Origin of the sequence: Streptomyces sp. NPDC058671 (assembly GCF_042716475.1) — a bacterium.
Taxonomy (GTDB): Bacteria; Actinomycetota; Actinomycetes; order Streptomycetales; family Streptomycetaceae; genus Streptomyces.
On the sequence record NZ_JBHXSA010000008.1, the window covers coordinates 57,672 to 169,758 of the forward strand.

Annotated in this window: 103 protein-coding genes, 5 tRNA genes, 2 pseudogenes and 1 riboswitch (2 of these 111 only partly in view); of the genes and pseudogenes, 58 read left to right on the forward strand and 52 right to left on the reverse strand. The window is 72.1% G+C overall.

The features are described from left to right. The 4 genes from ACFWV2_RS12290 to ACFWV2_RS12305 all read left to right on the forward strand — a co-directional run. Nucleotides 1–726, forward strand: the 3' portion of a protein-coding gene (locus tag ACFWV2_RS12290; RefSeq protein ID WP_384404937.1) for a helix-turn-helix domain-containing protein. The gene continues 453 nt to the left of window position 1, outside the view; only the last 726 of its 1,179 coding nucleotides appear in the window; the start codon falls outside the window, past its left edge; it ends in the stop codon at nt 724–726. 90 nt (nt 727–816) lie between these two features. Further along, nucleotides 817–1,974, forward strand: a complete 1,158-nt coding sequence (locus tag ACFWV2_RS12295) for an acyl-CoA dehydrogenase family protein (RefSeq protein ID WP_384404938.1) — start codon at nt 817–819, stop codon at nt 1,972–1,974. Between the two features lie 5 nt (nt 1,975–1,979). Then, nucleotides 1,980–2,852 carry an acyl-CoA thioesterase II gene (gene tesB / locus ACFWV2_RS12300; RefSeq protein ID WP_384404939.1) on the forward strand — a complete coding sequence of 291 codons (873 nt, stop codon included), beginning with the start codon at nt 1,980–1,982 and terminating at the stop codon, nt 2,850–2,852. A 21-nt stretch (nt 2,853–2,873) separates the two neighbouring features. Further along, nucleotides 2,874–3,800, forward strand: coding sequence for a cation diffusion facilitator family transporter (locus tag ACFWV2_RS12305; protein ID WP_384404940.1), 927 nt, complete (start codon nt 2,874–2,876; stop codon nt 3,798–3,800). Nucleotides 3,801–3,837: 37 nt separating this feature from the next. Here ACFWV2_RS12305 and ACFWV2_RS12310 read toward each other — a convergent pair whose 3' ends face one another. From ACFWV2_RS12310 to ACFWV2_RS12320, 3 genes are all read right to left on the reverse strand, one after another. Then, entirely contained in the window at nt 3,838–4,614 is a 777-nt protein-coding gene (locus ACFWV2_RS12310) for a phosphatase (RefSeq protein ID WP_384404941.1), read from the reverse strand. Nucleotides 4,615–4,712: 98 nt separating this feature from the next. Continuing rightward, nucleotides 4,713–6,107, reverse strand: coding sequence for a BTAD domain-containing putative transcriptional regulator (locus ACFWV2_RS12315; protein WP_384404942.1), 1,395 nt, complete (start codon nt 6,105–6,107; stop codon nt 4,713–4,715). Between the two features lie 245 nt (nt 6,108–6,352). Continuing rightward, nucleotides 6,353–6,772, reverse strand: a complete 420-nt coding sequence (locus ACFWV2_RS12320) for a MarR family winged helix-turn-helix transcriptional regulator (protein WP_384404943.1) — start codon at nt 6,770–6,772, stop codon at nt 6,353–6,355. A 114-nt stretch (nt 6,773–6,886) separates the two neighbouring features. On the opposite strand from ACFWV2_RS12320, the gene ACFWV2_RS12325 reads away from it, so the two are divergent. The 6 genes from ACFWV2_RS12325 to ACFWV2_RS12350 all read left to right on the forward strand — a co-directional run bounded on the left by ACFWV2_RS12325 (nt 6,887) and on the right by ACFWV2_RS12350 (nt 13,283). After that, nucleotides 6,887–8,329: an MFS transporter gene (locus ACFWV2_RS12325; RefSeq protein WP_384404944.1), complete on the forward strand. Its 1,443-nt coding sequence runs from the start codon at nt 6,887–6,889 to the stop codon at nt 8,327–8,329. A 419-nt stretch (nt 8,330–8,748) separates the two neighbouring features. Then, nucleotides 8,749–9,069 carry a hypothetical protein gene (locus ACFWV2_RS12330; protein WP_360784626.1) on the forward strand — a complete coding sequence of 107 codons (321 nt, stop codon included), beginning with the start codon at nt 8,749–8,751 and terminating at the stop codon, nt 9,067–9,069. Nucleotides 9,070–9,112: 43 nt separating this feature from the next. Continuing rightward, nucleotides 9,113–10,324: an acyl-CoA dehydrogenase family protein gene (locus ACFWV2_RS12335; RefSeq protein ID WP_384404945.1), complete on the forward strand. Its 1,212-nt coding sequence runs from the start codon at nt 9,113–9,115 to the stop codon at nt 10,322–10,324. Then, nucleotides 10,321–11,208 (forward strand): hypothetical protein, encoded by an 888-nt coding sequence (locus ACFWV2_RS12340; protein ID WP_384404946.1) that lies wholly within the window; start codon nt 10,321–10,323, stop codon nt 11,206–11,208. Before ACFWV2_RS12335 ends, ACFWV2_RS12340 begins: the two co-directional genes overlap by 4 nt. Continuing rightward, nucleotides 11,205–12,179, forward strand: coding sequence for a HesA/MoeB/ThiF family protein (locus ACFWV2_RS12345; protein WP_384404947.1), 975 nt, complete (start codon nt 11,205–11,207; stop codon nt 12,177–12,179). Before ACFWV2_RS12340 ends, ACFWV2_RS12345 begins: the two co-directional genes overlap by 4 nt. A gap of 66 nt (nt 12,180–12,245) precedes the next feature. After that, a complete protein-coding gene (locus ACFWV2_RS12350; protein WP_384404948.1) occupies nt 12,246–13,283 on the forward strand; it encodes a TauD/TfdA family dioxygenase in 1,038 nt (345 codons plus the stop codon). A gap of 51 nt (nt 13,284–13,334) precedes the next feature. Here ACFWV2_RS12350 and ACFWV2_RS12355 read toward each other — a convergent pair whose 3' ends face one another. After that, nucleotides 13,335–13,922, reverse strand: a complete 588-nt coding sequence (locus tag ACFWV2_RS12355) for a TetR/AcrR family transcriptional regulator (RefSeq protein ID WP_384404949.1) — start codon at nt 13,920–13,922, stop codon at nt 13,335–13,337. Between the two features lie 86 nt (nt 13,923–14,008). On the opposite strand from ACFWV2_RS12355, the gene ACFWV2_RS12360 reads away from it, so the two are divergent. The 9 genes from ACFWV2_RS12360 to ACFWV2_RS12400 all read left to right on the forward strand — a co-directional run bounded on the left by ACFWV2_RS12360 (nt 14,009) and on the right by ACFWV2_RS12400 (nt 25,906). Beyond that, entirely contained in the window at nt 14,009–15,616 is a 1,608-nt protein-coding gene (locus ACFWV2_RS12360) for a carboxyl transferase domain-containing protein (protein WP_360784644.1), read from the forward strand. A gap of 14 nt (nt 15,617–15,630) precedes the next feature. Then, entirely contained in the window at nt 15,631–17,559 is a 1,929-nt protein-coding gene (locus tag ACFWV2_RS12365) for a biotin carboxylase N-terminal domain-containing protein (protein ID WP_384404950.1), read from the forward strand. Beyond that, nucleotides 17,556–18,491: a hydroxymethylglutaryl-CoA lyase gene (locus ACFWV2_RS12370; RefSeq protein ID WP_384404951.1), complete on the forward strand. Its 936-nt coding sequence runs from the start codon at nt 17,556–17,558 to the stop codon at nt 18,489–18,491. Before ACFWV2_RS12365 ends, ACFWV2_RS12370 begins: the two co-directional genes overlap by 4 nt. Nucleotides 18,492–18,499: 8 nt before the next feature. Continuing rightward, the gene (locus ACFWV2_RS12375) at nt 18,500–19,660 is read left to right on the forward strand and encodes an acyl-CoA dehydrogenase family protein (RefSeq protein ID WP_384404952.1); all 1,161 of its coding nucleotides are present in this window, start codon (nt 18,500–18,502) and stop codon (nt 19,658–19,660) included. Nucleotides 19,661–19,880: 220 nt separating this feature from the next. Continuing rightward, nucleotides 19,881–20,729: a siderophore-interacting protein gene (locus ACFWV2_RS12380; protein ID WP_384404953.1), complete on the forward strand. Its 849-nt coding sequence runs from the start codon at nt 19,881–19,883 to the stop codon at nt 20,727–20,729. A gap of 144 nt (nt 20,730–20,873) precedes the next feature. Next, nucleotides 20,874–22,313, forward strand: a complete 1,440-nt coding sequence (locus ACFWV2_RS12385; RefSeq protein WP_384404954.1) for a pyridoxal phosphate-dependent decarboxylase family protein — start codon at nt 20,874–20,876, stop codon at nt 22,311–22,313. Further along, nucleotides 22,300–23,583, forward strand: coding sequence for a lysine N(6)-hydroxylase/L-ornithine N(5)-oxygenase family protein (locus tag ACFWV2_RS12390; RefSeq protein ID WP_384404955.1), 1,284 nt, complete (start codon nt 22,300–22,302; stop codon nt 23,581–23,583). Before ACFWV2_RS12385 ends, ACFWV2_RS12390 begins: the two co-directional genes overlap by 14 nt. Next, complete coding sequence (locus ACFWV2_RS12395) at nt 23,580–24,110, forward strand: GNAT family N-acetyltransferase (RefSeq protein WP_360784665.1); 531 nt, start codon at nt 23,580–23,582, stop codon at nt 24,108–24,110. Before ACFWV2_RS12390 ends, ACFWV2_RS12395 begins: the two co-directional genes overlap by 4 nt. Then, nucleotides 24,107–25,906, forward strand: a complete 1,800-nt coding sequence (locus ACFWV2_RS12400) for an IucA/IucC family protein (RefSeq protein WP_384404956.1) — start codon at nt 24,107–24,109, stop codon at nt 25,904–25,906. The genes ACFWV2_RS12395 and ACFWV2_RS12400 overlap by 4 nt, the downstream gene beginning before the upstream one ends. Nucleotides 25,907–26,188: 282 nt before the next feature. Here ACFWV2_RS12400 and ACFWV2_RS12405 read toward each other — a convergent pair whose 3' ends face one another. Further along, nucleotides 26,189–27,820: a beta-N-acetylhexosaminidase gene (locus tag ACFWV2_RS12405; RefSeq protein ID WP_384404957.1), complete on the reverse strand. Its 1,632-nt coding sequence runs from the start codon at nt 27,818–27,820 to the stop codon at nt 26,189–26,191. Between the two features lie 202 nt (nt 27,821–28,022). On the opposite strand from ACFWV2_RS12405, the gene ACFWV2_RS12410 reads away from it, so the two are divergent. Both ACFWV2_RS12410 and glmS read left to right on the forward strand, forming a co-directional pair. Further along, nucleotides 28,023–28,298, forward strand: a complete 276-nt coding sequence (locus ACFWV2_RS12410) for a hypothetical protein (RefSeq protein ID WP_360784679.1) — start codon at nt 28,023–28,025, stop codon at nt 28,296–28,298. Between the two features lie 36 nt (nt 28,299–28,334). Then, nucleotides 28,335–30,152 carry a glutamine--fructose-6-phosphate transaminase (isomerizing) gene (gene glmS, locus ACFWV2_RS12415; RefSeq protein WP_384404958.1) on the forward strand — a complete coding sequence of 606 codons (1,818 nt, stop codon included), beginning with the start codon at nt 28,335–28,337 and terminating at the stop codon, nt 30,150–30,152. A 165-nt stretch (nt 30,153–30,317) separates the two neighbouring features. On the opposite strand, the gene ACFWV2_RS12420 is transcribed toward glmS, so the two are convergent. Further along, entirely contained in the window at nt 30,318–30,884 is a 567-nt protein-coding gene (locus tag ACFWV2_RS12420; RefSeq protein WP_384404959.1) for a GPR1/FUN34/YaaH family transporter, read from the reverse strand. 223 nt (nt 30,885–31,107) lie between these two features. Beyond that, the gene (locus tag ACFWV2_RS12425) at nt 31,108–31,629 is read right to left on the reverse strand and encodes a universal stress protein (protein ID WP_073807719.1); all 522 of its coding nucleotides are present in this window, start codon (nt 31,627–31,629) and stop codon (nt 31,108–31,110) included. A 346-nt stretch (nt 31,630–31,975) separates the two neighbouring features. On the opposite strand from ACFWV2_RS12425, the gene ACFWV2_RS12430 reads away from it, so the two are divergent. From ACFWV2_RS12430 to ACFWV2_RS12445, 4 genes are all read left to right on the forward strand, one after another. Continuing rightward, a complete protein-coding gene (locus tag ACFWV2_RS12430; protein ID WP_384404960.1) occupies nt 31,976–32,395 on the forward strand; it encodes a hypothetical protein in 420 nt (139 codons plus the stop codon). A gap of 515 nt (nt 32,396–32,910) precedes the next feature. After that, nucleotides 32,911–34,080, forward strand: coding sequence for a helix-turn-helix domain-containing protein (locus tag ACFWV2_RS12435; RefSeq protein WP_384404961.1), 1,170 nt, complete (start codon nt 32,911–32,913; stop codon nt 34,078–34,080). A 131-nt stretch (nt 34,081–34,211) separates the two neighbouring features. Beyond that, nucleotides 34,212–34,814 carry an oligoribonuclease gene (gene orn / locus ACFWV2_RS12440; protein ID WP_384404962.1) on the forward strand — a complete coding sequence of 201 codons (603 nt, stop codon included), beginning with the start codon at nt 34,212–34,214 and terminating at the stop codon, nt 34,812–34,814. Between the two features lie 130 nt (nt 34,815–34,944). Further along, nucleotides 34,945–35,017, forward strand: a tRNA-His gene (locus ACFWV2_RS12445). 47 nt (nt 35,018–35,064) lie between these two features. Here the strand turns inward: ACFWV2_RS12445 and ACFWV2_RS12450 are convergent. Next, complete coding sequence (locus ACFWV2_RS12450) at nt 35,065–37,704, reverse strand: cellulose binding domain-containing protein (protein ID WP_384404963.1); 2,640 nt, start codon at nt 37,702–37,704, stop codon at nt 35,065–35,067. A gap of 167 nt (nt 37,705–37,871) precedes the next feature. On the opposite strand from ACFWV2_RS12450, the gene ACFWV2_RS12455 reads away from it, so the two are divergent. The 5 genes from ACFWV2_RS12455 to ACFWV2_RS12475 all read left to right on the forward strand — a co-directional run bounded on the left by ACFWV2_RS12455 (nt 37,872) and on the right by ACFWV2_RS12475 (nt 44,595). Next, nucleotides 37,872–39,281, forward strand: a complete 1,410-nt coding sequence (locus tag ACFWV2_RS12455) for an ABC transporter substrate-binding protein (protein ID WP_384404964.1) — start codon at nt 37,872–37,874, stop codon at nt 39,279–39,281. Between the two features lie 123 nt (nt 39,282–39,404). Then, nucleotides 39,405–40,292, forward strand: coding sequence for a carbohydrate ABC transporter permease (locus ACFWV2_RS12460; RefSeq protein WP_384405101.1), 888 nt, complete (start codon nt 39,405–39,407; stop codon nt 40,290–40,292). Continuing rightward, nucleotides 40,292–41,116, forward strand: coding sequence for a carbohydrate ABC transporter permease (locus tag ACFWV2_RS12465; RefSeq protein ID WP_384404965.1), 825 nt, complete (start codon nt 40,292–40,294; stop codon nt 41,114–41,116). The genes ACFWV2_RS12460 and ACFWV2_RS12465 overlap by 1 nt, the downstream gene beginning before the upstream one ends. A gap of 76 nt (nt 41,117–41,192) precedes the next feature. Then, nucleotides 41,193–42,875, forward strand: coding sequence for an aspartate-alanine antiporter (gene aspT, locus ACFWV2_RS12470; RefSeq protein ID WP_384404966.1), 1,683 nt, complete (start codon nt 41,193–41,195; stop codon nt 42,873–42,875). Nucleotides 42,876–42,945: 70 nt separating this feature from the next. Further along, nucleotides 42,946–44,595 (forward strand): bifunctional aspartate transaminase/aspartate 4-decarboxylase, encoded by a 1,650-nt coding sequence (locus tag ACFWV2_RS12475; protein WP_384404967.1) that lies wholly within the window; start codon nt 42,946–42,948, stop codon nt 44,593–44,595. A gap of 84 nt (nt 44,596–44,679) precedes the next feature. Here ACFWV2_RS12475 and ACFWV2_RS12480 read toward each other — a convergent pair whose 3' ends face one another. The 3 genes from ACFWV2_RS12480 to ACFWV2_RS12490 form a co-directional block, all read right to left on the reverse strand. Beyond that, the gene (locus tag ACFWV2_RS12480; RefSeq protein WP_384404968.1) at nt 44,680–46,197 is read right to left on the reverse strand and encodes a cellulose binding domain-containing protein; all 1,518 of its coding nucleotides are present in this window, start codon (nt 46,195–46,197) and stop codon (nt 44,680–44,682) included. A gap of 230 nt (nt 46,198–46,427) precedes the next feature. Next, nucleotides 46,428–47,837: an ATP-binding protein gene (locus ACFWV2_RS12485; protein ID WP_384404969.1), complete on the reverse strand. Its 1,410-nt coding sequence runs from the start codon at nt 47,835–47,837 to the stop codon at nt 46,428–46,430. After that, the gene (locus tag ACFWV2_RS12490; RefSeq protein WP_384404970.1) at nt 47,834–48,565 is read right to left on the reverse strand and encodes a response regulator transcription factor; all 732 of its coding nucleotides are present in this window, start codon (nt 48,563–48,565) and stop codon (nt 47,834–47,836) included. The genes ACFWV2_RS12485 and ACFWV2_RS12490 overlap by 4 nt, the downstream gene beginning before the upstream one ends. Nucleotides 48,566–48,644: 79 nt before the next feature. Between ACFWV2_RS12490 and ACFWV2_RS12495 the strand changes: the two genes are divergently transcribed. Further along, nucleotides 48,645–49,223: a hypothetical protein gene (locus ACFWV2_RS12495; protein ID WP_384404971.1), complete on the forward strand. Its 579-nt coding sequence runs from the start codon at nt 48,645–48,647 to the stop codon at nt 49,221–49,223. Between the two features lie 24 nt (nt 49,224–49,247). Here ACFWV2_RS12495 and ACFWV2_RS12500 read toward each other — a convergent pair whose 3' ends face one another. Both ACFWV2_RS12500 and ACFWV2_RS12505 read right to left on the reverse strand, forming a co-directional pair. Continuing rightward, complete coding sequence (locus ACFWV2_RS12500; RefSeq protein WP_384405102.1) at nt 49,248–50,123, reverse strand: spermidine synthase; 876 nt, start codon at nt 50,121–50,123, stop codon at nt 49,248–49,250. Nucleotides 50,124–50,168: 45 nt separating this feature from the next. Further along, complete coding sequence (locus tag ACFWV2_RS12505; protein ID WP_384404972.1) at nt 50,169–50,612, reverse strand: hypothetical protein; 444 nt, start codon at nt 50,610–50,612, stop codon at nt 50,169–50,171. A 230-nt stretch (nt 50,613–50,842) separates the two neighbouring features. Here ACFWV2_RS12505 and ACFWV2_RS12510 point away from each other — a divergent pair, with 230 nt between their 5' ends. Continuing rightward, nucleotides 50,843–52,129 carry a tetratricopeptide repeat protein gene (locus ACFWV2_RS12510; protein WP_384404973.1) on the forward strand — a complete coding sequence of 429 codons (1,287 nt, stop codon included), beginning with the start codon at nt 50,843–50,845 and terminating at the stop codon, nt 52,127–52,129. A gap of 58 nt (nt 52,130–52,187) precedes the next feature. Here the strand turns inward: ACFWV2_RS12510 and ACFWV2_RS12515 are convergent, their stop codons facing one another. After that, the gene (locus tag ACFWV2_RS12515; RefSeq protein WP_384404974.1) at nt 52,188–52,784 is read right to left on the reverse strand and encodes a histidine phosphatase family protein; all 597 of its coding nucleotides are present in this window, start codon (nt 52,782–52,784) and stop codon (nt 52,188–52,190) included. A gap of 141 nt (nt 52,785–52,925) precedes the next feature. On the opposite strand from ACFWV2_RS12515, the pseudogene ACFWV2_RS12520 reads away from it, so the two are divergent. From ACFWV2_RS12520 to ACFWV2_RS12535, 4 genes and pseudogenes are all read left to right on the forward strand, one after another. After that, a pseudogene (locus ACFWV2_RS12520) lies at nt 52,926–53,730 on the forward strand (phosphatase PAP2 family protein). Further along, the gene (locus ACFWV2_RS12525) at nt 53,663–54,811 is read left to right on the forward strand and encodes a hypothetical protein (RefSeq protein WP_384404975.1); all 1,149 of its coding nucleotides are present in this window, start codon (nt 53,663–53,665) and stop codon (nt 54,809–54,811) included. Before ACFWV2_RS12520 ends, ACFWV2_RS12525 begins: the two are co-directional and overlap by 68 nt. Beyond that, nucleotides 54,802–56,391 carry a hypothetical protein gene (locus ACFWV2_RS12530; protein ID WP_384404976.1) on the forward strand — a complete coding sequence of 530 codons (1,590 nt, stop codon included), beginning with the start codon at nt 54,802–54,804 and terminating at the stop codon, nt 56,389–56,391. Before ACFWV2_RS12525 ends, ACFWV2_RS12530 begins: the two co-directional genes overlap by 10 nt. Then, nucleotides 56,388–57,719 (forward strand): AAA family ATPase, encoded by a 1,332-nt coding sequence (locus tag ACFWV2_RS12535; protein ID WP_384404977.1) that lies wholly within the window; start codon nt 56,388–56,390, stop codon nt 57,717–57,719. Before ACFWV2_RS12530 ends, ACFWV2_RS12535 begins: the two co-directional genes overlap by 4 nt. Nucleotides 57,720–57,749: 30 nt before the next feature. Here the strand turns inward: ACFWV2_RS12535 and ACFWV2_RS12540 are convergent, their stop codons facing one another. Further along, the gene (locus ACFWV2_RS12540) at nt 57,750–58,343 is read right to left on the reverse strand and encodes a peroxiredoxin-like family protein (protein WP_384404978.1); all 594 of its coding nucleotides are present in this window, start codon (nt 58,341–58,343) and stop codon (nt 57,750–57,752) included. Between the two features lie 82 nt (nt 58,344–58,425). Between ACFWV2_RS12540 and ACFWV2_RS12545 the strand changes: the two genes are divergently transcribed. From ACFWV2_RS12545 to ACFWV2_RS12560, 4 genes are all read left to right on the forward strand, one after another. Next, nucleotides 58,426–59,040 (forward strand): TetR/AcrR family transcriptional regulator, encoded by a 615-nt coding sequence (locus ACFWV2_RS12545; protein WP_384404979.1) that lies wholly within the window; start codon nt 58,426–58,428, stop codon nt 59,038–59,040. Between the two features lie 118 nt (nt 59,041–59,158). Further along, nucleotides 59,159–59,515, forward strand: a complete 357-nt coding sequence (locus tag ACFWV2_RS12550; RefSeq protein ID WP_384404980.1) for a hypothetical protein — start codon at nt 59,159–59,161, stop codon at nt 59,513–59,515. 137 nt (nt 59,516–59,652) lie between these two features. Beyond that, nucleotides 59,653–60,297 carry a hypothetical protein gene (locus tag ACFWV2_RS12555; protein WP_384404981.1) on the forward strand — a complete coding sequence of 215 codons (645 nt, stop codon included), beginning with the start codon at nt 59,653–59,655 and terminating at the stop codon, nt 60,295–60,297. Further along, nucleotides 60,288–60,361, forward strand: a tRNA-Lys gene (locus ACFWV2_RS12560). Before ACFWV2_RS12555 ends, ACFWV2_RS12560 begins: the two co-directional genes overlap by 10 nt. A gap of 62 nt (nt 60,362–60,423) precedes the next feature. On the opposite strand, the gene ACFWV2_RS12565 is transcribed toward ACFWV2_RS12560, so the two are convergent. Further along, nucleotides 60,424–61,671, reverse strand: coding sequence for a M6 family metalloprotease domain-containing protein (locus tag ACFWV2_RS12565; protein WP_384404982.1), 1,248 nt, complete (start codon nt 61,669–61,671; stop codon nt 60,424–60,426). 510 nt (nt 61,672–62,181) lie between these two features. On the opposite strand from ACFWV2_RS12565, the gene ACFWV2_RS12570 reads away from it, so the two are divergent. Continuing rightward, nucleotides 62,182–63,906, forward strand: a complete 1,725-nt coding sequence (locus tag ACFWV2_RS12570; RefSeq protein WP_384405103.1) for a putative bifunctional diguanylate cyclase/phosphodiesterase — start codon at nt 62,182–62,184, stop codon at nt 63,904–63,906. A 94-nt stretch (nt 63,907–64,000) separates the two neighbouring features. On the opposite strand, the gene ACFWV2_RS12575 is transcribed toward ACFWV2_RS12570, so the two are convergent. Further along, entirely contained in the window at nt 64,001–65,701 is a 1,701-nt protein-coding gene (locus ACFWV2_RS12575; protein WP_384404983.1) for a glycosyl hydrolase family 18 protein, read from the reverse strand. 341 nt (nt 65,702–66,042) lie between these two features. Beyond that, complete coding sequence (locus ACFWV2_RS12580) at nt 66,043–67,119, reverse strand: LLM class flavin-dependent oxidoreductase (RefSeq protein ID WP_384404984.1); 1,077 nt, start codon at nt 67,117–67,119, stop codon at nt 66,043–66,045. A gap of 410 nt (nt 67,120–67,529) precedes the next feature. Between ACFWV2_RS12580 and ACFWV2_RS12585 the strand changes: the two genes are divergently transcribed. Together ACFWV2_RS12585 and ACFWV2_RS12590 are read left to right on the forward strand one after the other, a co-directional pair. Beyond that, complete coding sequence (locus tag ACFWV2_RS12585) at nt 67,530–68,288, forward strand: IclR family transcriptional regulator (RefSeq protein WP_384404985.1); 759 nt, start codon at nt 67,530–67,532, stop codon at nt 68,286–68,288. Between the two features lie 85 nt (nt 68,289–68,373). Further along, nucleotides 68,374–68,447: transfer RNA gene (locus ACFWV2_RS12590), tRNA-Lys, on the forward strand. 53 nt (nt 68,448–68,500) lie between these two features. Here ACFWV2_RS12590 and ACFWV2_RS12595 read toward each other — a convergent pair. The 5 genes from ACFWV2_RS12595 to ACFWV2_RS12615 form a co-directional block, all read right to left on the reverse strand. Continuing rightward, entirely contained in the window at nt 68,501–69,163 is a 663-nt protein-coding gene (locus ACFWV2_RS12595; RefSeq protein ID WP_384404986.1) for a response regulator, read from the reverse strand. Then, complete coding sequence (locus tag ACFWV2_RS12600; RefSeq protein ID WP_384404987.1) at nt 69,094–70,395, reverse strand: sensor histidine kinase; 1,302 nt, start codon at nt 70,393–70,395, stop codon at nt 69,094–69,096. The genes ACFWV2_RS12595 and ACFWV2_RS12600 overlap by 70 nt, the downstream gene beginning before the upstream one ends. A 70-nt stretch (nt 70,396–70,465) precedes the next feature. Further along, nucleotides 70,466–71,059 (reverse strand): lytic polysaccharide monooxygenase, encoded by a 594-nt coding sequence (locus ACFWV2_RS12605; RefSeq protein ID WP_384404988.1) that lies wholly within the window; start codon nt 71,057–71,059, stop codon nt 70,466–70,468. Nucleotides 71,060–71,215: 156 nt separating this feature from the next. Further along, nucleotides 71,216–73,255 (reverse strand): SPFH domain-containing protein, encoded by a 2,040-nt coding sequence (locus tag ACFWV2_RS12610; RefSeq protein WP_384404989.1) that lies wholly within the window; start codon nt 73,253–73,255, stop codon nt 71,216–71,218. Between the two features lie 593 nt (nt 73,256–73,848). After that, a complete protein-coding gene (locus ACFWV2_RS12615; RefSeq protein ID WP_384404990.1) occupies nt 73,849–75,258 on the reverse strand; it encodes a peptidoglycan-binding protein in 1,410 nt (469 codons plus the stop codon). Between the two features lie 184 nt (nt 75,259–75,442). Between ACFWV2_RS12615 and ACFWV2_RS12620 the strand changes: the two genes are divergently transcribed. Continuing rightward, nucleotides 75,443–75,516 (forward strand) — tRNA-Lys (locus ACFWV2_RS12620). Between the two features lie 65 nt (nt 75,517–75,581). Here ACFWV2_RS12620 and ACFWV2_RS12625 read toward each other — a convergent pair. From ACFWV2_RS12625 to ACFWV2_RS12655, 7 genes and pseudogenes are all read right to left on the reverse strand, one after another. Further along, nucleotides 75,582–76,634: a glycoside hydrolase family 6 protein gene (locus ACFWV2_RS12625; RefSeq protein ID WP_384404991.1), complete on the reverse strand. Its 1,053-nt coding sequence runs from the start codon at nt 76,632–76,634 to the stop codon at nt 75,582–75,584. 254 nt (nt 76,635–76,888) lie between these two features. Continuing rightward, a complete protein-coding gene (locus tag ACFWV2_RS12630; protein ID WP_384404992.1) occupies nt 76,889–77,569 on the reverse strand; it encodes a class F sortase in 681 nt (226 codons plus the stop codon). A gap of 2 nt (nt 77,570–77,571) precedes the next feature. Further along, nucleotides 77,572–78,237, reverse strand: a complete 666-nt coding sequence (locus tag ACFWV2_RS12635) for a hypothetical protein (protein WP_384404993.1) — start codon at nt 78,235–78,237, stop codon at nt 77,572–77,574. 76 nt (nt 78,238–78,313) lie between these two features. Next, nucleotides 78,314–79,093 carry an HAD-IIA family hydrolase gene (locus ACFWV2_RS12640; protein ID WP_360784748.1) on the reverse strand — a complete coding sequence of 260 codons (780 nt, stop codon included), beginning with the start codon at nt 79,091–79,093 and terminating at the stop codon, nt 78,314–78,316. A gap of 109 nt (nt 79,094–79,202) precedes the next feature. After that, nucleotides 79,203–79,457: pseudogene (locus tag ACFWV2_RS12645) on the reverse strand (nucleotide pyrophosphatase); the annotation flags it as partial. Between the two features lie 227 nt (nt 79,458–79,684). Further along, complete coding sequence (locus ACFWV2_RS12650; RefSeq protein ID WP_384404994.1) at nt 79,685–80,845, reverse strand: hypothetical protein; 1,161 nt, start codon at nt 80,843–80,845, stop codon at nt 79,685–79,687. A gap of 125 nt (nt 80,846–80,970) precedes the next feature. After that, the gene (locus tag ACFWV2_RS12655) at nt 80,971–82,155 is read right to left on the reverse strand and encodes an ROK family protein (protein ID WP_384404995.1); all 1,185 of its coding nucleotides are present in this window, start codon (nt 82,153–82,155) and stop codon (nt 80,971–80,973) included. A gap of 56 nt (nt 82,156–82,211) precedes the next feature. Between ACFWV2_RS12655 and ACFWV2_RS12660 the strand changes: the two genes are divergently transcribed. Both ACFWV2_RS12660 and ACFWV2_RS12665 read left to right on the forward strand, forming a co-directional pair. After that, entirely contained in the window at nt 82,212–83,321 is a 1,110-nt protein-coding gene (locus ACFWV2_RS12660) for a Gfo/Idh/MocA family oxidoreductase (RefSeq protein WP_384404996.1), read from the forward strand. A gap of 80 nt (nt 83,322–83,401) precedes the next feature. Next, nucleotides 83,402–83,890, forward strand: a complete 489-nt coding sequence (locus ACFWV2_RS12665) for a heme-degrading domain-containing protein (protein ID WP_384405104.1) — start codon at nt 83,402–83,404, stop codon at nt 83,888–83,890. An 89-nt stretch (nt 83,891–83,979) separates the two neighbouring features. Here ACFWV2_RS12665 and ACFWV2_RS12670 read toward each other — a convergent pair whose 3' ends face one another. The 3 genes from ACFWV2_RS12670 to ACFWV2_RS12680 all read right to left on the reverse strand — a co-directional run bounded on the left by ACFWV2_RS12670 (nt 83,980) and on the right by ACFWV2_RS12680 (nt 86,089). Then, on the reverse strand, nt 83,980–84,837 hold the full coding sequence (locus ACFWV2_RS12670; protein WP_384404997.1) for a fumarylacetoacetate hydrolase family protein: 858 nt from the start codon (nt 84,835–84,837) through the stop codon (nt 83,980–83,982). Nucleotides 84,838–84,974: 137 nt separating this feature from the next. After that, a complete protein-coding gene (locus ACFWV2_RS12675) occupies nt 84,975–85,694 on the reverse strand; it encodes a YidC/Oxa1 family membrane protein insertase (protein ID WP_384404998.1) in 720 nt (239 codons plus the stop codon). Between the two features lie 98 nt (nt 85,695–85,792). After that, nucleotides 85,793–86,089 carry a DUF6412 domain-containing protein gene (locus ACFWV2_RS12680; protein WP_384404999.1) on the reverse strand — a complete coding sequence of 99 codons (297 nt, stop codon included), beginning with the start codon at nt 86,087–86,089 and terminating at the stop codon, nt 85,793–85,795. A gap of 496 nt (nt 86,090–86,585) precedes the next feature. Between ACFWV2_RS12680 and ACFWV2_RS12685 the strand changes: the two genes are divergently transcribed. Next, nucleotides 86,586–87,587 (forward strand): SEC-C metal-binding domain-containing protein, encoded by a 1,002-nt coding sequence (locus ACFWV2_RS12685; RefSeq protein WP_384405105.1) that lies wholly within the window; start codon nt 86,586–86,588, stop codon nt 87,585–87,587. Nucleotides 87,588–87,594: 7 nt separating this feature from the next. Here the strand turns inward: ACFWV2_RS12685 and ACFWV2_RS12690 are convergent, their stop codons facing one another. Beyond that, on the reverse strand, nt 87,595–88,725 hold the full coding sequence (locus ACFWV2_RS12690; protein ID WP_384405000.1) for an MrcB family domain-containing protein: 1,131 nt from the start codon (nt 88,723–88,725) through the stop codon (nt 87,595–87,597). A gap of 72 nt (nt 88,726–88,797) precedes the next feature. Continuing rightward, nucleotides 88,798–89,439 carry an ATP-binding protein gene (locus tag ACFWV2_RS12695; protein ID WP_384405001.1) on the reverse strand — a complete coding sequence of 214 codons (642 nt, stop codon included), beginning with the start codon at nt 89,437–89,439 and terminating at the stop codon, nt 88,798–88,800. A gap of 167 nt (nt 89,440–89,606) precedes the next feature. Between ACFWV2_RS12695 and ACFWV2_RS12700 the strand changes: the two genes are divergently transcribed. From ACFWV2_RS12700 to ACFWV2_RS12715, 4 genes are all read left to right on the forward strand, one after another. Beyond that, nucleotides 89,607–90,455, forward strand: a complete 849-nt coding sequence (locus ACFWV2_RS12700) for a helix-turn-helix domain-containing protein (protein WP_384405002.1) — start codon at nt 89,607–89,609, stop codon at nt 90,453–90,455. After that, nucleotides 90,452–90,658: a DUF397 domain-containing protein gene (locus ACFWV2_RS12705; RefSeq protein WP_384405003.1), complete on the forward strand. Its 207-nt coding sequence runs from the start codon at nt 90,452–90,454 to the stop codon at nt 90,656–90,658. Before ACFWV2_RS12700 ends, ACFWV2_RS12705 begins: the two co-directional genes overlap by 4 nt. 282 nt (nt 90,659–90,940) lie before the next feature. Continuing rightward, nucleotides 90,941–91,918, forward strand: a complete 978-nt coding sequence (locus ACFWV2_RS12710) for a hypothetical protein (protein WP_384405004.1) — start codon at nt 90,941–90,943, stop codon at nt 91,916–91,918. A gap of 36 nt (nt 91,919–91,954) precedes the next feature. Next, on the forward strand, nt 91,955–92,257 hold the full coding sequence (locus tag ACFWV2_RS12715; RefSeq protein ID WP_384405005.1) for a hypothetical protein: 303 nt from the start codon (nt 91,955–91,957) through the stop codon (nt 92,255–92,257). A gap of 3 nt (nt 92,258–92,260) precedes the next feature. Here ACFWV2_RS12715 and ACFWV2_RS12720 read toward each other — a convergent pair whose 3' ends face one another. The 4 genes from ACFWV2_RS12720 to ACFWV2_RS12735 form a co-directional block, all read right to left on the reverse strand. After that, a complete protein-coding gene (locus ACFWV2_RS12720) occupies nt 92,261–93,529 on the reverse strand; it encodes a DUF445 domain-containing protein (protein WP_384405006.1) in 1,269 nt (422 codons plus the stop codon). 11 nt (nt 93,530–93,540) lie between these two features. Further along, nucleotides 93,541–94,518: an ATP-binding cassette domain-containing protein gene (locus ACFWV2_RS12725; RefSeq protein ID WP_384405007.1), complete on the reverse strand. Its 978-nt coding sequence runs from the start codon at nt 94,516–94,518 to the stop codon at nt 93,541–93,543. Between the two features lie 43 nt (nt 94,519–94,561). Further along, the gene (locus tag ACFWV2_RS12730; RefSeq protein WP_384405106.1) at nt 94,562–95,338 is read right to left on the reverse strand and encodes an ABC transporter permease; all 777 of its coding nucleotides are present in this window, start codon (nt 95,336–95,338) and stop codon (nt 94,562–94,564) included. Between the two features lie 82 nt (nt 95,339–95,420). Further along, on the reverse strand, nt 95,421–96,224 hold the full coding sequence (locus tag ACFWV2_RS12735) for an ABC transporter permease (protein WP_384405107.1): 804 nt from the start codon (nt 96,222–96,224) through the stop codon (nt 95,421–95,423). Nucleotides 96,225–96,363: 139 nt separating this feature from the next. On the opposite strand from ACFWV2_RS12735, the gene ACFWV2_RS12740 reads away from it, so the two are divergent. Further along, nucleotides 96,364–98,646 (forward strand): transglycosylase domain-containing protein, encoded by a 2,283-nt coding sequence (locus ACFWV2_RS12740; protein WP_384405008.1) that lies wholly within the window; start codon nt 96,364–96,366, stop codon nt 98,644–98,646. Here the strand turns inward: ACFWV2_RS12740 and ACFWV2_RS12745 are convergent. From ACFWV2_RS12745 to ACFWV2_RS12755, 3 genes are all read right to left on the reverse strand, one after another. Beyond that, entirely contained in the window at nt 98,640–98,960 is a 321-nt protein-coding gene (locus ACFWV2_RS12745; protein ID WP_028811654.1) for a multidrug efflux SMR transporter, read from the reverse strand. The genes ACFWV2_RS12740 and ACFWV2_RS12745 overlap by 7 nt on opposite strands. A gap of 33 nt (nt 98,961–98,993) precedes the next feature. Further along, a riboswitch (guanidine-III (ykkC-III) riboswitch) is annotated at nt 98,994–99,065 on the reverse strand. A gap of 48 nt (nt 99,066–99,113) precedes the next feature. Beyond that, nucleotides 99,114–99,452: a co-chaperone GroES gene (locus ACFWV2_RS12750; RefSeq protein WP_073807849.1), complete on the reverse strand. Its 339-nt coding sequence runs from the start codon at nt 99,450–99,452 to the stop codon at nt 99,114–99,116. A 56-nt stretch (nt 99,453–99,508) separates the two neighbouring features. Further along, nucleotides 99,509–99,850 (reverse strand): DUF3618 domain-containing protein, encoded by a 342-nt coding sequence (locus ACFWV2_RS12755; RefSeq protein WP_360784787.1) that lies wholly within the window; start codon nt 99,848–99,850, stop codon nt 99,509–99,511. Nucleotides 99,851–99,986: 136 nt separating this feature from the next. Here ACFWV2_RS12755 and bcp point away from each other — a divergent pair, with 136 nt between their 5' ends. From bcp to ACFWV2_RS12770, 3 genes are all read left to right on the forward strand, one after another. Further along, a complete protein-coding gene (bcp, locus tag ACFWV2_RS12760; protein ID WP_384405009.1) occupies nt 99,987–100,469 on the forward strand; it encodes a thioredoxin-dependent thiol peroxidase in 483 nt (160 codons plus the stop codon). Between the two features lie 109 nt (nt 100,470–100,578). Further along, entirely contained in the window at nt 100,579–102,075 is a 1,497-nt protein-coding gene (proP, locus tag ACFWV2_RS12765) for a glycine betaine/L-proline transporter ProP (RefSeq protein ID WP_384405010.1), read from the forward strand. Nucleotides 102,076–102,640: 565 nt separating this feature from the next. Further along, a tRNA-Leu gene (locus tag ACFWV2_RS12770) sits at nt 102,641–102,727 on the forward strand. 58 nt (nt 102,728–102,785) lie between these two features. On the opposite strand, the gene rdgB is transcribed toward ACFWV2_RS12770, so the two are convergent. From rdgB to ACFWV2_RS12790, 4 genes are all read right to left on the reverse strand, one after another. Further along, nucleotides 102,786–103,388 (reverse strand): RdgB/HAM1 family non-canonical purine NTP pyrophosphatase, encoded by a 603-nt coding sequence (gene rdgB / locus ACFWV2_RS12775; RefSeq protein ID WP_384405011.1) that lies wholly within the window; start codon nt 103,386–103,388, stop codon nt 102,786–102,788. Between the two features lie 8 nt (nt 103,389–103,396). Beyond that, nucleotides 103,397–103,777, reverse strand: coding sequence for a hypothetical protein (locus ACFWV2_RS12780; protein WP_384405012.1), 381 nt, complete (start codon nt 103,775–103,777; stop codon nt 103,397–103,399). A 130-nt stretch (nt 103,778–103,907) separates the two neighbouring features. Next, nucleotides 103,908–104,639 (reverse strand): ribonuclease PH, encoded by a 732-nt coding sequence (gene rph, locus ACFWV2_RS12785; protein ID WP_384405013.1) that lies wholly within the window; start codon nt 104,637–104,639, stop codon nt 103,908–103,910. Nucleotides 104,640–104,731: 92 nt separating this feature from the next. Further along, complete coding sequence (locus ACFWV2_RS12790) at nt 104,732–104,965, reverse strand: PTS glucose/sucrose transporter subunit IIB (RefSeq protein ID WP_345487976.1); 234 nt, start codon at nt 104,963–104,965, stop codon at nt 104,732–104,734. 235 nt (nt 104,966–105,200) lie between these two features. Between ACFWV2_RS12790 and ACFWV2_RS12795 the strand changes: the two genes are divergently transcribed. Together ACFWV2_RS12795 and ACFWV2_RS12800 are read left to right on the forward strand one after the other, a co-directional pair. Next, nucleotides 105,201–106,502, forward strand: coding sequence for a PTS transporter subunit EIIC (locus ACFWV2_RS12795; protein ID WP_384405014.1), 1,302 nt, complete (start codon nt 105,201–105,203; stop codon nt 106,500–106,502). Between the two features lie 265 nt (nt 106,503–106,767). Next, nucleotides 106,768–108,033 carry a PTS transporter subunit EIIC gene (locus ACFWV2_RS12800; RefSeq protein ID WP_384405015.1) on the forward strand — a complete coding sequence of 422 codons (1,266 nt, stop codon included), beginning with the start codon at nt 106,768–106,770 and terminating at the stop codon, nt 108,031–108,033. Between the two features lie 68 nt (nt 108,034–108,101). Here the strand turns inward: ACFWV2_RS12800 and ACFWV2_RS12805 are convergent, their stop codons facing one another. Then, complete coding sequence (locus tag ACFWV2_RS12805) at nt 108,102–108,854, reverse strand: MBL fold metallo-hydrolase (protein ID WP_384405016.1); 753 nt, start codon at nt 108,852–108,854, stop codon at nt 108,102–108,104. Nucleotides 108,855–109,054: 200 nt separating this feature from the next. Between ACFWV2_RS12805 and ACFWV2_RS12810 the strand changes: the two genes are divergently transcribed. Continuing rightward, nucleotides 109,055–109,531, forward strand: coding sequence for a type II toxin-antitoxin system PemK/MazF family toxin (locus ACFWV2_RS12810; RefSeq protein WP_384405017.1), 477 nt, complete (start codon nt 109,055–109,057; stop codon nt 109,529–109,531). Between the two features lie 118 nt (nt 109,532–109,649). Here the strand turns inward: ACFWV2_RS12810 and ACFWV2_RS12815 are convergent, their stop codons facing one another. The 5 genes from ACFWV2_RS12815 to ACFWV2_RS12835 all read right to left on the reverse strand — a co-directional run. Next, nucleotides 109,650–110,600, reverse strand: coding sequence for a PLP-dependent cysteine synthase family protein (locus ACFWV2_RS12815; RefSeq protein WP_384405018.1), 951 nt, complete (start codon nt 110,598–110,600; stop codon nt 109,650–109,652). A 5-nt stretch (nt 110,601–110,605) separates the two neighbouring features. Next, entirely contained in the window at nt 110,606–110,884 is a 279-nt protein-coding gene (locus tag ACFWV2_RS12820; RefSeq protein WP_384405019.1) for a MoaD/ThiS family protein, read from the reverse strand. Between the two features lie 92 nt (nt 110,885–110,976). After that, nucleotides 110,977–111,093 (reverse strand): putative leader peptide, encoded by a 117-nt coding sequence (locus ACFWV2_RS12825; RefSeq protein WP_360784809.1) that lies wholly within the window; start codon nt 111,091–111,093, stop codon nt 110,977–110,979. A gap of 44 nt (nt 111,094–111,137) precedes the next feature. Continuing rightward, a complete protein-coding gene (locus tag ACFWV2_RS12830; protein ID WP_384405020.1) occupies nt 111,138–111,923 on the reverse strand; it encodes an ABC transporter ATP-binding protein in 786 nt (261 codons plus the stop codon). Continuing rightward, nucleotides 111,920–112,087 carry the final stretch of a FecCD family ABC transporter permease gene (locus tag ACFWV2_RS12835; RefSeq protein WP_384405021.1) on the reverse strand. 1,044 nt of this gene lie beyond the right edge of the window, so the window shows 168 of its 1,212 coding nt (coding positions 1,045–1,212); the start codon falls outside the window, past its right edge; its stop codon occupies nt 111,920–111,922. Before ACFWV2_RS12835 ends, ACFWV2_RS12830 begins: the two co-directional genes overlap by 4 nt.

Here is a 112,087-nt window from a genome sequence, read left to right on the forward strand (position 1 = left end):
TGCGGGACCCTGGCGGTCGTGGGGACGGTGACGCTCGGAGCCGTACTCCTGCCCGGGAAGACCGAAGAGCGGGCCGCCGAACCACCGGCGCCGCTGACGTGGACGGTCGCCTCGCACATCTGGAAGAACGGGTGCGGGCACACCTACCTCGTGGATCGGACGCCCCCTCCCCCGCCGGAGGCTGCCGACGCGCGGAGCTGGGCGGCGGCGCGGGGGGCCGTGGACGGCGGGGAGACGATGGTGCGGGTGTCGGTGCAGGGGAAGGGCGCGGCGGCGGTGGTGCTCCAGGCCCTGCACGTGCGGGTGGTGGAGCGGGGCGCGCCGCTGCCGTGGGCGGCGTACCGGATGGACGACGGGTGCGGCGGGGCGGTGACGCCGCGCCGTTTCGAGGTGGACCTGGACCGGCCGCGGCCGGTGGCGCGGGCGCTGGCCGGGTACGACGCCTCGGGGGAGGAGGGCCGGACACTCCCGGCGGTCTCCTTCCCGTACGTGGTCAGCGCCGCCGAGCCGGAGGAGCTGCTGGTCTCGGCGGGGACGGCGGGGTGCGACTGCCGCTGGTACCTGGAGCTGCAGTGGAGCTCGGAGGGGCGCCGGGGCACGGTCCGGATCGGGGACGAGGACGGCGCGCCCTTTCGGACGAGCGCGTCGAAGGGGCGGCCCGTGTACGGGTACGACTCCGTGGGGCGGGCCTGGATCACAGGCGAGAGCTCTGGACAGAGCGGGTGACCGATGGGTAACTTCGAGGAAGAACCCTGAGCAAGCGCTTAGACAAGCGTCAGGACGTCGGACCAGGACCGGAACCCAAGGAGGCGGCTCGTGCGCCGTACCGTATTCAACGAGGACCACGAGGCGTTCCGGGAGACCATCCGGGCCTTCATCGAGGCCGAGGTCGTCCCCGTCTACGACGACTGGTTCGCGGCCGGCCAGGCGCCGCGCGAGTTCTACGGCAAGCTCGGCGACCTGGGCGTCTTCGGCATCAACGTGCCCGAGGAGTTCGGCGGCGCGGGCCTGGACACCCACAAGTTCGAGGCCGTCCTCTACGAGGAGACCGCGCGCGCGGGCGTGACGTTCGGCGGCTCCGGCGTGCACGTGCTGCTCGCCCTGCCGTACATCAAGATGCTCGCCACCGGCGACCAGAAGAAGCGCTACCTGCCGAAGTTCGTCACCGGTGAGGAGATGTGGGCCCTCGCGATGACCGAGCCGGGCACCGGCTCCGACGTCGCGGGCATGAAGACCACCGCCAAGCTCTCCGAGGACGGCACCCACTACGTCCTCAACGGCTCCAAGACCTTCATCACCGGCGGCGTCCACGCCGACCGCGTGATCGTCTGCGCCCGCACCTCCGCCCCGTCGGCCGAGGACCGCCGCTTCGGCATCTCCCTCTTCGCCGTGGACACCAAGTCCGAGGGCTACTCCATCGGCCGCAAGCTGGACAAGCTGGGCCTGCGCACGTCCGACACGGCCGAGCTGGCCTTCGTCGACGTCAAGGTGCCCGTCGAGGACCTGCTCGGCGAGGAGGGCAAGGGCTTCTCGTACCTCGGCCACAACCTGGCCTCGGAGCGCTGGGGCATCGCCTTCGGCGCGTACGCGCAGGCCAAGGCCGCCGTCCGGTTCGCCCAGCAGTACGTGACGGACCGCACGGTCTTCGGCAAGCCGGTCGCGCACTTCCAGAACACCAAGTTCGAGCTGGCCGCCTGCCAGGCCGAGGTCGACGCCGCCGAGGCCGTCGCCGACCGCGCCCTGGAGGCCCTGGACGCGGGCGAGCTCAGCCCCGCCGAGGCCGCCAGCGCCAAGCTCTTCACCACCGAGGTCGCGCACCGCGTCATCGACCGCTGCCTCCAGCTGCACGGCGGCTACGGCTACATGAACGAGTACCCGATCGCCCGCCTGTACGCCGACAACCGCGTCAACCGCATCTACGGCGGCACCAGCGAGATCATGAAGTCGATCATCGCCAAGTCGATGGGCCTGTAGTCCAGGTGCCCGAAGCGCACAGCGCCCTGGACGCCCTGCTCGATCTGCTCGACCTGGAGCGGATCGAGCGGGACATCTTCCGGGGCGAGTCCCGCTCCGCGCTCGTCCCCCGCGTCTTCGGCGGCCAGGTGGCCGCCCAGGCGCTGGTGGCGGCGGGCAGGACCGTACCGGAGGACCGCCTGGCGCACTCGCTCCACGCGTACTTCCTGCGCCCCGGGGACCCGGGGGCGCCGATCGTCTACACGGTCGACCGGATCCGCGACGGACGCTCCTTCACCACCCGTCGGGTCGTCGCCGTCCAGCACGGGCAGCCGATCTTCCACCTCTCCGCCTCCTTCCAGGCGTACGAGGAGGGGCTCGACCACCAGGACGACATGCCGGCCGCGCCGGACCCGGAGTCGCTGCCGACGGCTGCCGAGATGCTTCCCCGGCACCTGCCGGAGGAGATCGCGACCCGGCTGGTCGAGGCGCGGGCGGCGGTGGACCTGCGGTACGCCGACACCCCGCCCTGGGGTTCCGTCGGGGAGCCGCGCGAGCCGCGTTCGCAGGTGTGGTTCCGTACGAACGGCAAGCTGGCCGACGACCACCTGCTGCACGTCTGCCTGGCGACGTACGTCTCCGACATGACGCTGCTGGACTCCGTGCTGCTCGCGCACGGGCGGGGCGGCTGGGCCCTCGGGGACGTGGTCGGGGCCTCCCTGGACCACGCGATGTGGTTCCACCGGCCGTTCCGGGCCGACGAATGGCTCCTGTACGACCAGGAGTCGCCCTCGGCCTCCGCCGGGCGCGGCCTCGGCCAGGCCAGGATCTGGACGCGGGACGGGAGACTCGCGATCTCCGTCATCCAGGAGGGTGTCGTTCGCGTCCCCCGTTCCTGACCGGACATACCGTCCGATGTCATGACCGAGGATGCGGGGAACGGGGAGAGCACCTTCACGGTGATCGTGGCGGCGGTGGCGAACCTGGGGATCGCCGCCGCCAAAGCCGTCGCGGGCCTCGTCAGCGGGTCCAGCGCGATGATGTCGGAGGCGGCCCACTCGCTCGCCGACACGGTCACCGAGGTCATGCTGCTCACCGCGCTCAAGCGGAGCGAGAAGCCGGCCGACGAGGACCACCCGGTCGGCCACGCGGGCGAACGGTACGTCTGGGCGATGCTCGCGGCCGTCGCCACCTTCGTCGGCGGCGCGGTCTTCTCCGTCTACGACGGCATCCACACCCTCACGCACGGCGAGGAACTCGGCGACCCGCTGCTCTCGTACGTGGTCCTCGGCGTCGCCTTCGTCCTGGAGAGCTTCTCCCTGCGGACCGGGATCCGGCAGGTCAAGGCCGAGGCGGAGCGGGCGCGGGCCCCCTTCGCCCGCTATCTGCGGCTCACTCCCGACACCACCGTCAAGGCGGTCGTCCTGGAGGACTCCGCCGCGCTCGCCGGCCTGATGCTGGCGGCGGGCGGTCTGCTCGGCGGCCAGATCACCGGTTCCGGCGTCTGGGACGGCGTCGCGTCCATCCTCATCGGCGTCCTGCTCGTGTACGTGGCCTGGGTCCTCGGCCGCTCCAACGCCGAACTGCTCATCGGCCGGCCGCTGCCGCGGGAGATGCGGGACGCGGTCCGCGAGGAGCTGCGATCCGTCCCCCACGTCGTCGACGTCCTCGACCTGACGACGCTCATCCAGGGGCCGGGCGAGGTGCTGGTGGCCGCGAAGGTGGACTTCCGGGACGTGGTGTCGGCGGCGCAGGTGGAACAGGCGTGCGAGCTGGCGGAGTCCCGCCTGCGCGAACGCTTCCCGTCGATCCGCCGCGTCTACCTGGACCCGACACCGGGTCCGTGAGCCCTCGCGGGCAGGCGCCCACGCGGGAGCACGGGGCTCAGACCGGCAGGCCCGCCGCGTTCAGCGTGTACGCCGTCAGCGGTTCGTAGAAGCGCGGGTCCAGGACGTGGTCGTCGAGCGGGATCGTCACCTGCATCGTGCCCTCCGCCTCTCCGATGAACAGCGCCGGGTCGTTGCAGTCCGCGTAACCGACGGAGTCGATCCCGCGCTGTCCCGCGCGCCCGGCCCAGCCGTGGTCCGCGATCACCAGGTCCGGCCGGCCGTCCTCCCCGAGCCCGTCGAGGATCGCGTTCATCGGCTCCGGCGAGTGGGTGTGCCAGAGGCTCGCCCCACGCTCGAAGACGGCGACGTCCGCGAACTGCACGACGTACCCCTCGTCTGCGACGAGCCCGCCGGGGATGCGGACGATGTCGCAGCCCTGGGCGCGCAGCGCGGCGGCGACCCGGCTGTGGACGTCGATCAGCGCGCCGGGGTGGCCGGTGGCGAAGAGGACGCGCTCCTTGCCGGCGGCGGCCTTGCGGAGCCGGGCTGCCATCCGGTCGAGACCGTCGACGGTGAGCTCGGGGTCGATGGTGTCCTGGCCGGCGCGGTGGGCCGGGTCGTCGATGACCCCGCAGCGCTCGGCCATCACGGCGAGCACGTCCTGTTCGTCGGTCCAGCGGTCGCCGAGTTCCAGTCCGAGCCAGTAGTGCCGGTCGCCGTTGGCGAGCTTGCGGTAGTGGGCGAGGTTGTTGTCGCGCGGGGTGGCGACGTCTCCCGCGATCCGGGTGCGGACGAGGTGCTCCACGAGGGCGGGGCGGCTGAGTATCGGCATGGGGCACATTCTGCCGGGCCGCGCCCCCCGGCGTCCCGGGTGACCGGACACCGGGACGCCTGGGGCCCGCGAGCCCGGCACGATCCGTACGAAGGACCCTAGACGGTGATCGTGGTGAACCGGGGGACGGCCTTGTCCCAACCGGGCCAGAGGCCGTGGGATCCGGTGCGGGCGGTGAGGACGATGAGCAGCGGGGTGCGGCCCGCCTCCGTCACGATGTCCCCGACGCACTCGGGCACGAGGTGTCCGGCCTGGTGGAGGTGTTCCGCGACGGCCACCATGGGCCGTTCGGGGGTGGCCCGGCGCAGCGCGGCCCGCAGGTCGTGGGCGAGGTCGGCGCCCTCGGGTCCTGGCTGCACGTGCCAGACGGCGGCCCGGTCGTCCTGTTCGAGCCCGCTCATCAGCCGGGCGACGAGGGCGGCCTGGCGCTCCTCGGCGTCGCCGGTGAGGGCGACGACGTGCGGGCGGTTCTGTCGGCGGACCAGGTCCAGGAGGGCGTGCAGGAGGTCGAGTTCGGGGTCGGCGGACGGGCGGGGCCCGCTGCCGCGCGGGGCGGGGGTCCCGCCCGGGGTGAGGAGGGGGTCCTGGCGGACGATGGCGCCGTGCAGGTCCTGGAGCTCCCGGCTGGGGGCGGCGCCGAGATCGTCCCGCAGCTGCCGGTGGAGCCGTTCGTAGGCGCGCAGGGCGTCGTCGCGGCGGCTGGAGCGGTAGAGGGCGGTCATCAGCAGCCGCTGGGTGCGCTCCCGGGAGGGGTCGGCGGCGGCCACGCCCTCCAGTCGCCGGATGACCTCGTGCGGTCGCCCGTTGGCGAGTTCGGCCTCGCAGTACTCCTCGAGGGCGTGCAGCCGGGCTCCGTCGGCTGCAGTCGTCTGGGGCCAGTCGAGGCCGGCTTCGGCGAGTTCCGCCAGGGCGCGGCCGCGCCACAGTCCGAGGGCGCCGCGCAGCAGCCGGGCGGCCTCCTCGGCGTCCCCGGCGGCGAGCGCGTCCCGTCCCTTGTCGGCGAGGAGACGGAAGCGCGTCAGGTCGAGGTTCTCGGGGGCCGTCTTGAGCATGTAGCCGGAGCCCTCGCTGGTCAGGGAGGCGATGTGCTCGGGGACGCCGCCGCGTGCCAGGACGCCGCGGAGGCCCGAGATGGTGTTCTGAAGGCTCTTGCGACCGGTGGCGGGCGGACGGCCGTCCGGCCAGAGCACGTCCATCAGGTCGGTGGTGGGCACGACGTGGTTGGCGTGGAGGAGCAGTAAGGCGAGGACGAGCCGCTGGTTCATGCCCTTGAGCGGCAGCCGGCCGTTCGCCGTCGCGATCTCCAGGGGTCCGAGGAGGCGGAAGGAGACACCGCGTTCGGTCATGACGGGCGGGCGTATGCGGGGCGGGCGCGCGGGGCCGCCGGGCGCGCGTCCCGGTGGGGCGGCGGCGTGCGCGAGGCCCCGGGCGGGCGGGGCGGCGACGGGTTTCGGTGGCAGGACGGGTTGGCTCAGCACGATGTTTTCCCCCATGTCGGTCGCTCCCTGGTAGGAGCGTGTGGCACCGGAGACGGTTCCGGTGCCGGTGGTTCCCCGGGGGTCGGCATGCCGAGGGCGCCGGTGCGCGGCGCCCTGTCGTGGCCCGTGCGCGCACGGGCCCTGATTCCCCCCGGAATGTCGCCTCCCGGGCCCTGCGATCACGGACGTGAAAGGCGGCCCCGGGGCGTCGACGCCCGGAGGCTACCAGTGAGTACGCGTTCGAAGGGTGCCCCTGGCAACTATGCGTCAGATCGGTCCCTCGGGGCGCCGAGCACCCCGCGCACCTCGGGACTCGCCTCGGAGAGCTCGCGCAGCAGCTCCTCCATGGTGACGGTGGACCGGCCGAAGAGCCGCCTGCCGGATGCGGTGAGGCGGACGTCGAAGCCGCGCCGGTCATTGGCGCAGGGCCGGCGCTCCACGTACCCCGCGGTCACCATCTGCGCCAGCAGGCGGGAGACCTGGGGCTGGCTCCGGGCGGCGCGGGCGCTCAGCTCCCCGGCCCGGATCCAGTCGTCCTCCCGTGCCATGACGTCCATGATCTCGAAGGCGCTGGTGCACAGGCCGTACTCGTCGGAGAGCCGGCGTTCCGCCGCCTGGACGATCTGCGCGCCGGCGCGGATCACGGCCATCCATCGGTCGGTCAGAGCTGTATCCGTCACCTCTCCGATACTAGGTTCCCTTCACTCCCTTGTCTATGCGTGCGCATGAATGTAGTGTGCCGAAGCGGTTCGATGCATTCGCATGGATCAGATTCTTTCGAGCGAGGAGACCCGGTGACCGAGCAGACGCTGGCACCCCCCACCGAGCAGGCGCAGGACGCGCCGGCCAAGGCGCCCTGGACCACCCTCGTCGTGGTCGGCGTCGCGCAGTTGATGGTGATGCTCGACTCGACGGTCGTGAACGTGGCCCTGCCCACCATCGGCGCGGACCTGCCCGCCGACCAGACGAGCCTGCAGTGGACGATCAGTGCCTACGTCCTGATGTTCGGCAGCCTGCTCCTCTTCGGTGGCCGCGTGTCGGACGTCTTCGGCAGGCGGCGCACCTTCCTCACCGGCCTCACCCTCTTCGCCGTGGCCTCCGCGCTCTGCGGCATCGCGGGCAACCAGGAACTGCTGGTCGCCGGACGCGCCGCGCAGGGCGTGGGCGCCGCACTGCTCTCCGCCGCCGCCCTCTCGATCATCCTGGAGGTCTACCAGGACGAGGAGCAGCGCAAGATCGCGCTGACCGCCTGGAGCGGCCTCGGCGTGATCGGGGCCACGATCGGCGTGGTGCTCGGCGGGTTGATCGTCACCGCGATCAACTGGCGCTGGGCCTTCCTGATCAACCTCCCCGTCAGCATCGCGGCCTTCGTCGGCGCGCTGCGCAGCATGCCGTCGCTCCGGACCGCCTCGGGCCGCAGGCTCCGCTTCCCCTCGGCCGTCGTGTCCACCGCCGGACTCGCCGCCCTCTCCTTCGGCCTGATCCGCCTCCACGAGGGCTTCGGTGACCCCACCGCCTGGATCAGCCTGGGCGCCGCCGTGGTCCTGCTGACCCTGGTGACCTTCATGGAGCTGGGCAAGGACGACCCGCTGCTCCCGCTGCACCTGCTGCGCAAGCCCACCTACTGGCTGTCCAGCATCGGCCTGCTCCTCGTCGCCAGCGTGATGATCAGCAGCTCCTTCCTCGCCAGCATGTACTTCCAGCAGGTCCATGGGATGAGCGCCTTCGTCACCGGCCTCTCGCTGCTGCCCATGGGTCTCGCCGCCCTCGTCGTCGCCCTGGTCGCCCCGGTGCTCGCCGGCGCGCTGGGTCTCGGCGGGATGTACGCGGCGGGCGCCGCGCTCCAGCTCGTCGGCACGGGGTTCCTCGCCACCGGCACCGACTCGGTCTGGCTGACCGTCGTGGCGCTCGCCGCCATCGGCGCGGGCCTGCCGGCCTGCTTCGTCCCGCTGTTCGGCATCGGTACCGCGCACGTCAAGGTGGAAGAGGCGGGCGTCGGTTCCGGCCTGCTGAACACCTTCAACGAGAGCGGCGCCGCCCTGGGCATCGCCGTGATCGGCACCGTCCTCGCGACCTCCGTCGACGGGCGCCTGAAGGAGGGTGCCTCCGCCTCGGCCGCGACCACCTCCGGCGTCGCCAACGGCTTCCTCGCCCTCGCGGTCTGCTCGGCGGTCGCCATCGTCATCGCCCTCGCACTGCGCCATCTGACCCGCGACGAGCAGCCGGCGGCCGCGTAGCCGAGGAGCGGTCCCGCAACTCCCTGGCGTCCTCCGGCGCCGCCCTGTCACACCGTCACATCTCCCCTCCCTCCCCCTCCCCTCCCCTCCCCGAACGTGGGCTTGCGGCTCCCCCGGCCGCAGGCCCACTCGGCGTTTCCGGGGGTTACCGCGGGTTGCGCAAACTGTCCAACTCCCCCCGATGGATGGCCGATTACCGGCGACTGGATGACCGATTCCCCCGCCATGGACCCTCGCTTTACATCGTGGACAGGCTTCGCTACCGATCGGTAACGTCGAACTCGTCCGAGGGGGCGGCGGCTGTGTCAGCCCCCCGGCGGGACTCCGTCACCGGCTCCGCCCACGGGTCCCGTGACCGCGGAGACCGCGACCGGATCCCGCCCCTCTCTCCCCGCCCTCCCAGAGCGAAGGAATTCCGCATGGCCATCTCGCCCGAAGAGATCTCCCGCACCCTGTCCGAGGCCGCCAGGTCCTCCGCGGCCTGGCAGGCCACCGGCGCCACCGTCCGCTTCGTGATCTCCGACCCGGACGCCGAGTTCACGCTCGACCCGCAGGGCGCCGTCACCGAGGACGAGCCCACCCACGTCCTCGGCATCACCCACGCCGACCTGCTGGACCTCACCGCCGGCCGCCGCACGTTCCTGCGGACCGTGACCTCCCGCCGCGTCACCGCCCGCGGCCCCGTCATGCAGACCTTCGCCGTCGGCCAGGCCCTGACGACCTTCTCCCTCGCGGGCTGACCCCAGCGCCCCGGGCCCCGCACCCCTCAGACAAGGAATCACCATGACGTACACGCACAACCCGGCCGACCACCCGCTGCTCGACGCCACCGATGCCGGCATCCTGCGCGAGGTCACCGCCTTCGCCCGGGACGAGGTCGCCCCCGGCGCCGCCGAACGCGACCGCATCGAGAAGGGCCAGGTCGACTGGGAGACCGTCCGCAAGGGCCACGCCCTCGGACTGCTCCGCATGGCCATCCCCCGCGAATTCGGCGGCCTGGGCCTCAGCCAGCTGGGCATCGCCCTCACCCTGGAGGAACTGGCCGCCGCCGACCCCGGCATGGCACTGGTCTTCGGGGCCACGGGACTCTTCCAGACCCCGCTGCTCATCTGCGAGAAGCCCGCGCTGCAGGAGAAGTACCTGCCGAAGTTCCTCGGCCCGGAGCCCGTCCTCGCCTGCAACGCCGTCGCCGAGGAGCGCAACGGCACCGACCTGGTCCTGCCTCAGCACGCGCCGTACGCCCAGGACATGACCGTCGCCCGCCGCTCCGGCAGCGAGTACCTCCTCACCGGCACCAAGCGGTACATCACCAACGCCCCGGTCGCCACCTACGCAACGATCATGGCGAACCTGGAGGACGCCCCGGGCTCCACAGGCCTCACCTGCTTCGTCACGGACCTGGAGCAGGACGGCGTCACCCGCGGCGAGATCCACGACAAGGTCGGCTACCGCACCGCACCGGCCGGCGAGCTGATCCTCGACGGCGCGCGCGTACCCGAGGAGAACGTGCTCGGCGACGAGCGCGGCGGCTGGGACCTCAACGTCGCCATCGGCAACCTCACCCGCGTCACCTGCGCCGCCGTCGCCACCGGCATCGCCCGCCACGCCCTGGACCGCGCCGTCGCCTGGGCCGGCACCCGCCGCCAGGGCGGCAAGCTCCTCTTCGAGCACCAGATGTCCGCCCGCAAGCTGGCCGACATGGCCGCGCGCGTCTCCGCCTCCCGCGCCCTCTACCTGGACGCGGTGCTCAAAGCCGACACCGTCATCCCCACCCCGGCCTACGAACCGGCCGTCGCCAAGATGGTCGCCGACCGCGCCGCCATCGACAACGCCGACGCCGCCATGTCCCTCATCGGCGCCGCCGCCTTCCAGCGTGAGGACGGCATGGACCGGGTCCTCCGCGACGCCTACGGCCCCCGCATCTACGAGGGCAGCCCCGAGGCTCTCGCCCTGGTCGTCACCGGCGAGCTCTTCGGCCTCCCGGAGGTCCGATGACCACCGCCCCGGCCTCCACCGCCGAGCTGACCGAGTACCGGGTCAGCCTCCTGCGCACCACCCGGGCGATCGTCCTGCCCGACCTGGATTCCGTCGTCGAGGGCGAGCCGCTCTTCCGGGCCGCGAGCCCGGAAGGCCTCCTCACCCTCACCGTCCGCGGCGCGCAGTTGCCCGCCCCGTACCTCGCGGACGTCTACCGCTTCCGCCTCGCCCAGTACCTCCAGCGGGGCTGGGTCAACGAGGAGGCCGCCGCCGCGCGTGGCCTCGACGCGGAGCCTTACGACGTGTCCGCGCTCACCGACCAGCACACCCTGGTCGTCGAGGCGGAGACCGGCCGGCTGCGCGGGTACGGCACCCTGGTCGCCGCCCGCGGCCCGGCCGGCACCCTCCTCGGCGACCCGGGCCACCACCCCTTCGCCGTCGAGCGCGACTACGAGCTCCGGCTCGCCGACCACCTCGGCACCGCCACCCCCGCCGCCCACGTCCGGGAGGGCAAGCGCCTGGTCCGCGACTACGCCATGGAACGCTCCCAGGCCGGCGCCTCCGTCCCCTGGTGGGTCTACCGGGGCTGGGCGGAGGGCTGCGTCCGGGCCCTCGCCGAGGAGGGCGCGGCCGTCGTCGGCGACGGCAAGCCCGGGGTCGCCATCCACCAACTGGGCCTGCTCGGCTTCGCGGCGCGCATGCTCGACGTGCCCGCGCGGCCCTCGGACCCCGAGGACCTGTTCGCGCCGATGTGGGGCCAGCAGCAGCGCTCGTACCCCTTCGTCCTCACCGACGAGGGCGCCCTGCGTCCCACCCTCGCGCACCTCGACGCGATCCTCGTGTCCGGGGAGCCCGGCTCGGTCGGCGCCCGGCTCACCGCCTTCCGGGAGGCCCGGTCATGAACGCCGCACCGCCCGACGTCGGCACGCCCACGGAGGCCCGCGAACTGGCCGAGGAGGACTTCTACGCCTCGCTGACCCAGCGCAACCGCGGCCTCGTCCCCGCCGACCTCCAGGACCGCATCCGGCACGCGCCGCTGCTCATCGCCGGCTGCGGCTCCATCGGCGGCGCCACCGTCCAGCCGCTCGGCCGCATGGGGTACCGCGACTTCGTCCTCGCGGACGTCGGCACCTACGAACTGAACAACCTCAACCGGCAGCACGCCACCGTCGACGACCTCGGCCGCAACAAGGCCGAGGTGGGCGCCGCCGCCCTGCGCGCCATCAACCCGCATGTCCGGGCCGAGGTCGTACCCGAGGGCATCACCCCGGAGAACGTCCGCGAGCTCGTCCGCCGCGCCGAGGTGATCGTCGACGGCGTCGACGTCACGACCCGGTCGGGACTGCTCGCCAAGGTCGCCCTCCACCAGGAGGCGTGCCGCCAGCGCAAGCCGCTGGTCACCGGCTGGGACATGGCCGGCATGCTCGCCGCCCAGTGCTTCGACTACCGGCTGGTCCGGCGGATCTTCGACGGCCAGCTGCTGGCGGAGGACGCGGAACGGCTCGGCACCTGGGAGGTGATCTTCCGGATCGCCCCGCGCGGCCACATCCCCGGCGAGATGTACCGGGAGCTGCGCCGCGGCCTCGGCAGGCCCGACTACAGCGTCCCGCAGCTGACCGAGGCGGCCACCCAGTTCGGGTCGCTCGCCGTGCACATGGTCAACCAGCTGGTGGCCGGCGAGAACGTGCCGCGCACGGTCGCCGTCGACGTCCACCACATCGCCCTGGCACCCGGTCGCCGGGCCGCCAACCGGGTGAGCCGTCACTGGGAGAAGGCCCGCTTCCTGCGGAAGCTGCCGCCCGAGCAGGCCTGGCGGGGCTTCGCCCCGGGGGCCGTCTACCGGGCGGCCCGGCGCACCGAACGGGCGGCCTGACCGGCGCCCGGGCGGAACGAAGGACAGAGAAGGACACGGAGCAGGACGCAGAGAAGGAAAGGACGCATGAGAAAAGAATTCGCGTACGCCGACGCGCGTGCGACCGGCATCGTGCTGAGCGGGACCGAGGCGGAGATCGTCGAGGCGTCCGCCCTCAGGATCGCCGACGAGTACGCCGGCCACTCCCTGCACGGCACCGACCTGCTGCACGCCGTGGAGCTCGCCGCCGCCGCCCTGCCCGCGCACGTCCGCCGCGCCCTCATCTCCTTCCGCGACCGGGGGAACGAGAGCGGCACCCTGCTGCTGCGCGGCCTGCCCGTCGGCGCGCTGCCCCCCACCCCGGACCGGGTGGAGGACGAACCCGCCTGGACCGAGGTCGCGGTGGCGACGGTCGCGCAGCTCATGGTGATGTCCGTGCTCGGCCGCTCGATCTCCTACAGCGACGAGAAGAACGGCGACCTCGTCCAGGACGTCAGCCCCAAGCGCGGGGCCGAGGCGCGCCAGGAGAACAGCGGCTCCATCCTGCTGGAGCTGCACACGGAGGACGGCTTCCACCCGGCCGCCCCGCACTTCCTGAGCCTGATCTGCCTGCGTGGCGACCGGGACGGGGTGGCCGCCACCGTCACCTCGGGGATCGGGGACGTGCTGCCGACCCTCGACGCGCGGACCATCGAGACGCTGCGCCGGCCCGAGTTCCGGACCCGGTTCTCCAGCTCCTTCGTGCACGACACCGACGAGGAGGTGCTGACCCCGCCGATGCCGGTCCTCTCCGGCCCCGCTCACGACCCGGACCTGCGGGTGGACTTCCACGGCACGGTCGGCGTGACCCCCGGGGCCCGCGACGCCCTGGCCACGCTTCAGGGGGCGATGCTCGACGCGCTGCGCGGGATCGTCCTCCGGCCGGGCGAGCTGATCATCCTCGACAACCGGCGGACGGTGCACGGCCGCACCGGTTTCACCCCGCGGTACGACGGCGAGGACCGCTGGCTGCGACGTTCCTTCGCCTTGGCCGACCTGCGGCCGGTCCTCGGCCACCTCGGTGAGGGCCGGAGCCACGAACCGGTCACCGCGCCCGCTCCGACGCCCGTCATGGCGGCCGTCTGACACTGCCGATGTCCGGGCCCGCACAGATGTGCGGGCCCGGACATCGGCATGTCAGGCCGCCAGTGCGCCGAGGGCGCCGTGGGCCAGGTTCCTGAGGAGGCGTTCCATCTCGGAGCGGCCCAGCGGGACACCCAGGTGGGGGGTCGAGTTGAGCAGGCCGAACACGGCGTGGACCGCCGTCCGCACCTCGCTCTCGGCCGCGTCGGGGTACAGCTCCCGCACCACCGTCACCCACAGTTCGACGTACTGCCGCTGGAGCTGCCGTACCCGCTTGCGGTCCTCGTCCTTGAGCCGGTCGAGCTCGCGGTCGTGCAGGGTGATGAGCGGCCGGTCGTCGAGGGCGAAGTCGATGTGCCCGTCGATGAGGGAGCCGAGCAGGGCCTCGGGGTCGCCGGTAACCGCGCCGGCCCGCATCCGCCCGCCGTCGAGGAGCCGCTCGCTGATGCCCACGAGGAGTTCGGCGAGCATCGCGTCCTTGCCGGGGAAGTGCCGGTAGAGGCCGGGGCCGCTGATGCCGACGGCGGCCCCTATCTCGTCGACGCCCACGCCGTGGAAGCCTCGTTCGGCGAAGAGGCGGGCGGCCTCCCTGAGGATCTGCTCGCGTCGCGTCGGGGCGTCGGTCCTGGCGGTCGTGGTCATGATGCGATTCTAGACAACCCGGTTAGCGGTCGTTAACCTGAGCGACATACGTTAACGCTCATTAACCGAGCAAGGGAGCTCGAGGGATGCAGCAGGCACCTGTGCTGACGAGTGCGGCGGATCCCGCATCGGCGGCCTGGCAGGCGAACGAGGCGGCGCACCACGAGCTGGCCGCGACCCTGCGCGCCAAACTCGCGGCGGCCGCGCTGGGCGGGGGTGAGAAGTCCCGGGCCCGGCACACCGCGCGCGGCAAGCTGCTGCCCCGGGACCGGGTGGACACCCTTCTCGACCCGGGGTCGCCCTTCCTGGAGCTGGCCCCGCTCGCGGCGCACGGGATGTACGGCGACCAGGCCCCGGCGGCCGGGGTCATCGCCGGCATCGGCCGGGTCGGCGGGCGCGAGTGCGTGATCGTCGCGAACGACGCGACCGTCAAGGGCGGCACGTACTACCCGATGACGGTGAAGAAGCACCTGCGGGCCCAGGAGGTGGCGCTGGAGAATCGTCTCCCCTGCCTCTATCTGGTCGACTCGGGCGGCGCCTTCCTGCCGATGCAGGACGAGGTCTTCCCGGACCGGGAGCACTTCGGCCGGATCTTCTACAACCAGGCCCGGATGTCGGGCGCGGGCATCCCGCAGATCGCGGCGGTCCTCGGTTCCTGCACGGCGGGCGGCGCGTACGTCCCGGCGATGAGCGACGAGGCCGTGATCGTACGGAACCAGGGGACGATCTTCCTGGGCGGTCCGCCGCTGGTGAAGGCGGCGACCGGTGAGGTCGTCACGGCGGAGGAGCTGGGCGGCGGCGAGGTCCACTCCCGGATCTCCGGTGTCACCGACCATCTGGCCGAGGACGACGCCCACGCCCTGCGGATCGTGCGGAACATCGTCGCCACGCTCCCGGAGCGCGGCCCGCTGCCGTGGTCGGTGGAGCCGGTCGAGGAGCCGAAGGTCGACCCGTACGGTCTCTACGGCGCGGTCCCGGTGGACTCCCGTACCCCGTACGACGTGCGCGAGGTGATCGCCCGGGTCGTGGACGGCTCCCGTTTCCAGGAGTTCAAGTCCGAGTACGGGCAGACGCTGGTCACCGGTTTCGCCCGGATTCACGGGCATCCGGTCGGGATCGTCGCCAACAACGGCATCCTGTTCGCGGAGTCCGCCCAGAAGGGCGCGCACTTCATCGAGCTGTGCGACCAGCGCGGGATCCCGCTGGTGTTCCTGCAGAACATCACCGGGTTCATGGTCGGCAAGGCGTACGAGCACGGCGGGATCGCGAAGCACGGCGCGAAGATGGTGACGGCCGTGGCCACGACCCGGGTGCCGAAGCTGACGGTGGTCGTCGGCGGCTCGTACGGCGCGGGCAACTACTCGATGTGCGGCCGGGCGTACTCCCCCCGCTTCCTGTGGATGTGGCCCAACGCCAAGATCTCGGTCATGGGCGGCGAGCAGGCCGCGTCGGTCCTCGCCACCGTCAAGCGCGACCAGCTCGGTGACGGGTGGAGCGCGGAGGAGGAAGAGGCCTTCAAGGCCCCGATCCGCGAGCAGTACGAGAGCCAGGGCAACGCCTACTACGCGACCGCCCGGCTCTGGGACGACGGGGTCATCGACCCGCTGGAGACCCGGCAGGTCCTCGGCCTCGCCCTGACCGCCTGTGCCAACGCGCCCCTGGGTGACCCCCAGTTCGGCGTCTTCCGGATGTGAGGGGCCCCCAGGAGATGCAGAGCATGTTCGACACCGTCCTCGTGGCCAACCGGGGTGAGATCGCCGTCCGTGTCATCCGCACCCTGCGGGCGATGGGCGTGCGCTCGGTGGCCGTGTACAGCGACGCGGACGCCGACGCCCGGCACGTACGGGAGGCGGACACGGCGGTACGGATCGGTCCTCCGCCGGCCGCCGAGTCGTATCTGTCCGTCCCCGCGCTGCTCGAAGCGGCACGGCGGACCGGCGCCCAGGCCGTCCACCCGGGTTACGGCTTCCTCGCGGAGAACGCGGGCTTCGCGCAGGCGTGCGCGGACGCGGGCCTGGTCTTCATCGGCCCTCCGGCCCCCGCGATCTCCCTGATGGGCGACAAGATCAGGGCGAAGGAGACCGTGAAGGCGGCGGGCGTGCCCGTCGTGCCCGGCGCGGCCGATCCCGAACTGGCCGAGGCCGCGCGCGAGCTGGGCGCGCCCGTGCTCCTGAAGCCGAGCGCGGGCGGCGGCGGAAAGGGCATGCGGCTCGTCCGGGACCTCGCGGTCCTGGAGGACGAGATCGCGGCGGCCCGACGTGAGGCCCGCTCCTCGTTCGGTGACGACACGCTGCTCGTGGAGCGGTGGATCGACCGGCCCCGGCACATCGAGATCCAGGTCCTGGCGGACGCCCACGGGAACGTGGTCCACCTGGGTGAGCGCGAGTGCTCGCTCCAGCGGCGCCACCAGAAGATCATCGAGGAGGCGCCGAGCGTCCTGCTCACCCCGGAGATCCGGGCGGCGATGGGTGCGGCGGCGGTGGAGGCGGCGCGGTCCTGCGGCTATGTGGGCGCGGGCACGGTCGAGTTCATCGTCCCGGGCGGCGACCCCGCCTCGTACTACTTCATGGAGATGAACACCCGCCTCCAGGTCGAGCACCCGGTGACCGAGCTGATCACCGGTGTCGATCTGGTCGAGTGGCAGCTGAGGGTGGCGGCGGGCGAGCCGCTGCCCTTCGCGCAGGACGACATCCGTCTGGACGGCTGGGCGATCGAGGCCCGGCTGTGCGCGGAGGACCCGTCGCGGGGCTTCCTGCCGTCGGGCGGCACGGTCCTGGCCCTGCGGGAGCCGCAGGGGGACGGGGTCCGCACGGACTCGGGTCTGAGCGAGGGCACGGAGGTCGGCAGCCTGTACGACCCCATGCTGTCGAAGGTCATCGTCCACGCCAAGGACCGCCCCACGGCGCTGCGCAAGCTGCGCGCGGCCCTGGCGGACACGGTCACCCTGGGCGTCCCGACGAACGCGGGCTTCCTGCGCAGGCTCCTGGCCCACCCCGACGTCGTCTCCGGGGCCCTGGACACGGGTCTGGTGGAGCGGGACGCGGAGAGCCTGGTCCCGCAGGGCGTGCCGGACGAGGTGTACGCCGCGGCGGCCGCCGTACGGCTCGCGAGGTTGGCCCCGGTCGCGCGGGACGGCTGGTCGGACCCGTTCTCGGCGCCGAGCGGCTGGCGTCTCGGCGGCCGTCCGGCTCCGCTGCCCTTCGGTCTGCGGGTACCGGGACACGAACCGGTCATGGTGGAGGCGCCGACCGGCGCCAGGGTCACGGAGTCCGCGGTGACGGTCACCGTGGAGGGGCTGACCCATCACTTCCACCGCGGCGGCGACTGGCTCGGCCGTGACGGCGACTCCTGGCACGTCCTGGACCACGACCCGGTGGAGGCCGCGCTGTCCGGCGCCCGGCACGGCGGGGCCGACACGCTCGCCGCGCCGATGCCGGGGACCGTGACCGTCGTCAAGGTGGCGGTCGGGGACGAGGTGGAGGCCGGGCAGAGTCTGCTCGTCGTCGAGGCGATGAAGATGGAACACGTCATCTCCGCCCCGCACGCCGGCACCGTCACGGAGCTGGACGTCACGCCCGGCAGCACCGTCGCCATGGACCAGATCCTGGCCGTCGTCGCCCCCCGGGAGGAGTCATGACCACGGGCCTGCCCATGACCGTGAGCGATCCCGCGCTGCCGGCGCGGGTCCGGATCCACGAGGTCGGCGCCCGGGACGGGCTGCAGAACGAGAAGACGGCCGTCCCGACCGCCGTGAAGGCGGAGTTCATCCGGCGGCTCGCCGCCGCCGGCCTCTCCACCGTCGAGGCGACCAGCTTCGTGCACCCGAAGTGGGTGCCCCAGCTGGCGGACGCGGAGGACCTGTTCCCGCTCGTCCGCGACCTGCCGGTGCGCCTCCCGGCGCTCGTGCCGAACGAGCGCGGTCTCGACCGGGCGCTCGCCCTCGGCGTCCGGGAGATCGCCGTGTTCGCCTCCGCCACCGAGTCCTTCGCGAAGGCCAACCTGAACCGGACCGTCGACGAATCCCTCGCGCTGTTCGCGCCGACCGTCACCCGCGCCATAGAGGCGGGCCTCCGCGTGCGCGGCTACCTCTCGATGTGCTTCGGCGACCCCTGGGAGGGCGCCGTCCCGATCGAGCAGGTCGTCCGGGTCACCAGGGCGCTGGCCGACATGGGCTGTGACGAGCTGAGCCTCGGGGACACCATCGGGGTCGCCACCCCGGGGCACGTCGCCCGGCTGCTCCGGGAGTTGGACGGGGCCGGGGTCCCCGCCTCCCGGGTCGCCGTGCACTTCCACGACACCTACGGCCAGGCCCTCTCCAACACCCTGACCGCCCTGCGCCACGGGGTGACCACCGTCGACGCCTCCGCCGGCGGTCTCGGCGGCTGCCCGTACGCGAAGAGCGCGACCGGCAATCTCGCCACCGAGGACCTCGTGTGGATGCTCGACGGTCTCGGCATCGAGACCGGAGTCGATCTGGCCGCCCTCACCGCCACAAGCGTGTGGATGGCCGAACAGCTGGGCCGGCCCAGCCCCTCCCGTACCGTCCGCGCCCTCTCCCACAAGGAGTGACGACACCCATGTCCCTGGACCACCGGCTCACCGCAGAGCACGAGGAACTCCGCCGTACCGTCGAGGCGTTCGCGCACGACGTCGTGGCGCCGAAGATCGGCGACTTCTACGAGCGGCACGAGTTCCCGTACGAGATCGTCCGCGAGATGGGCCGCATGGGCCTGTTCGGGCTGCCGTTCCCCGAGGAGTACGGCGGCATGGGCGGCGACTACCTGGCACTCGGCATCGCCCTGGAGGAGCTGGCCCGGGTCGACTCCTCCGTCGCGATCACCCTGGAGGCGGGCGTCTCCCTCGGTGCGATGCCGGTGTTCCTCTTCGGTACGGAGGAGCAGAAGCGGGAGTGGCTGCCCAAGCTGACCTCGGGCGAGATGCTCGGTGCGTTCGGCCTGACGGAGCCGGGCGCCGGTTCGGACGCGGGCGGGACCCGTACGACCGCCGTCCGCGACGGCGACCACTGGGTGATCAACGGTTCGAAGTGCTTCATCACCAACTCCGGCACGGACATCACGGGTCTGGTGACGGTCACGGCGGTCACCGGCCGCAAGCCTGACGGCCGTCCGCTGATCTCCTCGATCATCGTGCCGTCCGGCACCCCCGGCTTCACGGTCGCCGCCCCCTATTCCAAGGTCGGCTGGAACGCCTCGGACACCCGCGAGCTGTCCTTCGACGACGTCCGGGTGCCGGCGGGGAACCTGCTCGGCGAGGAGGGCCGTGGGTACGCGCAGTTCCTGCGGATCCTGGACGAGGGCCGGGTCGCCATCGCGGCGCTCGCGACGGGACTCGCGCAGGGCTGTGTCGACGAGTCGGTGAAGTACGCGAAGGAACGTCACGCCTTCGGCCGCCCGATCGGGGACAACCAGTCCATCCAGTTCAAGATCGCCGACATGGAGACACGGGCCCACATGGCGCGGATCGGCTGGCGGGACGCGGCCTCGCGGCTCGTCCTGGGCGAGCCGTTCAAGAAGGAGGCGGCGATCGCGAAGCTGTACTCCTCCACGGTGGCGGTGGACAACGCGCGTGAGGCGACCCAGATCCACGGCGGCTACGGCTTCATGAACGAGTACCCGGTGGCCCGGATGTGGCGCGACTCGAAGATCCTGGAGATCGGCGAGGGCACGAGCGAGGTCCAGCGGATGCTGATCGCACGGGAGTTGGGTCTCCAGGCCTGAGAGCTCCTCCGGTACGCGGAGCCCGTCGCCCCTTCCCGGGCGGCGGGCTCGGCCGTGTCGGCGCGTCCGGCGGGTCGGCCAGGAGCCCCCGCCCTCGCCGTCGGCTCGCTCTCACCTTCCGGCAAGGCCCCCGCCCTTACCCTCCGTCATGAGGTTAGGCTAACCTATCTTCGACTCCCCTCGGAGCGCCCTCGCCCGTACCGCAAAGGTGTCCTGCCCCATGACGCACGCCGAGACCGCCCCCTTCCAGTTCTTCCGCCTCCAGGTCGACCGGACCCGGCGGCTCGGCCCGTCCCTGGTCCGGGTCACCTTCACCGGGGACGACCTGAAGGGCTTCGCCGCCGGCGGCCGGGACCAGTCGCTCTCCCTCTTCCTGCCGCACCCCGGCCAGGGGGCGCCCGTCCTGCCCCCGCTGGACGACCCGGACATGTACGCGATCCTGGGCGCCTGGCGGGCGATGCCGGACGACGAGCGTGCCGTCATGCGCTCGTACACCGTCCGCGAGCAGCGCACCGAACCCGCCGAGGTCGACATCGACTTCGCCGTCCACGAGGACGGCGGCCCCGCCTGCCGCTGGGCCGGGCGCGCCAGGCCCGGTGACCAGGTGATCGTCCTCGGCCCCGCGATCGCCGAGAACACCGGCGTCCGCTTCCGGCTGCCCGAGGACGCCGACTCCGTCCTGATCTGGGCGGACGAGACGGCGCTCCCGGCCGCCTCCGCGATCCTGGAGTGGCTGCCCGCCGAGACCCGCGCCCGGGTGTTCCTCGAAGTGCCGTACGCGGGCGACCGCATGGAACTGGCGACGCGGGCCGACGCGACGGTCACCTGGCTCGTACGGGAGGAGGGGGCGCCGTCCGCCGTGGAGGCGGTGCGCGGTGTCGAGCTGCCGGGTGAGGCCCCGTACGTCTGGATCGCCGGCGAGTCCGGGGCGGTGAAGGCGCTGCGACGGTACTTCGTGCGGGATCTCGGACTCGACCGGCGCCGGGTGACGTTCGTCGGCTACTGGCGCAAGGGGCTTTCCGAGGACGCGTTGCGCGAGGTCCCGGACGAGACGCAGGAGGACGCGTAGGCGTCCCTCCATCCGGACGTTCAACTTCCGTTCACCGGGCGTGACCTGAGAGGGGCGAGGGGGCGTTGCGATGCGTTATTAGGTTAGGCTAACCTAATAACGCATCGCCCCCTCGTCCCTCTCTGCTGTCCGGAGGCCCCCCACATGCGCTCCCACCTGCTCAATGACGCCACGGCGGAGAGCTACCGCCGCTCCGTCACCGAAGGGGTCGAGCGCGTGGCGGCCAAACTCGCGTCCACGCGGGGCCCGTTCACCGGTGTGACGCCCGCCGAGCTCGCCCCCGTCATCGACGCCGTCGACCTCGACCGGCCGCTCGGCGACTCCTCCGCCGCCCTCGACGAGCTGGAGAGCGTCTACCTCCGCGACGCCGTCTACTTCCACCACCCCCGCTACCTGGGCCACCTCAACTGCCCGGTGGTCATCCCCGCCGTCCTGGGCGAGGCCGTCCTCTCGGCGGTCAACTCCTCTCTCGACACCTGGGACCAGAGCGCGGGCGGCACCCTGATCGAGCGCAAGCTCATCGACTGGACCACCGGCCGCATCGGCCTCGGCCCCGCCGCGGACGGCGTGTTCACCAGCGGCGGCACGCAGTCCAACCTGCAGGCCCTGCTCCTCGCCCGCGAGGAGGCCAAGACGGACGACCTGTCCAGGCTCCGGATCTTCTCCTCCGAGTGCAGCCACTTCAGCGTCCAGAAGTCGGCCACCCTCCTCGGGCTCGGGAACGACGCCGTCGTCTCCATCCCGGTCGACCGCGACAAGCGAATGCAGTCCGTCGTCCTCGCCGCCGAGCTGGCGGCCTGCCGCGCCGAGGGCCTCGTGCCGATGGCGATCGTCGCCACCGCCGGCACCACCGACTTCGGCTCCATCGACCCGCTGACCGAGATCGCCGCCCTGGCCGACGAGTACGGCGCCTGGATGCACGTCGACGCCGCCTACGGCTGCGGACTGCTCGCCTCCCCGACCCGCCGCCACCTCCTGGACGGCATCGAGCGGGCCGACTCGGTCACCGTCGACTTCCACAAGTCCTTCTTCCAGCCGGTGAGTTCCTCGGCCGTCCTGGTCCGCGACGGAGCCACCCTGCGCCACGCGACCTACCACGCGGACTACCTGAACCCGCTGCGCACGGTGGCCGAGCTCATACCCAACCAGGTCGACAAGTCGCTCCAGACCACCCGCCGCTTCGACGCCCTCAAGCTCTGGATGACCCTGCGCGTGATGGGCGCCGACGGAGTCGGGCAGCTCTTCGACGAGGTCTGCGACCTGGCCGCCGAGGGCTTCGCGCTGCTCGCCGCCGACCCGCGCTACGACGTCGTGGTCGAGCCGCAGCTCTCCACCCTCGTCTACCGCTACATCCCGGCGGCCGTCACCTCCCCCGAGGACATCGACCGGGCCAATCTGCACGCCCGCAAGGCCCTGTTCGCCTCGGGCGAGGCCGTCGTCGCCGGGACCAAGGTCGACGGCCGCCAGTACCTCAAGTTCACCTTGCTCAACCCCGAGACGACCACGGCCGACATCGCCGCCGTCCTCGATCTGATCGCCGGCCACGCCGAGCAGTACCTGGGAGAGAACCTTGTCCACGCCTGAGACGCCCGAGACGTACGACTTCATCGGCATCGGGCTCGGTCCGTTCAATCTCGGACTCGCCTGCCTGACCGAGCCGATCGACGAGCTGAACGGCCTCTTCCTGGAGTCGAAGCCGGACTTCGAGTGGCACTCGGGGATGTTCCTCGAAGGCGCCCATCTCCAGACCCCGTTCATGTCGGACCTGGTCACGATGGCCGACCCCACCTCGCCGTACTCCTTCCTCAACTACCTGAAGGAGAAGGGCCGGCTGTACTCGTTCTACATCCGGGAGAACTTCTACCCGCTGCGGACCGAGTACAACGACTACTGCCGCTGGGCCGCCGGGAAGCTCTCCTCGGTCCGCTTCTCGACCACCGTCGCCTCCGTGACCTTCGACGGGACCGCCGAGGTGTACGAGGTGTCCACCGAGTCCGGAGAAACGTTCCGCTCGCGTCGGCTCGTCCTCGGCACCGGCACCCCCGCGTACGTCCCCGAGACCTGCCGGGGCCTCGGCGGCGACCTCATCCACAACTCGCGCTACCTGCCGAACAAGGCGGAGCTCCAGAAGAAGAAGTCCATCACCCTGGTCGGCAGCGGCCAGAGCGCCGCCGAGATCTACTACGACCTCCTCAGCGAGATCGACGTCCACGGCTACCGGCTGAACTGGGTGACCCGCTCCCCGCGCTTCTTCCCGCTGGAGTACACCAAGCTCACCCTGGAGATGACCTCCCCGGAGTACGTGGACTACTTCCACGCGCTGCCCGAGCAGACCCGCTACCGCCTGGAGACCCAGCAGAAGGGTCTCTTCAAGGGCATCGACGGCGAGCTGATCGACGCCATCTTCGACCTGCTCTACCAGAAGAACCTGAACGGCCCCGTGCCCACCCGGCTCCTCACCAACTCCGCGCTGCACGCCGCCGCGTACGACGACACCAGCGGCACGTACACCCTCGGCTTCCGCCAGGAGGAGCAGGAGAAGGACTTCACCCTGGACACCGAGGGCCTGATCCTCGCCACCGGGTACAAGTACGCCGTCCCCGCCTTCCTCGAACCCGTCCGCGACCGCCTCAACTGGGACGGCCAGGGCCGCTTCGACGTGGCCCGCAACTACGCGATCGACACCACCGGCCGCGGGGTCTTCCTGCAGAACGCCGGCGTGCACACCCACTCGATCACCTCGCCCGACCTCGGCATGGGGGCGTACCGCAACGCGTACATCATCGGGGCGATGCTGGGATACGACTACTACCCCGTAGAGAAGACCATCGCTTTCCAGGAGTTCGCGGCATGACCGTATCGATACGTCCCTTCGACCCGTCGAAGGACGCCCGGCTGATCCACCCGTGGGTCACCCACCCCAAGGCCGCCTTCTGGATGATGCAGGGCGCGACGCTCCAGGACGTCGAGCGCGAGTACACGGCGATCACCGCCCACCCGCACCACGACGCCTTCATCGGCCTGGTCGACGGCGAGCCGTCCTTCCTGATGGAGCGGTACGACCCGGCGGAGCTGGAGCTGGTCGGGCTCTACGAGCCGCAGCCGGGTGACGTCGGCATGCACTTCCTCGTCGCGCCCACCGACACCCCCGTGCACGGCTTCACCCGGACCGTGATCACCGCCGTCATGGCGGAGCTGTTCGCGGACCCGGCGACCGTACGCGTGGTCGTCGAGCCCGACGTCGCCAACGAGGCCGTCCACGCGCTCAACGCCGCCGTCGGCTTCGTGCCCGAGCGGGAGATCCAGAAGCCGGAGAAGAAGGCCCTGCTGAGCTTCTGCACCCGCGCGCAGTTCGAGGCCGCCGTGGGAGCCGCCGTATGAGCACCGTCGACCGCCGCGACCCCGTCGCCCACCTCACCCCCGAGCGCTGGGCCGACGCCAACCGCGCCCTGATCCGCAAGGGCCTCGCCGAGTTCGCCCACGAGCGGCTGATCCACCCGCGCGAGCTGGGCGAGAGCCGCTACGCGGTCCTCGCCGACGACGGCACGACCGAGTACCGCTTCACCGCGGACCGGTTCGCCCTCGACCACTGGCAGGTCTACGCCGAGTCGATCAGCCGCCACCGGGGGGACGAGCAGCTCCCGCTCGACGCGCTCCAGTTCATCACCGAACTCCGCGGCGCCCTCGGCCTGAGCGACGAGGTCCTGCCGGTCTACCTGGAGGAGATCTCCTCCACCCTCGCCGGAACGGCCTACAAGTCGACCAAGCCGCGGGTGACCGCCGCCGAGCTGGCCCACGCCGGCTTCCAGGCGATCGAGACCGGGATGACCGAGGGCCACCCCTGCTTCGTCGCCAACAACGGGCGCCTCGGCTTCGGCGTCGACGAGTTCCGCGCGTACGCCCCCGAGGCCGCCGGCGACATCCACCTGATCTGGCTCGCGGCGCGCCGCGACCGCGCCGCGTTCACCGCGGGCGCGGACATCGAGTACGAGACGTTCGTCCGCGCCGAGCTCGGCGACGCGACGGTGGACGGCTTCGCCGCGACCCTGACCGCCCGCGGTCTGGACCCGGCCGACTACCTCCTCATGCCCTGCCACCCCTGGCAGTGGTGGAACAAGCTGTCGGTCACCTTCGCCGCCGAGGTGGCGCAGCAGCGCCTCGTCTACCTGGGCGAGGGCGACGACACGTATCTGGCGCAGCAGTCGATCCGTACGTTCTTCAACACCTCGGACCCGACGAAGCACTATGTGAAGACGGCCCTGTCGGTCCTGAACATGGGCTTCATGCGGGGTCTTTCGGCCGCGTACATGGAGGCCACCCCGGCCATCAACGACTGGCTGCACCAGCTCATCGAGTCGGACCCGACCTTCCGGTCGGCCCGGTTCTCGATCATCCGCGAGCGGGCGGCCGTCGGCTACCGGCACCTGGAGTACGAGGCCGCGACCGACCGGTACTCGCCCTACCGCAAGATGCTGGCCGCGCTCTGGCGCGAGTCCCCGGTGCCGTCCCTGGCCGAGGGCGAGCGGCTGGCGACGATGGCCTCGCTGCTCCACGTGGACCACGCGGGAGCGTCGTTCGCGGGCGCGCTGATCAAGGAGTCGGGCCTGGAGCCGACGGCATGGCTCCGCCGCTACCTGGACGCCTACCTCCTCCCGGTCCTGCACAGCTTCTACGCCTACGACCTGGCGTTCATGCCGCACGGCGAGAACGTGATCCTGGTCCTCGACGAGCGCGGCGCGGTGGCGCGGGCGATCTTCAAGGACATCGCCGAGGAGATCGTCGTCATGGACCCGACGGCGGTCCTGCCGCCGGCGGTGGAGCGGGTCCGCGCGGAGATCCCGGAGGACATGAAGCTCCTCTCGGTCTTCACGGACGTCTTCGACTGCTTCTTCCGCTTCCTGGGCGCGACCCTGGCGACGGAGGGCGTCCTCGCGGAGGACGACTTCTGGCGGACGGTGGCGGAGTGCGTGCGCGCCTACGAGGAGTCGAAGCCGGAGCTGGCGGACAGGTTCGCCCAGTACGACATGTTCGCGGAAACGTTCGCCCTGTCGGCCCTGAACCGCCTCCAGCTCCGCAACAACAAGCAGATGGTCGACCTCGCGGACCCGTCGGCGGCCCTCCAACTGATCGGCGACCTGGCCAACCCCCTGGCCCGCTTCGCCCGACCCACCTCCTGAACCGACGCGAGCCCCACCGGAGTACGGTCCTCCGGCGGGGCTCGCGTCCATGCCCCGTAGGGACAGGAGTCCCCTTCCTCACGCGGACACGCGATGAGCGCACGCGACACGTACTGCTGCGCTTTGGAGTAGTACCCCTGGACGACGCCACTTCCCACAGGCAGCCGCGGGAAAGCACTCGGCGTGTCAAGGACAGCGGGCTCGGCGCCGTCTGACCGCCGCGCTCATACGAAACGCCCGGCCGGGGCTTCCCCGGCCGGGCGTCTCACGTCTCCGTACGGGCTACCCCGCCGGCCAAGGCACCTGCGGTGACCGGTAGAAGTCGATGCCCAGCGCCTCGAAGCGCGGTGCCTGTTCCGCGAGGCGGGTCTTGTACGTGTTCCAGTCGTGGGTCTCCGCCGGGGACCAGCCCAGTTCGGCCACGCCCGGGAGGCGGGGGAAGGCCATGACGTCGAGGTCGGCCGTGGTGGACAGGGTCTCCGTCCAGAGCGGGGCCTCGACGCCGCGGACGGCGCTCTCCGGCGCGCCCGGCAGGTAGGTGGCCGGGTTCCAGTCGTACGACTCGCGTACCTCGACGTGTCCGGCCCAGGCGAGGCCGAGCGGGGTGTCCTTGGTGTACTTCATGTCGAGGTAGGTGCGGTCGGCGGGCGAGAGGATCAGGCCGGTGCCGTTGCGCGCGGCGGCGGCGACCCGTTCCTTCTCGGCGGCGGGGGTGCGGTCGAGGCCCCAGTACTGGACGAGGGCGCCCTCGGCGGGCGTGGTGCTCGTCAGCTGGTGCCAGCCGACGACCTTCTTGCCGTACTGCGCGACGACCGGCTGTACCCGGTCCATGAAGGCCACGTAGTCGGCGTGGGGGGTGGAGTGGGCCTCGTCGCCGCCGATGTGGAGGTAGCGGCCGGGGGTGAGGGCGGCGATCTCCCGGATGACGTCGTTGACGAAGTCGTAGGTGATCTCCTTGGGCACGCACAGGGAGCTGAGGCCGACCTTGATGCCGGTGTAGAGGGGCGGCGCGATGTTGTCGCAGTTGAGTTCGGCGTAGGAGGCGAGGGCCGCGAAGGTGTGGCCCGGCATGTCGATCTCGGGGATCACCTCCTGGTAGCGGGAGGCGGCGTACTGGACGATCTCCCGGTACTGCTCCTTGGTGTAGAAGCCGCCGGGGCCGCCGCCGACCTCGGTGGAGCCGCCGTGGCTGGTGAGCCGGGGCCAGGAGTCGACGGTGATGCGCCAGCCCTGGTCGTCGGTGAGGTGGAGGTGGAGGGTGTTGATCTTGTAGAGGGCGAGCTGGTCGATGTACCGCTTCACCTCGTCGACGGTGAAGAAGTGGCGGGAGACGTCGAGCATGGCGCCCCGGTAGGCGTAGCGCGGGGTGTCGGTGATGGTGCCGCCCGCGATCTTCCAGGGGCCCGGCTGTACGGAGTCCTTCTCGACGGCGGCGGGCAGCTGCTGGCGCAGGGTCTGGACGCCGCGGAAGAGTCCGGCGGGCTCGCGGGCGGTGAGGGTGAGGCCGTCGGGCGCGGAGCGGAGCCGGTAGCCCTCCTCGCCGAGCGCGGTGTCGCCGGGGCTGAGGCGGAGCCGGATGCCGCCGGCGGCGGCGGCCTCGTCGACGACGGGCAGCGGGTAGCCGGTGGCGGGGCGGAGGAGGCCGGCGAGGTAGCGGCCGATGGCCTTGGTCTCGCGGGAGGTGCCGTCCACGCCGATGCGGGTGGTGGGGGTGAGGGCGTACGGCTCGCCGTCGGGGGTGACGGAGGCGGGTACGGGCACGATGCGGCCGAGGGGGCGCACCTCGGGTTCGGCGGCGGCTCCCTTTCCGTCGTCGGTCCCGGTGTCGGCGGCGGACTCGCCACAGGCGACTCCGGCGGCCGCGACCAGGAGCAGGGATCCGATGAGGCGGTGAATCCGGCGGCTCTGTCTCACAGGCATGGTCCCCTTCGGGTGATCAACACATCCGTCGTCCTGTCATTACGTATATCCGGCGACACGCTCCGTGTGCGGCACCGACAGCGCCGCGCGTCAAGGTCTGGACCAAGATGCCGATTTTCGCGTCGATCATGACCCTCCTGCCCGATATCGGGCAGGATTCTTGCGAAAGGCGGCCCGGACCCATCAATATGCACGGGTGCTCGAACGCCGCCCGTCGCACGACGACCTCGTCGACCATCTGGTCCGCAGCACCGCGCTCCAGCGCGGTGAGGCCGCCCGGGTGGTGCTCGACGTGCTGGCGTACTTCGACGAGACGGCCGAGGAGTTCGTCCGCCGCCGCCATCGCGAACTGCAGTCCGGCGGCGCGGTGAACACCGAGATCTTCGAACGGATCGCGGCGGAGCTGCCGCACCGGGCGGTGGCGCCACCGGAGCTCTCGCTCCGGCAACTGCGCCGCATCGTCTACGGCTGAGAAGCACCATCACAGACCTGGAGGGGTTTCACCTTTATGTGCGGAATTGTCGGTTACATCGGAAAGCGCGACGTCGCCCCCCTGCTGCTCGAAGGCCTGGCACGCCTGGAGTACCGGGGTTACGACTCCGCCGGCATGGTCGTCACCAGCCCGAAGGCCTCCGGCCTGAAGATGGTCAAGGCCAAGGGCCGGGTCCGTGACCTGGAGGCCCGCGTCCCCAAGCGCTTCACCGGCACCACCGGCATCGCCCACACCCGCTGGGCCACCCACGGCGCGCCCAGCGACGTCAACTCGCACCCGCACCTGGACCCCGAGAACAAGGTCGCCGTCGTCCACAACGGCATCGTCGACAACGCCCAGGAGCTCCGCGCCAAGCTGGAGGCCGACGGCGTCGTCTTCGCCTCCGAGACGGACACCGAGGTCATCACCCACCTCATCGCCCGCTCCCAGGCCGTGACCCTGGAGGAGAAGGTCCGCGAGGCGCTCAAGGTCATCGAGGGCACCTACGGCATCGCCGTGATGCACGCCGACTTCAACGACCGCATCGTGGTGGCCCGCAACGGCTCCCCGGTCATCCTCGGCATCGGCGAGAAGGAGATGCTCGTCGCCTCCGACGTCGCCGCCCTGATCGCCCACACCCGCCAGGTCGTCACCCTCGACGACGGCGAGATGGCCACCCTCAAGGCCGACGACTTCCGCACCTACACGATCTCCGGCACCACCACCACGCCCACCCCGGAGACCGTCGAGTGGGAGGCCGCCTCCTTCGACATGGGCGGCCACGACACCTTCATGCACAAGGAGATCAGCGAGCAGCCCGACGCGGTCGACCGCGTGCTGCGCGGCCGGATCGACGACCGCTTCTCCACCGTGCACCTCGGCGGCCTGAACCTGGACCCGCGTGAGGCCCGCACCATCCGCCGGATCAAGATCCTCGGCTGCGGCACCTCGTACCACGCCGGTCTCATCGGCGCCGGGCTCATCGAGTCCATGGCACGCATCCCCGCAGACGCCGAGCCGGCCTCGGAGTTCCGCTACCGCAACCCGGTCGTGGACCCCGACACCCTCTACATCGCCGTCTCCCAGTCCGGTGAGACCTACGACGTGCTCGCCGCCGTCCAGGAGCTCAAGCGCAAGGGCGCCCGCGTCCTCGGCGTGGTCAACGTGGTCGGCTCCGCCATCGCCCGCGAGGCCGACGGCGGCATCTACGTCCACGCGGGCCCCGAGGTCTGCGTCGTCTCCACCAAGTGCTTCACCAACACGGTGACCGCCTTCGCGCTGCTCGCCCTGCACCTCGGCCGCATCCGCGACCTGTCCGTCACCGACGGCAAGCGGATCATCGAGGGCCTGCGCAAGCTGCCCGAGCAGATCAGCGAGATCCTCCGCACCGAGGACGAGATCAAGAAGATCGCCGAGGCGTACGCCGGCGCCCAGTCGATGATGTTCATCGGCCGCGTCCGGGGCTACCCGGTCGCCCTGGAGGCCTCCCTGAAGCTCAAGGAGATCTCCTACATCCACGCCGAGGCCTACCCGGCCTCCGAGCTGAAGCACGGCCCGCTCGCCCTCATCGAGCCGGCCCTGCCGACGGTCGCGATCGTCCCCGACGACGACCTGCTGGAGAAGAACCGCGCCGCCCTCGAGGAGATCAAGGCCCGCAGCGGCCGCATCCTCGCGGTCGCGCACCAGCCGCAGGCGAAGGCCGACCACACCATCATCGTGCCGAAGAACGAGGACGAGCTGGACCCGATCCTCATGGGCATCCCGCTCCAGCTCCTCGCCTACCACACGGCGCTCGCCATGGGCCGCGACATCGACAAGCCGCGCAACCTGGCCAAGTCCGTCACGGTCGAGTAGCAGCGCCCTCGGGGCCTGTCCCCCCGAGCCGCGCCGCCGGGCCTGTCCCCCGGCGGATCGACCGGACACGAGAACGGTCCCGTCGCACACCCAGGTGCGACGGGACCGTTCTTCTTTCTTTCCGAGGCTCACTCGCCGCTGCTCGTGGGCGCCGGCCTCGTCGCCTCAGCCCGTGGCCGGGGCGCTCGTGCCCGCCGTGCGGCGGAAGGTGGTCGGCCAGCCCGCCACCGCCGCCGTGGCTCCGTACCAGGCGACGAGGCCCGCGACGGCCGCGACCCAGCCGCCCGCCTTGCCGAGGCCCCCGTTGTCGACGAGCGCCCCGATGCCGAGCAGCAGGAGCGCGACGAACAGCAGCCCGTACACGCCCTGTCCGAACACCCCGCTGCCCGAGGCCGCCATCGTCAGCGTGAGCGCGAGGAGCGCCCACAGGAGCATGAAGACACCGACCGCGTCGGCCGAGGCGCCGCCGCCCGCCGCGGTGCCCCAGGTGAACCAGAAGGCGCCGAGCGCCGCGAACGCCGTGCCCTCGCCCTTGTCGCCCGCGCGCAGGGCGAGCATGCCGACGAGGAAGAGCGCCACCCCGCCGACCCAGGTGGCGAGGCCCGCGGCATCCGCTGCCGCGACGTTGTCGATGACACCCGTACCGCCGAGGCCGAAGGCCAGGAGGGACAGTCCGAGTGCGAGGTGGCCGAGAGTGGAGGTGCTGTTTCCCGCGGCGACGTCGTTGTCCACGGCGGGCTCCCTTCAGGAGTGCAGTCGTGCTGCGTGAACTGCTGTGATCCGGTGACCCTTATCTACCCTTCACAAGCACACAATTCACCTGAGCGAGGCCGAATTTATGGCCGGATGACGGCAGTTGAGGGAGAGGGCCAGGGGAGCGGAGTCCCTCCGTGGTCCTTGCGAGGTCCTTACGAGGTCCCCACTGGATCCTCTACGAGAACCCCCTGCGAGGTCCCTACGGGATGACGATCACGGGACGCTGGGCGCGCCGCGCGAGACGTCCGGCCACCGAGCCGAAGATCCGTCCGACGATCCCGTGCGTGGAACCGACCACGATCGCGTCGGCCGAGTACTCGCGGCCGACCTCCTCCAGCTCGTGGCAGATGTCCCCGCCGCGCTCGACGAGGATCCAGGGCACCTCGGAGAGGTGCTCGGCGCAGGCGAGCTCAAGACCGAGGACCTCGGTGCGGTGGTCGGGCACGTCGACGAAGACGGGGGGCTCGCAGCCGGCCCACACCGTGGTGGGCAGCCGGTTGGCCACGTGCACGATGATCAGGCCCGAGCCTGAGCGCCGGGCCATGCCGATGGCGTACGCCAGGGCGCGCTCACTGGACGTGGAGCCGTCGAAGCCGACGACGACCCCGTGCCGGAAGGCCGGGTCGCAGGCATGACGTGGCTGTTCTACCGCCAGGGGGTCGACCGTGGAGTCGGCGACGCGCTTGCGGTCCGCGGGTTCGGAGAATTCGTGACCGGCCATCGATGTCTCGGCGAAGAGGGTCCTCGTGGGAAGGAACGGGGAATGGGAGGGTGCGGAACAAGGGTGGCGGCGGAACTGAGTGTCCGGGAATCATCTTCCCAAGCCCATACCCCCAAGGGTACGGCGACACTCCTCTCCTGCCCAGAGCCCACCGTGCCGCTCCCGGCGTGCCCGCCGCTCGCGCACGGCGTTCCAGGGAGCATGCACGAGCGGCTCGGGATCTGGCAATGCCGGTTGTGTCCTACAGGCGTCCGTACGGGGGCCAAACGGACGTCGCGCAGAGTGACCGGAACGTTCCGTTCCTCGTTGCCCACAGGTCCAGCCCACCGTCGCAGGGAGACCTTCCGTGCCCGCACCGTCGACCGCCGCCGGCCAGACCTCCACCCCGCCCGCCACCGTGCTCGCCCCGCCCCGCGGCCACCGGAGGGCCCCCGCCCCCGCCCCACCCGGCGCGGCGGAGCGGGACCCGGGAAGGACGGCCGGGGCGGCGCCGGGAGCGGGTGCGGCGGACCAGGCCGGCGACGTGGTCCGCTGGGCGGTCTTCTGCTGCGCCCTGGTCCCTGTGGTCCTCGTCGTCTACGGCACCTCGGCCGGCGGCGCCGCCGGCACCGCGCTCGGCCTCGTCTCGGTGACGGCGGCCTGCCGGGTCCTGCTGCGCCGCTCGGAGCGCGGGCTTCGCGAAGAGAGCGGGTGGCGTGAGGAGAGTGGGGTACGCGAGCAGAGTGGGGTACGTGAGGAGCGCGGACGCGGCAGGCGGCACGGTTAGGCAGCGCGGGGCGGAGTCGAGCGGGTACGGGCGGAGCCGGGGAGCGACCTGGCGGTCGGGCCGGACCAGCTAGGACAAATCCGTCTCGGACCGGCGCTCCGCGAGGCCCCCGGAACTGCCCGCCCCTCGTCGAGTTGACAGGTTCGTACACGCGCGCCCATACGTTTTCAGCCAAGTTCCATCTGTCGGCGCGTCCTTGGCGGAACGATTGTCCAACCCCGGTGCCGACACCCGCATATGCCCCGCTCCAGGGGCCCGCACCCCCCGCGTACGGGGCGTTCGCCGCGCCGCCCCTCCCCCGGGCGCCCACCGGCCGGCGGACTTCGCGATCGATCGCTTCGCGCCAAGTGGCCTTGTCGACAATCCACCGGATGGAGAACTTGTCACGCCGACGCTACGGGACGCAGTAGATTCGATCATGGGTACCAAAGACTGGGGTCTCGTGCAAAACCGAGGGGAAACGTGCAGGAGCGACACGACCAGGGAGACGCGAACACCGAGGGGGGCTTAGCGTCATGAGCCAGGACTCCATTGCGCCGGAGGCCGCACGGAAACTTACCGGGCGCCGGCGTCGCGAAGTCGTCGCGGTGCTGCTGTTCAGCGGCGGCCCCATCTTCGAGAGCTCCATCCCGCTCTCCGTGTTCGGCATCGACCGGCAGGACGCCGGAGTGCCACGCTACCGGCTGCTGGTCTGCGCGGGCGAGGACGGCCCGCTGCGGACCACCGGTGGACTCGAACTGACCGCGCCGTACGGCCTCGAGGCCATCAGCCGTGCGGGCACCGTCGTCGTCCCGGCCTGGCGGTCGATCACCTCGCCGCCGCCGCCGGAGGCGCTGGAGGCGCTGCGCCGCGCCCACGAGGAGGGCGCGAGGATCGTCGGTCTGTGCACCGGCGCCTTCGTCCTCGCCGCGGCCGGCCTGCTCGACGGACGGCCGGCGACGACGCACTGGATGTACGCGCCGACGCTCGCCAAGCGCTACCCGTCGGTCCATGTGGACCCCCGGGAGCTCTTCGTCGACGACGGGGACGTGCTGACGTCCGCCGGCACCGCGGCCGGAATCGATCTGTGTCTGCACATCGTGCGGACCGACCACGGCACGGAGGCCGCGGGCGCACTGGCGCGCCGGCTGGTCGTCCCGCCGCGGCGCAGCGGCGGTCAGGAGCGCTACCTCGACAGGTCTTTACCGGAGGAGATCGGCGCCGACCCGCTGGCCGAGGTCGTCGCCTGGGCCCTTGAGCACCTCCACGAGCAGTTCGACGTGGAGACGCTGGCGGCCCGTGCCTACATGTCACGGCGGACCTTCGACCGCCGGTTCCGCTCGCTGACCGGTTCGGCCCCCCTCCAGTGGCTGATCACCCAGCGGGTGCTCCAGGCGCAGCGACTCCTGGAGACCTCCGACTACTCGGTCGACGAGGTGGCCGGCCGATGCGGCTTCCGTTCGCCGGTGGCGCTGCGGGGCCACTTCCGACGGCAGCTCGGTTCCTCGCCGGCCGCCTACCGGGCGGCGTACCGCGCGCGGCGGCCGCAGGGCGAGAGCGGTACGGCGGTGCTCGACGCGGTCGTGCCGGTCCAGGTCTCGGCGGGAATCCGGCGTCCGGTGCCTCCGCTGGAGCCGGGCAAGCCGCAGTCCGACGCGTTCGCGGCCGGGCGGGCTTCGCTGCCGGGCCAGCGCAGCGCGCCGTAACGCAGCGACCCGCGCGGCCACGAGCGGCGCACCGCAGGACCGAAGGGCGCCCGGGGAGACCTCCCCCGGGCGCCCTTCGGCCTGCTCGGCGCGGCGCCCCGGGGGGCGGGAGACCCCCTAAGGTAGGACGCATGAACGATCGCATGGTGTGGATCGACTGCGAGATGACCGGGCTCTCGTTGACGGATGACGCACTCATCGAGGTGGCCGCGCTGGTCACCGACTCGGAACTGAACGTGCTCGGCGACGGGGTGGACATCGTGATCCGCCCGCCGGACGCGGCCCTGGAGACCATGCCGGAGATCGTGCGCCAGATGCACACGGCCTCGGGGCTGCTCGACGCGCTGCCCGGCGGCACCACGCTGGCCGACGCCGAGGCCCAGGTCCTCGCGTACATCCGCGAGCACGTCAAGGAGCCCGGCAAGGCGCCCCTGTGCGGGAACTCGGTCTCCACGGACCGCGGCTTCCTCGCCCGGGACATGCCCGCTCTGGAGAGCCACCTGCACTACCGGATCGTCGATGTCTCCTCGGTCAAGGAGCTGGCCCGCCGCTGGTACCCGAGGGCGTACTTCAACAGTCCGGACAAGAACGGCAACCACCGGGCGCTCGCCGACATCCGTGAGTCCATCGCGGAGCTGCGCTACTACCGGGAGGCGGTCTTCGTCCCGCAGCCCGGTCCCGACTCGGAGACCGCGAAGCGGATCGCGGCCCGTCACGTCGTACCGGCCGAATGACCCCTTCCGTGTAGGGCCCGCTCGCGCCCTCGACACCCCCTCGGGAAAACGCGGGCGCGAGCACCCTCCAGGACCCTGTAGACTTCTTCTCGGCCGGTCGGGGAAACCTTCGGGGACACCGCCGGACATGGTGGGTATAGCTCAGCTGGCAGAGCACCTGGTTGTGGTCCAGGATGTCGCGGGTTCAAGTCCCGTTACTCACCCTGAAGACTCAGGCCCCGGTTCCCAGGAACCGGGGCCTGAGTCGTTCTCACGTTCCCGACGCGCAGACGAGGGGCGTCGGCGGCGGGTTGGTGCCCGTCCAGGTGCCGTTGAAGCCGAAGGCGGCCGAGCCGCCCGGTGGGACCGTCGCGTTGTACGGGAGGTGGGTGGCCGTCACCTCCGCGCCCGTCTGGGTCAGCGCCGTGTTCCAGGCCTGGGTGACGCGCTGGCCCGCGGGCTGGGTCCAGCGGACGGTCCAGCCGGCCAGCGGAGCCGTACCCGTGTTGCGGACGGTGACCTGGGCCGTGAAGCCGCCCTGCCACTGGCTGGTCACCTGGTACGCGGCCGCGCAGGCGCCCGTCGGGGTTCCCGGGTCGGTGCCGCCGCCACCGCCGCCGGTCTCGGCAGTGTCGCCGTAGAGGATGCCGCGGCCGTTGGTGGAGACGTACACCCGGCCGTAGACCCGGGGGTCGCCGGTGATCGCCGCGCCCGTCCAGCCCCACTGGTGGGCGTCGTCGTTGATCCTCACCCAGCTCGCGCCCGCGTCGGTGGAGCGGAAGACGCCGCGTACGCCGCCGATCTTCGCGCTCGTGTAGAGGGTGGGGTACGCGGCTCCGGGCGCGGCCTTGCCGAAGCCGATCGTGTCGGCCTGCTCGACCCCGGCGACCCGGGTGAAGGTGGCGCCGCCGTCGGTGGAGTGCCACAGGCCGTACGCGGCGTCGGGGGCGCCGCCGGCGAGCCAGATGTCGCCCTTCCGGCCGGGGACGGCCTTGAAGCGGACGTTGCCCTTGGCGGGGAGACCGGTGGCCTTGGCGGTGAAGGTCATGCCACCGTCCGTACTGGCGTGGAAGGTGCCGGCCGAGAAGCCGTAGAAGGTGCGCGGGTCGACCCGGTCGGACTCGACGGTCGCGCCGGCCGGGACGCCGGTCGACGCCGTCCACGCGCCGCCGGTGCCGGTGTGGACGCCGGCGCCGTCGGGGCTCCAGACGAAGCGGTTGCCGTCCGCCGACGCGGCGACCGTGCCCCCGCCGGTGACGCCCGGGGGTTCCTGGCCGGGGCGCCAGGTGGCGCCGTTGTCGGAGGAGAAGGCGACGCGCGGGCCGCCTTCGAGGTGCCCGGCGCGCACGACGGTGCCGGTCGTGGTCTCGGCGAAGTCGACGCTGGTGGTGGAGGTGAAGTTGGGGCCGGTGAACATCATCGACGGGACCTTGGTGAGGTCCGTGTGCCGGAAGCCGCCGATGTCTCCGAGGGCGCTGATCAGCGGGGCCCCCGAGGGCGGCGAGGCCAGGTCGAGGACGGCGGTCTCCTCCAGGCCCTGGACCATGGGCCTGATCGTGAACTTCGTCCCCGCGTCCCACCGGGTCAGCTCGGTGGTGCCGTAGATCGTGGCGCCGGTGCCGTACATCATGCGGTTCGAGTCGAACGGGTCGATCTCCAGGGCCTCGGTCATCCAGCCGAGCTTCGGGGTCTGCTCGGGCGGGGCGGGGCTTGCGCCCCAGGTCAGCCACGGCGCGGAGGAGACGTCCATGGTGTAGCGGTCGGCGCGGTTCGGGTACGCCGTGTAGTCCCAGGCCCTGGTCCAGTGGGCGCCGCTGTCGGTGGAGCGGAAGATCTGGGTGTCGGGGTACCAGGAGCTGTAGCCGGACACCATGACCGTGCCGGGGTTCCGCCGGTCGACGGTGAGGCCGCTGAAGCCGTAGTAGGTGTCGGCCTCGGCGACGGGGCTGATGTCGGTCCAGGCGCCGGTGGCCGTGGCGTACCGCCAGACCTGGCCCTTGGCTCCGTCGTACGGGCCGGCGGTGTCGCTGTACGCGAGGTAGAGGTAGCCGTTCTCCGCGTCGAGCACGCCCTTGTGGGCGAGGTACCCGGTGGGCTGGCCGGGCAGGCGTGTCCAGGTGGCGCCCGCGTCGGTGGAGCGGTAGACGGCGTTCTGCTTGTCGCCGACGCCGACGTAGATGGTGCTCGTCGCGCTGCCGGGGGCGCCGGTGGACTCGTCGAAGGTGATCCAGACGATGCCCTGTTCGTCGGAGTTGTAGCCGCTGGTGTCGGTCGGGTCCTGCTGGTGGTTTCCGGGGTTGGTGAAGGAGGTCACCTTCGCCCAGGTGACACCGGAGTCGGTGGAGCGCCAGAGGCCGTTGCCGCTGGGGGTGCCGAGGTAGAGGACGCTGTTCCGGTGCGGGTCGATCGCGAGGCGTTCGCCCATGCCGCGGCCCGGCATGTTGCCGCCGAGCTTGAAGGGGAGGTCGGCGCGCCGCCAGGTGGCGCCCCGGTCGGCGGAGCGCAGGACGGCGCCGTTGCCGGGGTCCCAGTCGTTGGTGTAGGTGCCGACGGCGGCGTACACGCGGTCGGGGTCGACGGCGTCGGTGGCGAGCCCGACGACTCCGGTGTGGCCCCAGTCGTCCCAGCCGACGTGGTCGAGGAGCGGGGTCCAGGTGGAGGCGGCCTGGTTCCAGCGGTAGGCGCCGCCGATGTCGGTACGGGCGTAGACGAGGTTCCGCTCGCTGCGGTTGAAGACGATGCCGGGGACGAAGCCGCCGCCGTCGATCCGGACGTTCTTCCAGGTGTACGAGGGGGCCGCCGCGGCGGGGGCGGGTGCGGGTTCGGCGGGTGCGGCGGTGGCCGGCACCGCCCCCGCGAGGAGGCCGGCGGTCAGGGCGAGCCCCGCCAGGAGGTGTCGCGTTCTGCGCATGGGGGTCCTGTCGACGATGAGGTGGGAGCGCTCCCACTATTGGGCGGCTGTCAGAACACGGTCAAGGTCCGGGCGTCGTCGAAGACGTTCGACGACGCTCGGCCGGACGGGTGGTGCGGACGGTGGGCTCCCCGCCCCCGGAGGCCCCGCGCACTACGGTCGGGACCATGTGGTGGAGGAGGACGCGGCCCGGCGCCGCCGGACGCGGACGCCTCGTACGCGACTCCCGCACCCCCTCCGCCGCCGGACGCGGACGCCACCCCGTCCCCGCCTTCGTCCTCGTCCTCGCCCTCCTCCTGGGTGCCGCGCTCTGCGCCGGGTGCGCCACCGACCCGCCGGAACCGTCCCCCGTGCCCGACCGGGAACGCGTCGACGGTGCCGGGCGGCCGATCACCCTCACCGTCGGCGTCTTCGGGGAGTTCGGCTACCAGGAGGCCGGGCTCTACGACACGTACATGCGGCTCCGTCCGGACGTCGTGATCCGGCAGACCTCCCTCTCCCGCAACGACGTCTACTACCCGCAGCTGCTGACCCACCTCACCGCCGGCTCCGGCCTCGCCGACGTCCAGGCCGTCGAGGTCGGCAACATCGCCGAGGTCGTCGACACCCAGGCCGGACGGCTCGACGACCTCGGTTCCGCACCCGGCGTCGACGAGCACGCCTTCCTGCCGTGGAAGTGGGCGCAGGCCACCACACCCGACGGCCGCACCCTCGGGCTCGGCACGGACATCGGCCCGCTGGCCGTCTGCTACCGCAAGGACCACTTCGCCGCGGCCGGGCTGCCCACCGACCGGGAGACCGTCGGACGCCTGTGGGCCGGGGACTGGCGGAAGTACGAGGAGGTCGGGCGGCGCTTCGCCGAACGGGCTCCCGAGGGCGTGGCGTTCACCGACTCCGCCTCCGGGGTGCTCGCCGCGGTCGTCTCCGGCGCCCCGCTGCGCTACTACGACGCCCGCGGCGAACTGGTGGTGGCGACCAACCCGTACGTACGAGCCGCCTGGGACCTCGCCGCCGACTTCGCCCGGCGGGGTCTCACCGCCCGGCTCCAGCAGTTCACGCCCGACTGGGACCAGGCGTTCGCACGCGGGGACTTCGCCACGATCGCCTGCCCGGCCTGGATGCTCGCCTACATCCAGGACAAGTCCGGGCCGGCAGCGCGCGGACGGTGGGACGTGACGGTGGCGCCCCGGCCCGGGAACTGGGGCGGCTCCTTCCTCGTCGTCCCGTCCGCCGGACGGCAGCGCGCCGAGGCCGCCCGGCTCGCGGCCTGGCTCACCGCGCCCGAGCAGCAGGCCCGGCTGTTCGCCCGGCGCGGCGGCTTCCCGAGCGCCTCCGCCGCGTACCGGCTGCCGGAGGTGGCGGACGCGCGGCACCCCTACTTCGGCGACGCGCCGACCGGCCCGCTCTACGCGGCGGCGGCCCGGGGCGTGCCCCTGGCCCCGGTCGGCCCCAAGGACGGGCTCGTCAACCAGATCCTCTCCGACACCGGCATGCTCCAGGTCGACCAGACCGGACGCCCGCCCGAGTCGGCCTGGCGGGCGGCGATGCGGGCGATCGACAACGCGCTGGACCGGTGAGCACCCGTGACCGAGACGAGACACCCCGTGGATCCGTTCCCGCCGCCCGCCGGTTCACCCGTCGCGCCCGCCGTCGCGCCCCCGAGGACGGAACCTGGCCCGGGACGGGGGCGTCTCGGGCCACTGCGGTCGCGCTCGGCGCCGTACGTGCTCGTGGCCCCGTTCTTCCTGCTCTTCGGGGCGTTCGGGCTGTTCCCGCTGGTCGCGACCGCCTGGGCGTCGCTGTTCCGGGTGGAGCTGACCGCGCCGGAGGACCGGGAGTGGGTGGGGCTCCAGAACTACGCCCGGCTGCTGCACGACGAGTTCTTCTGGAACGCCCTGTTCAACACCGTCGCCATCGGTGTCCTCGCCACCGTTCCCCAGCTGCTGCTCGCCCTCGGCGTGGCGCATCTGCTGGACGTGCGGCTGCGCGGGCGGCTGGCCCTCCGGGTCGTGGCGCTCGCCCCGTACGCGACCTCGGTGGCCGCGGCGACGCTCGTCTTCGCGCTGCTCTTCGGCCGGGACCAGGGGATGGTCAACTGGGCGCTGGGGCTTGTGGGGATCGCCCCGGTGGACTGGCAGAACGGCCCGTGGGCGTCGAAGGTCGCCGTCTCGTCGATCGTGATCTGGCGCTGGACCGGCTACAACGCGCTGATCTACCTGGCGGCGATGCAGACCGTCCCGCGCGAGCTGTACGAGGCGGCGGCGCTCGACGGGGCCTCGCGGTGGCGGCAGTTCCTGCACGTGACGCTGCCGGGGCTGCGGCCCGCGCTGCTCTTCACGGTGCTCGTGTCGACGGTCGGGGCGACCCAGCTGTTCGGTGAGCCGCTGCTGTTCAACAGCGGGGCGGGCGCGTCCGGCGGGGCGGACCACCAGTACCAGACGCTGGGGCTCTATCTGTACGAGCAGGGGTGGGTGAACCTGCACCTCGGGCGGGCGGCGGCCATCGCCTGGGCGATGCTGCTGATCCTGGTGGTGGTGTTCGGGGCGGCCCGGCTGCTGCGGCCGGTGCTGCGCGGGAGGGACGTCTGATGCGGACGGTGCGGGCGGGCTGGGGCACGTACACGCTCCTCGGTCTCTTCACGGTGGTCTCCCTCTTCCCGTTGCTGTGGACGGCGGTGGCGGCCTCGCGGACGAGTACGCGGCTGGCGTCGGCTCCGCCGCCGTTCCGGTTCGGGCGGAACCTGCCGCGGAACGTGGGGATCGCCTGGACCGAGGGCGGGCTCGGCGTGGCGCTCGCCGACACCACCGTGGTCGCGGGCGCGGTCGCGGCGGGCACGGTGCTCTTCTCGACGCTCGCCGGGTTCGCCTTCGCCCGGCTGCGCTTCCGGTTCCGGGGCGCACTGCTGCTGGTGGTGGGGGCGACGATGCTGATCCCGCCGCAGCTGGGGGTCGTCCCGCTCTATCTGCTGATCGCGCGGCTGCGCTGGACGGACGAGCTCCAGGCGGTGGTCCTGCCCTCGCTCGTCTCTGCCTTCGGGGTGTTCTTCATGCGTCAGCACCTCCTGCGGGCGCTGCCGGCCGAGCTCCTGGAGGCGGCGCGGGTGGACGGGGCGGGGACGCTGCGGGTGGTGTGGCATCTGGTGTTCCCCGCGGCGCGTCCGGCGATGGCGGTGCTCGGGATGCTGTCGTTCGTGGCGGCGTGGAACGACTTCTTCTGGCCGGTGCTCGTGCTGACGCAGACCGGGAACCCGACGGTGCAGGTGGCGTTGACGGGCCTGGGGCGGGGGCACGTGCCGGACACCTCGGTGGTGATGGCGGGGGCGCTGCTCGGGACGCTGCCGCTGCTCGTGGTGCTCGCGCTGTTCGGGCGGCACATCGTGGGCGGGGTGATGCGGGGCGCGGTGAAGGGCTGAGCCCCTCTCCCCCTGCTAGCGTCCCCTTATGTCCATGATCTTTACATTTAGACCGACTTGGGCGCGGTGAGGGCGAATGGGAGTCCTGCGTGACCATCCCGAACTCGTCCTCTTCCTCTGCCTCTCCGCCGGCTACCTCCTCGGCAAGCTCCGGGTCGGCCCCATCACGCTCGGCGGCATCTGCGGCACCCTCATCGTCTCGCTGCTCGTCGGGGCCTGGACGGAGGTCACCGTCTCCGACGACGTGAAGACGATCTTCTTCGCCCTGTTCATCTTCTCGCTCGGCTACATGGCGGGCCCGCAGTTCTTCTCCAACCTCAACAGGAAGAGCCTGCGCTTCTTCACCCTCTGTCTCATCGAGGTCGTCTCCGTCGTCGGCATCGCCCTCGGCCTCGCCAAGGCCTTCGACCTCGACGTCGGCACCGCCGCCGGCATCCTCGCAGGCGCCGCCACCGAGTCCGCGGTCGTCGGTACGGCCACCGAGGCCATCGGCAAGCTCGCCGACCTGACCCAGGAGCAGATCACCCAGTACCAGGGGCACGTGGCCACGGCGTACACGGTCTGCTACCTCTTCGGCCTCATCACCATCGTCATCTACACCAGCCAGATCATGCCGATGATGCTGCGGATCAACCTCCGCGACGCCTCCCGCGAACTGTGGGAGAAGATGCGCGGCTCCGGCGGCGGCCTGGAGTCCGACGAGCGCGAGGCGCTCCCGGGCATGGTGGGCCGGACGTTCCTCGTCACCCACGCCGACGGCACCAGGGTCGGCGACCTGGAGCGCTCGCTGGGCGGCCGGGTCACCGTCGAGGCGGTGAAGCGGGGCAGCAAGGTCCTCACCCCTCCCCCGCCCGGCTTCCAGCTGACGCTCTCCGACCTGGTGCTCACCGTGGGACGGCGGGCCAACATCATCGAGGCGGGGCGGGTCATCGGCCCCGAGACCCCGGCCGTCCCCGGTCTGGACACCCCGCTCGCCACCACCCAGGTCTCGCTGACCGACAAGGCCGCCGTCGGCCGGTCGCTGGACGCGCTGGCGAAGGCCCACCCGGAGTTCTCCTCGGGCGGGGTGTACGTGACGGACGTGCTGCGCAACGAGCAGCACCTGCCGGCGACCCCGGAGACCGTCGTCCACCGCGGTGACGTCCTCACCCTGGTCGGCGCCCGCTCGGGTCTCGGCAGGCTGGCGTCCAAGGTCGGCGCGGTCGTGCGGAACGACTCCACGGACTTCGTCTACCTGGGGCTCGGCATCGTCTGCGGCTCGCTCCTCGGGCAGCTCGTGGTGACGTTCGGCGACGTCCCGCTGTCGCTCGGCACGGGCGGCGGCTGTCTGATCTCCGGACTGCTCTTCGGCTGGTTCCGCTCCCGCACGCAGACCTTCGGCGCGTTCCCCCCGCAGGCCGCCTCCACCCTCAAGGACATGGGCCTGGCGATCTTCATCGCCTGTACGGGCCTGGTGTCGGGTCCGCAGGCCTGGCCGCTGCTCAAGGAGTACGGGGCGTTGCTGCCGTTCGCGGGGATCGCGATGGTCCTGGTGCCCGCGACGATCTCGCTGTTCGTCGGCACCAGGCTCCTGAAGATCGAGAAGCCGCTCCTCATCGGCGCCATCGCGGGCCAGCAGTGCTCGACCCCGGCGATCACCTCGATCACCCAGGTGGCCCAGAGCTCGGTCCCGATGCTCGGCTACACGATCACGTACACGCTCTCGAACTTCCTGCTCCCCCTGACCGGCCCGCTCCTCGTCGGCGTCCTCGGGGCGTGAGAGGACCCAGGACCCCGCCGGGGGCGCCGTGTTCGTCGTCCTCCCCCACTGACGGAAATGAGAGTCCCCCGTGCCCGAGACCACTTTCACCCGTGAGCAGATCCAGGCCTTCGCGCAGCTCTCGCCGTTCGAGCTGAAGGACAAGTTCATCCAGATCGCGCAGGCGGCGCAGGCCGACGAGTCCGGTCAGAAGGACAAGTCGCAGACCCAGATGCTCAACGCGGGTCGCGGCAATCCGAACTGGGTCGCCACCGGCCCCCGCGAGGCCTTCTTCGCGCTCGGCTACTTCGCGCTCTCGGAGTCCCGCCGGGTCTGGACCGCCGACAACCTCGGCGGCATGCCCGAACTCCCCGGCTCAGGCGCCCGCTTCGACACCTTCGTACGGCAGCACCCGGACCTCCCCGGGATCGACCTGCTCCAGCGGTGCGTGGAGTACGGGGTCGAGCGGTTCGGCTTCGACAAGGACGCCTTCCTGCACGAGCTGACCGACAGCACGATCGGCGACAACTACCCCGTACCGGACCGCATCCTGACCCACACCGAGCAGGTCGTCCGCGGCTATCTCGCCGACGAGATGTTCGACGGGCGGCCGCCGGCCGGGACCCTGTCGCTCTTCGCGACCGAGGGCGGCACGGCCGCCATGTGCTACATCTTCGACTCCCTGACGAAGAACGGGATCCTGCGGAAGGGCGACCGGATCGCCCTGATGGTCCCGGTCTTCACCCCGTACATCGAGATTCCCGAGCTCGACACGTACGACTTCGACGTCGTCACCGTCCAGGCGAGCCTCTTCGCGGAGACCGGTGTGCGCGAGTGGCGCTATCCGGCCGAGGAGGTCGAGAAACTGGCCGACCCGTCGGTCAGGCTGGTCTGCGTCGTCAACCCGTCCAACCCGCCGTCGCTGGCGCTCAGCGAGCGGGTGACGGACCAGATCAAGGACATCGTCGCCGGTCCGAACCCGAACCTGCTGATCGTCACGGACGACGTGTACGGCACCTTCGTCGAGGGGTTCCGCTCGCTCGCCGCCGACCTGCCGCGCAACACGCTCCTGGTGTACTCCTACTCCAAGCACTACGGCTGCACGGGCCACCGGCTCGGTGTCATCGGCCTCCACGACGACAACGTCGTCGACGGGATGATCGCGAACCTGCCGGAGGCCGAGAAGGACCGCCTGCGCAAGCGGTACGGGACGCTGAGCCTCGAACCGGAGAAGATCCGGTTCATCGACCGGCTGGTGGCCGACTCCCGGCAGGTCGCCCTCAACCACACGGCGGGGCTCTCGCTCCCCCAGCAGGTCATGATGACGCTGTTCTCCCTCTTCGACCTGCTGGACGAGGGCCAGGCGTACAAGGAGAAGATCCGGGGGATCGTCCGCCGGCGTCTCGGCCTGCTCCTCGAAGGCGCCCGGATGAAGATCGCCCACGATCCGGAGCGGGCCGGGTACTACGTCGAGCTCGACCTCCTCGCGGAGGGGGAACGGGTGCACGGGAGGGACTTCGCGGACTTCCTGGAGAAGAACTACGAGCCGGTCGACCCGCTGTTCCGGCTCGCCGAGCAGACCGGTGTGGTCCTCCTGAACGGCGGCGGCTTCGACGGCCCCGAGTGGTCCGTGCGGGTGTCCCTCGCCAACCTGGACGACCTGGACTACCTGAAGATCGGCCACCATCTGCGGGCGATCTTCAACGACTACGCGGAGGAGTGGAAGGCCGCACGGGCCTGAGCGGTACGGGAGAAGGGGTGCGCGCCCCGGCCGGCGGTGGGGTGGTTCCGGCCGGGGCGCGCGGTGTGGGGGGCCTGGGGCGGGCTACTTGTAGGCGGCGAAGGCCTTCGTGAAGGCCAGCGGCTGCTGGAGGATCGAGGAGCAGGTGGCGTCGGCGTGGTTCACCGCGCCGGCCGCGCACTGCTTGTCACGGGTCGAGGACCACATCGACAGCCAACCGATGCCCTTGGACCTCGCGAAGTCGACGAGCTGGGTGGCGTCGTCGACCGTGAAGATCTCGGTGACGACGTCGTTGACGCCGATCATCGGGGTGACGGCGACGGCCTTCCAGGCGGCCGCGTCGGAGAGGCCGAGGACGCCCTTGATCTGGGCCTGGGTCGCGGTCGCGGCCTGGACGGCGTACGTGCCCATGTCGGCGCTGTACGCCGGGCCGTAGTCCATCGCCATGATGTTGACGGCGTCGACGCGGACGCCGTTCCGCTTCGCGTCGGCGAGCAGGTCGACGCCCGGCTGGGTCAGGCCCTCGGGCATGACGGGCAGGGTGAAGGAGACGTTCAGGCCCGGGTGGGACTTCTGGAGCTGGGCGATGGCCTGCGAGCGGCGGGTGTTGGCGGCGGTGTCCGGCAGGGCCGCGCCCTCGACGTCGAAGTCGACCTTGGTCAGCTTGTAGTGGTCGATGACCCTGCCGTACGCGGCGGCCAGCGCCGAGGACGAGGAGCAGTTCAGGGCCAGCTCGTGGCCGGCGGCGCCGCCGAAGGACACCCGGACGTCACCGCCCTTGGCCCGCAGGGCGCCGATCTGGGCCGCGACCCTGTCGTTCGCCAGGTCGGTGACCCCGCCCCACAGCGGGGCGCAGGAGCCGCCGGAGGTGATGAACGCGAGGTTGAACTCCTTCACGCCGGTGGCGTCGGCGGTGGCGAGCAGGTCGTACGCCGGGTGGAGCGAGGTGTCGACGTAGGGGGCGTACTTCGCGGCCGTGACGGGGGCGCCGGTGGCGGTCGCGGTGGGCGCCGGGGTGGGGGGCGGCGCGGTCGTCGTGGTGGCGGTCGGCTTCGGGCTCGTGGTGGCGGTGGCCGTGACGGTCGGCTTCGGGCTCGTGGTGGCCGAGGGGGACGCCGTGGCGGTGGGCTGTTCGGTGGGGCGGCCGCTGGGGGTGGGGGCGGTGCCGCCGACGGAGCAGGCCGTCCTGTCGATGAGGCAGTTCGCGGGGTCACCGGCCTCTCCGGCGGCGGAGGTGACGAAGCCGACGGTGACGGAGGCGCCGGGTGCCAGCTGCCTGTTCCAGCTCGCGGGCTTCACGGTGACGTGCCGCCCGGAGACGGTGTGCTCGCCGTTCCAGAGGGACCCGAGGGTCGTCCCGGCCGGGAGGTCGAACTCCAGGGTCCAGTCGGACCGGGCGGTGGACGTCTCGTTGGTGACGACGTACTGGCCGGTGTAGCCGCCGGTCCAGGCGCTGGTACGGGTGTAGGCGGCGCCGACGGAGGCGGCCTGGGCCGTGCCGGTGAGCGCGACGGCCGCGCCGCCGACGACCGCCGCCGCGACGACCGCGCCGACGATCTTGCTCTTGGTGCTCGCCCTGCGCCGGTGCGAACTGGTGCCCATCGCGTGCCTGCCTCTGCGTGCTGGGGGGTGGGGAGGGGGTGCGGCAGCACGCTAGCGACTGGAAAGCGGACAAAAGGGTGTCGGGGGGCTGGGGCGGGGATTCTTAGGACCCGCTTAAGGAAGGCATCGGAACCACGAAAGGTTCACCCCGCACGGCTCACTCGGCGAGTGGCCCGGCAGGTCTTCCGCACGGCTCACTCGGCGAGGGCCCGGCGGGTCCCCCGCACGGCTCAGGCGTCGGCGGCCCTGCGGGTGCCCGTGCCCCCGCGGCGGCGGCGGGGCGGGCGGCGGTCCCGGCGTCCGGCCGTACCGCCCGAGCGGCGCCCGTCGAGCCCGATCCAGACGCGGACCTCCGTACCGCCGAGGACCGAGTGTCCGATGCGGACGTCACCGCCGGTGGCCTCCGCCATCCGCCGCACGATGTCGAGTCCGAGACCCGTGGAGCCGTCCCGGCCGCCGCTGTTGCCCCGGGCCAGGGCGGCGGCCGGGTCGGCGATGCCGGGGCCCGCGTCGGAGACCAGGACGATGACGGCGTCGTCGCCGTTGTGGAGGTCGATCGAGAAGGCGGTGCCCTCGGGGGTGTGCCGGAAGACGTTGCCGAGCAGGGCGTCGAGCGCGGCGACCAGTTCGGGGCGGGCGACCGGGATGCGCACCGGACGCTCGACGCCCGCGACCCGTACCCGGCGGTCCTCGTCCTCGGCGAGCGCCGACCAGAACTCCATCCGCTCGCGCACCACCTCTGCGGCGTCACAGCCGGACCCGGGCCCGGTCGCCTGGGTCTGCGGCTTCGCGTCGCGGGCCGTACGGATGATGATGTCGACCTCGCGCTCCAGCTGCTCGACGGCCGCGCGGGTCTGCTCGGCGGCCGGTCCCGAGCCGAGCGAGGCCGCGTTGAGCCGGAGCACGGTGAGCGGGGTGCGGAGCCGGTGGGAGAGGTCGGCGGCGAGTTCCCGCTCGTTGGCGAGGAGTTGCACGACCTGGTCGGCCATGGAGTTGAACGCGACGGCGGCCGACTTGAGTTCGGGCGGCCCCTCCTCGGGGACGCGGGCGCCGAGCCTGCCCTCGCCGAGGTCGTGGGCGGCTCCCGCGAGCCGCTGGGCGGGCCGGACCATCCGGACGCCGAGCCGGTCGGCGACGGCGACGGAGCCGACGATCAGGGCGATGCCGACGCCGGCGAGGACCAGCCACGCGGTGGCGACCCCGTTGGACACCTCGCCCTCGGGCACGAACAGTTCGACGACGGCGACCTCGCCGCTGCTGAGGGCGGTGGGCTGGAGCAGCGCGAAGCCGCCCGGGACCTCGGCGATGGAAGCCCGGCCGAGCCTGCGGGTGGTGGCGAGTTCCTCCTCGCCGGCCCGCCGGGTGCCGATCTCCAGTGCGGTGGCGCCGGGTTCACCGGCGGGCACGTGGACGGCGAGGCGTCCGGCGGCGCCGTCCTCGGTGGTGGCGACGGCCCGGTCGAGTTCGTCGCGGTCGGTGGTGATGGCGAGGACGGGCGCGAGCCCCGAGGCACGCCGTTCGGCGTTGGAGAACGCCCGGTCGCGGGCCATCTCCTTGACGACGAGCCCGAGGGGTACGGCGAAGGCGACGACGACCATGACGGTGACGGCCAGCGACACCTTGACGAGCGCCCATCTCACGGCTGCGGCTCCGACGGCCGCCCCGGCACCGGCTCCGCCTCGCGGGGCGGCTCCAGCTTCACGCCGACCCCGCGCAGGGTGTGCAGGTAGCGGGGCCGTGCGGCCGTCTCACCCAGTTTCCTCCGCAGCCAGGACAGATGGACGTCGATGGTCTGGTCGTCCCCGTAGGACTGCTGCCACACCTCGGCGAGCAGTTCCTTGCGCGGGACGACGACCCCGGGCCGCCCGGCGAGGAAGGCGAGCAGGTCGAACTCGCGCCGGGTCAGGTCCAGCGGTGTCCCGTCGAGCTCCGCCTGACGGCGCAGCGGGTCGACGGTGAGCCCTCCGACGCGGATCGCCCGGGACGGCGGCGCCTCGCCCGCCCCGGCCCGCGCCCGGCGCAGCACGGCGGCCATCCGGGCCGAGAGGTGGTCGACCGAGAAGGGCTTCACGAGGTAGTCGTCGGCGCCGGCGTGGAGGAGCCGTACGATCTCCGCCTCGTCGTCCCGGGCCGTCGCGATGATCACCGGTACGTCGGTGATCCCGCGCAGCATCTTGAGCGCCTCCGACCCGTCCAGGTCGGGCAGTCCGAGATCCAGGACGACCACGTCGAAACGGAGATGGGCGACCTCGCGCAACGCCTCCAGAGCCGTGCCGACGCTCCGTACCGTGTGGGAGGCCTCGGTCAGCTGCCGGATGAGGGCGGAGCGCACGAACTGGTCGTCCTCGACCACGAGCACACTTGCCATGGGCCGCACCGTACGCCATTCGGGTGAGGCCGAGGGCAAGGACCACCCTCCGCCGGGGGTCCGGGCGGTGTGGTGCAGTATGGCCCCGATGCGAAGAGGACTCGTTCACGCCCTGGCCTGGTCGCTCGCCACCGGCGCGGCGGTCACGCTGTCCTGGTGGGGAGTGCACACGGTGCTGTCCGGCACGGTGTACGACCCTCCGCGCGCGCTGCCCCTCCCGGTCGGCGCCGACGAGCCGGTGTCGGACGGCAGCGGTCCGCTGACCTCGTCGACGCGGTCGCCCGCCACCACCGGGCCGTCCGCGTCCGCGACGGTGAAGCCCACGCCGAAAACAGGCCGCACGACCCCGGCCGCGCCCACGGCGACCCCCTCCCGGACGGCGAGGCCCACGACCGAGACGCCGGCGCCCACCACCCCGCCCGACCCGCCCTCGAACGTGAAGAGCTACACCGTCGACGGCGGACGGGTCGCCTTCGACCTGGGCGCGACCTCGGCCGAGCTGGTCTCGGCGATCCCCGCGTCCGGCTGGCAGATGCAGGTGTGGAAGCAGCCGACCTGGATCCGGGTCACGTTCACCGCGGACGGCCGCGAGCTGTCCGTCTTCTGCGTCTGGCACGATACGGCGCCCCGCGTGGAGATCGCGGACCGCGCCACCTGAGGCCTCCGGACCGTCAGGCGGCGCTCAGCGGAAGACGGACGGCGGCGGTACGGGTGAGGGCTTGGCGCTCGCGTCGGTGACCGGCGCCGCTCCCCCGGCGAAGTCGGCCAGGGCACGCCCGTGTTCGACCCGGCCCGGGTGCGGGTCGGTGGCGACCCGGCGGGTCAGCTCGGCCACCGGCAGCTCGCGGTCCGAGGCGAGCAGCACCGCGTTGCCGAAGCGGCGTCCGCGCAGCACCGTCGGGTCGGCGGTCAGCGCCAGCTCGGGGAAGACGGCGGCGGCGGTGGCGATCTGGCCCCGCAGATGGGTCAGGGGCGGGCCGTCGGCCAGGTTCGCCGTGTAGAGGCCGCCGGGGCGCAGCACCCGCCGGACCTCGGCGAGGAACTCGGTGCTGGTCAGATGGGCGGGGGTGCGGGCCCCGCTGAACACGTCCGCGATGACGAGGTCGGCCCACCCGTCCTGGATCTTGGCCAGTCCGGCGCGGGCGTCGGTGGAGCGGACCCGGACGCGGGCCCCGCCGTCGAGCGGCAGTTCACGGCGGACGAGCTGGACGAGGGGCCCGTCGACCTCCACGATCTGCTGGGTGGAGCGGGGCCGGGTGGCGGCGACGTACCGGGCGAGGGTGAAGGCGCCGCCGCCGAGGTGGACGACCTGGAGCGGCCGGTTCGGCGGGGCGGCGAGGTCCGCGATGTGGCCGAGGCGGCGCTGGTACTCGAAGGCGAGATGGGCCGGGTCGTCGAGGTCCACGTGGGACTGGGGGGCGCCGTCGATGAGCAGCGTCCAGGCCCGGGGGCGTTCCCGGTCGGGTATGAGTTCGGCGAGCCCGCCGTCGACGGTCTCGACGACGGAGGCGGCGGAGGCCGCCCGGTCGCGCTGCTTGTTCCTGGCCACGTGCCCCATTATCCGGGCAGCGGCGGGGGCGCCGCCCACGCGGGTCGGCCCCCCTCAGTGGCAGCCGTCGGCCGCTTCGATGAGACGGGCCGCCTCGCCGAGCGCCTTGCGGAGCACGGCGGGGTCGGTGACGGGGTCGGTGTCCCCCGGCGGCAGCAGCCAGCCGGTCGGGCGGGGCGCGTCGCCCGCCGGTTCGGGCAGCTCCGGCAGTTCGGGAAGACGGAAGCCGCGCCCCGAGGTGCCGGTACAGGCGCTGCCCGGCATGTCCCAGGCGGCGGCGGTGCCCTGCGGTACCAGGAAGCCGAGGGTGTCGCAGGCCCCGTCGTGCACGACGGGGCCGACGGCGGGGGTGGCCCCGCGCCGGAGGATGTCCACGGCCTCCAGGCCCTGGCGGACGGGGACCGTCACCAGGTCCCAGGCTCCGGCGGCGGGCTTGGGCCCGTCGGCGTCCGGGGCGGGTGCGTTCCACGTGGCCGACTGCGAACCGATCTCCGACATGGGGACCCCTCCTCGCTCCTGAGGAGACACGTTCCGTCTCTCCCTTTACGGTTCAACGCCCGCGCGCGTCAACGGCTACGGCGCCATGCCGCCGCAAAGGATGGCAGTTCATGGCAGATCACAGGCGAGATATCCGATTTGTAGCCAAACTCTGCGTACGCGTCCGGTCACAGCAGGTACGTTCCTGTGCTGCCGGACCACCACCCGGCAGCACAGGAGAGGGCTCGGCCATGGCGACGTCACGGGCAGTTCCCAATCTCGTCTTCCGCAGGCTCCGCGGGCAGCAGTCGCCGGCGGAGTTCGCCGCGGCGGTCCGTCGGGCGGCGCGGGAGATCGGCGAACAGGTCGCGTGCGACGCCCGCTACATCGGGCGCGTGGAAGCGGGCGAGATCCGCTGCCCCAACTACGCGTACGAGCGGGTCTTCCTGCACATGTTCCCCGGTCTCGGCCTCGCCGACCTGGGGTTCTCCGCCCGGGAGACGGTGCGCGGCCGGCGGCAGGCCGTACCGGCCGGGACAGCGCCTCCCGCCGCCATCACCACCCGGAACGATGAGGAGAGCGACGTGCTGCGTCGCGCATTCATGATGAGCGGCTCCGCCACCCTGGCGGCCGCCTCGCTGGGACTCGGCGGTCCCGCCGCCGCGATCCCCGCCCCCCGCGGCACCCATCGCGTCGGAGAGGCCGAGGTGCGGGCCGTCGAGGAGGCCGTACGGCGGATCCGTCTGCTCGACGACCGGCACGGCGCCGACGGGCTCTACAAGGTCGCCGCCCAGCCGCTCCGCGCGGCGTACGCGCTGCTCGACGCGGGCACCACGGCCCGCCGCTCCACCGAGGACCGGCTGCACGCGGGCGCGGGCGAGCTGTCCCTCTCCGTCGGCTGGCTGGCCCACGACTCCGGCCGCCACGAGGACGCGCGCTCGCACTACGCCGAGGCCCTCGCCACCGCGCGCGTGTCGGGGGACGCGGCCCTGGAGGCGCACGCCTTCTGCAACACGTCCTTCCTGGCCCGGGACACCGGCCGGTACCGGGAGGCGGTGCGGGCGGCGCAGGCCGGGCTCCGGGCCGCCCAGCCGCTGGACTCGGCCCGACTGCTGTCCCTGCTGTCGCTGCGGGAGGCGGGCGCGTGGGCGGGGCTCGGCGACCGGTCCGCCTGCGAGCAGGCGCTCGGCCGCGCGCACGGCTTCTTCGACCGGGGCCCGGCCGACGGCGACCCCGAGTGGATGTCGTTCTTCGGGGAGCCGGAGCGGGAGGCGCTGGAGGCCCAGTGCTGGTCGGCGCTCGGGGACTGGGGCCGGGCCGCCCGGCACGCCCACCGGGCCACGGTCCTGCAGAACCCGCACTTCGCCCGGAACCTGGCGCTCTACCGGGCCCATCTCGCGAAGGACCTGGCGCACGCCGGACGCCCGGACGAGGCGGCGGCGGAGGCGAAGCGGGTGGTGGACTCGCTCGACGGCATCGCCTCGGCGCGGATCCGCGGCATGCTCTCCGAGACCCGCCGGGTCCTGGCCGCGTACTGAGGGCGCGTACCGAAGGCGCGTACGCAAGCCCCGCGCGCGCGGGGCACCCCCGCCGCGGCTACCGCTCCAGGTGGCCGGTGTCGTTCCAGCGCTCGAGCGCCGGGGCGTCGTACGCCCAGCCGAGGACGGAGAGGCTCGTCGGGTCGAGACGGATGCGGGAGGCGAAGGAGACGTCCTCGCCGAGCCAGCGGGCGCCGATCGAGCGCAGGATGTGCCCGTGGGCGAAGACCAGCACGTCACGGTCGGCGGAGCGGGCCCAGTTCACGACCTCGTCGGCGCGGTCCGACAGCTGCGCCAGGGTCTCCCCGTCGGGGACGCCGTCGCGCCAGATGAACCAGCCGGGCTGGACCGCCCGGATCTCGGGCGGGGTCATCCCCTCGTACGCCCCGTAGTCCCACTCCATCAGCGCGTCCCAGGGCTCGGCCCGGTCGCCGAAGCCGGCCAGCTCGCAGGTCTCGCTCGCGCGGACCAGCGGGCTGGTTCGCACCTCCACGCCGGGCAGGCCCAGCCAGGGGCCGCGGTGCAGGCGCTCACCGAGCAGCTTCGCGCCCCGCTTCCCCTCGTCGAGCAGCGGGATGTCGGTCCTGCCGGTGTGCCGGCCGAGAAGTGACCACTCGGTCTGGCCGTGCCGGGCGAGCAGGATGCGCGGTGCCATGGGAAGGACGCTCCAGGGGTTTCACGGTGCGGACGTGCCTCTCCCATCATCGCCCACGTGGATTCGGGGTGACGCCCGGGCAACCCCCCGGCGGCGCGGGGCGTCCCCCTCCCCGAGGCGATCACCGTCGGGGGGCTTTCGATGCGCAGACCACGCTGGTGGGCAGAGCTGTCGCTGATCGGCGTCGTGTACGCCGCCTACACGGGCGGGCGGCTGCTCGTGCGGGGCGACGAGGCCTCGGCCGTCGACCACGGGCTCGCGATCCTGCGGCTGAACCGGCTGTTCACGGACGTGCCCGCGCTCGAGATCCCGGCGGACTTCGCGTACGCCTCCCTGCACTACCTCGTCACCCCGGCGATCCTGGTGTGGTTGTTCCTCCGCGGGCCCGCCCGGTACCGGGCCGCCCGCACCTGGCTGATGCTCTCCACCCTGCTGGGCCTCGTCGGCTTCACCCTGCTGCCCACCTGCCCGCCCCGGCTGCTCGACCCGGCGTACGGCTTCACCGACACGATGGACGCGGTTCAGCGCGTACGGCTGGTGGGGCGGCGAGGCCAGCGCGCCCTGCGGGCTCGGCGGTCTGACCAACCAGTACGCGGCCATGCCCAGCCTCCACGTCGGCTGGGCGCTGTGGTGCGGGGTGCTGCTGTGGCGGTACGGGCGGACGCCCGCGGCGAAGGCCCTCGGGGTGGCGTATCCCCTGCTCACGACCGTCATCGTAATGGGTACCGCCAATCACTATCTGCTCGACGCGGTCGCCGGCGCGGCGGTGATGGGCGCCGGTCTGCTGCTGACCCCGTACGCGCTGCGGCTCGCCAACCGGGTGCGCGGAACGGTCGAAGCGCCTCCGGTTGTCAGTGGCGGATGCGAGACTTCCACGGGTGAGCGCATCCCTGGACAGCGGTCTGTCACCGACACCGCGGACGGCACGTCTACAGCTGTTCGCTGAACTGCGCGGACCGGCCACCGTGCCGCGTCCGCTGGACGCGCGGGCGCTCGCGGCGCTCGCCGCCAATCCCGGCTGCCGGCGGCGGGCCCTGCTCGACGGAGCCGGGGTCGACAAGTCGGCGCTGGCCGCGAAGCTCGGCTCGCCGGCCCCGTTCGGGCAGTCGCAGTTCGCGATCGTGCGGGGCAACTCCTTCGAGGCGAAGGTCAAGGCGGACGGCGGCCGTGAGCTGCTCCGCCTGATCGGGGTCGAGGAGCCTGGCGCGGTGTCCGTGCCCGATCTGGCGGCGGCCGGGCCGCAGGGCCGGGTGGCCCGCACGGCGCTCGCGCTGCGGGAGGCGACCGCGGCCGGGACGTGGACGCTGCTCGACCATCCGCTGCTCGCCCTGGAGGTGGCGGGCTCTCCGGTGTATCTGGAGCCGGACGCCGTGGTGGTCCGGCCCGACGGCACCTGGACGGTCGTGGAGATCAAGTCGTTCCCGATGGTGGACGGCGCGGCCGACGCGTCGAAGGTGGGTGCGGCGGCCCGTCAGGCCGCGGTGTACGTGCTGGCGCTGGAGCGGGTCGCGGCGGTGACGGAGGGCGCGCGGGTCGCGCAGTCGGTGCTGCTCGTGTGCCCCAAGGACTTCTCGAACGTGCCGACGGCTTCGGTCGTCGACGTGCGCAAGCAGCGGGCGGTGACCCGGCGTCAGCTCGCCCGGCTGACGCGGGTCGACGAGATCGCGGACGCCCTGCCGGAGGGCACGAGCTTCGACGTGGTGGAGCGCTCGGCGGCGGAGCTGACGGCGGCGGTGGAGTCCGTCCCCCACCAGTACGCGCCGGAGTGCCTGGCCGCCTGCGAGCTGGCCTTCCACTGCCGGGCACGGTCCCGCGAGGCGGACGCGGTGGAGACCCTGGGCCGTTCGGTACGGGGTGAGCTGGGCGGCCTGCCGACGGTCGGCGCGGTCCTCGCGGCCTCGCGCGGCGAGGCGGGCGACCCGGAGGACCCGGCGGTGGCGGCGCTGTGCCGGGCGCGGGCATTGCGCGAGGAGGCCCTCGCGGCCGCCGACGTGTCCTCGGAGCGGGGTGGCCGGTCGTGTCGCTGATCTCCACCCTGGCCCGGATGGAGGCGGTCGAGTCGGGGCGGGCGCAGCCCCTGGTGACCGTCCGGCACCGGCGGCTGTCCGAGCGGCCCCTCGTCCTCGTGCCGCTGACGACGGCCGGTGAGGCGGGTGCGCCGCTGGGCGCCCTCGTCGGCACCGACCGGGAGGAGCCCCGGCTCCTGGTGGTGACCCAGCCGCGGGACCGGGACCTGCGGTTCGCGTTCCTCGCCGACCTGGCGGAGGAGGTCCTGCCGTACGTCGACTCGTTCGCGGAGGTCGTCGAGGCGGCGGAGAGGAGCGAGGTCGACCCGGAGACCGGCAAGAAGGTGAAGGTCGAGGTCGAGCTGTGCGCGGACGCGCCGCAGCTGATCGTGCCGAGCCGGGCCGGCATCGAGTACGTACGGCTCCTCGGGCGGTCGACGCGGTTCCGGCGGACGGCCGAGCAGGACCCGGAGACGCCGTTCCCCGCCCCGCCGCGCGTGCCGCTGCTGGGGCGCTGGCTGACGCACTTCGGCGACCGGGCCCGGGTGCCGGGCTCCTCGCTGCTGCTCGCGGCGACCGATCTGCTCAACCGCCACTGGGCCACGGGCCAGTCGTCCCTGGAGGACCAGCATCTGGGCGCGCTGCTCGCCTGGATCGACCCCCGCGACGGGGAGACGGGCGCGGAGGGGGCGCTGCGGGCCGAGGTGGGCCGGGACGAGCGGGGGCAGTTGCTGTGCCCGCCGGCCGGGCCCGCCACCGACCCGGCCTTCGACAACCGGCTGCTCGCGCCGGCGATCGAGCGGTACGACCGGGCCCGGCAGGCGCTGGGCACGGCCGAGGACGGCGAGAGCGCCGACTCGGCTCTCGTTGAGCTGCACGCGGCCGAGCGGGAGCTGCGCCGCCTGGTCGGCTCCCAGCTGAAGCCGACCTGGGACGCGGTCTGGCGGGCGCTCGACCTGCTGCGGGAGCTGCCGGAGGGGGCCAGGGTCGAGGACCGCTGGACCCGGGACCGCTGGTCCTTCACCGCCCATCGGGACCGGGTCGCGGCCGGTGAGCCGCCGCAGCCGCGCCGGGACGACGCGGTGACGGCGGCCCGGAAGCTGGCGGCCCGCGAGCAGGCGCAGGGCCAGCTGGAGGCGCAGGAGGCCCTCGACGATCCGCTGGTGCTCGCAGGGCGGCGGCTCGCGGGCGAGGCGTTCGCCGCCGAGGTGACCGAGGTGACGATGGCGTGGACGGAGTCGAAGCGGCCCGCGCCGCGCCCGCTCCTCACGGTCCGCACGGACGACCGGCCGCACCTGGGCGAGCGGACGCGGGTGTACCGCTCGCTCGACGGGAAGCCGCAGACGGCGGAGTTCGTGCGGTACGAGGAGGACGGCTCGCTGCTCCTGCGGGTCCTGGACCGGATGGGCCGGTCGAGGGAGCCCGCGGAGGGTTCGGTGCCGGAGAAGGGCGAGCGGATCGCCTGGACCCTGTTCGAGCACGACCAGCGGATGGGGCCGCAGCTGCCGGACGCGGAGGAGACGCCCTGGACGCACGGTGGGCCTCCCCGGACGGACGCCGTGGAACTGCCCGACGCCGTGACCCCCGAGGACGTGCTGTGACCGTGTTCGATCCTTCCGCCGAGGCCGGGCGGGCGACGGACGCCATCCTGGCGGACACCCTGCACGGCACCGCGCGCGGTGTCGTCGTGGACTCCCCGCCCGGTGCCGGTAAGTCGACGCTCGTGGTGCGGGCCGCGCTCGAACTGGCCGCCGCGGGACGCCCCCTGATGGTGGTGGCCCAGACGAACGCGCAGGTGGACGACCTGGTGCTGCGGCTCGCCGAGAAAGAGCCCGGCCTCGACGTGGGCCGGCTGCACTCGAACGACTCCGACCCGTACGACAAGGCGCTCGACGACCTGGCCAACGTACGCAAGTCGGCGAAGGCGGGTGAACTCGCCGGACTTCCGGTGGTGATCTCCACGGCCGCCAAGTGGGGGCACGTGAAGAACGTGGAGCCCTGGGCGCACGCGATCGTCGACGAGGCGTACCAGATGCGCTCGGACGCGCTGCTCGCCGTGGCGGGCCTCTTCGAGCGGGCGCTGTTCGTGGGCGACCCCGGGCAGCTGGACCCCTTCTCGGTGGTGGGCGCGGAGCAGTGGGCGGGGCTCACGTACGACCCGTCGGCGAGCGCGGTCTCCACCCTGCTCGCGCACAACCCGGAGCTGCCGCAGCACCGGCTGCCGGTGTCCTGGCGGCTGCCCGCCTCGGCGGCGCCGCTGGTGTCGGACGCCTTCTATCCGTTCACGCCCTTCCGCAGCGGCACCGGGCACGGGGACCGGAGGCTGTCCTTCGGGGTGCCGTCGGACGGTTCGGCTCCGGACCGGGTCCTCGACGAGGCGGCGGAGTCGGGCTGGGGCCTGCTCGAACTGCCGGCCCGGCACACCCCGCGCACCGATCCGGAGGCCGTGGGGGCGGTGGCCCTGGTGGTGCGCCGGCTCCTCGACCGGGGTGGGGCGGCGGTCTCGGAGCGCTCGGAGACCCCCGTGCCCCTGACGCCGGACCGGGTCGCGGTCGGCACCGCCCACCGGGACCAGGCGGCCGCGGTCCGGGCGGCGCTCGCGGGGCTCGGGGTGACGGGCGTGACGGTGGACACCGCGAACCGGCTCCAGGGTCGTGAGTACGACGTGACGGTCGTCCTCCACCCGCTGTCGGGGCGGCCGGACGCGACGGCGTTCCATCTGGAGACGGGCCGGTTGTGCGTCCTCGCGTCCCGGCACCGGCACGCGTGCGTGGTCGTCTGCCGCGCGGGTGTGGCGGAGCTCCTCGACGAGCATCCGTCGACGGAGCCGGTGCGCCTGGGTGTCGCGGTGTCGTTCCCCGACGGCTGGGAGGCGAACCACGCGGTGCTCTCCCATCTGGAGGAGCACCGGGTGGCCTGGACTCCGTGATCCCCGTCCTCGCGCCGGGGTCGCGCGGGGTCAGCCGACCGTCCTGAGAGCCGCCGCGTGGCCGAGGAGTTCGTCGACCGTCCACTGGTCGTAGACGTGCTCGCCGTACTTCACGGCGGCGACGCGGCCGCCGGGCTCGATGAGGAAGTCGGCGGGGAGTCCGAGCCTGCCGTGGGGCTGGGAGGCCGCGGGCAGCTTCCCCCGGCCGCGGAGCAGCTCTCCGACGCCCCGGAGCACGGCGCGGACGATCGCGGGCCAGGCGCGCGGGGCGAGCAGGGACCTGCGGTGGGCCTCCACCCCGAACTCGGCGTACAGGAGTCGGTCGGGGTCCGCGACGACGGCGAACGGCAGAGGGGACACGTGCGCGCTCAGTTCCTCGGCGGGCGAGTGGAAGATGACCACCTCCCGGATCCCCGCGCGCTCGATCTCCTCGTGGCGCAGGACGACCGACCGCAGGTGGAGGTTGCAGACCGGGCATCCCGCGAAACGCCGGAACTGGACGTGGGTGAGCCGTTCGGCGTCGGGGAGGGACAACGGGGGTCCGAGGACCGGGTCGAGCGTCCGGGCGGGTACGGAACCGCCGGGTTCCAGGCGGGTTCGGGGCGGGGTCGGGGATGTGCGCATGGGACACCTTCCTCGGAACGAGCGCGTAGGCGTACGGCGTACTCCTAACAGCGTAGGCGTAGACCGTACGCTGTCAACCGTCATGCCACGACCTCGCACCCTGACCCAGGACCAGCTGGCCGCCGCGGCCCTCGCCGTCATCGACCGCGAAGGGCTCTCGGCCCTCTCCATGCGCGTCGTCGCCAGGGAACTCGGCATGAGCCCCATGGGGCTCTACCGCTACGTGACCGACCGGGAGGAACTGGAGGGGCTCGTGGCCGAGCGCGTCCTGGCCACGGTCGACGCCACCCCGCCCCGCCCCGACACGCCCTGGCGGGAGCGGATCGAGGTCATGGTCGGACGGCTGCGGGACGGCGTCGCCGCCCACCCGGAGGCCATCCCCCTCACGCTCGCCCACCGGCACCGCGCCACCGGGGGGCTGCGCTGGTCGGAGACCGTGCTCGGGATCCTGGCCGAGGCGGGAGTCGAGGGCGAGCAGCGCGTCGTCGCCCTGCGCGCGCTCCACGGCTACCTCACCGGAGCGATCCAGCTCGAACACCTGGGGCCGCTCGCCGGCCGGGGCACGACGGTCATCGCCGCGCTGCCGGCGGACCGTTTCCCCCACCTGACGGAGACCGCCCGCGCCGCCCGCTCGGTCACCCCGGAGCAGGAGTTCTTCGGCGGCCTTCGGCTGCTCCTGCGCGGTCTCGACGGCTGACGACCCCCGAGGAGCCTCCCGGGGGCGTGCGGTGGAAGGTACGCGCTCTTGCGGGGCGCGGGACAATGAAAGCCGGCCCGGGGCTCCGGGCCGTGCCTGTGCGAGGAGGAGACGAACGATGGCGGAACCCGCGGAACGCAGCGGACAGCGGCGGCTCAGGCCGGCCCCGCTGATCTTCGAGCCCACCGAGGCGACCGCCGACCCGGAGCACTTCTTCGACCTGGAGTCGCTGGAGGACCCCCGGGAGCTGCTGTCCCGCGCGACGGAGCTGACGCTCGCGTTCCGCGCGGCGACGGACCGGGCGACCGAGTTCCAGGCCATCGCGGCGGCCCAGCTCGCGGATCCGCGCCGGTTCGACCGGCTGACGGCCGCGGACGTGGCCGAGCGGGCGCAGTGGACCGAGGACTACGCCCTCAAGATGATCGAGTTCGGCCGCGACCTGATCCGCACGAACGGCCGCTCGGCGGAGGAGTAGGCCGACGGGCTGCTGCGGGCCCCTCCGACGTGCCGTCTGGCATATGCGGGCCGCACGATACTCCTTGCCGACCCCTCCTGTCCGTGTTTTCGTGAACTTTCGGCTACCGTCACGTCACTCCCGGTAGATCTGGAGTCATGACGACCTGGCTGCGCGACGAGACCCCGCAGGACATCTTCCGGTTCCTCCGTGAGGGCGACGAGGGGCGGCACCAGACGGCTCGGGTGACCGCCGACGGGGCCGCCTGGCTCGCCTCGGCCGCCGGGGGCCGCGTTGCCGCCGGGGGCCGCGGGGCCGCGCTCGCCCGCTGGGAGGCGCGGCCGGCGTCGCCCGCGGTACTGCCGTGCGGGACGGTCTTCGACGTGGTGAACGTGGACCCGGTCTTCGGGCGGCGGATGCTGGACCGGCTGTGGTCGGAGGGCCCGGGGTCGGGGCCCGTCGCCGTGCACCGGGGGCGGATGATGCTGTTCGCCGCGCCGGGCACGGCGCAGCGACTGCCCGCCCTGCTCGACTGGGAGGAGTGGGGCGAGGAGGTCCCGCGGCCGTTCTGCCACGGGGTCGGGGACGCGGTGACCGTGCCGCCGCTCGCGCCCTCCGGCGCCGCGGGACCCCGCTGGCTGGTGGCCCCCGACACCCGGCATCCCTGGCTGCCCGGGCCCGAGGTCGTGCTCTGGGCCTGTGTGCGGGCCGTCCGGGCGCTCTCCGCCGCCGACGTGCGGGTATCGATTTTTCCTCCCGCCGATCCGGGTGCTAATGTCTACGACGTCAGCAGGCGCCGCTAGCTCAGTTGGTTAGAGCAGCTGACTCTTAATCAGCGGGTCCGGGGTTCGAGTCCCTGGCGGCGCACAGACGGAAGAAGCCCCTCGCGCGAGCGGGGGGCTTCTTCGCGTTCCGGGTCGCCGCTCTTCTCAGTCGGTGACCTGCGGCGTGACCCTGACCGTCCAGCCGTCCGTCTCCGTGCGGTCCATGACCTCGACCCGGACCCCGGTCCCCGGCACGGTGAGGGTCTCCCCCTCCTCCAGCGGGGCGTCCGCGAGGGGCGGATAGACGGAGCGCTCCCAGCAGGCGTCGGTGCGCGGGTGGGCGTCGACGACCTCGACCGGACCGTCGCCGGAGGGGGCGCCGCCCCGGACCCGGTAGACGAGCACGCCTTCGGTGCAGGTGTCGGCGTCGCTCCCGGCGTCGGTCCTGGCCTCGACCGCGAGGACGCTGTCGGGGCCGGTGCGGACCACCGCGAGCCGGGTGCCGAGGGTGCCGCCGGGCGGGGGCGGGGCGTCGGTCGGCTCCAGGGTGACCATCCGGGGGTCGTCGCCCTGCACGCAGGCCACCTGGGCGGCGGAGAGCCAGCCGAGCTTCCACTTGTGCCAGCCGAAGAGGTCGGGGGAGAGCCCGAACTGGCTGCCCATGACGTCCCAGTCACCCACATGGGTGTCCCAGTCGCCCTTGCCGTCCACGGGGCGGTGGTAGAGGTCGGGCAGGTCGAAGACGTGCCCGGTCTCGTGGGCGAGCACGTTGCGGTCGGGCGGGTGCCGTTCGAAGACGGTGACGACCCGCTTGATCTCGGTGCCGTCGACCTCCAGCGGACGTTCGAGGTTGACCACCTTGGTCGCGTCGGAGTCGACGCCGGGCGCGTCCGGGTCGGCGACCAGGTAGACGATGTCGTACCGGGAGAAGTCGACGCTCGCGTCGGCGGCGGCGACCGCGTCGCGGAGATAGGTCGCGCGCTGCCCGGCGTCCCAGTCACGCCGTATGTCGTACGCGCCCGACTCCTTCGGCATGGGGGTCCAGGCGGTCCGGGGGTGCGGGCGCAGGGTGAAGCGCCCGTAGGAGGCGCGCGAGAAGTACTCGCTGGTGGCGGGGAAGTGGTCGGCGGCGAGGTCGGCCGGCGTGGTGAGCGGCTCGGCGTCCGGGAAGGACAGGAAGATCATCACCGCGTCGAGGGCGCGGTCGGGCCTCGGGTACGACCCGTTCCAGGTGTCGAGGCCGAGTGAGTGATGGGCCGCGGTGCGGGGCAGGGCGCAGGGACTCGCCGGGACGCCGACGGCGGGGCCGGCGACGAGCCCGGTGGCGGCCAGGGCGACGAGCGAGGTGAACGCCGCCGCGCCGGCACGCAGCCGTGAGCGTTCCACTCCCCCGGGTGGCTGCTGACCCCTCACGTGGACCTCCGGATCGCGAATGCGGGACTCCCCACCCACCTTGTGATGGTTTGCCGGGTTTCGCATATTTCCGCTGCCCCGGTCGGGTGAGGGCGCGCCGAGGGGTCGACGCGAAACGGGCGCCATTCAGCTCACGGAAAGTCACATTCGGTCACGACGCTGTCGACCCGTGCCAGACCCGAAAAGAAACGATCGTGCAGGGCCCACGGTGGGCATCCTCACAGCGTCGTGCGCCCCCGGAAGGCGCCCCGGAGCTGGAACGTTCCCCCGCGCTGGCTCTATGATCGGCTCACTCTTCCTCGGCCGACCGTCCCGCCCCATGTGACCGGCCCGACTGCACTACGGGAGCGAGCGGTGAGCACAATCCCCGAAGGACCGGTGCACCCAGAGCCGCCGGAGACGTACGCGGCGGAGCCCGCACTCACGGAGCGTCACTCCACGCTCCCGCCCGAGCGCCGCGCCGCCGAACTCCGTGACTACCGCGCCGCCTTCCGGGTCGCGCAGCTCGCCATGGCCGTCGTGGACGAGGACGGCGTCGTCGTCACCGCCAACGACTCCTTCTGCGCCCTCCTCGGCGCCGAGGCCGAGGGGCTCCGGGAGCAGGCCGCCGCCGATCTCGTCGACCTCGCGTCCGACGGGCGCACCTGGCACGCGTACACCGAGGTGCTGCGCGGCCGCCGCTCCCGCTTCCGCTGCACCCGCCGCCTCAAGCACCCCGACGGGCGCTCCCTGTGGGCGGAGGTGACCGTCGCCCCCGTGCCCGACAGCCGCCGCGTGCTGCTCTCCATCGCGGACATCAGCGACCGCCGCGAGCTCCAGGCGCGGCTCCGGCACCTCCAGATGCACGACCCGGTGACGCGGCTGCCCAACCGCGCACTGTTCTTCGAGCGCCTCTCCGCCGCCCTGGAGGCCTCGGCCCAGGACGCCGAGGACGCGGGAGAGACCGAGGACACGATCAGCTCTTCGTACGAGTCCTACGGGTATGGCAGAACAGGGCGGATCGGCCTCTGCTACCTCGATCTCGACGGGTTCAAGGCCGTCAACGACACCCTCGGGCACCGGGTCGGCGACCGGCTCCTCGCCGCCGTCGCCGGCCGGCTGACCGAGTGCGCGGACAGCGACGGCTACACCCGCGGCGGCGGCCATCTGGTGGCCCGGCTCGGCGGGGACGAGTTCGCGATCCTGGTCGAGGACTCCACCGGCACCGAACAACTCGCGGACCTGGCGCGTGCGGTGCTCGACGCGCTCCAGGACCCCTTCGACCTGGCCGGTCAGCGGCTCGCGGTCTCCGCCTCGATCGGCGTGGTCGAGCGCTCCGGGTACGGGACGACCGCCACCGCCCTGATGCAGGCCGCGGACACCACGCTGTACTGGGCGAAGGCGGACGGCAAGGCCCGCTGGACCCTCTTCGACCCGGAGCGCAACGCGCACCGGATGACCCGGCAGGCGCTCTCCTCCACGCTGCGGCCCGCCGTGGAGCGCGGGGAGTTCGGTCTGGAGTACCAGCCGCTCGTGGACCTGGCGGACGGAGCGGTGCGCGGGGTGGAGGCGCTGGTGCGCTGGAACCACCCGCAGTTCGGCTCCCTGGCGCCGAATCGGTTCATCGGGATCGCCGAGGAGGACGGCTCCATCGTGGAGCTGGGCCGCTGGGTGCTGCGGACGGCCTGCCGACAGGCCCGGCAGTGGCAGAAGGACCATCCGTGCGAGCGCCCGATCTTCGTGAGCGTCAATGTGGCGGTCCGTCAGGTCTGGGACTCCGACCTGGTCGCGGACGTGGCCGGCATCCTCGCGGAGACCGGCCTCGCCCCGCATCTGCTCCAGCTGGAGCTGACGGAGTCCGCCGTGATGGGCTCGGCGGGGCGGCCGCTCCAGGCGCTCCAGGCGCTGAGCGACATGGGCGTGCGGATCGCGATCGACGACTTCGGCACCGGCTACTCGAACCTCGCCTATCTGAGCCGGCTGCCGGTGTCGGTGCTCAAGCTGGACGGCTCCTTCGTCCGCGGCTTCCAGGACGAGGAGCACGCCAACCCGGCGGACGAGCTGATCGTCGAGGCGCTGGTGCACCTCGCGCACCGGCTGGGGCTCACGGTCACCGCCGAGTGCGTCGAGACGTCGGGCCAGGCGAACCGGTTGCGCCGGATCGGCTGCGACACCGGTCAGGGCTGGCTGTACTCGCGGGCGGTGGCCCCGGACCGCATCGCCGAGCTGATCGGGGCCGAACCCCTGCGGGTGTGACCCGCGGGGGTCGGCGGGCATGGGACTGCCCCCGGCCGGGAGGGACATCCCGGGCGGGGGCAGCGGTTCATGGGTGGTTCAGCGGATCAGGGCCTCAGCAGGCGCCCTGGTCCTTCCAGACGCCCCACTCACCGGTGGTGCCGGGGGTCTCGTTCTGGGTCCACCACTGGGCGAGCCACTTGCGGCCGTTGTGGGAGACGACCGAGCCGCCGTTGTAGACCGTGCCGGCCGCGTACGCCGGGACCGTGCCGCAGCCCGTGGTGGGCGGCGTCGTCGGGGGCGTGGTGGGCGGGGTGGTCGGGGGCGTCGTCGGCGGGGTGGTCGGCGGCGTCGTGGTGGGCGGGGCGGTGGTGCCGCCGAGCGCCGTGTTGATCTGCGTCAGCAGGGTGGCGTTGTTGTCCAGGCCGAGGAGCGAGTACATCATCGCCCCGGCCAGGCCGCGCTGCTTGCCGTAGTCCACGCGGGCCTGGATGGACTTCTGGTTGAGGCCGGTGAAGAACTCGCCGTCCTTGTAGAAGTACGAGGACTTCGACTGGTCGTCCCAGAAGGTGGTCGCCGCGTTGTCGACGATCCCGCCGAGCTCCTTGTAGTGGGCGATGCCGGCCTGCTGGGAGAGCGGGCGGGCGTTGGAGCCGCCGGTCGCGGTCTGCGCGAGACCGTTGGTGGTGCCGGCCGGGACGCCCTTCCAGCCGCGGTAGTAGAACTCGTAGCCCAGGGTCAGCTTGTTGGCGGGGAAGCCGCCCGCGATGCCGTAGGCCGGGTTGCCGTCGATCCAGGAGTCGATGGCGGCGTCGACGCTGTACTTCTGGGTGCCGGGCGCGATCGGGTCGGTCGGGTCGTTCGGCGAGGGGTACAGCGGGGACTGGTGGTACGTCGGCCCGTCGCCGTCCCAGGCGCCGTGCATGTCGTACGTCATGATGTTGGCGTAGTCCAAGTACTGGCCGATCTTGTCGGTCTCGATGTACTTGATCTTGTCCTGGCCGGCCGGGAGGGCCGAGGTCAGCATGTACTTCTTGCCGCCGTTGGCCGCGCCGTGCGCGTCGAGCTGCTTGCGGAACTCGGCGAGGAGCAGCGTGAAGTTCTGCTTGTCCTCGGGGCCGTAGTGGTTGCCCAGGTGGCCGTTGGCGGAGCCGGGGTACTCCCAGTCGATGTCGATGCCGTCGAAGATGCCGGCCGCCGTGCCCGCCCCGCCGAAGCCGCCCTCGACCGGCAGGTTGCCCTTGATGTACTGGTCGATGCAGGAGGAGACGAGCTTCTTGCGGCTCGCGTCCGTCTTCGCCGCGTCGTGGAAGTACTTGGAGTAGGTCCAGCCGCCGAGCGAGATGTTGATCTTCAGGTGGGGGTACTTCGCCTTCAGTTCCTTGAACTGGTTGAAGACGCCCACGATCGGCTGGTTCCACGTGTCGGCGACGCCGTCGACGGAGTCGGCCGCGCTGAAGGTCTTCTGGTAGTCGGCGTACGAGTCGCCCGCACCGTCACCCGCGTTGGGGTTGTTGTCGTCACCCGCGGCCTTGTTGGCCATGAAACAGGTGAGGTTGGTGGGGTGGATGTTGCCGAACGAGTAGTTGATGACGTCCAGTTTGCTCGCGATGCCCCGCGTGTCGAGGTGCTTGGGGTAGAACGCGTTGCCGTAGACGCTCCACTGGTCGTAGTACGCGATGCGCACATTGCCCGCGGACGCAGCGGTGGTCGTGTCGGCCGCCTGGGCGGAGCCGATGCCGACGGTCGCCGCGAGGGCGCCTGCGGCGAGGGCCGAGCTCAGGAGCGCGGCGATCAGGGGCTTACGGGGGTGCACGTGCGGCCTCCATCGGGGGGAGTGCGGGGGTGGTGCCGTACCGGGGTTCGAGCGGTGATGGAGCAGTGATAACCGGCACGTGAACAGTGCGTCAATGGTCTGAACCAGATTGCGGACTAGACCAATTCGCCGGAGAAAGGCCTTGTCAGAGGGGTGCAGCACAAAGCGGAACCGCCCGCCACCATCGGTGACGAGCGGTTTAAGGTTCACTTAGGAGTGCCACGAGGGCGGTCGGGGAAGGAACCAACGAGCCACGCGGACCAGGGTTTTTACCTTCGCGACCCGAAGCGGCCGACGGCTGCGAGAGGTCCGGCGGCCCCGGCGGGCGGGGCTCGACGAACCTACGGGAGGTCCGGCAGCTCCGGGAGGTCGTACGCGTCCGCGATGAGTTCGTAGCTCCGCAGCCGCGCCTCCCCGCCGTGCGCGTTCGCCGTGATCATCAGCTCGTCCGCCCCCGTCCGCTTCCGCAGGTCGTCCAGACCCGTACGGACCTCGTCGGCGGTCCCGTGGACGACGTTCGCGAGCCAGCCGTCCACGAACTCCCGCTCGGCGGGGCTGAATCCGTACGCCTCCGCCTCCTCGGGCGTCGGGATGAGACCCGGCCGGCCGGTGCGCAGCCGCAGCATCGACAGCGCGCCCGTCAGCACCTGGCGTCGGGCCTGTTCCGCCTCGTCGGCGGCGAGCGCCGAGACGCCGATCATGGCGTACGGGGCGTCGAGGTGCGCTGACGGCCGGAACGAGTCCCGGTAGAGATCGAGCGCGGGGATCGTGTTCCTGGCCGAGAAGTGGTGGGCGAAGGCGAAGGGCAGCCCGAGCAGGCCGGCGAGGCGGGCGCTGAAGCCGGACGAGCCGAGCAGCCAGACCGGTGGGCGCCCCTTCGGACCCTGCACGGGGCCGGGCACGGCGTGGATCCGGGCGTACGGGTGCCCGTCCGGGAAGTCGTCGTCCAGGAACCGGGTGAGCTCGGACAGCTGCTCCGGGAAGTCGTCGGCGCCCTCGTTCAGGGTCTCGCTGCGGCGCAGGGCGGCGGCCGTGGCCCCGTCGGTGCCGGGGGCGCGCCCGAGGCCGAGGTCGATCCGGCCCGGGGCGAAGGCCTCCAGGGTGCCGAACTGCTCGGCGATGACGAGCGGGGCGTGGTTGGGGAGCATGACGCCGCCCGAGCCGAGGCGGATGCGTCGGGTGTGCGCCGCGAGGTGGGCGAGGATGACCGCGGGGGAGGAGGAGGCGACGCCCGGCATGGAGTGGTGTTCGGCCACCCAGTGCCGGTGGAAGCCGCGCCGCTCGGCGAGCCGGCTGAGCTCGACGCTGGTGGCGAGCGCCTGCGTCGCGGTCCTTCCGCTGCCGACGGTCACCAGGTCCAGAACGGACAGGGGCACGGGTGCGGTCCCCCGCGCCTCTCCTCGAATAACGTCGGTCACCTTCGGGACCCTCCTATGGCACACGTGCGGTCACATCGTCCGAGCCATAACGGGAGGGTGTCTCCGTTTATTCCGCCGCCTCTCGGGGTGAGCGACGGCTTCACGGCGTCGTCGACGGCTCTCGGGGGCGATCGACGCTTATCGGCCAGCGGAAGCACCGCCACCGGCTCCGCTTTCCCCCGGAAAATCTTCCGCCGCCCGCAAGCCGAACGTCTGCGCGAACACCCCCGCGCACGGCCCTGACCTCACCCTCTGTCCCTCACTCATGACCTTGACATATGCCAGAGTGGTGCGCCCCAGGACAGGGGCCGGATCCTCCGCATCATTCTCGCCAACAGCCGCCCCGTAAAAGGTGCTTGGCGGTTATCGTGGGACGAAAGCTTGCGGTCACAACCTGCTAGGGGGAAACCGTGGCGCTGAAGCCCGAGCCCACCGCGCCGTTCCACTCGGTGCAATACGCCCTGCGCGTCCTCGAGACGATCTCGCGGCACGGTGGCGGAGTGACAGACGTCCAGATCGCGCGCGAGGCCGGTCTGCCCGTCGCCCACCTCTCCTCGCTGCTCCTCATGCTGCGCCGCGAGGGGTACGTGGAGCAGGTCGCCGACGGCGCGTACGTGATCGGGGACTCCCTCGTCCTCCTCGGCTCCGGCATGACCCGCCGCGAGGCCCTGGAGGCCAAGCTCCAGGAGACCCTGACCGAGCTGCGCGACTCCGTCGGCGCGGCGGTCTACATCAGCCGGTACATCGACGGCGAGGTGAAGATCACCCAGTTCGCCGACGGCCCGCGCACGCCCAAGGTCAACGAATGGGTGGACTTCCGCTCGGCGGCGCACGCCAGCGCGGTCGGCAAGTGCCTGCTCACCCAGCTCGACCAGAACGGACGACGGGACCACCTCTCCCGGCACAAGATCGCCCGGCTGACCTCCCGGACGATCACCAGCGAGCGGATCCTCTTCTCCAAGCTCGACAGCCAGCCGCCGACCGTCCCCGTGCTCGACCTCCAGGAGTACGCGGTGGGCACGGTCTGCGCCGCCGTCCCGCTGACCGCGGGCTCCGCCGTGGGCTGCCTGGCGCTCTCCCTGCCGATCGAGCACGCCCACCGGCTGCGCTCGGCGGCCGACACGCTGAACCGCAGGGCCGCGCCGGTGGTGCTCTCGCTGGCGATCTGAGGCCGGGGAGACACCCGGACGCGCGGGGCAGGCGGGGTGGTCGGAAGCACCCTGGAGGACCGGGTAGTATTTTCTCTGTCAGCAGGCGCCGCTAGCTCAGTTGGTTAGAGCAGCTGACTCTTAATCAGCGGGTCCGGGGTTCGAGTCCCTGGCGGCGCACAGACGGAAGAAGCCCCTCGCGCGAGCGGGGGGCTTCTTCGTGCTCCGGGGCCTCACGCACGGAGGTAGGTGAGGACGGCCAGGACCCGGCGGTGGGTGTCCCCGGCCGGCGGCAGGTCCAGCTTCGCCAGGATGTTGCCGATGTGCTTGCCGACGGCCGCCTCGGTCACGACCAGGCGCCGGGCGATCGACCCGTTCGAGCGGCCCTCGGCGACGAGGCCGAGGACCTCGCGCTCGCGCGGGGTCAGCGCCTCCAGCGGATCGCGGTGCCGCCGCAGCAGCTGCCGTACGACCTCGGGGTCGACGACCGTGCCGCCGGCCGCGACCCGGGCCAGCGCGTCCAGGAACTCCTCCACCTGCCCGACCCGGTCCTTCAGCAGATAGCCGACGCCGGTGCCGTCGCCCGCGTCGAGGAGGTCGGCGGCGTAGCTGCGCTGCACGTACTGGCTGAGGACGAGGACCGGCAGGGCGGGCCGCTCGGCGCGGAGCGCGACCGCCGCGCGCAGCCCCTCGTCCTGGAAGCCGGGCGGCATCCGGACGTCGGTCACGACGATGTCCGGGTCGTGGGCGGCGACCGCCTCGCGCAGGGCGTCGGCGTCACCGACGGCGGCGACGACCTCGTGCCCGAAGCGGGCCAGGAGTCCGATCAGCCCCTCCCGGAGGAGGACGCCGTCCTCGGCGAGGACGACGCGGAGCTTTCGGTCGGTGCGGGACACGGGATCTCCACTCGCAGAAGGGTCGGGCCGCCCTCCGGGCTCATGATCGTCAGTGTGCCATCGAGGACGGCGATCCGGTCGGCCAGTCCCGTGAGGCCGCTGCCGGCGGCCGGATCCGCGCCGCCCCGCCCGTCGTCCTCGACGTCCAGGCGCAGGACGCCGCCAACGTGCCGGGCGGTGATCCGCGCCCGGGTCGCGCCGCTGTGCCTGCCGATGTTGGCGAGCGCCTCGCAGCCGGCGAAGTAGGCCGCGCTCTCGACGGCCACGGGGAGGCGCGGCAGCTCCATGTCGGTGTCCACGGGGACGGCCGAGCGGTCGGCGGCGTCCGCGAGGGCCGCGCCGAGTCCGTAGTCGGCCAGGACCTGGGGGTGGATGCCGTGGATCAGCTCCCGCAGCTCGGTCAGGACGTGACCGGCCTCCGCGTGGGCCTTCGCCAGCTGGTCGGCGAGCGGTCCCGGCGGGGCGTCGAGCCTGGCGAGACCGAGGGTCATGGTGAGGGCGACGAGGCGCTGCTGGGCCCCGTCGTGGAGGTCGCGCTCGATGCGGCGCCGCTCGGCCTCGAAGGCGTCGACGAGACGGGCCCGGGAGGCGATGACCGCGCCGATGCCGTCCTGGGGCCCGGTCTCGCGGGGCGTGAGCAGGGCGCGGGTGAGGGCGGCACGGGCCCCGGCGACGGCGGCGAGGGGGTAGGCGAGCGCGACGAGGAGGAGCGCGCCGAGGAGGGCGGCGGCGAGGGCCTCGGGGTAGGAGGTGACCAGGTACGCCTTGACGACCTTCGTCTCCCGGCCGTCCGCCGCCAGTTGGAGCGGCGTACTGAGGAGCACGAGGGGCAGGCCGACGCCGACGGCGAGCGCGACGAGGTCGAGCGGCCACAGGACGGTGGCGAGCAGCAAGGCGTACCCGAGCTCCCGCCAGGTCGCCTGCTCCCCCGCCCGCAGCCGGAGCCAGGCGGCGAGACCGGGCGCGGTGGGGACGCCGTGCGGGTCGGGGGCGGGGTCCCGGTCGACGAGCCGGAGCCGCAGCCGCTCGACGGCGCCGACGGCGGGCCCGGAGAGCACGAGCAGCGGCAGCCCGACGAGCACCAGGGAGAACACGCCGAGCACCAGGAACACGAGACAGGCGACGCCCCCGACGAGCCCCCCGGTGGCCAGGTACCCGGCGGCCCGCCAGGGCCAGGAGCTACGGGGGAAACGAGGGCGGGTGAGCGCCTGCCAGGGGGTACGGGGTTCCATGGGCGCCCACGGTAGGCGGGTGGGGCGGGCGTACGGGACGGCGCCCTCGGGCGCCGTCCCGGCCGGTCCGTCAGAACGTGACGTCCGAGCAGGCGTAGAACGCGTTCGCGGTGTCCGCGACCGTCCAGACCGCCAGGATCAGGTGACGGCCCGTCTTGCCCGCCGGGATCGTCCCGGAGTGCGAGAGGGTCGCCGGCGGCTGCTGACTGTTGTAGGGGACGGTCAGGAACGGCTGGGGGTCGAGCGCGGCCCGGGTCAGCTTCTGACTCGGGTTCCAGCCGTTCCTGGTGATGTAGTACTTGAAGTCGGTGGTGCGGTGCCGGGCCGTGAACTGCCAGCGGAAGCTGTGGCTCTGCCCGGCCGTGAGCCGCGTGGCGGGCCACGTGCCGCCCCGGGGGTCGTCGAGCTGGGCGAACTGCGTGAGCCCGGCGGAACAGATCTTGCCGTCGGCGGGGCCGGCGGCGGGGAAGCCCTTGAGGCCCTCGACCGACTGCGGCTCCCACTGTATGGAGCCGCAGTTGGTCACGGTGCCGTTGGCGCAGAGCTTCTGACGGCTGATCGGCGAGTCGGTGTAGCCGTGGCTGCCGGCGCTACCGGTGGCGAAGAGGGTGGCGGCGGCGACGCCGAGCGCCACCACCGCCGCCCCGACTGACTTTTTGCGCATGCTGTCGCTCCAGGAGAACGTGGGGAGTTCCGTTGGGTCGTGCGCGCACGCGTGCGGGTCTTGCGGGTGCTGCGGGGCCCGCGAGGCTCACGGGGCCCCGATTTTGGTCTGGACCAAGTACCAAGGTATGGACGGACCTTGCACATGTCCATCCCTTCACGCCCCTTCTACCGGACCCGTCCGACCCGTGTAGAACGCCACCGTCAGGTCCTTGACCAGTGCCTTGCGCTCGTAGTCGTCCAGCTCCACCAGACCACGACTGGTCAGCCGGTGGACCACGTCGTCCACCGCGTCCACCACCGAGGTCAGCACGCTGTCCCGGTGCTTCGCGTCGATCGCCGCGATCCGGCGCCGCCGCATCGCCGCCGCCACCTCCGGCGCGTACTCGATCCGCGTCGGCTGCGCCGAGAACACGTCCACCCCGACCGGGGCGCACTCCGCCGACAGCACCCGCGTCAGGGCCTCGCCGACCGCCTCCGCGTCCCGGAGCGTCGGGGCGTCCTCGTGGAAGGCGTCCGCCGGAAGCTGCGAAAGGACCCGCGCCATCGCCGCCTCCACCTGCTCGCGCAGGTAGTCCTCGTGCCCGTCGACCCCGAGCGCCGCCCTGACCGTGTCCCGCACCCGCCACACCACGAGGACGACGACGTCCAGCGCGGTCCCCTTCGCGTCCACGGCCGACAGCGGCTCACTGCGCCAGTGCCGCAGCCGTACGTCGACCCGGCGGCGCAGCAGGAGCGGGCTGACCCAGACCAGACCGGTACGGCGGACCGTGCCGCGGTAGTCGCCGAACAGGGTCAGCACCCAGGCGTAGCCGACCCGGCCGCGGCCGAGACCACCGAGCGCGAACAGGACCAGCACGACACCGAGCGCGAGCAGCGCCCACTGGCCGAGGTGGACGCCGTGGTACGGGCGTTCCGGCAGCCGCAGCATCCGCGCCGCCTCCGCGGGCACCGCCCCGGCCCACCACACGACCGCCGCGCACCACGCGAGCGCGAGGGCGCCGCCGACCACCCCGATCCACCCGGGCAGCACCGACGCCGGCCGCTCGACGAGGTCGGGGTCGGCGGTGGGGGCGGGCCGGGAGGAGGAGGTGGGGGCGGGGGCCTTGGCCTGCGGCTTGGGCCGGGTCCTGGAATGGGGCCCGGCCGCGGCCGCCCCGCCCTTCGACGGGGTCGCAGCCACGGACAAGGTCGGGATGACGGACCCACGCCCCTTCATCCCCGGGACCGGCGCGGCCATGGCCACGGTGTCGGGACCCCCGTCGTCGTCACCCGTCGTCGTCGGCGGCAAGGTGGCGCTCGGGCCGTCCCGGAACAGCAGATGGACGGGGATGGAGCCGGTGGTCTCCGCCCCGATCACGTTCTTCCGGCGCACCACCCCCGCCATGGCGGCGCCGGGCCCTGCGCCGGCACCGACGGGCGCGGGGTCGCTGCGCTCGGTCTCGGGGACGGGGGCGCTGCGGTTGGCGGCCGCGCCGCTGCGCTTGTCCTTGATCATGGCCTCGACCTCGGAGGCGGGCGCGGGGTCGCCTCGCTCGGCCTCCGGAGCGGGGGAGTTGCGGTTGGCTTCGGGGGCGGGGGCGGGGGCGCTGCGGTTGGCCTCGGGGGCGGGGGGCGTCTGCGGCTCGGAGGCCGACACCGGGGCGGGAGCCGGACCGCCGACGCTCGCGGGGACACCGGACGCCTGCGGTGAGGGGTCGGCGGGGCCGGTGGCGGAGACCGGTCGGTCGGACCGCGGAGTCCCCGCGACCCCCGCCGAGATGATCGCCGACACACCGGACGACCCCGCCGCCCGAACCGCCGACACACCGTCAGCGGGACCGGCCGGGCGGACCGGCGGGGTTTCGAGGGCGAGACCGGCCGGGCGGGCCCGGGAAGCGCCGTCGGCGGGCCCGGCCCGGTGGACATGCGGGCCGCTGGAGATGGGCTCGGCACCGTCCCTCGCCGGGGCGCCGGTGGAGGCGGGACCGGCCCCGTCCCTCGGCGGGGTGCCGGTGGCGGTGGGTCCGGCCCCGTCCCTCGCCGGGGTGCCGGAACGTCCTGGCAGGTCGGTCCGCGCCGCTGCGGCAGGCTCGCCCGGGCGTTCCGGCACCACCCCGGTCGGGTACGCCCAGTGCTCCGGTGACGCCCCGGCAGGGGGTGCCGCGTACCCCGGTGTCCTGTCGGCAGCGGTGGCGACGCCGCCGCTACCGCTCACGACCGGCACCGGCGACTCCGCGCTCCTCGAAGTCCCGGGTTCCCCACCCGGGGCGGGAGCCGACACGCCGGTCCCTGCGGAACCTGCCGTGCCCTCCGAGACGGCGGGGGCGACATCGCTCCCCGAGGCACCCCCGGCATCACCGGCATCACTGGCACCACTGGCACCACTGGCATCACCGGCACCACTGGCACCACTGGCACCACTGGCACCCGGAGCCTCGGCAGAACCGACCACACCGCCTGCGACCGGAGTCCCGGCCCCGCCCGCGGCGAGAGCCACCGCACCCTCCACGTCAGGCGCCACCGCAGCGGCCGCCCGACCCGACGTCTCCGTACCGGCCGCACCGGGCGCCTCCGCCACGCCCGGGGTCTCCCCCGGAGCCGGGTCGGGCGCTGCCGGCCGCGTCGCCGGTTCGTTCTGGTGGGGCGGGGGGGTGCTCGGCGGTGAGGTGTGGGGTGGGGTCGTGCGGGGGAGTTTGCCGTCCGTCAGGCGTCTCGCCGTGCGGGCCGCGTCTCGGGAGGCCGCCGCGCCGGAATCCGCGGGGTTCGGGGTCGATGCCGTCATTCGGGGTCCACCTCATGCTCTCGGGGTCATCGGAACACACGCCGCCAGGTCTCCGGGCCCGGGTAGCCGTCGGCCGCTGCGCCGCGCCAGCCCTGTGCCCGCTGGAACGCCTCGACGTTGCGGCGGTCCGCCTCCGTCCAGCGCGGACCGGGTCCCGACAGGTAGTGCTTGCCGAAGCCCCGCTTCACCAGTTGTTTGCCCAGCTTCTCCACATATGCGTTGGATTGGCCCGGACGGAAGGAGCCACGCCCGGGAAAGTCCGTCGCATGTGCGCTCGGGCCGCCCGAACCACTCGAACCGCCGATGCTCCTGCCCCCGCCGGTCACCAGCAGCTTCCACGTCTCCGGGCCCGGCAGACCGTCCGCCTCGCCGCCCTTCCAGCCCTGCGCCCGCTGGAACGCCTGGGTCGCGCGCCGGTCCGCCTCGCCCCACTTCGGGCCGGGCCCGGCGCTGTAGTACTTCCTGCCGCCGCGGTCGACGAGGAGCCGCCCGAGCTGGGTGACGTACGCGTTGTCGGCGCCGGTGCCGAACATCGCCGCGCCGGGGTAGGGCGTCGCCGTGGGCTTCGCCCCGCTGCCGGTCCCGCCGGTCCCGCCCGTGCCCGCGCCGCTGACCACGCCCTTGTAGCGGTAGGCCACGTAGCGGCTGGAGTGCTGCCAGTACGCCATCGGTGTGGCCTGCTTCCGCGTGCGCGGCTTGGTCTGCTCGTACGCGGTGTAGGAGGTGTGGGTGTAGTCGGTCCAGCCGCCGAAGATCGTGACGTGGGAGCCGCGCGCCGGGTCGGCCGGGTTGTGGAAGAGCAGGATGTCGCCGGGCAGGAGTTCGGTGCGGTCGATCCGGTCGGCGAAGCGGTCGAGGCTGCCGGTCCACTCGTTGCTGCGCAGGTTCCAGGCCATGGAGATGTAGCCGGAGCAGTCCTGCCGGTAGCCGTCCGACCAGTACTTCTCCATGGAGTACGGGACCTGGGCGGTGACCCACAGCTTGGCGCGGTTGATGATCTCGGTCCGGGTGGCCTTGCGCAGGGTGCCGGTCGGGATCTGACCGGTCGTCGGCGTCGCGCCGGGGAGGGGCTGGGGTCCGGGGCCGGGCGCGCCGTGCAACGGCCCACGCCCGCCCTGCGGCGTGTCGGGCCCGGGTTGGGCCGCGTCCGACGCCGGTCCGTCCGCCGGGTCCGGCCGGTCCGCGCCGCCCGTCAGGTCCACCGGCGTGAACGGGACCGGCGGTGGCGGGAGGGCCGTCGCCACCGCGGCTCCGCCACCGCCCAGGACCACGCCCGCCGCCGTCACGAGGACCAGGGCACGGCGGGCGCCGTGGGCCGCGGGATGTCCGCCCGCCCGGACGGGCAGGCCAAGCGCGAGGTCGCGCCGCTGCCGGGCGCACCCCGGGCAGGCGCAGTCGGCCGCGGGTTCGAACTCCTCGAAGACCGGCACGCTCATGCGATTCCCCTCCACACTCGTCAAGATCTTTTGACCCTTGGTTTGGGGCGTCAGTGTCTCAACTGTCTGGACAAATCGCATTTTGACGGATTGAAGGCCTGATACGACCATCCGACAGGCCGGTGGCGACCGAAATTGGTCAGGAGCACGCCCGCAGGTCAGGTACAGTTCTCTCTGTCAGCAGGCGCCGCTAGCTCAGTTGGTTAGAGCAGCTGACTCTTAATCAGCGGGTCCGGGGTTCGAGTCCCTGGCGGCGCACGCACAGTCAAGACCCCCTCACCGATGGTGAGGGGGTCTTGATCGTTTCGGCCACATCGCTCGAACTACCGTCCGCCTCCGGCGAGTTCCCGGGCGTACGCGTCGAACCACTCCCCCGCCTCCGGGCCGCCCCGGCACGGGCCGTCCGACTCGCCCGGCCGCTTGATCCACAGGTGCGCCGCCACCAGCGGGTCCCCCGTGCTCCGGGTCGGCGCCGCACCGAGCGCCCGGCCCGGCGGGTTGCACCAGTTCTCCGCCGGGTCGCCTTCCGTGGCGGGGCCGTTTCCGTTCCGGCTGGTGTCGATCACGAAGGGCTTGCCGCCGACCAGGGCCGAGAGCTGTCTGCCGTACGCGGTGCTCTCCGCGGTCGTCCGGAAGTTCGAGACGTTGACCGCGAAGCCGTCGGCCTCCGCGATGCCCGCCTCCCGGAGCGGGAGCCGCAGGTCCGCCGGCCTGCCCCAGCCCGCGTTGCCCGCGTCGAGGTAGACGGTGGTGGCCGGCTGGCGCTTCAGGCGCTGGACCGCATCCTTGAGCAGCGCGTACCGCTCGACGCGGAGCCGCCCCTCCGTACAGCCGTCGACGACGTGCATCACGGCGTCCGGCTCCAGGACGACGGTGGCGCGACGCCCGCCGATGCCGCGGGCGACGCCGTCGACCCAGGCGCCGTAGGCGGCGGCGTCCGTGGCGCCGCCCGCGGAGTGCAGCCCGCAGTCGCGGTTCGGGATGGCGTAGAGCACGAGGAGCGCCTCACGGCCGGCGCGGGTGGCGGCCTCCGTGAGCGCCCGGGTCTCCGTCTCGGACCGGTCCGGGCCGAGCCACTCGGCCTGCGGCCGGGAGGAGATCCTCCGGAGCAGCGCGGCCTCGGCGGTACGGCCCGCCGCGAGGTGCCCGGCCACCGCGCGGGCGGCCTTCCCCTCGGGGTTCACCCAGTAGGGGGCGTCCCTCGGGCCGGTGGCGGCGCTCCGCCCCTGGGCGGCCGGGGCCGGACTCGGGCCGCGCGCGCCGGGCGCGTCGCGGGCGGGCGGCGGGGCGGGGCTCGTACAGCCGGAGAGGAGGAGCAGGAGCGCGGCGGCCGGGAGGGCGAACCCGGCTCGGCACGCGGGTGTACGTGCGGACATGCGGGCCCCTCGGGCGCGTGCGGAGCGATGGGTGACCATCGTGACACGGTGCCCCTCCGGGCCGGGCGAGGCGCGGCCTCCGCCGTGTCCGCAGGCCCCCGACCTCCCGCGGCGGCACCGGGCTCCTCCCGCGCCCGTGGGCCCCGCGGTCGAGGACCGGCCTGGTCGGCGGCGGCCCGGGACGCGCCCCGCCGGCCGCGGTCGGGTCCTCCGGTTGGGCCGGGGATCCGGGGTCGTCAGGGGATCCGGGGTCGTCAGGGGCGGGAGCGCCCCGGTTCCGTCCCCGTCAGGTACGCCGACACGACCACGTTCGCCGAGTAGGTGCCCGCCCTGCGGTCGAAGGTGCCGCCACAGGTGATGAGGCGGAGTTCGGCGCGGTGGGGGACCCGGGCGCCGTAGACCTCGCGGGCGTCGAAGTCCTCCCGGGGGTAGACCTGGACGTCGTCGACGGTGAACACGGCGACGGATCCGTCCGTCCGGGTGACGCGGACCTCGGCACCGGGCCGGGCCGCACTGAGGCCGTAGAAGACGGCCGGGCGGGTGTCGGTGTCGACGTGGCCCACAAGGAGGGCCGGGCCGGCCGCGCCCGGCGGGGTGCCGGCGCCGAACCAGCCGACCGTGTGGGGCGTCTCGTAGGGCGGCGGGTCGATCGCGCCCGTGGCGTCGAGGCCGCGGGCCACGACGGGCGCCGTGATGCCGAGGGAGGGGATCTCGACCCGCCGTGGTGCGACGGGGGCGAGCGGGGCGCGGGGCGGGGGCAGCGCCGTGCCGAGGGGGCGGCCGACCGCGGCGATGTCGCCGGTGGTCGGCGCGGAGCTGCTTCCCGGGCCCTGGGTGGCGTCGCGGCCCCAGAGCCAGAGGCCGAGCAGCAGGACGGCCCAGGCCACGCCGGTGACGAGTCGCCCGGTGCCCGCCGGGCGGGATCCGGACGACACGGTCACTCCGCGCCCGTGTCCGTGCCGGAGCCGGTGGCGCGGTGGCGGCGGGAGCTGCGGAAGGCGACCGCCACGGCGGCGACGGCGGCCATGCCGAGGCCGAGCAGGGTGTACGGGGTGCCGAGGCCGCTCTCGCTGGTGGTCTGGGCGACGCCGGGGGCGGCCGGCGCGGCGAACGCGGCGGTGCCGCCGCCGCCCGCGCGGACCGGGGCGACCGGGCTGGCGTGGTGGGTCGGCCGGTGCGTCGGCTCGTGGGGCGGCTTGTGGGTGGGCTTGTGGGGCGGCTTGTGGGTGGGCTTGTGGGTGGGCTTGTGGTGCGCGACCTGGACGGTGCCGACGTCCGGGTGGTCGTGGCCGTCGCAGGTCACGCCGACCTTGTACGTGCCGTTCTGGAGACCGGACCTGATGGTGGTGTCGCCGAACAGCGGGGCGCCCCCGCCGTCGCGGCCGGTGAGTTCCGCGTCGGCGACGAACGCCTGCGACTTCGCGGCACCGGTCGTGCCCTTGCAGCCCTGGACGCGGACGTCGACGTCGGCGCCGGGCGAGGCGGTGGACGGGGTGACGGTGACCTTCACCCCGTCGTGGGCGTACGCGCCGCCGGCCGTGGGTGCCAGTACGAGCACCAAGGCCGCCCCTGCGGCACCGAAAGCAATGGAACCTGAACGCATCGTGACCTCCTGGTACTGGCAGGGTCACCCGGATCGGCCCGGCTCGCATCCGCAGAGGGCGGCTGGGGGGAGGCCCTCAGACGCGGTCGACGATGTCCGCGATCGACGGGACGATCTTCGACGGGCGGAACGGGAAGCGGTCGATCTCCGCCTGTGTCGTCAGACCGGTGAGCACCAGGAAGGTCTGCATGCCCGCCTCCAGACCCGCCAGGATGTCGGTGTCCATCCGGTCGCCGATCATGGCGCTGGACTCGGAGTGGGCCCCGATCGCGTTGAGGCCGGTGCGCATCATGAGCGGGTTCGGCTTGCCCGCGAAGTACGGCTCCTTGCCGGTGGCCTTCGTGATGAGCGCGGCGACGGAGCCGGTGGCCGGCAGCGGCCCTTCGAGGGAGGGGCCGGTCTCGTCGGGGTTGGTGCAGATGAAGCGGGCGCCGCCGTTGATGAGGCGGACGGCCTTGGTCATCGCCTCGAAGGAGTACGTGCGCGTCTCGCCGAGCACCACGTAGTCCGGGGCGTGGTCGGTGAGGACGTAGCCGATGTCGTGCAGCGCGGTGGTGAGACCGGCCTCGCCGATGACGTACGCGGTGCCGCCGGGGCGCTGGTCGTCGAGGAACTTGGCGGTGGCGAGGGCCGAGGTCCAGATGTTCTCCACGGGGACTTCGAGGCCCATCCGGAAGAGGCGGGCGTGCAGGTCGCGGGCGGTGTACATCGAGTTGTTGGTGAGGACCAGGAACGGCTTCCCGGTCTCCCGCAGCTTCTTGATGAACGCGTCGGCACCGGGGATCGGCACGCCCTCGTGGATGAGGACGCCGTCCATGTCGGTCAGCCAGGATTCGATCGGCTTGCGCTCTGCCATGGGTGCGGGACTCCTGCCGTACAAACGTGCGGTGTGCTGGGGGCGCCGCGACAGCGCTGTGGCGACGCCCCCAAGCCTAGTCAGGATGTCCTGATGTTGACCCTGACGTTCAGGATGCGGTGACCTTGACCGCGTCGATCGTCCAGTACCAGTTGTTGGCACCGGTGTAGCGGAAGCGGAAGCTCACGTTTGAGGCGCCGACGGGGACGGGGACCGAGAGGGACTGCGGCTTGGAGATCACGTCGGCCGTGTAGCTCTTGACCGGGGTGGGCGTGCCGCCGTTGAAACTCGCCAGGACCTGGGCGACCTGGGCGCCCTCCTGGCGGTAGAAGGTGGTGAAGTCCAGGGTGACCCGGCTCGCCCCGGAACGGGGGATGGCGCGGCGGGGTGGCGGGGGCGGTGGAGTGGGTGCCGGGCAGGAGGTGGGGGTGGCGGTCGGCGGGACTCGACGGTGGCGGTGGCGGGGAACGCGGTGCAGGGGCGGGGCTCGCGGTGGCAGGGGTGGCGGTGGCAGGGCTCGCGGTGGCAGGGGTGGCGGTGGCGGCGGGCGGGATTCACCGGTGGCGGGCGGCGGGCGGCGGGCGGCGGGGGTCAACGGTGGCGGTGCCGGTGGCGGCGGAAGCGGACGAGGACGGCGCCGAGCAGGACGAGCGCGCCGGCGAGCGGGGCGAGGGCTCGCGCGTACGCCTCCGTGTCCTCCCGTCCGGTATGGGCGAGCTCCGGGTCCGGCGGGCGGGCGTTCGGGGGCCTCGGGTCCGTCGGGTCCCTCGGGTCGGCGGTCGGGGCCGGGGGGTGCGACGCGGTCCCGGGCGACCGGGAGGGGGCAGGGGTGCCGGGCGCGGTGGGTTCGGCGGCGGGGGCCTCGGGGTCTGCGGGCCCGACGGTGAGGCGGTAGTCGCCGGACTCGCCGACCCAGTCGCCGTCGGTGCCACGGCGTTGCACGACGGCGGCGTTGACGACGACGTCGTCGGGGGCGGTCCCCGCGGCGAAGGCCAGGCGCACGGGGACGGTGAGGGTCTTGCCCGGGGGGACCGCGAAGCCGCCGAACCCGGTGAACGCCCCCACGTTCTCCGCCTCCTCGGTCGCCTCGAAGGCCACGGTTCGCCAGCGCGCGGCCCCGTCGTCGTAGAACTCGAACCGGATCTGCTCGGGCCGCAGCGTCCGCTCCCGGTCGGTGAGGACGAGCACGGGGTGGATGCCGGAGCAGGGCGCGTCGGTGCGGTTGGTGAGATCGAGCCTCCACTCCTGCGGGGCCCCGCCGGCGGCGTAGTCGGCGGGCCCGCCCTGCAGCTCGGTGTCGAGCGGGAACCCGCCCCCGGGGGCCGTCCCGCAGAGAGGGGTGGGGGGATCGGGGGCGGGGGCGCGGGGGGCCAGGGCGGGGGTGGGGGCCAGGGCGGGGACCCGGGCCGGTGGGGATTCGGCTGCGGGGGCGAGAAGCGGCGGGGGCGCGGTCAGGAGCGGCGGGGCCGGGGTAAGGACCGGCGGGATCGCGGTCAGGAGAGGCGGGGTCGCGGTCAGGAGCGGCGGCGGCGCGGCTGCCGACTGCGGGGTGAGGGCCGGCCCTCCTTCGGCCGCCGAGGCCGGGACCGGGGTCGGTCGTGCTTCGGCCGCCGAGGTACGGGCCGGGCCTGTCTCCACCTCCGCCGCCAGGGCCGGTGGGAGCAGGGTCAACTGGGCCGTGGCGGTGGCTGCCATCGCGGCTGCCGTCGTCAGGGCGCGGGCGCTGCGCGGTCGCAGGGGGGCTGATGCCATGGGGCGGGGCCTTTGCTGCTCGCGGGCGTACGGGTCGGCCGCGACCCTGCCACGCCGGAACGGACGAGCCCGGACGGCGACACCGCCCACACCCCCGGACGGCCCGCCCGATCCGCCCGATCAGCCTATTTTCCGAAAATCGGAGCGAGAATGAGCCAGGCGGCGCCCTCGGCCACCGCGCCCCCGTCCCCGTGCCCCACGGCGTCCCCGCCCCCGTGCGCTACGGCATCTCCGTCCCCGCCGGCCACGGCGCCCACATCCGCCACCGCGCCCCCGCCACCGCCCGCCACCGCGCCCCCGCCCGCCCCGGCCTCCGCCGCGAGGCCCACCGGGGCCGTCAGGCCGAGTCCCGCCAGGACCTCCCGGACCCCGTCGACGAACACCCCCGGCGCCGCGAGCACCACCCGCCCGCCCAGGAGGACCTGGTCGATGTCGAGGAGCCGTACGAGGTTGGCCGCGCCGGCACCGAGGATGCGCGCCGCCTCGGCGAGTTCGCCGCGCCCGACCGCCGCCAGGCACAGGACCTCCAGGCAGCCGTGCCCGCCGCAGTCGCAGGGGGGCCCGTCGAGCTGCACGGTCTGGTGGCCGAGTTCGCCCGCCCCGGTCCTGTCCCCGCGCAGCAGCGCCCCGCCGAGGACGAGGCCGGCGCCCAGTCCCGTACCGAGGTGGACGTAGGCGAAGGAGCCGGGGGCGGCGGGCCGCAGGGCGAGGCGGAGGGCGGCCGCGTTGGTGTCCTTGTCGAGGACGACGGGCAGCCCGAGTCGCCGGGCCAGCTCCTCGCGTACCGGGTGACCGTCCCACTGCGGGAAGCCCGTCACCCGACCGGGCACCCCCGACCGGTGGTCCAACGGACCGGGCATGGCGACCCCGACGCCGATCACGTCGGGTCCGCCCGCCGTCAGCGCCCCCACCTCCTCCGTCACCGCGTCCAGGACCGGCCCCGTCCCCGCCCCCAGGTCCAGGCCGCGTCGGCGCCGGGTCACGACCGTGCCCGCGAGGTCGGTGAGGAGCGTCGTCAGCTCGTCGCGGTCGAGGTGGACGCCGACGGCGTACCCGGCGGAGGCGACGAGCCGCAGGACCGTGCGGGGCTTGCCGCCGGTCGAGGCGCGCCGGCCGGCCTCCGCGACGAGGCCCTCCGCCCGGAGCCTGGCGGTGATCTTGCTGACGGCCTGCGGGGTCAGCCCGGTCCGCTCGGCCAGCTCCAGGCGGCTGATGCCCGGCTCCCCCGCCGTACGCAGCAGGTCGAGCACGAGCGCCGCGTTGTGGCTGCGCAGCGCCGGCACGTTCACTCCATCCAGGTCCGTCTTCACCCGCCCATTGTCCCCGCCGCTTGCACTTTGGCAACACCGTTGCTTAAGTGGGCCGTATGACTGGCACGGACTCGACTGGCACCGCCCCCCGCACCCCCCTCCGCGTCGGACTCGTCGGCTACGGCCTGGCGGGTTCCGTCTTCCACGCCCCGCTGATCGCCGCGTCCGAGGATCTGGTCCTCGCCGCCGTCACCACCGGCAACCCGGAGCGGGCGGCGGAGGCCCGCGCCGCCCACCCGGGCGTCCGCGTCGCCGCCACCCCCGAGGAGCTGTGGGAGGGAGGGGCGGGCGAAGTCGACCTGATCGTCGTCGCCTCCCCCAACAAGACGCACGTCGCGCTCGCCACCGCCGCCCTGCAGGCCGGCCTCCCGGTCGTCGTCGACAAGCCGCTGGCCGGGACCGCCGCCGAGGCCCGCGAACTCGCCGCCCTGGCCGACGAGCGGGGCCTGCTGCTCTCGGTCTTCCAGAACCGCCGCTGGGACAACGACTTCCGCACCCTGCGCCATCTGCTCGCCGAGGACGCGCTCGGCGAGGTCCAGCGCTTCGAGTCCCGGTTCGAGCGGTGGCGCCCCCTCCCCAAGGGCGGCTGGCGCGAGTCCGGCGCGCCGACGGAGATCGGCGGGCTCCTGTACGACCTCGGCAGCCACGTCGTCGACCAGGCCCTCGTCCTCTTCGGGCCGGTGGTCTCGGTGTACGCCGAGTCGGACGTCCGCAGGCCCGGCGCCGAGGCCGACGACGACACCTTCCTCGCCCTCACCCACGCGAACGGCGTCCGCTCCCACCTGTACGTGAGCGCCACCACCGCCCAGCTCGGCCCCCGCTTCCGGGTGCTCGGGCAGCGCGCGGGCTTCGTGAAGTACGGCCTCGACCCGCAGGAGGCGGCCCTGCGCGAGGGCCTCCGGCCCGTACCGGGCACGGTCTGGGGCGCGGAACCGGAGGCGCTGTGGGGCCGGCTCGGCTCCGGCGAGTCGCCGCTGACCGGCGGCGGCACCCCCGTGGAGTCCCTGCCTGGTGACTACCCGGCGTACTACGCGGCCGTCGCCGCCGCCCTGCGCGGCACCGGCGAGAACCCGGTCACGGCGTACGAGGCGGCCGCCGCGCTCGACGTCCTGGAGGCGGCGAAGAGGTCGGCCCGCGAGGGCGTCACGGTGAGGATCGACGCGTGAGCGGGGACGGCGTGAGCGAGGACCGGCCTACGAGCGAGGACCGTATGAGCGAGGACCGGCCTACGAGCGGGGCGCGGCCGATGGCCGGCGATCCGGGTACGAACGAGGTCGACACCCTGGAGGCCCAGGAGGCCCGGCTCGTCCTCCCCCGGTTCACGTACGAGGACGCCTGGGCGCTCGGCACCCTGCTCGTCGGCATGGCCCGGGAGCGCGGGGCGCCGGTCGCGATCGACATCCGGCGCGGTCCGCAGCAGGTGTTCCACTGCGCGCTGCCCGGGTCCAGCGCCGACAACGACGCCTGGATCGACCGCAAGCGACGGGTGGTGGAGCGGTACGGCGTGAGTTCGTTCCTGGTGGGCGCGCGGTTCCGCGCCAAGGGAACGACGTTCGAGGCGTCCTCGCGACTCGACCCCGACCGGTACGCGGCCCATGGCGGGTCGTTCCCGGTCGCGGTCCAGGGGGCGGGCGTGATCGGCTCGGTCACGGTCTCGGGGCTGCCCCAGGCCGAGGACCACGCCCTGGTCGTCGAGGCGCTGGAACTGCTCCTCGCCTCGTACGCCACCGGCTGAGGGGCATGAGCGCGCCGCCGCCGGGGCGGGACCCACGGCGGCGGCGGGACCGGCGGGGAACCGACGGCGGCGCCCCTGACGGTGACGGTCTAGGCGCTTTTCAGTTCCTGCCGCTGGCGGCCGAGGCCGTCGACCTCCAGCTCGACGACGTCACCGGGCCGCAGGTACGGCTTGGGGTCGGGCTGTCCCATGGCGACGCCGGCCGGGGTGCCGGTGTTGATGATGTCGCCGGGGTAGAGGGTCATGAACCGGCTGACGTACCGGACGACCTCCGCGACCGGGAAGATCTGGTCGGAGGTGCGGCCGTCCTGCTTCAGCTCGCCGTTGACCCAGAGCCGGAGGCCGAGGGCCTGCGGGTCGGGCACCTCGTCGGCTGTGACCAGCCAGGGCCCGAGCGGGTTGAAGGTCTCGCAGTTCTTGCCCTTGTCCCAGGTGCCGCCGCGCTCGATCTGGAACTCGCGCTCGGAGACGTCGTGGGCGACGGCGTACCCGGCGACGTGCGCGAGGGCCTGCTCGTCGGTCTCCAGGTAGCGGGCGGTGCGCCCGATGACGATGGCGAGCTCCACCTCCCAGTCGGTCTTCACCGAGCCGCGCGGTACGAGCACGGTGTCGTCCGGGCCGACGACGGTGTCGGCGGCCTTGAGGAAGACGACGGGCTCGGCCGGGGTGGCCTGGCCGGTCTCGGCGGCGTGTCCGTGGTAGTTGAGCCCGATGCACACGACCTTGCCGATCCCGGCGACGGGCGGACCGACGCGCAGCCCGGTGGCGTCGAGCGCGGGCAGCACACCGGCTCCGGCGGCGGCCCGTATCCGGTCGAGGGCGGAGGCGTCGGCGAGCAGACTGCCGTCGATGTCGTCGACGAGGGCGGACAGGTCGCGGAGCGTCCCGTCCTGGTCGAGGAGGGCGGGACGTTCGGCTCCGGGCGGGCCGACACGCAGCAGCTTCATGGACTTCTCCCTGTGGTCGAGGCGGGCCCGGGAAGGGCCCTGAGGTACCCCGGCCGATGGAGTGCGGCCATCGGAGGATTGGTCGATCCTCCAAGACAAAAGGTCACTCTGCAAGACCCCGTTCACGCAGTGGACCCTTACGCGCGAGTAGCAACGGCTGCGGCGCCCTCCTCCTCGCGGAAGAGGAAGGCGCGTTCGGCCGCGGCCCAGGTGGTGCTGGTGACCACGTAGAGGGCTGCGGCGAGCGGGACGACGGCGACCGTGATCAGGGTCGCGAAGGACAGCAGCGGCATGATCGTGGCGATGGCGCCGGCGCCGGGCGTGGGCTGTCCCAGGTCCAGGGGCTGGGCGGCGAGCTGCCGCTTCGTGCGCCGGTAGGTGAACGTGGCGACGGCGGCGACGAGCGCGAACAGGACCAGGTAGACGGCCCCGGCCGGGCCGAACACACCGCCGTCGCCGAGGGCGTCGGCCCAGCGGTCCCCGAGCGGGGCGGCGAAGAGGGTGTGCCCGGCCATCCGGTCACCGGCGAACAGGTGGTACATCAGCAGGAACGCGGGCGCCTGGAGGAGGGCGGGCAGGATGCCGGCGAAGGGCGAGACCTTCTCCCGCGCGTGCAGCTCGGTGATCGCCTTCCTCAGCCGCTCGGGGTTCTTGGCGTGCTTCTTGCGTAGCGCGGCGAGCTGCGGCGCGATCCGGGTGCGGGCCTTCTGGCCCCGGGCCGAGGCCCGGGAGAGGGGGTGGATCGCGAGCCGGACGAGCAGGGTGAAGAGGACGATCGCGGCGGCCGTGGCGGTGGTGGCGAAGAGCGGCTGGAGCAGGTCGGCGAGCCGCTCGACCAGGGAAGCGAAGACGGACATGGGGAGCCCTCCGTGGGGTCTCGTCGTGCCGGGGAGATGTCGGGTCTCGGCATGACGGATCCGCGTGAGCGCTCGTCCGGTGTGGTGTGCGGGGGCTCCTACGCGGCCGTCGGGAGGGGACGGCCGGGAGCGCGGGGTCTGCGCCGCCCCGCGGCGTCGGGGTCGCGCTGGGGCAGGAAGGCGGTGCGCCGCTCGCGGTCCCGGATGGCGGTGCGCACGGCGGTGGGCGGCACGACCGGAGCCGTACGGGCTCCGATCAGGGCGCAGACGACGGTGGTCGCGGCGAGGGCGAAGGCGGCGGAGACGCCACCGCCGTCGGAGAGGAGCAGCTCGGCGAGGGCGAGCAGGAAGAACAGCGGCGCGACGAACCGCAGCACCAGATCCCTGACCGTCATCCCGCCACCTCCTCTCCCGCCCCTGCGATCCCGCGACCCCGCGATCTCGGATCTCGCGCTCTTCGATGTCTCACCGGGAGGACGCGCGGCGCGTCTCAGGAGTTCCCGTCACGCGAGGGGAGTTGGAGGGGTATGAGGAGACGGCGGGGTCCGAGGAGGGCGCGGCTGACCGGATCGCCGGGCTCCGGATCGAGTCCGGCGCCGGGGCGCACCGGAGGGAGAGATGTCCCACTCCCGTTCCAGCGCGAACACCCGTTGACGGGCCTCGGCGCGGGCCTGCCGGTGGGTCCACCGGAGCTGGTGGACGAGAAGCAGCAGGACGACACCACAGGTGACAACGGTCTCGGCAGCCACCCACAGCACTCGGGCCCCCGGACGCGCCGCCCCGCGACTGGACGACGACGGGTATCCGCCGCCCGACCCTGGCTCGCACGCGGGGCACGACAAGGGCTGGGGCGCCAACTCTCCAGGCATGCACAGCAGTACGGTGGAGCGCATGCGCCCCGACACACCTGCCGCCCACACCGCCGAAGCCGAGCGCCTGCTGCGCACCGCCGCGCAGTACCCGGAGGACCGGGAGCCGCTGCTCCTCCGGGCCGCGGCCCACCTGGAGCTGGCGGGCGACCGCCCGGCGGCGGCAGCCCTCTACGACTCGCTCCTGTCCGCCACGCCGGCGGAGCCGCACCTGATCAGGGCGCTGAAGGCGGCGAACCTGTGGGAGTACGGCCACGAGGCCGAGGCCCGGGCGATCATCGACGGCCTCCGGAGCGCACGGCCCTCGGACGCGGCGCCGTGGGAGATCGCGGCGGAGACGCTGGAGGCCCACGACGAACTGGAGGCGGCGGAGTCCACGCTGACGGAGGCGGCGGACCTCCTCGTCACCTCACCGGAACTCCCCCACGCGACCCAGTCGCTCCTGATCACGCGGCACCGGGTCCGCAGGATGCTGGCGCTGCCGCACGACGACTGGGACGTCCAGGCGGACCGGCTGCACACCGGGGCGGTCCCTCTGGACGAACTGCACGACCCGAAGCGCCTGTGGTCGCTGGGCTCCGAAGACCCGGCGGAACTCCAGGCGGAGATCGACCGCCTCCGCTCGGAACTCGGCACCTACCGCACGGCCCTCTCCCGCCCGTTCCCGGTGGCGGTCCTCCACTGGCTGGAACCGGAACTGGACGAGCTGCTGGCGGCGTACCCGGAGCTGGAGGCGGAGTACCCCACGTACCGCGCCCACCTCACGGACATCGAAGCCTCCCTCCGCGAACTCTCCCAGGCGGGCACCCCCAACCTGGGCATCGTCCGCGCCACGGTCCCCTCCTACGAAGCCTTCGCCGCCTCGGAATCCACCCACCCCTCGAACGCGGACCTCCTCCCCCAGTACGCCACGACCCTGGCGGCAAGGGGGCGAGCCACGGCTTGGCCGCCGGCGCGCTCGGCGGCGTGCTGGTGCGGGTCTTCGCGGAAGTATGGGGAGTGCCACGGGGGTGCCTCCACCTAACCCGGCGCTACTCCGTCGTCATCCCCCAGTCCCGCGCGCTGGGGGAGCCTCCCCACCCGCCATCGGACCGCCAGACCGAAGCGATCCCCTGCTCTTCCAGGTACGGGGCGTACACACCGATCTCTTCGGAGAAGAGGCCTACGAGGAAGGGCTCCGGCTGTTTCCGGTAGAGGAAGTGGCGGTACTCGTAGAGTTGCCCTAGAGCCTCGCGCACCGCCAGCGTCGGGTTCCCGTGACGGACGATCTTCGCTTCGACAAGCCACTCGTCCCCGGGCCCCTCAGAGACGTGCTGCTGTCGCAGAACCAGGTCCTTCGGGTGCTGTAGCCGCGTTATGGGGGTGTACCCGCGACCTGCGACGTAGAAGCCGAAGTCCTTGACGAGGTCCTCATGGCTACGCTGCTTGACCTGCTGACGGGCTCTGATCTGCGCCGTGTACTCATCACTGCTCTTCGGCTGGAAGTCAGCGAGCGGATCGAAGTCAGCCGCGGATTCAGTGGTCTGTCGAGCGTGGCTGCTCAGGTCGTAGGCAAGCTCGAGAGCGTCAGCGTCGTTACTCATCCACCAGACACGATCAAACTCTTCAGCCCGCCGCAGAGATTGGACGCCGAGCAAGAGGTCCTCCAACAGCGCGACGTCACTCGGCAAGGCGGCGGTGTCATACACCTTGGCAATCACACTGGCCGCCTCGTACGCCCGCGGTCGCGCCGCTCCATCCCTTAGAGCCGGTTCGTCTACCCACTCAAGATTCTCCTGCCGCCTCACAGCCCGACGGAGCCTCGCCGCGTGATGGCGAAGGTGCTCCTCGCGCGCTCTGCCTTTCCCCAGCGCGTCTTCCAACCAGGTAATCCCTTGCTGCAAGGTCAGGGTCACGTTCTTCAGGTCCGCGCTGAAGATGTAGGCGAGGTACAAGCCCTTCTTAGGGTCTCGCATCCCTTGCTCGTCGAAGACGCCGATCCACGGCGTCGCTGCCGGAGTCGTCTGACCTCCGTGCCCTTTGGCTCTGAAACCTGGCGGAAGGGCAAGGTCCGTACGGCTCGCGACCCCCCGCAGCACCTGCTGCCCCTTGACTTCGCGCCCCGAACCAGCCCCACGGTCGTACGTGTTTGCGACCTCGCCCAGCAAGTCTCGAATCCCCATGCAGGGAATCTAGATCAGAACGCCTCGACGCAGATAGGAGATTGCGCTACCTCGTCACGTTGTCCGCGACGCTCACGCCCCAGCTTCGAAGCGCACTTGGGCCGCGTCCAGAGCATCGTCGACGTCATATCCATGGGCGCCCATCCAGTGCAGGAGATCCACGATCACATCGATCGCGGCATCCTTCGCCACAACCGTAGTCAGCCGACTCGCGTTGACCGCCCGGGGAGAAGCGACGGTACCGTAGAGGGAGATCATGGCTTCCGCCCGCGTGACACGCATGCCGCCACTGTGACCGTGGGGCGTCGTGAGGTCGGTCGCAATCTCACACCATGTGACCTTGCGGTCCGCTCCCAGCAGGACACCCCAACGATCCGTGATCCCGTCGACCAATGCCAAACCTCTGCCGGTCTCGACCTCAGGCCCAACGGTGGACATCGTCGGCAGCATGTGACATTCCGGGTCACTTACCTCGATCCGCAAGTAGGCACCGTTCATCAACAAACGGAGCGAGGTCGGGGTACCCACCCCCACGTGGCGAATCACGTTCGTAACCAGTTCAGTGACGCAGAGCTGAGCAGCCGCGATCTGCCGCACCAGCCCCCAGAGCTTCAGGTGGAGTCCCACAACACGGCGAAGCCCAGCAACTTCCTGCGGTTCCGCCAAGAACGAAAGCTCCCACGGCTTGCGCACCATGCACCCGTCGACGTTCACGCCAACCTCCCAGATCCGCACGCCTCTTGACAGCCAGTGACGGATCATCAGAGTGATGCCTGCACATCCCTCCTTGCAATGTGCGCAGCGAGATTCCCACTATCGAGCGATTGGCGGGCCATCGTCTGGTACGCAGACTGGACATCCGCTAGTGAGGGGAGAAGGACATGGCTGGCTCGCCCACCGCTCGCCGTCGGCGACTGTCGATCGAGTTGAAGAAGCTTCGCGAAGCGAACGACTTCACCTGCGCGCAAGTCGGAGACGCCCTGGACTGGAGTGGATCCAAGGTCAACCGCATGGAAACAGGCAGCGGCCGGGTCCAACCTTCCGACGTTGAAGCACTCTGCCGGTTCTACGAAGTGGACGACGAACTAAGAGAATTTCTCAAGTCTCTGGCGAAGCAAGCCAAACAGAAAGGCTGGTGGCAATCTCACGGAGGCGGAGTTCCTTCCTGGTTCTCCAGCTACATCGGCTTGGAACAAGACGCCGCTACGATTCGCCAGTACCAGAACGAGTTCATCCCTGGCCTCATGCAGACACCCACGTACGCGAGCGAACTCCATCGCGCAACCAACCACATGGGCGGCGAAGACATCCAGCGGGCAGTACAGGTCCGCATGGAACGCCAGGAAAGACTTCGATCGCTCCAAGCGCCAGATGCCTGGTTCGTGGTGCACGAGAGCGCACTCCGGACCATCGTCGGAGACCATTCCCTCATGCGTGAGCAGCTGGAGGCCCTGCTCGAGACCGGCGAGCTCCCCAACGTCACTCTCCAGGTCATGCCCTTCGACGCTGGCCCCTATCCGGCAACAGGATCCTTCACCATGCTGGGATTCCCCGACCCCGAGGACCCTGACATCGTGTATCGGGATGGCATCACTGACGCGATCTACATGGAGGGGCGCGAAGAGGTGCGCGCATACGCCAGAGCCTTCGACAATATGCGAGCGACGGCAGCAAGCCCTCACCGATCGACCCAACTGATCAACAACTTCTTGAAGGAGCAGATGAGATGAAGAGCATAACGAGCAAAATACCCCTAACCCTTGCCTGGAAAAAGTCGTCCTACAGCAACGGCTCGGGTGGCGAATGTCTAGAGTGCGCACAAACAGAGACGAAGATTTTCATACGCGACTCAAAATTTACACAAGGACCTGCCATCTCCATACAATGTGCCCCTTGGCAGACCTTCGTCGACTCGCTGCCCGCCCAGGGGTGAGCGCCTGACGGCCAGGCTGCGGTAGGCGCGCTCCGGGAAGCGGCACTGTCGGGGACGACACATGCGAACACGATCCGACTGGGAAGATCGACCCTTCGGGCGGGCCGGGTTCGTTGGCTTCTGCTGGGACTGCCCTTCCAACCCTGTCGGACCTTCCCGTCACCCACACGAGCGTTCTTCCCCCAGTGTGCCGAACCAGACGCGGTGCGTCCGGTACGTTCACGCAAAACGGCCCCCGTCGACGGTTGCACCCGTCGGCGAGGGCCTGAACCACTAGTGGAATTGGACTCCACCGTGATCTACCGGCACTTTAACGCGCCCTCCCGTGCCTTCAGTCAGTTCTCGCACGAACTCATCCGGCACCCTCGGCTCTCCTCCGACGCCGTCCGGCTTCTGACCTGGCAGCTCTCCCTGCCCGAAGGCGCCCGCGAATCACTCTCCCGAACCGCCGAACGCGCCCGGATCGGGGCCACCGCGTTCACCCGCGCCAAGCGACAGCTCAAGGAGGAAGGATTCGTGCACGAGCGGCGCGTCCAAGGCGCCCAGGGCCACTGGACCACCGAACAGCTCGTCTCCAGCACCCCGTTGACCTCCGACCAGGCCATCAAGCTGCTCGCCCGCACACCCCTCCCCACCTGCACGGACCAGACATCCCCGCAGGTCGTACCGAGCCCCCGGAAACCGGCCGCCGGTGAGCCGGGACCCCCGCCCACCGACGGTCATCCAAAGAAAGACCCGCAGGGAAACACCTCCAACCTTCCCGCCGAGGCGCAGAAGACAGCCGGGACCGCCGGGGCAGACCAGCCGGACAGGACCGACCACACCCCCGCGACCGACCACACCCCCAGCCCCCACCTCTCCGACGCCCGCGCCCTCATCGGCACCCTCCCCCTCCTCTCCCCCGCCCTCCGCCACATCCCACCCGCCATGCGCGACGAACTCACCCACCTCGCCACCCGCTGGCTCGACGCCGGACACACCCCCACCGACATCCACCAACACATCCTGCGCGGCCTGCCCGGCACCGGAACCCCCGTACACCGCCCCGGAGGACTCCTCCGCTACCTCCTCCGCGACGTACCACCCCTCGCCCCACCGTCCCCGCCCTCACCGCCCTCACCCCCCACCCACCGCCTCTCCGCCCGACTCCACGGCACCCGCGAATACACCGGCCACCACACCCAGCCCATGCTCTTCCGCCCGATCGCCGACGAGACCCTCTGCGCCGCGTGCACCCCACTCGTCGGCGCGCCCTCGTAGGCTCAGGACGAAACCCCTAGTCGGAAGGCCTCTGCCATGCCCCGTATCCCGTCCCCCGCCGTCGCCGCCCTCGGGCTCGTCGGGGGGTACGCCGTCGCCCGGTGGACCAAGAAGCGGCCCCTCGGGGGCGCCGTGCTCGCCGTGGCCGGTGGAGTGGCCGCGAGGGAGTGGCAGCAGGCGGGCGGCGGGAAGGTGGCCGCCGGCCTCGGTGCCGCCTATGTCGCCGCCTTCGCCGGGTCCCATCCGCTCGCCAGGAAGATCGGGGCCTGGCCCGCCGTGTTCTCCGTGGCCGGCGGTATGGCCGTCGCCTCCTGGGCCGTCACCCGTACCAAAGGCTGACCCTCAGCCCCCCACCCCATGGCTCACCGTGTAGATCAGCAGGCCCGCCAGCGCTCCCACCACCGTGCCGTTGATGCGGATGAACTGGAGGTCCCTGCCGATGTTCGCCTCGATCTTCTTCGAGGTCTGGGTGGCGTCCCAGCCGGCGACCGTGTCGCTGATCAGGGACGTGATCTCGCGGCGGTACGTCGTGACCACGTAGGCCGCCGCGTCCTCCGCCCAGCCCTCGACCTTCTCCTGGAGGCGGGTGTCCGTCGACAGGCGGTTGCCCAGGGAGATCAGGGACGCGCGGGCGCGGAGGCGGAGTTGGCTGCGGTCGTCCTCCGCCGCCGCGATGATCAGCGCCCGGACCGAGGACCACGCCGAGGCGATGATGTCCTGGACCTCAGGGCGGGCCAGGAGGTCCGACTTGAGCCGCTCGACGCGCGCGCGGGTGTCCGTGTCGCCTTGCAGGTCGGCCGCGAAGTCCGTGAGGAAGCGGTCGATCGCGCCGCGCGCCGGGTGGCCCGGCATGTCCCGCATCTCGGTCACGAAGCGGAGGAGTTCCTTGTAGACGCGCTCGCCGATGCGCTTGTCGACGAAGCGGGGCGTCCAGCCCGGCGCGCCGCCCTGCACCGCGTCCATGACCGACTCGCCGTGCGTCACCAGCCAGTCGTGGGCGCGGGTGCACACCAGGTCGACGGCCCTGTGGTGGGCGCCGTCGGTGACGATCTTCTCCAGGGTCTTGCCGAGGCCGGGCCCGATCTCCACGGCCTCGGCCCGCCGGGTGATCGCCTCCCCGACGACCGCCTGGACGTCCGAGTCGCGGAGCACCGTCAGCGCGCCCCGTAGCGCCGTCGACGCCTCCGCCGTGACGCGGTCCGCGTGCGCCGGGTCCGCGAGCCACGCGCCGAGGCGGCCGCCGATGCCGAAGGCGTGCAACCTGCCCCGTACGACGTCGGCGGAGAGGAAGTTCTCGCCGACGAACGAGCCGAGCGAGGTGCCCAGCTGGTCCTTCTTCTTCGGGATGATCGCCGTGTGCGGGATCGGTACGCCCAGCGGGTGCCGGAAGAGGGCCGTGACCGCGAACCAGTCCGCGAGCGCGCCGACCATCCCGGCCTCGGCCGCCGCCGCGACATAGCCCGTCCAGGCCCCCCATCCCGCGTTCTCCGCCCAGGTGGCCAGGGCGTAGACCACGGCGACCGCCGCGAGCAGGGACGTCGCCAGCGTCTTCATACGCCGGACGCCCCTGCTCTTCTCCTCGTCCGCCGCCGTGTACGAGAAACTCACCATCAGTCGACCTCCTACCTCAGGGACTCCCGGCGCTCGTCCCGAGTTCCCCCGTACATCTTCGCGATCACCGCCTCGATGTCCGGCTCCCGCACCGAGAGGTCGAGGAGCGGGTACCCCGCGGCCACCGTCGCCACCAGGGGCGCCGCCGACGCCGTGGCCGGGAAGGCCAGCCACTGGCGGGTCCCCTCCGACCGTACGTGGCGGGCTCCGGGCACGTCGATCGGGGGCAGGTCGCGTTCCAGGTCCACGACCAGGAGCCGTTCGCTCTCGCCCACGGCGTGCAGGCCGGCGAGTTCACCGTCGTACATCAGGCGTCCGTGGTCGATGACCATGACCCGGGAGCAGAGCTGCTCGATGTCGGTCAGGTCGTGGGTGGTGAGCAGGACGGTGGTGCCCTGCGCGGTGTTGAGTTCGCGGAGGAACTCGCGTACCCGCCCCTTCGAGACGACGTCGAGGCCGATCGTCGGCTCGTCCAGGTACAGCACCTCCGGGTCGTGCAGCAGCGCCGCCGCGATGTCCCCGCGCATCCGCTGGCCGAGGGAGAGCTGCCGGACCGGCACGTCGAGCAGCTCGCCGAGTTCCAGGAGTTCCACGCAGCGGCCGAGGTTCTCCCGGTAGCGGGCGTCGGGGATGCGGTACATGCGGTGCATCAGCCGGTACGAGTCCCTCAGCGGCAGGTCCCACCAGAGCGTCGTCCGCTGCCCGAAGACGACCCCTATCCGCTGGGCGAGCCGGGTCCGTTCGCGCGCCGGGTCGATGCCCGCGACCCGCAGCCGGCCGCCGCTGGGGGTGAGGATGCCGGTCAGCATCTTGATCGTGGTGGACTTCCCGGCGCCGTTCGGGCCGATGTAGCCGACCATCTCGCCGCGCTCGACGCCGAAGCTGATGCCGTCGACCGCCCGGACCTCCTTCTTCTCGCGGCGCAGCAGGCCCGTCCTGCGGCGGACCGTGAAGGTCTTCTCCAGTGATTCCAGTTCGATGAACGGCACGCCCCTCGGCTCCTCCCAGTCGCTGAGCTTCCGGCAGCCGCCGTCAGCTTCCCGTCGAGCGGTACGAGCGGATGCCCGCCCGCCACGCGATCCCCGCCACCCCGCAGCAGACCAGCGCCACCAGCGGCGAGGCGAACACCGTCCACGCCGGTACGCCCGCCGGGGTCGGCCGGTCGAGTACGTACAGGGCGGGCAGCCAGTTCACGAACGCCAGCGGTACGACGTACACGACACCCCGCACCAGCTCCTGCGCGAAGATCGTCGGCGGGTAGGCGAGGAGGGTGTTCCCGCCGTACGTGAAGGAGCTCGTCACCTCCGCCGCGTCCTGCATCCAGAACAGCGCCGACGCCCCGAGGACCATCACCGCGGCGAAGATCACCGCCCCGCAGACCACCGTCACCGGCAGCAGCAGCGCCTTCACCGGCGTCCAGTCCACGTCGAGCAGGACGAGGGACCAGACCAGGACGAACAGTCCCTGCGCGATCCGGCCGAGCCGTCGCAGCGCGAACTTGTCCGCCGCGACCTGGGCGAGGAGCGGCGCCGGGCGCATCAGGAAGGTGTCGAGCGAGCCGTCCCGCACCCGCTTGCCCATCCGCTGCATCGAGCCCATCGTCAGGTCCGCGATCCCGAACGACGTGCCCGCCGTCCCGTACAGGAGGGCGACCTCCGCGAAGGTGAAGCCGCCCAGTCCCTTCACCTGACCGAACATCAGGAGGATGACGACGAAGTCGAAGAAGGTGACGCAGAAGCTGGTGACGACCGTGAGCGCGAAGGACGAGCGGTACGTCATCGTGGACCGGATCCACATGGCCGCCACCATCCGGTACGTACGCCAGGCGTCCGCCGCCCTCCCCCGGTACGTAGGCGGGGAGTCCCGGTCCCGACGGGCGCCGGCCGTCGTCTCAGCCACCCTGCACCACCACCTTCCGTGTCGCCGCCGACTGCGCCAGCCGTCCCGCCCCGAGCAGGACGAGCGCCCAGCAGCCCTGGAAGGCGTACGCCCCCGCCAGCTCGGCGGCCCCCTCGTACTTCCCGAGGTACACGTCGGCCGGCACCTGGAGCAGGGACGCCCAGGGCAGCATCCGCGCGATCTCGCCCAGGGTGCCCGGGAAGACGTTCAGCGGGAGCAGCATCCCCGAGAAGAACAGGCCGCCCAGCCACACCACCTGGACCACGCCCTGGCCGTCGAGCAGCCAGAACGCGCTCATCGCCGCCAGGTACCAGATCGCGAAGCTGACCGTCGAGCCCAGCGCCACGGCCACCAGGAAGGCGAGCCAGCCGCCCGGCCCCGACGGCGTCGTGAACCGGAAGGCGAGCGCTCCGATCGCCATCGGGGCGGCCCCGCGGCCGAGCAGCTGGAAGGCGCACCTGCCCGCGTTGGCCGAGAACCACCAGGCCTGGAGGTCGGCCGGGCGGTAGAGGTCGACGGCGATGTCCCCGGTCCTGATCCGCTCGATCAGCTCGTCCTCGAAGCCGCCGCCCATCAGGCCGCAGACGGTGAGGAGCGCCTGTCCGATCCACACGTAGGCGAGGGCGTCGTCCATCGAGTAACCGCCGAGCTGCGGCCGTTCGTCCCAGAGGGCGATGTAGGTGTACGACAGGATGAACCCGAAGACGCTGTTGGTGAAGACCCCCGCCGCCGTCGCCACCCGGTAGGTGGCGTGGCGCCGGAACCCGCCCGCGGCCACCGTCGCGTACAGCCGCAGCATGAGGCTCCCTTTCCGGCGTGAACGACAGCGAAGCGCACGACCCTAGTGGTCGGGGCGGGGGTGTCGCGACGGGATTTCGCGTCAGATCCGGGTCGCGTTCGGCAGTTTCGTCCCTTTCGGTGCACTATCTGATGTCATGTCCCTTTCCTCCGGCATGAGTGACTCCGACATCCCCCGGCCGCCCCGCCCGGCCCGGGAGCGAGGCTGGGAGCCGAGGGACCCCACCCTCCCCGCACGGACACCCCCGCCCCGCCCCGCCGGACGCTCCCGCCCCCGACGCGTCCTGCGCACCCTCTTCGGGCTCCTCCTGCTCTCCGTCCTGCTGCTCGCCGGCGCCCTCGCCGCCGGCTACCTCCTGGTCGAGATCCCGCCCGCCAACGCCGCCGCCGTCGCCCAGTCCAACGTCTACCTCTACCGGGACGGCAGCCCCCTCGCCCGCGACGGCGAGGTCAACCGCGAGAACGTACGGCTCGACCGCGTCCCCCTCCCCGTCCGGCAGGCCGTCCTCGCCGCCGAGGACCGCGACTTCCACACCTCCCGCGCCGTCGACCCCAAGGCGATGCTCCGCGCCGCCTGGAACACCGTCACCGGCAAGGGCCGCCAGTCCGGCTCCACCATCACCCAGCAGTACGTCAAGAACTACTACCTGGGCCAGGAGCAGACCCTCACCCGCAAGGCGAAGGAGTTCTTCATCGCGATCAGGCTCGGCCGCGAGAAGAGCAGGGAGGAGATCCTCCAGGGCTATCTGAACACCAGCTACTTCGGCCGGAACGCGTACGGCGTCCAGGCCGCCGCCCGCGCCTACTACGGCAAGGACGTCGAGGACCTCGACACCGCCGAGGGCGCGTACCTCGCCTCCCTCCTCAAGGCCCCCAGCGCCTATGACGTCACCACCCACCCCGAGAACCGCGCCAAGGCCGTCGCCCGCTGGGACTACGTCCTCGACGGCATGGTCACCGAGGGCTGGCTGACCCCCGCCGACCGCGCCGCGGCCCGCTTCCCCGACCCGCAGACCGCCCGCCCCGCCACCGGCCTCTCCGGACAGCGCGGCTACCTCGTACAGGCCGTCGAGGAGTACCTCACCGACCGCGGGATCGTCGACGAGAAGACCCTCGCCGGCGGCGGCTTCCGCATCACCACCACCCTGGAACCGGCCGCACAGGACGCGCTCGTCCAGGCCGTCGAGGACCGCGTCACCTCCCGGCTCGACCCGGCGAGGGTCCCGGCCGACCGGTACGTACGGGTCGGGGCGGCGGCCGTCGACCCGGCGAGCGGCAGGGTCCTCGCCATGTACGGCGGCGTCGACTACACCCGGCAGTACGTCAACAACGCCACCCGCCGCGACTACCAGGTCGGCTCCACCTTCAAGCCGTTCGTCTTCACCGCCGCCGTACAGAACGGGGCGCAGACCCAGTACGGCGAACCGATCACCCCGCACACCCTGTACGACGGCACCAACCGGCGCCCGGTCGAAGGCTGGAACGGCCGGCCGTACGACCCCGCCAACGAGGACGACCAGAGCTACGGGGAGATCCCCGTCGGCACCGCCACCGACCTCTCGGTGAACGCCGTGTACGCCCAGATGGCCGTCGACGTCGGCCCCGGGCACGTACGGCGGACCGCCGTCGCCCTCGGCCTGCCCGGCTCCACCCCCGACCTCACCGCCTCCCCCTCCATCGCACTCGGCCCCGCCACCGCCAGCGTCCTCGACATGGCGACGGCGTACGCCACCCTCGCCGCACACGGCCGGCACGGCGCCCACACCCTGGTCGAGCGGATCAGCAGGGACGGCCACGAGCTGTCCGTGCCCGCCGCGCCGGCCCGGCAGGCCGTGAGCCGGGAAGCCGCCGACACGACGACCGCGATCCTGCGGAGCGTCGTCGAGACGGGCACGGGAACGGCCGCGCAGGCCGCGGGCCGCCCCGCGGCGGGCAAGACGGGCACGGCGGAGGACGACAAGGCCGCCTGGTTCGCCGGCTACACCCCCGAACTCGCGACCGTCGTCGCCCTCATGGGCCAGGACCCCGAGTCGGGCCGCCAGGAACCGCTGTACGGGGCCCTCGGACTGCCCCGGATCAACGGGGGCGGGGCGCCCGCCGAGATCTGGGGCCGGTTCACCCGCGAGGCCCTGGCCGCGACACCGCCACGGGACTTCGACCTCCGGCTCATGCCGGGGACGGAGGAGACGCCACCGGAAGCAGCGCTGCCGGACGGCCTCGACGACCCGGAGGGGGCCGACGGCTCCGTCGAGTCCTACGAGTCGCAGGAGACGCAGGAGACGGGCGAGGCGGGGCCCGGCGCCGTGCGTCCGGACGAGGCGGGGCCCGGCGGACCGGGTGAAACGGGGCCGGGCGGGCCGGGGCCCGGCGCCGTGGTCTCCGGCAGCCCCCTGGCCCCCCGTACCGCTCCCCGTCAGTGACCCGAGGTCGCCTTCAGACCCACCACCGCGACCAGGAGCAGACACACGAAGAAGATCCGGGCGGCGGTCGCCGGCTCACCCAGCACCACCATGCCGAGCACCGCCGCACCGGCCGCGCCGATCCCCACCCACACGCCGTACGCCGTACCGATCGGCAGCGTCTTCGCGGCATGCGAGAGCAACAGCATCGAGGCGACGATCCCTGCACCGGTGAACACACTGGGCCACAGGCGGGTGAAACCGTCGGTGTACTTCATACCGATCGACCAGCCGACTTCCAGCAGACCCGCGACCACGAGAAGAACCCAGGCCATGACGACGACACCTCCGCGAGACGGAACAACAGGAGTGCGTCGTCTTGTCGAAGAACCCGGTACGGCGCGTCTCGTCGGGGTCCCTCCAGGCTAGCAAAGGACGGACGAAGGCCCCGGTGACAGGCGTCACCGGGGCCCCGACCTCGAAGCTCCCTACAGGTACAGCCCGGTCGAGTCCGTCGCGCCCTGGAACCGGTCCGCCGCCACCGCGTGCAGATCGCGCTCCCGCATCAGGACGTACGCGACACCCCGCACCTCGACCTCGGCACGGTCCTCGGGGTCGTAGAGCACCCGGTCACCGATCTCGACGGTACGGACGTTCTGACCGACCGCGACCACCTCGGCCCAGGCGAGACGACGGCCGACGGCGGCGGTCGCCGGAATCAGGATGCCCCCGCCGGAACGCCGCTCCCCCTCCGGGGAGTCGGTGCGGACCAGGACCCGGTCGTGGAGCATCCGGATGGGCAGCTTGTCGTGCGTGTTCTCGCTCACGGGGTGAACCTACCTGCCCGGGGGCGGGACCCGTGGCGGGGAGGGGGCGTCCCGGGTCACCGCCGGCGCTTGCGGGAGGAGCCGCCGCCCCGGCGGGAGGACACGGCGAGCAGCCCGACGAGCGCCACTGCCACCAGCGCCACCGGGACCACCCGCTCCAGGCGGGGCGCGCCGTCCTCATGGGTGAAACGTGCCTTCACGTCCGAGACGGTCCGGTTCACGGCGACGAAGGCCCGCCCGGCGGTCTGGTCGACCGTCGAAGCGACCTTGGCCTTCGCGTCCCCGATGATCGTCTTCGGGTGCATCCGAATGCCGATCTCGTCGAGAGTGACGGCGAGCTGCTCGCGCCGGCGGACGATGTCCGCCTCGATCTGCGCAGGGGTCCTGGACTCCGACACCGCGCTGCCTCCGTAGTCGTATTCCGGTCGTTGACGGACAGTCTGTCAGCTCCGCCGCCGATGGGCCGCCCCCGACCCCCGACAGCCGTCCCCCATTAGGCTCTCCTCGCGTACGCGAACCATCCCGAGGAGAGCCATGAGCGAGCGACTGCAGCCCGGCGACACCGCCCCCGCTTTCACCCTGCCCGACGCGGACGGCAACGAGGTCTCCCTCGCGGACCACAAGGGCCGCAAGGTCATCGTCTACTTCTACCCGGCCGCCCTCACCCCCGGCTGCACCAAGCAGGCCTGCGACTTCACGGACAACCTGGACGTGCTGGCCGCGGCGGGCTACGACGTCATCGGCGTCTCCCCCGACAAGCCGGAGAAGCTGGCGAAGTTCCGCGAGAAGGAGAACCTCAAGGTCACGCTGGTCGGCGACCCGGAGAAGACGACCCTGGAGGCGTACGGCGCCTTCGGTGAGAAGAAGCTCTACGGCAAGACGGTGACCGGTGTGATCCGCTCGACCGTCGTCGTCGACGAGGACGGCAAGGTGGAGCACGCCTTCTACAACGTGAAGGCCACCGGCCACGTCGCCAAGATCCTCAAGGACCTCTCCATCGGAGCCACCGGGGCCTGAGCCCCCACGACGTGACGGACGTCCCAATCAGGGACGGGTTCCGTTTGTGAACGGCATGACCGTGCAGAAGTGCCCCCTGGAGTGACTCCCCCAGAGAGGACGTACGGTCATGTCGGCCACAGACCGCGACCCCGCGGCCGATCCCGCCGCCCGCAGACGCCATCCGCGTCTGTTCAGAGCCGTCACCCGACGCCGCCGGCCCAAGCTCCGACGCACCGACATCACGGTGACGGACGAGGCGGCGGTCAAGCGGGCCGTCCGGGCGGCCTCCCTGGGCAACGCCATGGAGTGGTTCGACTTCGGCATCTACGCCTACCTCGCCGTCACCCTCGGCCACGTCTTCTTCCCGTCCGGCAACGACACGGTCCAGCTCCTGTCGTCGTTCGCGACCTTCGCGGTGGCCTTCCTGATCCGACCGCTCGGCGGCATGGTGTTCGGCCCGATGGGTGACCGCCTCGGCCGCAAGAAGGTCCTCGCCCTCACCATGATCCTCATGGCCGTCGGCACCTTCGCCATCGGCCTCATCCCCTCGTACGCCTCCATCGGCTTCTGGGCACCCGTCCTCCTGGTGTTCTTCCGCATGGTCCAGGGCTTCTCGACCGGCGGCGAGTACGGCGGCGCGTCCACCTTCATCGCCGAGTACGCGCCCGACCGGCGGCGCGGCTACTTCGGCAGCTTCCTGGAGTTCGGCACGCTCGCGGGCTACGTCGGCGCGGCCGGCCTGGTGACGGCGCTCACCGCGTGGCTCGGCTCCGACACGATGGAGGCGTGGGGCTGGCGCGTGCCGTTCCTCGTCGCGGGCCCGCTGGGCCTGGTCGGCCTCTACCTGCGGATGCGGCTCGACGAGACGCCCGCCTTCCAGAAACTGGAGTCCGACGCGTCGACCGCCTCCGAGGCCGCGGACGCGGCGGAGGCGACGACCAAGGGCGACCTCGCGAAGATCTTCCGCCAGCAGTGGCCCGCGCTGATCCTGTGCGTCGCGCTCGTCGGCGCGTACAACATCACCGACTACATGCTGCTGTCGTACATGCCGACGTACCTCTCCGACGAGCTCGGCTACAGCGAGACCCACGGACTGCTGATCCTGCTCGTCGTGATGGTCCTCCTGATGGCGATCATCACGCAGGTCGGCCGCCTCAACGACCGCTTCGGACGCAAGCCGGTCCTGATGGCGGGCATGCTCGGCTTCCTCTTCCTGTCGCTGCCCGCGTTCCTGCTGATCGGCCAGGGCGGCATACCGGCCGTCTCCCTCGGCATGCTGATGCTCGGACTGTCGCTCGTCTGCATGCTGGGCACCATGTCGGCGGCGCTCCCGGCGCTCTTCCCGACGGACGTGCGGTACGGATCGCTGTCGGTGGGCTACAACCTGTCGACGTCGCTCTTCGGCGGTACGACCCCGCTGGTCATCACGGCCCTGATCGGCGCGACGGGGAACAACCTGATGCCGGCGTACTACGCGATGGGCGCGGCCCTGGTCGGCGGCATCGCCGTCGCCTGCATGAAGGAGACGGCCCGCCAGCCCCTGCAAGGCTCACCCCCGTCGGTGGAAACCCCGGAGGAGGCGACGGAACTGGTGCTGGCCCAGACCCCTGGACCGAGGTTCTGACCCCTCACTCCTCGCTGAACGGCCCGCCCCGGACACCTCCGGGGCGGGCCGCTCCATGTTCCCGCCAGTCTCGATGTTCGTACGCGATATGACGTGACCGTCCGATATTCGGCTCGTCAGTCCGTGCGAGGCCGCGAACGGGTGGCCGTGGCGGAGGGGGTCCCATGGGGACGAGCACATCGCCATCGCCGAAGCGGTCGCCACCTCAACGACGCTACGTGAAGTAGTGCAGAAGCTCGGAGTGCCGCCGTAAGACCATCACGGACACGGTTTTCCGAGTACGCCCGGAAGGATCGTCGCGCGAGAACCGCGTCCGGCTCCATCGTGCACTCACCGAGGTAGGTGTCCCGTATCGCGGCGCCGAGTGCCGGAACGAAGGCAGTTGGCGCGGTGGATCCATCACCCTGCAGATCGACCACATCAACGGGAACTGGCTCGACAACCGCAGGGAGAACCTTCGCCACCTCTGCCCCAACTGCCATTCGATGACGGAGACGTGGTGCCGCGGGAAACATCGGCGCACCCCGCGACCGGATACCGCGTGACCGCTACCATGGCCGTGCACGCGGCCGTTGCTGAATGGTATAAGCGGAGGTTTTAGGTGCCTCTGGGCGTTTCGTCCATGTGGGTTCGAATCCCATCGGCCGCACCACTCGAAGAGCCGCCCAAGGGGCGGCTCTTCTCGGATGACGGGCCCCAGACCGTCTCGGTCAGCCCAGCAGCTCCCTCACCACCGGCACCAGCGCCCTGAACGCCTTCCCCCGGTGGCTGATCGCGTTCTTCTCCGCCGGGGACAGTTCCGCGCAGGTCACCTCGTATCCCTTCGGCTGGAGGATCGGGTCGTAGCCGAAGCCGTTCGTGCCCTTCGGGGTGTGGCGGAGGGTGCCTTCCATGCGGCCCTCGACCACGCGTTCCGTGCCGTCCGGGAGGGCCAGGGCCGCCGCGCAGGCGAAGTGGGCGGCGCGGTGTTCGTCCGCGATGTCGGAGAGCTGGGCCAGGAGCAGGTTCAGGTTGGCGCGGTCGTCGCCGTGGGTGCCGGACCAGCGGGCGGAGAAGATGCCGGGGGCGCCGCCCAGGACGTCGACGCAGAGACCCGAGTCGTCGGCGACGGCGGGCAGGCCGGTGGCCCGGGCGAGGGCGTGGGCCTTGAGGAGGGCGTTCTCGGCGAAGGTGACGCCGGTTTCCCTGACGTCGGGGATCTCCGGGTACGCGTCCGCGCCGACGAGTTCCAGGTCGAGACCTGCGTCGGCGAGGATCGCGTGGAGTTCGGTGATCTTGCCCGCGTTGCGGGTGGCGAGGATAAGACGCGTCATGGGACCGATTATCCCGGTGTGCAGACCTTCGCCACCTCGCCCGCCGCGTCCGTGATCGGCTGGATGTCCGGGGTCGCGTCACCGTTCTTGACCGCCGTACGGACGGTTTCGACGCCCTTGCCGAGGTCGTCGACGGCCTTCGCGAGGTCGGCGTTGCCCGTCGTGTTCTTGAGGTTGCCGAGCTCCGTGGAGATCGAGTTCAGGGACTCCTCGATCTGCGTCGGGTCCGCCGACGCGTTGGAGACGGCCTGCTCCAGCTTCGTGACGGACGTGGCTATCGCGTCGGCGGTCTTGACGCAGTCCATGGCGGTGTCGAGAGCTCCACAACCGCTCAGGACGGTCGTGAGTGCGGCGGCCGTGGCTACGGCGAGTGCGAGACGGCGCTTCAAGGCGGGTCCTCCCCCTGTACTTGACGTTCGTGCGGGCGCACGGATCGTATCCGTGCGCCCGTGTGTCCGTCAGGACGCTTCCAGGGGGCGTGGGGTTGCGACCGGGTTGCGACCCGGCGCCCGGTGTGTCCTAGAGCGTGCCTTCGAGGGCCTTGCGCTGGATCTCGGCGAGTTCGGCGCAGCCGCCGGACGCGAGGTCGAGGAGGGCGTTGAGCTCCTTGCGGTCGAAGGGCTCGGCCTCGGCGGTGCCCTGGACCTCGACGAAGCGGCCGTCTCCGGTGCAGACGACGTTCATGTCGGTGTCGGCGCGGACGTCCTCCTCGTAGCAGAGGTCGAGGAGGGGGACGCCGTCGACGATGCCGACGGAGACGGCGGCGACGGTGCCGGTGAGGGGCTTGCGCCCGGCCTTGACGAGCTTCTTGCCCTGGGCCCAGGCGACGGCGTCGGCGAGGGCGACGTACGCGCCGGTGATGGCGGCGGTGCGGGTGCCGCCGTCGGCCTGGAGGACGTCGCAGTCGAGGACGATGGTGTTCTCGCCGAGGGCCTTGTAGTCGATGACGGCGCGCAGGGAGCGCCCGATGAGGCGGGAGATCTCGTGGGTGCGGCCGCCGATCTTGCCGCGGACGGATTCGCGGTCGCCGCGGGTGTTGGTGGCGCGGGGCAGCATGGAGTACTCGCCGGTGACCCAGCCTTCTCCGGTGCCCTTGCGCCAGCGCGGGACGCCTTCGGTGACGGAGGCGGTGCAGAAGACCTTGGTGTCGCCGAAGGAGACGAGGACGGAGCCCTCGGCGTGCTTGCTCCATCCGCGGTCGATGGTGACGGGGCGGAGCTGTTCGGGGGTACGGCCGTCGATACGAGACATGGGTCGAGCGTAGCGGGACATGACGGAGGGCCCGTTCCCCCTGCCGGGACGGGCCCTCGTCGAAGGTGGTGGGCTGACCTGGGGTCAGCTGCTCACATCATGTCCTCGATGTCGGCGGCGATCGGGTCGGCGTCGGTGCCGATGACGACCTGGATCGCGGTGCCCATCTTGACGACGCCGTGGGCGCCGGCGGCCTTGAGTGCGGCTTCGTCGACCAGGGCGGGGTCCACGACCTCGGTGCGCAGGCGGGTGATGCAGCCTTCGACTTCTTCGATGTTGTCGATGCCGCCGAGCCCGGCGACGATCTTCTCAGCCTTGCTGGCCATGTGTCTCTCCCTGTCCGTTCTGTTCGCGTGAACGCGAATCTCGGCGCACCGGTGGTCCGCTTTGTCACGGTAACCCACGGTTGGCTCAACTTCGCGAGCGAGTGCCGCTGTTCTGCCGAATGATGACGATCACCGGCAGCCTGTCCTCAGCGGGCTCCCGGAGCCTATCGCAACTGGTCTACACCAGTGTGCAACGAGACGCGGACCCGGGTTGCTCCGGGCAGGGAGGACGCCGATGAGTACGGACAGCGCCGCGGCCGCGCCGAGGAAGAAGTCCCTGGGCGGCGGCCTCTTCCAGGGCCTCCAGAAGATGGGCCGGAGCCTCCAGCTCCCCATCGCCGTCCTGCCGGCGGCGGGCATCATCAACCGGCTCGGGCAGGACGACGTCTTCGGCCCGGAGGGGCTCGGCTGGGACAACGTCGCGAAGGTGATGAGGGGCGCCGGCGGCGCGCTGCTCGACGGCAACCTCGGACTGCCCCTGCTGTTCTGCATCGGCGTCGCGATCGGCATGGCGAAGAAGTCGGACGGCTCGACCGCACTGGCCGCCACGGTGGGCTTCCTCGTCTACTACAACGTGCTGCGCCAGTTCCCCGAGGACTGTCCGCCCGGAACGGCGGACATCGCGGGCGGGTGCCTCGCGCCCGAGCAGGCTTTCAGCGGGTACACGTACCAGAACCCGGGTGTCTTCGGCGGCATCGTCATCGGTCTGCTCACGGCCTGGTTCTGGCAGCGCTACCACCGGACGAAGCTGGTGGACTGGCTGGGCTTCTTCAACGGGCGCCGGCTCGTGCCGATCATCATGACCTTCGTCGCGATCGCCTTCGCGTCCCTGTGCCTGTGGGTCTGGCCGCCGATCGGCGACGCCCTGGAGAGCTTCAGCGACTGGCTGGTCGGCCTGGGTGCCTGGGGTTCGGGCATCTTCGGCGTCGCGAACCGGGCGCTGCTCGTCATCGGGCTGCACCAGTTCCTGAACGTGCCCATCTGGTTCCAGTTCGGCTCGTACGAGAAGCCGGACGGCACGACGGTCAACGGCGACATCCCGATGTTCCTGGCGGGCGACCCGAACGCCGGTCAGTTCCTGACGGGCTTCTTCCCGATCATGATGTTCGCGCTGCCCGCGGCGGCGCTGGCGATCACCCACTGCGCGAAGCCGCACCGCCGCAAGGAGGTCGGCGGTCTGATGCTCTCGGTGGCGCTGACCTCGTTCGTCACCGGCATCACCGAGCCGCTGGAGTACTCGTTCCTCTTCATCGCGCCGGCGCTGTACGCGATCCACGCGGTGCTCACGGGTGTCTCGATGGCGGTGACGTGGGCGCTCGGGGTGAAGGACGGCTTCAGCTTCTCGGCCGGACTGATCGACTACGTGATCAACTGGAACCTGGCGACGAAGCCGTGGCTGATCATCCCGATCGGTCTCGCGTTCGCGGTGGTGTACTACGTGATCTTCCGGTTCGCGATCACCAGGTTCGACCTCCCGACCCCCGGCCGCGAGCCGGAGGAGGTCGAGGAGGAGATGGAGCGGGACAACACCAAGTGACCTGACCGCTTCGGGGCTTTCGCCCCGATCGCGCGACCCCAAGGACCCCTGGACCTCACCGTCCAGGGGTCCTTTCGTCGTCACTTTCCGGCCATGGCCGAGTACAGAGAATTCGTAGGTTCCTTATCTAAGTCTCACGTGCTAAAACTGGTCTACACCACTCAATGGTGTAGACCACGCGGTCCAGACCACCGCGTTCCACGAGACGTCGCCGTCCCCCCGTGACACCTGTCCCCTGGCGGCGCCTTGCCCAATGGAGGAAGTTGTGTCCACGGCTAGCGCCGCTCCCGCGGCCGAGAAGAAGAAGGGCTCCGGCGCGATGGCTGTCATGCAGCGCATCGGCCGCAGCCTCATGCTGCCGGTCGCGGTGCTGCCCGCCGCCGCGCTCCTGGTCCGGTTCGGTCAGCCCGACATGCTCGGCAAGGAGTCGTACCCGACCGTCATCAACAAGATCGCCGGCTACATGGCGGCCGGCGGCGGGGCCATCCTCGACAACATGGCTCTGCTGTTCGCCGTCGGTATCGCGATCGGCTTCGCCAAGAAGTCGGACGGCTCCACCGCTCTCGCGGCCGTGACGGGCTACCTGGTCTTCCAGAAGGTGCTCGCCACCTTCACCGACAGCAGCCTCCCCAAGAAGGAAGCCATAGTCGACGGCAAGATCGTCCTGGTGGAGCAGGCGGTCGACGCCAAGGTCCTCGGCGGCGTCGTCATGGGCATCATCGTCGCCCTGCTCTACCAGCGCTTCTACCGCACCAAGCTGCCGGACTGGGCGGGCTTCTTCGGTGGCCGCCGTCTCGTCCCGATCCTCTCCGCCTTCGCGGGTTTGATCACCGGCATCATCTTCGGTCTGATCTGGCCGTGGCTGGGCTCCGGACTGCACTGGTTCGGTGAGAGCCTGGTCAACTCCGGCGCGGTCGGCGCGGGTATCTTCGGTGTCGCCAACCGTGCGCTGATCCCCGTCGGCATGCACCACCTGCTGAACTCGTTCCCGTGGTTCCAGGCCGGTGAGTTCGACGGCAAGAGCGGCGACATCGCCCGCTTCCTCGCCGGCGACCCGACCGCCGGACAGTTCATGACCGGCTTCTTCCCGATCATGATGTTCGCCCTTCCGGCGGCCTGCCTCGCGATCGTCCACTGTGCCCGCCCCGAGCGCCGCAAGGTCGTCGGCGGCATGATGTTCTCCCTCGCGCTCACCTCCTTCGTCACCGGAGTGACCGAGCCGATCGAGTTCACCTTCATGTTCATCGCGCCGGTGCTCTACGCGATCCACGCCGTCCTGACCGGTGTATCGATGGCGCTGACCTGGGCGCTCGGCATGAAGGACGGCTTCGGCTTCTCCGCCGGTGCGGTCGACTTCTTCCTGAACCTGGGCATCGCGTCCAACCCGTGGGGCCTGGCCCTGGTCGGCCTCTGTTTCGCGGCCGTCTACTACGTGGTCTTCCGTTTCGCGATCACCAAGTTCAACCTTCCGACGCCGGGCCGCGAGTCCGACGAGGAGCTCGCCGAGCTGCAGAAGGCCGAGGCGAAGTAAGCCGTACGGCACACGCCGAAGCCCCCGCCCCTCGTGACGAAGGGCGGGGGCTTCGGCCGTTCCCGCGCTTAGACCTCGTAGACCGCGCCCGGTCTCGCCAGCTCCGCAGGCCCCGCGTACACGGCCCGCGCGTCCGCCAGGTTCCGTTCGCCGTCGGTCCACGGCGGGATGTGGGTGAGGACCAGCCGGCCCACCGACGAGCGGGCGGCTTCCGCCCCGGCCTCCCGGCCGTTGAGGTGGAGCGCCGGGATGTCCTCCTTGCCGTGGGTGAATGAGGCCTCGCAGAGGAAGAGGTCGGTGCCCTGGGCGAGCTCGTGCAGCGACGCGCAGACCCCGGTGTCACCGGAGTACGTGAGCGAACGGCCGCCGTGCTCGATCCGGATGCCGTACGCCTCGACGGGGTGGCACACCTTCTCCGTACGGACGGAGAACGGGCCGATCTCGAAGGCGCCCGGCTTCAGGGTGCGGAAGTCGAAGACCTCGCTCATCGAGGTGGCGGAGGGGGTGTCCGCGTACGCCGTGGTCAGGCGCTGTTCGGCGCCCTCCGGGGCGTAGACGGGGAGCGCGTCGCAGCGGCCGCCCTCGTGCCGGTAGTAGCGGGCCACGAAGTACCCGCACATGTCGATGCAGTGGTCGGCGTGCAGATGGCTGAGGAAGATCGCGTCGAGGTCGTACAGACCGATGTGTCGCTGCAGCTCGCCCAGGGCGCCGTTGCCCATGTCGAGGAGCAGCCGGAAGCCGTCGGCCTCGACGAGGTAGCTCGAACAGGCCGAATCCGCGGACGGGAACGACCCGGAGCAGCCGACGACGGTGAGCTTCATGGAGCGGGGACCTCCGTGGACGGATACGGAAAGCGCGCTGAGGAGGGGGGCTGTGCGGTCTGTCGAGCGTAAGGCGCACCCGGGCCTGTCGCTCCTTCGCGGTGGCCCGTTGTGGGCGAACTCACGGGCTCTGTCACCGGTTCGGATGGATGGTGGGCCGCTGCGGCGGAGCGAGGCGCGCGCCGGTACGGTCTTGAGGTATGGACACGTCGTGGTGGCCCGCGCTGGTCGCGGTCGTGGTGATCGCGTTGGTCGTTGCGCTCGCCGACGGATGGAGGCGTTCCGTACGCCGTCCCTCGCGTCGGCCCTCGGGCAGGACGCGGCCGCCCGCCCGTCCGCCGCGGAAGGCTCCGCCTCGGAAGGGGCAGGGGCCGAGGCCGGGGGAGATCTGGTGGGCGGACGTGCCGTTCGAGGACGGTCCCGGTTCGAAGGACCGGCCGTGTCTGGTGCTGTCGCTGCGCGGGGACAGCGCGCTGGTCGCCAAGATCACCAGCAAGTACCACGACGAGCGGCCCGGGGTGATCGCGCTGCCGCCGGGGGCGGTGGGCGACGCGCAGGGAAGGCCGAGCTTCCTGGAGACGGACGAGCTGAGGGAGGTGCCGGTGAGGGACTTCCGCAGGAGAGCGGGAACGGCGGACCCGGTCGTGTGGGACCGGGTCCGCCATCTCGCGCGTTAGTGGGTACGGGGGCAGGTGGGCCGGGTTCGGGGCCTGCGCCCCCGCCAGGGGCTGGGAGGCCGGTTCGGGGCCCGCGCCCCCGCTGGGGGCCACGCCCGGAGCCGGCCGCCCCGGGGGGCTACGCCCAGAGCTGGCCCTGGACCGCGGCGATCGCCTCTTCCGTCGTCGCCGCCGTGTAGAGGCCTGTCGACAGGTACTTCCAGCCGCCGTCGGCGACGACGAAGGCGATGTCCGCGCTCTCGCCGGCCTTGACCGCCTTGTTGCCCATGCCGATGGCCGCGTGCAGGGCCGCGCCGGTGGAGACGCCCGCGAAGATGCCCTCCTGCTGGAGGAGTTCGCGGGTGCGGGTGACGGCGTCGGCGGAGCCCACGGAGAAGCGGGTGGTGAGGACGGAGGCGTCGTACAGCTCGGGGACGAAGCCCTCGTCGAGGTTCCTGAGGCCGTAGACGAGGTCGTCGTAGCGCGGCTCGGCGGCGACGATCTTGACGTCGGGCTTGTGTTCGCGCAGGTAGCGGCCGACGCCCATCAGCGTTCCCGTCGTGCCGAGGCCGGCGACGAAGTGGGTGATCGAGGGCAGGTCGGCGAGGATCTCGGGGCCGGTGGTGGCGTAGTGGGCGCCCGCGTTGTGCGGGTTCCCGTACTGGTAGAGCATCACCCAGGACGGGTTCTCGGCTGCGAGTTCCTTGGCGACCCGCACCGCCGTGTTGGATCCGCCCGCCGCGGGGGACGAGATGATCTCCGCACCCCACATGGCGAGCAGCTGGCGCCGCTCCTCGCTGGTGTTCTCGGGCATGACGCAGACGATGCGGTAGCCCTTGAGCTTGGCGGCCATGGCGAGGGAGATGCCGGTGTTGCCGCTGGTCGGCTCCAGGATGGTGCAGCCGGGGGTGAGGCGGCCGTCCTTCTCGGCCTGCTCGATCATGTGGAGCGCGGGGCGGTCCTTGACCGAGCCGGTCGGGTTGCGGTCCTCCAGCTTCGCCCAGATGCGGACGTCGTCCGAGGGCGAGAGCCGGGGGAGGCGGACCAGCGGCGTGTTGCCGACGGCGGCCAGCGAGGAGTCGTAGCGCATGTGGATCAGACCATGCCACCGGCGACGGCCGGCAGGATCGTGACGTTGTCGCCGTCGGTGAGCTTGGTGTCGATGCCGTCGAGGAAGCGGACGTCCTCGTCGTTGAGGTAGACGTTGACGAAGCGGCGGAGCTTGCCGCCGTCGATGATGCGGGCCTCGATCCCGGTGTGGCGGGACTCCAGGTCGGCGAAGAGCTCGGCGAGGGTCCCGCCGCTGCCCTCGACGGCCTTCTGGCCGTCGGTGTAGGTGCGGAGGATGGTCGGGATGCGGACCTCGATGGCCATGGCGTGGGCTCCTGTCGGAAGTGGCGTGATGGGCGCGCTGCTGGGGCCCCCGCGCGGAGGGGGGTCGTGCGGGGGTGCGCTCGGCCGGTCGCTCAGAGCGCAGCGCGGCGCGGACACATCGCGCTGGCGAGGCGGCACAGGTCGACGTGCAGGCGGCCTACGAGCATGACTGTGCTCGGAGTCTCTTCGCTCACGTCGTGGGAAACCATGGGCTCATCGTATCGATTCCCGGTCCGGGTTTCGGAATGTGATCTCACATGATGGATGGTTCCTGCCCGCCTGTCGGACCGTGCAGGTAGACGACGGTCGGGCTGCCGTTCCTGGGATGCGGGATGACCTCGGCGTCCACTCCGTAGACGGCGGCGAGCAGGGCGGGGGTGAGGACCTCGGCGGGGGTGCCGCCGGTGACGACCCGGCCGCGTTCCAGGACGTAGAGCCGGTCGCAGTACGCCCCCGCCAGGTTGAGGTCGTGGAGGGCGAGGAGGTTGGTGGTGCCCAGGGTGCGGACGAGGGCGAGGACGTCCAGCTGATGGCGGATGTCCAGGTGGTTGGTGGGTTCGTCGAGGACGAGGAGCGCGGGGTCCTGGACGAGGGCGCGGGCGACCAGGGCGCGTTGGCGTTCACCGCCGGAGAGGGTGGGGTACGGGCGGTCGGCGAGGTCCGTGAGGCCGACGCGGGCGAGGGCGGCCCCGGTGCGCTCCCGGTCGGCGCCCGTGTCGCCCTCCCAGAACCGTTTGTGCGGGGAACGGCCGAGGGTGACCAGTTCGCGGACGGTCAGCTCGAATTCGGCGGCGCTGTCCTGGGGGACGGTGGCGACCCTGCGGGCGCGGGCCTTGGGGCCGAGGGCGTGGAGGTCGTCGCCGTCGAGGGTGGCGTGTCCTGCGGTGGGGACGAGGGTGCCGTAGACGCAGCGCAGGAGGGTGGTCTTGCCGCTGCCGTTGGGGCCGATGAGACCGACGGTCTCGCCGGGGCGGACGGTGAGGTCGACGGTGTGGAGGCGGTCGCCGTACGACAGTCCGTGCAGGCGCAGTTCGGTCACAGGGCTGGTCCTTCGGGGCGGCGGCGCAGCAGCCAGAGGAAGAACGGGCCGCCGGTGAGCGCGGTCAGCACCCCGACGGGGATGTCCTGGGGTGCGGCGACGGTCCGGGCGGCGAGGTCGGCGAGGACCAGGGCGAGCGCCCCGCCGAGCGCGGCGACCGGGAG

Bases quoted from the DNA above. Each gene is read 5' to 3' on its own strand.
- proP (WP_384405010.1), top strand. From the start codon at position 100,579: ATGTCGGCCACAGACCGCGACCCCGCGGCCGATCCCGCCGCCCGCAGA.
- ACFWV2_RS12670 (WP_384404997.1), bottom strand. From the start codon at position 84,837: ATGAAGCTGCTGCGTGTCGGCCCGCCCGGAGCCGAACGTCCCGCCCTC.
- ACFWV2_RS12330 (WP_360784626.1), top strand. From the start codon at position 8,749: ATGGCCATCTCGCCCGAAGAGATCTCCCGCACCCTGTCCGAGGCCGCC.
- ACFWV2_RS12400 (WP_384404956.1), top strand. From the start codon at position 24,107: ATGAGCACCGTCGACCGCCGCGACCCCGTCGCCCACCTCACCCCCGAG.
- ACFWV2_RS12730 (WP_384405106.1), bottom strand. From the start codon at position 95,338: ATGGTGGCGGCCATGTGGATCCGGTCCACGATGACGTACCGCTCGTCC.
- ACFWV2_RS12745 (WP_028811654.1), bottom strand. From the start codon at position 98,960: ATGGCCTGGGTTCTTCTCGTGGTCGCGGGTCTGCTGGAAGTCGGCTGG.
- ACFWV2_RS12500 (WP_384405102.1), bottom strand. From the start codon at position 50,123: ATGGGGCACGTGGCCAGGAACAAGCAGCGCGACCGGGCGGCCTCCGCC.
- ACFWV2_RS12395 (WP_360784665.1), top strand. From the start codon at position 23,580: ATGACCGTATCGATACGTCCCTTCGACCCGTCGAAGGACGCCCGGCTG.
- ACFWV2_RS12335 (WP_384404945.1), top strand. From the start codon at position 9,113: ATGACGTACACGCACAACCCGGCCGACCACCCGCTGCTCGACGCCACC.
- ACFWV2_RS12375 (WP_384404952.1), top strand. From the start codon at position 18,500: ATGTCCCTGGACCACCGGCTCACCGCAGAGCACGAGGAACTCCGCCGT.
- ACFWV2_RS12570 (WP_384405103.1), top strand. From the start codon at position 62,182: ATGGCCGTCGTGGACGAGGACGGCGTCGTCGTCACCGCCAACGACTCC.
- ACFWV2_RS12305 (WP_384404940.1), top strand. From the start codon at position 2,874: ATGACCGAGGATGCGGGGAACGGGGAGAGCACCTTCACGGTGATCGTG.
- rdgB (WP_384405011.1), bottom strand. From the start codon at position 103,388: ATGACGCGTCTTATCCTCGCCACCCGCAACGCGGGCAAGATCACCGAA.
- orn (WP_384404962.1), top strand. From the start codon at position 34,212: ATGAACGATCGCATGGTGTGGATCGACTGCGAGATGACCGGGCTCTCG.
- ACFWV2_RS12380 (WP_384404953.1), top strand. From the start codon at position 19,881: ATGACGCACGCCGAGACCGCCCCCTTCCAGTTCTTCCGCCTCCAGGTC.
- ACFWV2_RS12360 (WP_360784644.1), top strand. From the start codon at position 14,009: ATGCAGCAGGCACCTGTGCTGACGAGTGCGGCGGATCCCGCATCGGCG.
- ACFWV2_RS12665 (WP_384405104.1), top strand. From the start codon at position 83,402: ATGGCCGGCGATCCGGGTACGAACGAGGTCGACACCCTGGAGGCCCAG.
- ACFWV2_RS12600 (WP_384404987.1), bottom strand. From the start codon at position 70,395: ATGGAACCCCGTACCCCCTGGCAGGCGCTCACCCGCCCTCGTTTCCCC.
- ACFWV2_RS12805 (WP_384405016.1), bottom strand. From the start codon at position 108,854: ATGAAGCTCACCGTCGTCGGCTGCTCCGGGTCGTTCCCGTCCGCGGAT.
- ACFWV2_RS12355 (WP_384404949.1), bottom strand. From the start codon at position 13,922: ATGACCACGACCGCCAGGACCGACGCCCCGACGCGACGCGAGCAGATC.
- ACFWV2_RS12515 (WP_384404974.1), bottom strand. From the start codon at position 52,784: ATGGCACCGCGCATCCTGCTCGCCCGGCACGGCCAGACCGAGTGGTCA.
- ACFWV2_RS12365 (WP_384404950.1), top strand. From the start codon at position 15,631: ATGCAGAGCATGTTCGACACCGTCCTCGTGGCCAACCGGGGTGAGATC.
- ACFWV2_RS12635 (WP_384404993.1), bottom strand. From the start codon at position 78,237: ATGCGTTCAGGTTCCATTGCTTTCGGTGCCGCAGGGGCGGCCTTGGTG.
- ACFWV2_RS12340 (WP_384404946.1), top strand. From the start codon at position 10,321: ATGACCACCGCCCCGGCCTCCACCGCCGAGCTGACCGAGTACCGGGTC.
- ACFWV2_RS12455 (WP_384404964.1), top strand. From the start codon at position 37,872: ATGTGGTGGAGGAGGACGCGGCCCGGCGCCGCCGGACGCGGACGCCTC.
- ACFWV2_RS12790 (WP_345487976.1), bottom strand. From the start codon at position 104,965: ATGGCCAGCAAGGCTGAGAAGATCGTCGCCGGGCTCGGCGGCATCGAC.
- ACFWV2_RS12690 (WP_384405000.1), bottom strand. From the start codon at position 88,725: ATGGGGATTCGAGACTTGCTGGGCGAGGTCGCAAACACGTACGACCGT.
- ACFWV2_RS12705 (WP_384405003.1), top strand. From the start codon at position 90,452: ATGAAGAGCATAACGAGCAAAATACCCCTAACCCTTGCCTGGAAAAAG.
- ACFWV2_RS12715 (WP_384405005.1), top strand. From the start codon at position 91,955: ATGCCCCGTATCCCGTCCCCCGCCGTCGCCGCCCTCGGGCTCGTCGGG.
- ACFWV2_RS12680 (WP_384404999.1), bottom strand. From the start codon at position 86,089: ATGACGGTCAGGGATCTGGTGCTGCGGTTCGTCGCGCCGCTGTTCTTC.
- ACFWV2_RS12370 (WP_384404951.1), top strand. From the start codon at position 17,556: ATGACCACGGGCCTGCCCATGACCGTGAGCGATCCCGCGCTGCCGGCG.
- ACFWV2_RS12810 (WP_384405017.1), top strand. From the start codon at position 109,055: ATGGACACGTCGTGGTGGCCCGCGCTGGTCGCGGTCGTGGTGATCGCG.
- ACFWV2_RS12795 (WP_384405014.1), top strand. From the start codon at position 105,201: ATGAGTACGGACAGCGCCGCGGCCGCGCCGAGGAAGAAGTCCCTGGGC.
- ACFWV2_RS12640 (WP_360784748.1), bottom strand. From the start codon at position 79,093: ATGGCAGAGCGCAAGCCGATCGAATCCTGGCTGACCGACATGGACGGC.
- bcp (WP_384405009.1), top strand. From the start codon at position 99,987: ATGAGCGAGCGACTGCAGCCCGGCGACACCGCCCCCGCTTTCACCCTG.
- ACFWV2_RS12740 (WP_384405008.1), top strand. From the start codon at position 96,364: ATGTCCCTTTCCTCCGGCATGAGTGACTCCGACATCCCCCGGCCGCCC.
- ACFWV2_RS12625 (WP_384404991.1), bottom strand. From the start codon at position 76,634: ATGTCCGCACGTACACCCGCGTGCCGAGCCGGGTTCGCCCTCCCGGCC.
- ACFWV2_RS12675 (WP_384404998.1), bottom strand. From the start codon at position 85,694: ATGTCCGTCTTCGCTTCCCTGGTCGAGCGGCTCGCCGACCTGCTCCAG.
- ACFWV2_RS12650 (WP_384404994.1), bottom strand. From the start codon at position 80,845: ATGGCATCAGCCCCCCTGCGACCGCGCAGCGCCCGCGCCCTGACGACG.
- ACFWV2_RS12450 (WP_384404963.1), bottom strand. From the start codon at position 37,704: ATGCGCAGAACGCGACACCTCCTGGCGGGGCTCGCCCTGACCGCCGGC.
- ACFWV2_RS12345 (WP_384404947.1), top strand. From the start codon at position 11,205: ATGAACGCCGCACCGCCCGACGTCGGCACGCCCACGGAGGCCCGCGAA.
- ACFWV2_RS12510 (WP_384404973.1), top strand. From the start codon at position 50,843: ATGGCGACGTCACGGGCAGTTCCCAATCTCGTCTTCCGCAGGCTCCGC.
- ACFWV2_RS12815 (WP_384405018.1), bottom strand. From the start codon at position 110,600: ATGCGCTACGACTCCTCGCTGGCCGCCGTCGGCAACACGCCGCTGGTC.
- aspT (WP_384404966.1), top strand. From the start codon at position 41,193: ATGGGAGTCCTGCGTGACCATCCCGAACTCGTCCTCTTCCTCTGCCTC.
- ACFWV2_RS12545 (WP_384404979.1), top strand. From the start codon at position 58,426: ATGCCACGACCTCGCACCCTGACCCAGGACCAGCTGGCCGCCGCGGCC.
- ACFWV2_RS12720 (WP_384405006.1), bottom strand. From the start codon at position 93,529: ATGGTGAGTTTCTCGTACACGGCGGCGGACGAGGAGAAGAGCAGGGGC.
- ACFWV2_RS12555 (WP_384404981.1), top strand. From the start codon at position 59,653: ATGACGACCTGGCTGCGCGACGAGACCCCGCAGGACATCTTCCGGTTC.
- glmS (WP_384404958.1), top strand. From the start codon at position 28,335: ATGTGCGGAATTGTCGGTTACATCGGAAAGCGCGACGTCGCCCCCCTG.
- ACFWV2_RS12435 (WP_384404961.1), top strand. From the start codon at position 32,911: ATGAGCCAGGACTCCATTGCGCCGGAGGCCGCACGGAAACTTACCGGG.
- ACFWV2_RS12490 (WP_384404970.1), bottom strand. From the start codon at position 48,565: ATGGCAAGTGTGCTCGTGGTCGAGGACGACCAGTTCGTGCGCTCCGCC.
- ACFWV2_RS12615 (WP_384404990.1), bottom strand. From the start codon at position 75,258: ATGAGCGTGCCGGTCTTCGAGGAGTTCGAACCCGCGGCCGACTGCGCC.
- ACFWV2_RS12315 (WP_384404942.1), bottom strand. From the start codon at position 6,107: ATGGGGGAAAACATCGTGCTGAGCCAACCCGTCCTGCCACCGAAACCC.
- ACFWV2_RS12310 (WP_384404941.1), bottom strand. From the start codon at position 4,614: ATGCCGATACTCAGCCGCCCCGCCCTCGTGGAGCACCTCGTCCGCACC.
- ACFWV2_RS12550 (WP_384404980.1), top strand. From the start codon at position 59,159: ATGGCGGAACCCGCGGAACGCAGCGGACAGCGGCGGCTCAGGCCGGCC.
- ACFWV2_RS12605 (WP_384404988.1), bottom strand. From the start codon at position 71,059: ATGCGCAAAAAGTCAGTCGGGGCGGCGGTGGTGGCGCTCGGCGTCGCC.
- ACFWV2_RS12425 (WP_073807719.1), bottom strand. From the start codon at position 31,629: ATGGCCGGTCACGAATTCTCCGAACCCGCGGACCGCAAGCGCGTCGCC.
- ACFWV2_RS12820 (WP_384405019.1), bottom strand. From the start codon at position 110,884: ATGGCCATCGAGGTCCGCATCCCGACCATCCTCCGCACCTACACCGAC.
- ACFWV2_RS12465 (WP_384404965.1), top strand. From the start codon at position 40,292: ATGCGGACGGTGCGGGCGGGCTGGGGCACGTACACGCTCCTCGGTCTC.
- ACFWV2_RS12700 (WP_384405002.1), top strand. From the start codon at position 89,607: ATGGCTGGCTCGCCCACCGCTCGCCGTCGGCGACTGTCGATCGAGTTG.
- ACFWV2_RS12495 (WP_384404971.1), top strand. From the start codon at position 48,645: ATGGCCCCGATGCGAAGAGGACTCGTTCACGCCCTGGCCTGGTCGCTC.
- ACFWV2_RS12385 (WP_384404954.1), top strand. From the start codon at position 20,874: ATGCGCTCCCACCTGCTCAATGACGCCACGGCGGAGAGCTACCGCCGC.
- ACFWV2_RS12660 (WP_384404996.1), top strand. From the start codon at position 82,212: ATGACTGGCACGGACTCGACTGGCACCGCCCCCCGCACCCCCCTCCGC.
- ACFWV2_RS12505 (WP_384404972.1), bottom strand. From the start codon at position 50,612: ATGTCGGAGATCGGTTCGCAGTCGGCCACGTGGAACGCACCCGCCCCG.
- rph (WP_384405013.1), bottom strand. From the start codon at position 104,639: ATGTCTCGTATCGACGGCCGTACCCCCGAACAGCTCCGCCCCGTCACC.
- ACFWV2_RS12480 (WP_384404968.1), bottom strand. From the start codon at position 46,197: ATGGGCACCAGTTCGCACCGGCGCAGGGCGAGCACCAAGAGCAAGATC.
- ACFWV2_RS12685 (WP_384405105.1), top strand. From the start codon at position 86,586: ATGCGCCCCGACACACCTGCCGCCCACACCGCCGAAGCCGAGCGCCTG.
- ACFWV2_RS12540 (WP_384404978.1), bottom strand. From the start codon at position 58,343: ATGCGCACATCCCCGACCCCGCCCCGAACCCGCCTGGAACCCGGCGGT.
- ACFWV2_RS12825 (WP_360784809.1), bottom strand. From the start codon at position 111,093: ATGGTTTCCCACGACGTGAGCGAAGAGACTCCGAGCACAGTCATGCTC.
- ACFWV2_RS12350 (WP_384404948.1), top strand. From the start codon at position 12,246: ATGAGAAAAGAATTCGCGTACGCCGACGCGCGTGCGACCGGCATCGTG.